Annotated in this window: 120 protein-coding genes, 1 tRNA gene, 5 pseudogenes, 1 riboswitch and 1 other annotated feature (2 of these 128 only partly in view); of the genes and pseudogenes, 114 read left to right on the top strand and 12 right to left on the bottom strand. The window is 54.5% G+C overall.

Annotated elements, in window-relative coordinates; translation table 11 throughout:
- The 3 genes from MJA45_RS17140 to lpdA all read left to right on the top strand — a co-directional run.
- Positions 1-854 carry the 3' portion of an alpha-ketoacid dehydrogenase subunit beta gene (locus MJA45_RS17140; RefSeq protein ID WP_315603123.1) on the top strand. The gene continues 127 nt to the left of window position 1, outside the view, so the window shows 854 of its 981 coding nt (coding positions 128-981); the start codon falls outside the window, past its left edge; the stop codon is at positions 852-854.
- 133 nt (positions 855-987) lie between these two features.
- Positions 988-2,352 (top strand): dihydrolipoamide acetyltransferase family protein, encoded by a 1,365-nt coding sequence (locus tag MJA45_RS17135; protein ID WP_315603122.1) that lies wholly within the window; start codon positions 988-990, stop codon positions 2,350-2,352.
- Positions 2,353-2,356: 4 nt separating this feature from the next.
- A complete protein-coding gene (lpdA, locus tag MJA45_RS17130) occupies positions 2,357-3,772 on the top strand; it encodes a dihydrolipoyl dehydrogenase (protein WP_315603121.1) in 1,416 nt (471 codons plus the stop codon).
- A 215-nt stretch (positions 3,773-3,987) separates the two neighbouring features.
- Here lpdA and hisC (MJA45_RS17125) read toward each other — a convergent pair whose 3' ends face one another.
- Complete coding sequence (hisC, locus tag MJA45_RS17125) at positions 3,988-5,109, bottom strand: histidinol-phosphate transaminase (RefSeq protein WP_315603120.1); 1,122 nt, start codon at positions 5,107-5,109, stop codon at positions 3,988-3,990.
- Positions 5,110-5,318: 209 nt separating this feature from the next.
- Between hisC (MJA45_RS17125) and MJA45_RS17120 the strand changes: the two genes are divergently transcribed.
- From MJA45_RS17120 to MJA45_RS16985, 28 genes and pseudogenes are all read left to right on the top strand, one after another.
- Positions 5,319-6,494 carry a D-alanyl-D-alanine carboxypeptidase family protein gene (locus tag MJA45_RS17120; RefSeq protein ID WP_315603119.1) on the top strand — a complete coding sequence of 392 codons (1,176 nt, stop codon included), beginning with the start codon at positions 5,319-5,321 and terminating at the stop codon, positions 6,492-6,494.
- Between the two features lie 206 nt (positions 6,495-6,700).
- Positions 6,701-7,054, top strand: coding sequence for an anti-sigma F factor antagonist (spoIIAA, locus tag MJA45_RS17115; RefSeq protein ID WP_315603118.1), 354 nt, complete (start codon positions 6,701-6,703; stop codon positions 7,052-7,054).
- Positions 7,051-7,497 carry an anti-sigma F factor gene (spoIIAB, locus tag MJA45_RS17110; protein WP_315603117.1) on the top strand — a complete coding sequence of 149 codons (447 nt, stop codon included), beginning with the start codon at positions 7,051-7,053 and terminating at the stop codon, positions 7,495-7,497. The genes spoIIAA and spoIIAB overlap by 4 nt, the downstream gene beginning before the upstream one ends.
- An 11-nt stretch (positions 7,498-7,508) precedes the next feature.
- Positions 7,509-8,264, top strand: a complete 756-nt coding sequence (gene sigF, locus MJA45_RS17105; RefSeq protein ID WP_315603116.1) for an RNA polymerase sporulation sigma factor SigF — start codon at positions 7,509-7,511, stop codon at positions 8,262-8,264.
- Positions 8,265-8,395: 131 nt separating this feature from the next.
- Positions 8,396-8,830 carry a YhjD family protein gene (locus MJA45_RS17100; RefSeq protein ID WP_315603115.1) on the top strand — a complete coding sequence of 145 codons (435 nt, stop codon included), beginning with the start codon at positions 8,396-8,398 and terminating at the stop codon, positions 8,828-8,830.
- Between the two features lie 150 nt (positions 8,831-8,980).
- Positions 8,981-9,634: a stage V sporulation protein AA gene (locus tag MJA45_RS17095; RefSeq protein WP_315603114.1), complete on the top strand. Its 654-nt coding sequence runs from the start codon at positions 8,981-8,983 to the stop codon at positions 9,632-9,634.
- Positions 9,615-10,034: a stage V sporulation protein AB gene (locus MJA45_RS17090; protein WP_315603113.1), complete on the top strand. Its 420-nt coding sequence runs from the start codon at positions 9,615-9,617 to the stop codon at positions 10,032-10,034. The genes MJA45_RS17095 and MJA45_RS17090 overlap by 20 nt, the downstream gene beginning before the upstream one ends.
- A 99-nt stretch (positions 10,035-10,133) precedes the next feature.
- Entirely contained in the window at positions 10,134-11,471 is a 1,338-nt protein-coding gene (gene lysA / locus MJA45_RS17085) for a diaminopimelate decarboxylase (RefSeq protein ID WP_315603112.1), read from the top strand.
- Positions 11,472-11,497: 26 nt separating this feature from the next.
- Positions 11,498-11,929, top strand: coding sequence for a peptidylprolyl isomerase (locus MJA45_RS17080; protein ID WP_315603111.1), 432 nt, complete (start codon positions 11,498-11,500; stop codon positions 11,927-11,929).
- A gap of 35 nt (positions 11,930-11,964) precedes the next feature.
- Positions 11,965-12,145, top strand: a riboswitch (FMN riboswitch).
- 330 nt (positions 12,146-12,475) lie between these two features.
- Complete coding sequence (ribD, locus tag MJA45_RS17075) at positions 12,476-13,585, top strand: bifunctional diaminohydroxyphosphoribosylaminopyrimidine deaminase/5-amino-6-(5-phosphoribosylamino)uracil reductase RibD (RefSeq protein ID WP_315603110.1); 1,110 nt, start codon at positions 12,476-12,478, stop codon at positions 13,583-13,585.
- Positions 13,585-14,247: a riboflavin synthase gene (gene ribE, locus MJA45_RS17070; RefSeq protein WP_315603109.1), complete on the top strand. Its 663-nt coding sequence runs from the start codon at positions 13,585-13,587 to the stop codon at positions 14,245-14,247. The genes ribD and ribE overlap by 1 nt, the downstream gene beginning before the upstream one ends.
- A gap of 20 nt (positions 14,248-14,267) precedes the next feature.
- A complete protein-coding gene (locus MJA45_RS17065) occupies positions 14,268-15,503 on the top strand; it encodes a bifunctional 3,4-dihydroxy-2-butanone-4-phosphate synthase/GTP cyclohydrolase II (protein WP_315603108.1) in 1,236 nt (411 codons plus the stop codon).
- 110 nt (positions 15,504-15,613) lie between these two features.
- Entirely contained in the window at positions 15,614-16,084 is a 471-nt protein-coding gene (gene ribH / locus MJA45_RS17060) for a 6,7-dimethyl-8-ribityllumazine synthase (RefSeq protein ID WP_315603107.1), read from the top strand.
- A complete protein-coding gene (locus MJA45_RS17055) occupies positions 16,084-16,731 on the top strand; it encodes a zinc metalloprotease (protein WP_315603106.1) in 648 nt (215 codons plus the stop codon). The genes ribH and MJA45_RS17055 overlap by 1 nt, the downstream gene beginning before the upstream one ends.
- Positions 16,732-16,746: 15 nt before the next feature.
- Complete coding sequence (locus MJA45_RS17050; protein WP_315603105.1) at positions 16,747-17,529, top strand: segregation and condensation protein A; 783 nt, start codon at positions 16,747-16,749, stop codon at positions 17,527-17,529.
- Positions 17,498-18,109, top strand: coding sequence for an SMC-Scp complex subunit ScpB (gene scpB / locus MJA45_RS17045; RefSeq protein WP_315603104.1), 612 nt, complete (start codon positions 17,498-17,500; stop codon positions 18,107-18,109). The genes MJA45_RS17050 and scpB overlap by 32 nt, the downstream gene beginning before the upstream one ends.
- 123 nt (positions 18,110-18,232) lie before the next feature.
- Positions 18,233-18,934 (top strand): DUF2953 domain-containing protein, encoded by a 702-nt coding sequence (locus MJA45_RS17040; RefSeq protein WP_315603103.1) that lies wholly within the window; start codon positions 18,233-18,235, stop codon positions 18,932-18,934.
- 171 nt (positions 18,935-19,105) lie between these two features.
- Positions 19,106-20,263: a YsnF/AvaK domain-containing protein gene (locus MJA45_RS17035; RefSeq protein WP_315603102.1), complete on the top strand. Its 1,158-nt coding sequence runs from the start codon at positions 19,106-19,108 to the stop codon at positions 20,261-20,263.
- Positions 20,264-20,582: 319 nt separating this feature from the next.
- Positions 20,583-21,011 (top strand): annotated as a pseudogene (gene ytfJ, locus MJA45_RS17030) (GerW family sporulation protein); the annotation flags it as partial.
- Positions 21,012-21,542: 531 nt separating this feature from the next.
- A complete protein-coding gene (locus MJA45_RS17025; RefSeq protein ID WP_315603101.1) occupies positions 21,543-22,691 on the top strand; it encodes a D-alanyl-D-alanine carboxypeptidase family protein in 1,149 nt (382 codons plus the stop codon).
- 77 nt (positions 22,692-22,768) lie between these two features.
- On the top strand, positions 22,769-23,368 hold the full coding sequence (locus MJA45_RS17020) for a nucleoside recognition domain-containing protein (RefSeq protein WP_315603100.1): 600 nt from the start codon (positions 22,769-22,771) through the stop codon (positions 23,366-23,368).
- An 8-nt stretch (positions 23,369-23,376) separates the two neighbouring features.
- A complete protein-coding gene (locus MJA45_RS17015) occupies positions 23,377-23,910 on the top strand; it encodes a spore maturation protein (RefSeq protein ID WP_315608045.1) in 534 nt (177 codons plus the stop codon).
- Positions 23,911-23,999: 89 nt separating this feature from the next.
- A complete protein-coding gene (locus MJA45_RS17010) occupies positions 24,000-24,749 on the top strand; it encodes a pseudouridine synthase (protein ID WP_315603099.1) in 750 nt (249 codons plus the stop codon).
- A 129-nt stretch (positions 24,750-24,878) separates the two neighbouring features.
- A complete protein-coding gene (locus tag MJA45_RS17005) occupies positions 24,879-25,412 on the top strand; it encodes a redoxin domain-containing protein (protein WP_315603098.1) in 534 nt (177 codons plus the stop codon).
- Positions 25,413-25,448: 36 nt separating this feature from the next.
- Positions 25,449-27,137, top strand: coding sequence for a cytochrome c biogenesis protein ResB (resB, locus tag MJA45_RS17000; RefSeq protein ID WP_315603097.1), 1,689 nt, complete (start codon positions 25,449-25,451; stop codon positions 27,135-27,137).
- Positions 27,134-28,408, top strand: a complete 1,275-nt coding sequence (ccsA, locus tag MJA45_RS16995) for a cytochrome c biogenesis protein CcsA (protein WP_315603096.1) — start codon at positions 27,134-27,136, stop codon at positions 28,406-28,408. Before resB ends, ccsA begins: the two co-directional genes overlap by 4 nt.
- A 33-nt stretch (positions 28,409-28,441) precedes the next feature.
- Positions 28,442-29,158 carry a response regulator transcription factor gene (locus MJA45_RS16990; RefSeq protein WP_315603095.1) on the top strand — a complete coding sequence of 239 codons (717 nt, stop codon included), beginning with the start codon at positions 28,442-28,444 and terminating at the stop codon, positions 29,156-29,158.
- Positions 29,158-31,002 carry an ATP-binding protein gene (locus MJA45_RS16985; RefSeq protein ID WP_315603094.1) on the top strand — a complete coding sequence of 615 codons (1,845 nt, stop codon included), beginning with the start codon at positions 29,158-29,160 and terminating at the stop codon, positions 31,000-31,002. The genes MJA45_RS16990 and MJA45_RS16985 overlap by 1 nt, the downstream gene beginning before the upstream one ends.
- A 210-nt stretch (positions 31,003-31,212) precedes the next feature.
- On the opposite strand, the gene serA is transcribed toward MJA45_RS16985, so the two are convergent.
- The gene (gene serA / locus MJA45_RS16980; protein WP_315603093.1) at positions 31,213-32,799 is read right to left on the bottom strand and encodes a phosphoglycerate dehydrogenase; all 1,587 of its coding nucleotides are present in this window, start codon (positions 32,797-32,799) and stop codon (positions 31,213-31,215) included.
- Positions 32,800-32,871: 72 nt separating this feature from the next.
- Positions 32,872-33,107, bottom strand: a binding site (T-box leader).
- Positions 33,108-33,315: 208 nt separating this feature from the next.
- On the opposite strand from serA, the gene MJA45_RS16975 reads away from it, so the two are divergent.
- A complete protein-coding gene (locus MJA45_RS16975; RefSeq protein WP_315603092.1) occupies positions 33,316-33,636 on the top strand; it encodes a rhodanese-like domain-containing protein in 321 nt (106 codons plus the stop codon).
- Positions 33,637-33,686: 50 nt separating this feature from the next.
- Here the strand turns inward: MJA45_RS16975 and MJA45_RS16970 are convergent, their stop codons facing one another.
- On the bottom strand, positions 33,687-34,613 hold the full coding sequence (locus tag MJA45_RS16970) for a hypothetical protein (RefSeq protein ID WP_315603091.1): 927 nt from the start codon (positions 34,611-34,613) through the stop codon (positions 33,687-33,689).
- An 84-nt stretch (positions 34,614-34,697) separates the two neighbouring features.
- On the opposite strand from MJA45_RS16970, the gene MJA45_RS16965 reads away from it, so the two are divergent.
- Together MJA45_RS16965 and MJA45_RS16960 are read left to right on the top strand one after the other, a co-directional pair.
- Positions 34,698-35,291: a CPBP family intramembrane glutamic endopeptidase gene (locus tag MJA45_RS16965; protein ID WP_315603090.1), complete on the top strand. Its 594-nt coding sequence runs from the start codon at positions 34,698-34,700 to the stop codon at positions 35,289-35,291.
- Between the two features lie 21 nt (positions 35,292-35,312).
- Positions 35,313-36,176 (top strand): AraC family transcriptional regulator, encoded by an 864-nt coding sequence (locus MJA45_RS16960; RefSeq protein WP_315603089.1) that lies wholly within the window; start codon positions 35,313-35,315, stop codon positions 36,174-36,176.
- A 20-nt stretch (positions 36,177-36,196) separates the two neighbouring features.
- Here the strand turns inward: MJA45_RS16960 and MJA45_RS16955 are convergent, their stop codons facing one another.
- Positions 36,197-37,429, bottom strand: coding sequence for a DegT/DnrJ/EryC1/StrS family aminotransferase (locus MJA45_RS16955; protein WP_315603088.1), 1,233 nt, complete (start codon positions 37,427-37,429; stop codon positions 36,197-36,199).
- A gap of 188 nt (positions 37,430-37,617) precedes the next feature.
- Positions 37,618-38,481: a polysaccharide deacetylase family protein gene (locus MJA45_RS16950; RefSeq protein ID WP_315603087.1), complete on the bottom strand. Its 864-nt coding sequence runs from the start codon at positions 38,479-38,481 to the stop codon at positions 37,618-37,620.
- Positions 38,482-38,658: 177 nt separating this feature from the next.
- On the opposite strand from MJA45_RS16950, the gene MJA45_RS16945 reads away from it, so the two are divergent.
- The 57 genes and pseudogenes from MJA45_RS16945 to MJA45_RS16665 all read left to right on the top strand — a co-directional run bounded on the left by MJA45_RS16945 (position 38,659) and on the right by MJA45_RS16665 (position 84,814).
- Entirely contained in the window at positions 38,659-38,994 is a 336-nt protein-coding gene (locus MJA45_RS16945; protein WP_315603086.1) for a hypothetical protein, read from the top strand.
- A 286-nt stretch (positions 38,995-39,280) separates the two neighbouring features.
- Positions 39,281-39,886: a genetic competence negative regulator gene (locus MJA45_RS16940; protein WP_315603085.1), complete on the top strand. Its 606-nt coding sequence runs from the start codon at positions 39,281-39,283 to the stop codon at positions 39,884-39,886.
- A 110-nt stretch (positions 39,887-39,996) separates the two neighbouring features.
- A complete protein-coding gene (locus MJA45_RS16935) occupies positions 39,997-41,496 on the top strand; it encodes a DnaB-like helicase C-terminal domain-containing protein (RefSeq protein ID WP_315603084.1) in 1,500 nt (499 codons plus the stop codon).
- Positions 41,497-41,620: 124 nt separating this feature from the next.
- Entirely contained in the window at positions 41,621-42,316 is a 696-nt protein-coding gene (gene prsW, locus MJA45_RS16930) for a glutamic-type intramembrane protease PrsW (protein ID WP_315603083.1), read from the top strand.
- 42 nt (positions 42,317-42,358) lie between these two features.
- Positions 42,359-42,514, top strand: coding sequence for a hypothetical protein (locus MJA45_RS16925; protein WP_315603082.1), 156 nt, complete (start codon positions 42,359-42,361; stop codon positions 42,512-42,514).
- A 209-nt stretch (positions 42,515-42,723) separates the two neighbouring features.
- On the top strand, positions 42,724-44,079 hold the full coding sequence (gene ypeB / locus MJA45_RS16920; protein WP_315603081.1) for a germination protein YpeB: 1,356 nt from the start codon (positions 42,724-42,726) through the stop codon (positions 44,077-44,079).
- A 102-nt stretch (positions 44,080-44,181) separates the two neighbouring features.
- Positions 44,182-44,841 carry a flagellar brake protein gene (locus tag MJA45_RS16915; RefSeq protein ID WP_315608044.1) on the top strand — a complete coding sequence of 220 codons (660 nt, stop codon included), beginning with the start codon at positions 44,182-44,184 and terminating at the stop codon, positions 44,839-44,841.
- Positions 44,842-44,958: 117 nt separating this feature from the next.
- Positions 44,959-45,633, top strand: a complete 675-nt coding sequence (cmk, locus tag MJA45_RS16910) for a (d)CMP kinase (RefSeq protein WP_315603080.1) — start codon at positions 44,959-44,961, stop codon at positions 45,631-45,633.
- Position 45,634: 1 nt separating this feature from the next.
- Positions 45,635-46,225 (top strand): lysophospholipid acyltransferase family protein, encoded by a 591-nt coding sequence (locus MJA45_RS16905; protein ID WP_315603079.1) that lies wholly within the window; start codon positions 45,635-45,637, stop codon positions 46,223-46,225.
- 104 nt (positions 46,226-46,329) lie between these two features.
- On the top strand, positions 46,330-47,685 hold the full coding sequence (gene rpsA, locus MJA45_RS16900; RefSeq protein WP_315603078.1) for a 30S ribosomal protein S1: 1,356 nt from the start codon (positions 46,330-46,332) through the stop codon (positions 47,683-47,685).
- A 131-nt stretch (positions 47,686-47,816) separates the two neighbouring features.
- The gene (locus MJA45_RS16895; protein ID WP_315603077.1) at positions 47,817-48,431 is read left to right on the top strand and encodes a hypothetical protein; all 615 of its coding nucleotides are present in this window, start codon (positions 47,817-47,819) and stop codon (positions 48,429-48,431) included.
- Position 48,432: 1 nt separating this feature from the next.
- A complete protein-coding gene (locus MJA45_RS16890) occupies positions 48,433-49,332 on the top strand; it encodes a YIEGIA family protein (protein WP_407083053.1) in 900 nt (299 codons plus the stop codon).
- A 3-nt stretch (positions 49,333-49,335) separates the two neighbouring features.
- On the top strand, positions 49,336-49,515 hold the full coding sequence (locus MJA45_RS16885) for a capping complex subunit for YIEGIA (protein WP_315603076.1): 180 nt from the start codon (positions 49,336-49,338) through the stop codon (positions 49,513-49,515).
- A 79-nt stretch (positions 49,516-49,594) separates the two neighbouring features.
- On the top strand, positions 49,595-50,917 hold the full coding sequence (gene der / locus MJA45_RS16880; protein ID WP_315603075.1) for a ribosome biogenesis GTPase Der: 1,323 nt from the start codon (positions 49,595-49,597) through the stop codon (positions 50,915-50,917).
- 12 nt (positions 50,918-50,929) lie between these two features.
- Positions 50,930-51,529, top strand: a complete 600-nt coding sequence (gene plsY / locus MJA45_RS16875) for a glycerol-3-phosphate 1-O-acyltransferase PlsY (RefSeq protein WP_315603074.1) — start codon at positions 50,930-50,932, stop codon at positions 51,527-51,529.
- 24 nt (positions 51,530-51,553) lie between these two features.
- Complete coding sequence (locus tag MJA45_RS16870; protein ID WP_315603073.1) at positions 51,554-52,600, top strand: NAD(P)H-dependent glycerol-3-phosphate dehydrogenase; 1,047 nt, start codon at positions 51,554-51,556, stop codon at positions 52,598-52,600.
- Between the two features lie 63 nt (positions 52,601-52,663).
- A complete protein-coding gene (locus MJA45_RS16865; protein ID WP_315603072.1) occupies positions 52,664-52,954 on the top strand; it encodes a stage VI sporulation protein F in 291 nt (96 codons plus the stop codon).
- 116 nt (positions 52,955-53,070) lie between these two features.
- Entirely contained in the window at positions 53,071-53,250 is a 180-nt protein-coding gene (locus MJA45_RS16860; RefSeq protein WP_315603071.1) for a DUF2768 family protein, read from the top strand.
- A gap of 19 nt (positions 53,251-53,269) precedes the next feature.
- Positions 53,270-53,563, top strand: coding sequence for a 2Fe-2S iron-sulfur cluster-binding protein (locus MJA45_RS16855; protein WP_315603070.1), 294 nt, complete (start codon positions 53,270-53,272; stop codon positions 53,561-53,563).
- A gap of 20 nt (positions 53,564-53,583) precedes the next feature.
- A complete protein-coding gene (locus MJA45_RS16850) occupies positions 53,584-54,231 on the top strand; it encodes a nucleotidyltransferase family protein (RefSeq protein WP_315603069.1) in 648 nt (215 codons plus the stop codon).
- On the top strand, positions 54,200-54,541 hold the full coding sequence (locus MJA45_RS16845; protein WP_315603068.1) for a 2Fe-2S iron-sulfur cluster-binding protein: 342 nt from the start codon (positions 54,200-54,202) through the stop codon (positions 54,539-54,541). Before MJA45_RS16850 ends, MJA45_RS16845 begins: the two co-directional genes overlap by 32 nt.
- Positions 54,535-55,260 (top strand): hypothetical protein, encoded by a 726-nt coding sequence (locus MJA45_RS16840; protein ID WP_315603067.1) that lies wholly within the window; start codon positions 54,535-54,537, stop codon positions 55,258-55,260. The genes MJA45_RS16845 and MJA45_RS16840 overlap by 7 nt, the downstream gene beginning before the upstream one ends.
- A gap of 385 nt (positions 55,261-55,645) precedes the next feature.
- Positions 55,646-57,124: a stage IV sporulation protein A gene (gene spoIVA / locus MJA45_RS16835; RefSeq protein ID WP_315603066.1), complete on the top strand. Its 1,479-nt coding sequence runs from the start codon at positions 55,646-55,648 to the stop codon at positions 57,122-57,124.
- Between the two features lie 230 nt (positions 57,125-57,354).
- A complete protein-coding gene (locus tag MJA45_RS16830; protein WP_315603065.1) occupies positions 57,355-57,627 on the top strand; it encodes an HU family DNA-binding protein in 273 nt (90 codons plus the stop codon).
- Positions 57,628-57,767: 140 nt separating this feature from the next.
- Positions 57,768-57,844: transfer RNA gene (locus MJA45_RS16825), tRNA-Pro, on the top strand.
- Positions 57,845-57,986: 142 nt separating this feature from the next.
- On the top strand, positions 57,987-58,208 hold the full coding sequence (gene mtrB / locus MJA45_RS16820) for a trp RNA-binding attenuation protein MtrB (RefSeq protein ID WP_315603064.1): 222 nt from the start codon (positions 57,987-57,989) through the stop codon (positions 58,206-58,208).
- A gap of 75 nt (positions 58,209-58,283) precedes the next feature.
- A complete protein-coding gene (locus MJA45_RS16815; protein ID WP_315603063.1) occupies positions 58,284-58,820 on the top strand; it encodes a hypothetical protein in 537 nt (178 codons plus the stop codon).
- 85 nt (positions 58,821-58,905) lie between these two features.
- Complete coding sequence (locus MJA45_RS16810) at positions 58,906-59,769, top strand: heptaprenyl diphosphate synthase component 1 (RefSeq protein ID WP_315603062.1); 864 nt, start codon at positions 58,906-58,908, stop codon at positions 59,767-59,769.
- Between the two features lie 15 nt (positions 59,770-59,784).
- A complete protein-coding gene (locus tag MJA45_RS16805; RefSeq protein ID WP_315603061.1) occupies positions 59,785-60,522 on the top strand; it encodes a demethylmenaquinone methyltransferase in 738 nt (245 codons plus the stop codon).
- Positions 60,515-61,384: a UbiA-like polyprenyltransferase gene (locus tag MJA45_RS16800; protein WP_315603060.1), complete on the top strand. Its 870-nt coding sequence runs from the start codon at positions 60,515-60,517 to the stop codon at positions 61,382-61,384. The genes MJA45_RS16805 and MJA45_RS16800 overlap by 8 nt, the downstream gene beginning before the upstream one ends.
- Complete coding sequence (locus MJA45_RS16795) at positions 61,381-62,007, top strand: UbiX family flavin prenyltransferase (RefSeq protein WP_315603059.1); 627 nt, start codon at positions 61,381-61,383, stop codon at positions 62,005-62,007. The genes MJA45_RS16800 and MJA45_RS16795 overlap by 4 nt, the downstream gene beginning before the upstream one ends.
- Complete coding sequence (locus MJA45_RS16790; protein WP_315603058.1) at positions 61,973-62,830, top strand: menaquinone biosynthetic enzyme MqnA/MqnD family protein; 858 nt, start codon at positions 61,973-61,975, stop codon at positions 62,828-62,830. Before MJA45_RS16795 ends, MJA45_RS16790 begins: the two co-directional genes overlap by 35 nt.
- Positions 62,827-63,801, top strand: coding sequence for a heptaprenyl diphosphate synthase component II (gene hepT / locus MJA45_RS16785; protein ID WP_315603057.1), 975 nt, complete (start codon positions 62,827-62,829; stop codon positions 63,799-63,801). The genes MJA45_RS16790 and hepT overlap by 4 nt, the downstream gene beginning before the upstream one ends.
- Before the next feature lie 34 nt (positions 63,802-63,835).
- Positions 63,836-64,279: a nucleoside-diphosphate kinase gene (ndk, locus tag MJA45_RS16780; protein ID WP_315603056.1), complete on the top strand. Its 444-nt coding sequence runs from the start codon at positions 63,836-63,838 to the stop codon at positions 64,277-64,279.
- A 70-nt stretch (positions 64,280-64,349) separates the two neighbouring features.
- Positions 64,350-65,135 (top strand): CheR family methyltransferase, encoded by a 786-nt coding sequence (locus MJA45_RS16775; RefSeq protein WP_315603055.1) that lies wholly within the window; start codon positions 64,350-64,352, stop codon positions 65,133-65,135.
- Between the two features lie 123 nt (positions 65,136-65,258).
- A complete protein-coding gene (locus tag MJA45_RS16770) occupies positions 65,259-65,423 on the top strand; it encodes a hypothetical protein (RefSeq protein ID WP_315603054.1) in 165 nt (54 codons plus the stop codon).
- 198 nt (positions 65,424-65,621) lie between these two features.
- Positions 65,622-66,785 (top strand): chorismate synthase, encoded by a 1,164-nt coding sequence (aroC, locus tag MJA45_RS16765; RefSeq protein ID WP_315603053.1) that lies wholly within the window; start codon positions 65,622-65,624, stop codon positions 66,783-66,785.
- Between the two features lies 1 nt (position 66,786).
- Positions 66,787-67,881: a 3-dehydroquinate synthase gene (aroB, locus tag MJA45_RS16760; RefSeq protein ID WP_315603052.1), complete on the top strand. Its 1,095-nt coding sequence runs from the start codon at positions 66,787-66,789 to the stop codon at positions 67,879-67,881.
- A gap of 3 nt (positions 67,882-67,884) precedes the next feature.
- Positions 67,885-68,259 carry a chorismate mutase gene (aroH, locus tag MJA45_RS16755; RefSeq protein WP_315608042.1) on the top strand — a complete coding sequence of 125 codons (375 nt, stop codon included), beginning with the start codon at positions 67,885-67,887 and terminating at the stop codon, positions 68,257-68,259.
- Positions 68,260-68,506: 247 nt separating this feature from the next.
- Positions 68,507-70,054, top strand: coding sequence for an anthranilate synthase component I (gene trpE, locus MJA45_RS16750; RefSeq protein WP_315603051.1), 1,548 nt, complete (start codon positions 68,507-68,509; stop codon positions 70,052-70,054).
- A 16-nt stretch (positions 70,055-70,070) separates the two neighbouring features.
- The gene (trpD, locus tag MJA45_RS16745; protein WP_315603050.1) at positions 70,071-71,111 is read left to right on the top strand and encodes an anthranilate phosphoribosyltransferase; all 1,041 of its coding nucleotides are present in this window, start codon (positions 70,071-70,073) and stop codon (positions 71,109-71,111) included.
- Positions 71,101-71,901, top strand: coding sequence for an indole-3-glycerol phosphate synthase TrpC (trpC, locus tag MJA45_RS16740; protein ID WP_315603049.1), 801 nt, complete (start codon positions 71,101-71,103; stop codon positions 71,899-71,901). Before trpD ends, trpC begins: the two co-directional genes overlap by 11 nt.
- A gap of 2 nt (positions 71,902-71,903) precedes the next feature.
- Positions 71,904-72,575: a phosphoribosylanthranilate isomerase gene (locus MJA45_RS16735; RefSeq protein ID WP_315603048.1), complete on the top strand. Its 672-nt coding sequence runs from the start codon at positions 71,904-71,906 to the stop codon at positions 72,573-72,575.
- The gene (gene trpB / locus MJA45_RS16730; protein WP_315603047.1) at positions 72,572-73,768 is read left to right on the top strand and encodes a tryptophan synthase subunit beta; all 1,197 of its coding nucleotides are present in this window, start codon (positions 72,572-72,574) and stop codon (positions 73,766-73,768) included. The genes MJA45_RS16735 and trpB overlap by 4 nt, the downstream gene beginning before the upstream one ends.
- Positions 73,765-74,571, top strand: coding sequence for a tryptophan synthase subunit alpha (gene trpA, locus MJA45_RS16725; RefSeq protein WP_315603046.1), 807 nt, complete (start codon positions 73,765-73,767; stop codon positions 74,569-74,571). Before trpB ends, trpA begins: the two co-directional genes overlap by 4 nt.
- Before the next feature lie 43 nt (positions 74,572-74,614).
- The gene (gene hisC, locus MJA45_RS16720) at positions 74,615-75,715 is read left to right on the top strand and encodes a histidinol-phosphate transaminase (protein ID WP_315603045.1); all 1,101 of its coding nucleotides are present in this window, start codon (positions 74,615-74,617) and stop codon (positions 75,713-75,715) included.
- Positions 75,716-75,732: 17 nt separating this feature from the next.
- A complete protein-coding gene (locus MJA45_RS16715; RefSeq protein WP_315603044.1) occupies positions 75,733-76,821 on the top strand; it encodes a prephenate dehydrogenase in 1,089 nt (362 codons plus the stop codon).
- Positions 76,822-77,355: 534 nt separating this feature from the next.
- Positions 77,356-77,943, top strand: coding sequence for an RNA polymerase sigma factor (locus MJA45_RS16710; RefSeq protein ID WP_315603043.1), 588 nt, complete (start codon positions 77,356-77,358; stop codon positions 77,941-77,943).
- Between the two features lies 1 nt (position 77,944).
- The gene (locus tag MJA45_RS16705; protein WP_315603042.1) at positions 77,945-78,568 is read left to right on the top strand and encodes an anti-sigma factor family protein; all 624 of its coding nucleotides are present in this window, start codon (positions 77,945-77,947) and stop codon (positions 78,566-78,568) included.
- A gap of 164 nt (positions 78,569-78,732) precedes the next feature.
- A complete protein-coding gene (locus tag MJA45_RS16700) occupies positions 78,733-79,851 on the top strand; it encodes a hypothetical protein (RefSeq protein ID WP_315603041.1) in 1,119 nt (372 codons plus the stop codon).
- A gap of 57 nt (positions 79,852-79,908) precedes the next feature.
- A pseudogene (locus MJA45_RS16695) lies at positions 79,909-80,406 on the top strand (gamma carbonic anhydrase family protein); the annotation flags it as partial.
- Positions 80,381-80,848: a DUF2487 family protein gene (locus MJA45_RS16690; protein ID WP_315603040.1), complete on the top strand. Its 468-nt coding sequence runs from the start codon at positions 80,381-80,383 to the stop codon at positions 80,846-80,848. The pseudogene MJA45_RS16695 and the gene MJA45_RS16690, both read left to right, overlap by 26 nt.
- 170 nt (positions 80,849-81,018) lie before the next feature.
- A complete protein-coding gene (locus tag MJA45_RS16685; RefSeq protein WP_315603039.1) occupies positions 81,019-81,552 on the top strand; it encodes a Rieske (2Fe-2S) protein in 534 nt (177 codons plus the stop codon).
- 17 nt (positions 81,553-81,569) lie between these two features.
- Positions 81,570-82,241 carry a menaquinol-cytochrome c reductase cytochrome b subunit gene (gene qcrB / locus MJA45_RS16680; protein WP_315603038.1) on the top strand — a complete coding sequence of 224 codons (672 nt, stop codon included), beginning with the start codon at positions 81,570-81,572 and terminating at the stop codon, positions 82,239-82,241.
- Positions 82,242-82,260: 19 nt separating this feature from the next.
- A complete protein-coding gene (locus MJA45_RS16675) occupies positions 82,261-83,151 on the top strand; it encodes a c-type cytochrome (RefSeq protein ID WP_315603037.1) in 891 nt (296 codons plus the stop codon).
- Between the two features lie 58 nt (positions 83,152-83,209).
- On the top strand, positions 83,210-83,881 hold the full coding sequence (locus MJA45_RS16670) for a DUF1405 domain-containing protein (RefSeq protein WP_315603036.1): 672 nt from the start codon (positions 83,210-83,212) through the stop codon (positions 83,879-83,881).
- A 66-nt stretch (positions 83,882-83,947) separates the two neighbouring features.
- Positions 83,948-84,814, top strand: coding sequence for a sporulation protein YpjB (locus MJA45_RS16665; protein WP_315603035.1), 867 nt, complete (start codon positions 83,948-83,950; stop codon positions 84,812-84,814).
- Positions 84,815-84,824: 10 nt separating this feature from the next.
- Here MJA45_RS16665 and MJA45_RS16660 read toward each other — a convergent pair whose 3' ends face one another.
- Positions 84,825-85,694, bottom strand: a complete 870-nt coding sequence (locus MJA45_RS16660; RefSeq protein ID WP_315603034.1) for a YitT family protein — start codon at positions 85,692-85,694, stop codon at positions 84,825-84,827.
- A 219-nt stretch (positions 85,695-85,913) separates the two neighbouring features.
- Between MJA45_RS16660 and MJA45_RS16655 the strand changes: the two genes are divergently transcribed.
- From MJA45_RS16655 to MJA45_RS16585, 15 genes and pseudogenes are all read left to right on the top strand, one after another.
- A complete protein-coding gene (locus MJA45_RS16655; RefSeq protein WP_315603033.1) occupies positions 85,914-86,252 on the top strand; it encodes a nucleotide pyrophosphohydrolase in 339 nt (112 codons plus the stop codon).
- A 49-nt stretch (positions 86,253-86,301) separates the two neighbouring features.
- Positions 86,302-86,802, top strand: a complete 501-nt coding sequence (locus MJA45_RS16650) for a tetratricopeptide repeat protein (protein WP_315603032.1) — start codon at positions 86,302-86,304, stop codon at positions 86,800-86,802.
- 20 nt (positions 86,803-86,822) lie between these two features.
- Positions 86,823-87,626 (top strand): 4-hydroxy-tetrahydrodipicolinate reductase, encoded by an 804-nt coding sequence (dapB, locus tag MJA45_RS16645; RefSeq protein ID WP_315603031.1) that lies wholly within the window; start codon positions 86,823-86,825, stop codon positions 87,624-87,626.
- Positions 87,627-87,668: 42 nt separating this feature from the next.
- Positions 87,669-88,093: pseudogene (locus MJA45_RS16640) on the top strand (methylglyoxal synthase).
- Complete coding sequence (bshB1, locus tag MJA45_RS16635; protein ID WP_315603030.1) at positions 88,086-88,784, top strand: bacillithiol biosynthesis deacetylase BshB1; 699 nt, start codon at positions 88,086-88,088, stop codon at positions 88,782-88,784. The pseudogene MJA45_RS16640 and the gene bshB1 overlap by 8 nt, the downstream one beginning before the upstream one ends.
- A 45-nt stretch (positions 88,785-88,829) precedes the next feature.
- A complete protein-coding gene (gene bshA / locus MJA45_RS16630) occupies positions 88,830-90,002 on the top strand; it encodes an N-acetyl-alpha-D-glucosaminyl L-malate synthase BshA (protein WP_315603029.1) in 1,173 nt (390 codons plus the stop codon).
- A gap of 4 nt (positions 90,003-90,006) precedes the next feature.
- On the top strand, positions 90,007-91,308 hold the full coding sequence (locus tag MJA45_RS16625) for a CCA tRNA nucleotidyltransferase (protein ID WP_315603028.1): 1,302 nt from the start codon (positions 90,007-90,009) through the stop codon (positions 91,306-91,308).
- Complete coding sequence (locus MJA45_RS16620; RefSeq protein ID WP_315603027.1) at positions 91,298-91,762, top strand: biotin operon repressor; 465 nt, start codon at positions 91,298-91,300, stop codon at positions 91,760-91,762. Before MJA45_RS16625 ends, MJA45_RS16620 begins: the two co-directional genes overlap by 11 nt.
- Positions 91,699-92,268, top strand: coding sequence for a biotin--[acetyl-CoA-carboxylase] ligase (locus MJA45_RS16615; RefSeq protein ID WP_315603026.1), 570 nt, complete (start codon positions 91,699-91,701; stop codon positions 92,266-92,268). Before MJA45_RS16620 ends, MJA45_RS16615 begins: the two co-directional genes overlap by 64 nt.
- A 281-nt stretch (positions 92,269-92,549) precedes the next feature.
- Positions 92,550-93,407 carry a 3-methyl-2-oxobutanoate hydroxymethyltransferase gene (gene panB / locus MJA45_RS16610; protein WP_315603025.1) on the top strand — a complete coding sequence of 286 codons (858 nt, stop codon included), beginning with the start codon at positions 92,550-92,552 and terminating at the stop codon, positions 93,405-93,407.
- Between the two features lie 26 nt (positions 93,408-93,433).
- Positions 93,434-94,324 (top strand): pantoate--beta-alanine ligase, encoded by an 891-nt coding sequence (gene panC, locus MJA45_RS16605; protein ID WP_315603024.1) that lies wholly within the window; start codon positions 93,434-93,436, stop codon positions 94,322-94,324.
- Between the two features lie 30 nt (positions 94,325-94,354).
- Entirely contained in the window at positions 94,355-94,738 is a 384-nt protein-coding gene (panD, locus tag MJA45_RS16600; protein ID WP_315603023.1) for an aspartate 1-decarboxylase, read from the top strand.
- A gap of 142 nt (positions 94,739-94,880) precedes the next feature.
- Positions 94,881-95,477, top strand: coding sequence for a hypothetical protein (locus MJA45_RS16595; protein WP_315603022.1), 597 nt, complete (start codon positions 94,881-94,883; stop codon positions 95,475-95,477).
- A 72-nt stretch (positions 95,478-95,549) separates the two neighbouring features.
- Positions 95,550-98,414, top strand: a complete 2,865-nt coding sequence (dinG, locus tag MJA45_RS16590; RefSeq protein ID WP_315608041.1) for an ATP-dependent DNA helicase DinG — start codon at positions 95,550-95,552, stop codon at positions 98,412-98,414.
- Positions 98,411-99,031 (top strand): redox-sensing transcriptional repressor Rex, encoded by a 621-nt coding sequence (locus MJA45_RS16585; RefSeq protein ID WP_315603021.1) that lies wholly within the window; start codon positions 98,411-98,413, stop codon positions 99,029-99,031. Before dinG ends, MJA45_RS16585 begins: the two co-directional genes overlap by 4 nt.
- 76 nt (positions 99,032-99,107) lie before the next feature.
- On the opposite strand, the gene MJA45_RS16580 is transcribed toward MJA45_RS16585, so the two are convergent.
- Positions 99,108-99,728, bottom strand: coding sequence for a DUF47 domain-containing protein (locus MJA45_RS16580; protein WP_315603020.1), 621 nt, complete (start codon positions 99,726-99,728; stop codon positions 99,108-99,110).
- 174 nt (positions 99,729-99,902) lie between these two features.
- Between MJA45_RS16580 and MJA45_RS16575 the strand changes: the two genes are divergently transcribed.
- From MJA45_RS16575 to MJA45_RS28660, 8 genes and pseudogenes are all read left to right on the top strand, one after another.
- Positions 99,903-101,207: an amidohydrolase gene (locus MJA45_RS16575; protein ID WP_407083052.1), complete on the top strand. Its 1,305-nt coding sequence runs from the start codon at positions 99,903-99,905 to the stop codon at positions 101,205-101,207.
- Positions 101,208-101,246: 39 nt separating this feature from the next.
- Positions 101,247-101,738, top strand: a complete 492-nt coding sequence (locus tag MJA45_RS16570; protein WP_315603018.1) for a cell wall elongation regulator TseB-like domain-containing protein — start codon at positions 101,247-101,249, stop codon at positions 101,736-101,738.
- A gap of 156 nt (positions 101,739-101,894) precedes the next feature.
- A complete protein-coding gene (locus MJA45_RS16565; protein WP_315603017.1) occupies positions 101,895-102,395 on the top strand; it encodes a hypothetical protein in 501 nt (166 codons plus the stop codon).
- The gene (locus tag MJA45_RS16560; RefSeq protein ID WP_315603016.1) at positions 102,388-103,887 is read left to right on the top strand and encodes an AAA family ATPase; all 1,500 of its coding nucleotides are present in this window, start codon (positions 102,388-102,390) and stop codon (positions 103,885-103,887) included. The genes MJA45_RS16565 and MJA45_RS16560 overlap by 8 nt, the downstream gene beginning before the upstream one ends.
- A 218-nt stretch (positions 103,888-104,105) precedes the next feature.
- A complete protein-coding gene (locus MJA45_RS16555; protein WP_315603015.1) occupies positions 104,106-104,981 on the top strand; it encodes a 3-hydroxyacyl-CoA dehydrogenase family protein in 876 nt (291 codons plus the stop codon).
- Positions 104,978-106,194: pseudogene (locus MJA45_RS16550) on the top strand (acetate/propionate family kinase). Before MJA45_RS16555 ends, MJA45_RS16550 begins: the two are co-directional and overlap by 4 nt.
- Before the next feature lie 137 nt (positions 106,195-106,331).
- Entirely contained in the window at positions 106,332-107,624 is a 1,293-nt protein-coding gene (gene asnS, locus MJA45_RS16545) for an asparagine--tRNA ligase (protein ID WP_315603014.1), read from the top strand.
- Between the two features lie 57 nt (positions 107,625-107,681).
- Positions 107,682-108,331, top strand: a pseudogene (locus MJA45_RS28660) (DnaD domain-containing protein).
- Positions 108,332-108,391: 60 nt separating this feature from the next.
- Here MJA45_RS28660 and mtnB read toward each other — a convergent pair.
- The 5 genes in view from mtnB to MJA45_RS16510 are tightly spaced (at most 31 nt apart) and all read right to left on the bottom strand, a layout consistent with a single transcriptional unit that may run on beyond the window.
- A complete protein-coding gene (gene mtnB / locus MJA45_RS16530) occupies positions 108,392-109,030 on the bottom strand; it encodes a methylthioribulose 1-phosphate dehydratase (protein WP_315603011.1) in 639 nt (212 codons plus the stop codon).
- Complete coding sequence (locus tag MJA45_RS16525; protein WP_315603010.1) at positions 109,027-109,707, bottom strand: 2-hydroxy-3-keto-5-methylthiopentenyl-1-phosphate phosphatase; 681 nt, start codon at positions 109,705-109,707, stop codon at positions 109,027-109,029. Before MJA45_RS16525 ends, mtnB begins: the two co-directional genes overlap by 4 nt.
- On the bottom strand, positions 109,704-110,969 hold the full coding sequence (locus MJA45_RS16520) for a 2,3-diketo-5-methylthiopentyl-1-phosphate enolase (RefSeq protein ID WP_315603009.1): 1,266 nt from the start codon (positions 110,967-110,969) through the stop codon (positions 109,704-109,706). The genes MJA45_RS16525 and MJA45_RS16520 overlap by 4 nt, the downstream gene beginning before the upstream one ends.
- 31 nt (positions 110,970-111,000) lie before the next feature.
- Positions 111,001-111,864 (bottom strand): pyrroline-5-carboxylate reductase, encoded by an 864-nt coding sequence (gene proC, locus MJA45_RS16515; RefSeq protein WP_315603008.1) that lies wholly within the window; start codon positions 111,862-111,864, stop codon positions 111,001-111,003.
- Positions 111,865-111,883: 19 nt separating this feature from the next.
- A protein-coding gene (locus tag MJA45_RS16510) for a glutamate-5-semialdehyde dehydrogenase (protein ID WP_315603007.1) crosses the window boundary here: on the bottom strand, positions 111,884-112,874 show its 3' portion. Its footprint extends 257 nt past the window's final position; only the last 991 of its 1,248 coding nucleotides appear in the window; its start codon lies off the right edge, out of view; its stop codon occupies positions 111,884-111,886.

Below are 112,874 nucleotides of genomic sequence, written 5' to 3'. Positions count from 1 at the left end.
GCCTGCAGAACGAATTCAGCGAGGACCGCGTGTTCGATACGCCGCTGGCGGAATCGGCTATCGGCGGCTTGGCCGTTGGCTTGGCGGTTCAAGGCTTCCGCCCGATCGCGGAAATTCAATTCGTCGGTTTTATCTACGAGGCTTTGGACCAGATGGCCGTTCAGGCCGCCCGTCTGCGCTACCGCTCCGGCGGACGCTACAATGCCCCGATTACGTTCCGTACGCCTTTCGGCGGCGGGGTTAAAGCGGCTGAGCTGCACACGGATGCGCTCGAAGGGCTCCTGGTTCAAACGCCCGGCATCAAGGTAGTCGTTCCGTCGAATCCTTATGACGCCAAAGGTTTGATGATCTCGGCCATCCGCGATAACGACCCGGTCTTCTTCATGGAGCACCTGAACCTGTACCATGCTTTCCGTTCCGAAGTGCCGGAAGGCGAATATACGGTGCCGATCGGCAAAGCGAACGTGGTGAAGGAAGGCAGCGACGTCACGATCATTACTTACGGGATGATGGTTCATACTTCCCTCAAGGCAGCCGAGGAGATCGAGAAAACGAAGGGCGTTAAGGTAGAGGTGATCGACCTGCGTACCCTGATGCCGCTTGACATCGACACCATCGTGGAATCCATCAAGAAAACCAACCGGGCTATCGTGGTTCAAGAAGCCCAGAAGACCTCCGGTGTTGCAGCCGAAGTGATCGCCCAGATCAACGAGAAAGCCATTCTTCACCTGGAAGCTCCGGTTCTGCGGGTAGCTCCTCCGGACACGGTTTATCCTTTTGCCCAGATCGAGGATGCTTGGCTTCCTAATCCGGCCCGCATTATCGACGGCCTGAACAAAGTTCTGGACTTTTAAGTAACTTAAATTGCGGCTTTCCTGCCGCAGGGCAGGGAAGAAGGGAAAGATTGAGAGACATTAATTGAACGGAGCGGCCGGTGCTCGTAAGGGCGGCGAAGATCGCTCTGTTACCGTTGAGGAGGTTATACTCTTGGCCAAGTTTGAATACCGCTTTCCGGAGCTGGGCGAAGGTCTCCATGAAGGGGAAATCGTCAAGCTTCATATCAATGTCGGAGATACGGTGACCGACGAGGATTTGATTATGGACGTCCAGAACGACAAGGCCGTCGTGGAGGTGCCCTGCCCGGTTAACGGCAAGGTTCTCGAGATTAAAGTTAAGGAAGGCCAGGTTTGCCATGTCGGCGATGTGGTAGCCGTCATTGACGCCGAAGGGGATCTCCCGGAGCAGCAGGATCACGGAAGCACGGAGGCTCCTTCCTCGGAAGAGAACGTGAAAGAGAATGTCGGGCAGGCCGCCGTGGAGAACGTTAACGAATCCAGCGTGTCCACCCCGCTTAAATCGGAAGGCCAAGGGGCGCCGAAGGCGGAAGGGGCGGCTCCTGCCGGCAGCGCCGGTAAGGAAGTGCTCGCTACGCCAAGCGTGCGCAAATTTGCCCGTGAGAAGGGCGTGGCCATCGCAGACGTTCCGGCTACCGGCAAGAACGGCCGCGTAACCCGCGAGGACGTTCAGGCCTTTGCCGAAGGCGGTGCGAAGGCTCCGGAAGCGGCTGCTCCAGCTGCTCAGGAAGCTGCTAAGGCCGGGGAAGCTCCGGCTGCAGCCGCTAAAGCCGCGGCAGGCCAGCCGGCCGGCAACCGCGAGGAAGAGCGCGTGCCGTTCAAGGGCATCCGCAAAGCCATCGCTAACGCGATGGTGAAATCCGTCTACACGGCTCCGCATGTAACGCTTATGGACGAAGTGGACGTAACGAAGCTCGTCGAATTCCGGTCCCGTGCCAAGGTGCTGGCTGAGAAGAAAGGCGTTAAGCTTACGTACCTGCCGTTCATTGTCAAGGCTCTTGTGGCGGCCGCCCGTGAATTCCCGGTGCTGAATGCCATGATCGACGAGGAAGCGAACGAAATCGTGTACAAGAAGTACTACAACATCGGCATCGCCACGGATACGGACAACGGTCTGCTTGTACCGGTCATCCATGATGCCGACCGCAAGAACCTGTACATGATCGCCGACAGCATCAAGGACCTGGCCGCCCGCGGCCGCGAAGGCAAGCTGTCCCCTAACGAAATGAAGGGCAGCACCATTACGATTACGAACATTGGATCCGCCGGAGGCATGTTCTTCACGCCGGTTATCAACTTCCCGGAAGTGGCGATTCTCGGAACGGGACGTATTGCCGAGAAGCCGGTTGTCCGCAACGGCGAAATCGTGGCGGCGCCGGTCATGGCCCTCTCCTTAAGCTTCGATCACCGCATTATCGACGGGGCAACGGCACAGAACTTCTTGAATTACATCAAACAGCTGCTAGCTGATCCTGAACTGTTCGTTATGGAGGTGTAAGGAAATGGTAGTAGGAGACGCTTCTTTGGATATTGACGTGTTGGTGATCGGTGCGGGGCCCGGCGGTTATGTGGCCGCCATCCGCGCCGCCCAGCTCGGTAAAAGTGTAATCATCGTAGACAAGGCGGAAGTAGGCGGTGTCTGCTTGAACCGCGGCTGTATTCCTTCCAAGGCGCTCATCTCGGCCGCTCATCAGTATGAGCAGATGTCGCATGGCTCCGGCATCGGCATTTCCGCCGAAGGCGTGAAGGTCGATTTCGGCAAGGTTCAAGAGTGGAAGCAGTCCGTCGTCAAGAAGCTGACGGGCGGGGTCGGTTCTCTTCTGAAAGGGAACAAGGTTCAAATTTTTAACGGCGAGGCCATGTTTATCAACGAGAATGAGGCCCGTCTGTTCAACGAGAGCGAATCACCGCGCTACCGCTTCAAGAACTGCATCATTGCGACGGGCTCCCGTCCGATTGAGCTGAAGCCGTTCCCGTTCGGCAAGCGGATCCTGTCCTCTACGGAAGCTCTTGAGCTCCCGGAAATTCCGAAGAGCATGGTCGTCATCGGCGGCGGGTATATCGGAATTGAGCTTGGCCAGACGTTCGCGAAGTTCGGAACGAAGGTAACCGTCCTCGAAGGCTCCAAAACGATTCTGCCGGGCTTCGAGAAAGAGCTCTCCAACCTGGTGGAACGCAACCTGAAGAAGTCCAACGTGGAGATCTTTACGGAAGCGATGGCCCAAGGGTCGGAGCAGACCGATAAGGACGTTACCGTAACCTTTACGGTTAAAGGGGAAGAGAAGAAGCTGACCGCCGACTACGTGCTCGTTACAGTCGGCCGTCGTCCGAATACGGACGGGGAGCTGGGCCTCGACCTCATCAACATGAAGCTGTCCGACCGCGGGCTTATCGAAGTCGACAAGCAGGGCCGCACGAGCATTCCGCATATCTTCGCCATCGGCGACATCGTTGCGGGTCCGGCCCTCGCCCACAAAGCCTCCTATGAAGGCAAAGTGGCGGCGGAAGCCATTGCCGGGCAGCCGAGTGAAGTGGACTACAAGGCTATGCCGCTCGTTGTCTTCTCCGAGCCGGAGATTGCAAGCGTGGGATTGAGCGAAACCGAAGCCAAGGACAAAGGAATCGCCGTCAGCATCGGCAAGTTCCCGTTCGGGGTTAACGGCCGCGCCCTTTCCCTGAACGCCACGGACGGCTTCGTGAAGGTAGTGGCGAACAAGGAAACCGGCATCGTGCTGGGGGCTCAGATCGTGGGAGCGGAAGCCTCCAACCTGATCGCCGAGCTGGGGCTCGCCATCGAGATGGGCGCTACGCTTGAGGATATCACCCTCACCATCCATGCTCACCCGACCCTGGGAGAGATTGTGATGGAAGCGGCCGAAGGCGCGCTCGGTCATCCGATTCATATGATGGGCAAGTAACATTACGCTCCCGGCCAACCTTAAAAGGCATTTCCCGATTTGTCGGGAAATGCCTTTTTACTTTGCTCAGCGGGCAAGCCCTTCGCCGTTCCAATGTCCGTTCGTGAGCGGGACTGCAGCTGTTTCACTATCGGCTTCATTGGCGCCTTCCTTAGCACAAGCGACCAAGGGACGGCCGGGGCCATCCGCCCTACCTCCTGAAGCTAATCCGATAGTTATACCGCGAGCCGGCTCTCGCCCGCTATTTCCTCGAGCGCCCGGACGAAAGCCTCGTTCTCCTCCTCCGACCCGACGGAGATTCTTAAGTGATCCGGCAGCCCCCACGTGTCCCCTTTGCGCACGATAATCCCCCGACGCAGGAGGGCTTCATAGATGTCGGGGGCACGGTCACCGACCCGGATCAACACAAAATTCCCCATGCTGGGCGTGAACCTTATCCCCAGGCGGTCAAACGCGCCGTACAGGGAGATTCGTCCATTCTCCACCGTCCGCCGCGAGGCGCGAACGTGCTCCTCGTCGTACAGGGCGGCCGCCGCGGCATGCTGGGCCAGCAGGTTGACGTTAAACGGCTCCTTGCACCGGTGAATATCCCGGATGATCCGAGGGTCCGAAAGGGCGAAGCCCACCCGGATTCCGGCCAGCCCGTATATTTTGGAGAAGGTGTTCAAGACAAGGATCGGACAGCCTGCTCTTACATACTCCAGTCCATCCGTGTAGTCCACTTCAGTGGCGTAGTGCGAATAGGCCGCATCGACAACCACAAGGATAGAGGATGGAAGTTTCTTAAGCAGATCATTCAGCTGGCAGCGGGGAAGGTAAGTTCCCGTAGGGTTGTTCGGAGAGCACAGATACAGAATCTTGGTCCGCGGCGTGACCGCCTCCAGAATACCCCGGATGTCGTACTGGTAATCCTCCGTGAGTGGAACAGGAACGACGGTCGCGCCCATGAGCTGCGCCCCGAATTCGTACTCCGTGAAGGAGGGAGTTGGGACGATGACTTCATGATCTTCCGTAAGGAAGGTTTCGGAAATTAACGTAATGAGCTCATCGGCTCCGTTGCCGGTCAGTATATGGTCGGGGGTGACCCCATAGACCGCGGCGATCGCTTCCTTGAGCTTCTGGCTGCGGGCATCCGGATAGCGGTGGATGTCGGTCAAATGACGGAGAATGGCTTCCTGGGCAAGGGGAGAAGCCCCTAACGGATTTTCGTTGGAAGCGAGCTTGATCACGTGGTCGAGCGCCAGCTCCTCCTTGACTTCCCAGATGGGCTTGCCGGGCGAGTAGGCATTCATCTGCCGGACGGCAGGTCTTGGCTGCGGACGATTGAAGCTGTTCATCGAGTGTACCCCCTTGGGTTCCTTTGTTCTATGATACACCAACACGTTACTGTGGTAAAGCATTTTCTTTTGGAATGACGAATGCTGAAGCGAAGGGAATATTTCCCTAGAAATTGGGCAAGACTGGTTGACAGCAATGACTCCTTCGTCTGACCTTCTGCGGGAGAGGCGGGGAGCTGCGATGTGATAACCAGGAGGGAGAACCGACCATGCTTAGAAAAGGATTGCTTACCTTGTTGTGTCTTCAGCTGACGCTGCTGTTCGTGCTCACATCCGCCGGAGCGGAGGAGAAGAAGAACGCGTCCGTTGACCTTGCCCCGAACGCCCGCTCTTCCGTCTTGATCGATGCGGATACGGGAACGGTGATATCCGAGAAGAACAAAGACGAGAAGCTTCCTCCCGCGAGCATCACCAAAGTCATGACGATGCTGCTTATTATGGAAGCCCTGGATTCCGGCAAGCTTAAGATGGACGAGAAAGTCCGCACGAGCGAATACGCCGCTTCCATGGGAGGGTCCCAAATTTTCTTAGAGCCCGGTGAAGAGATGACCGTGGAAGACATGCTGAAAGGCATCGCCATGGCTTCGGGCAACGATGCTTCGGTTGCGATGGCCGAGAAGCTCGCCGGCTCTGAAGAAGCCTTTGTCGCGATGATGAACGACAAAGCGAAGGAACTGGGGCTTAAGAACACCCATTTTGTCAATACGAATGGACTGCCGGTGGCCAATCATTACACATCGGCTTACGATATCGCCGTCATGTCCCGCGAGCTGCTGAAGCATGAGGAGATTACCCGCTTTACGAGCGCCTACCAGGATTACCTGCGCAAGGACAGCGAGAAGCCCTTCTGGCTGGTGAACACGAACAAGCTGGTGCGCTTCTACTCCGGAGCGGACGGCTTGAAGACGGGCTACACCGTGGAAGCCAAATACTGCTTGACCGCAACGGCCAAACGGGACAACCTGAGGGTGATTGCCGTCGTGCTGGGAGAACCCGATACCAAAACGCGCAACGCCGAAGTGACGAAGCTCTTCGACTTCGCCTTCAGCCAATATACGAACCATCCGATCTTCAAGACCGGGGACACAATCGGAAGCTTCCAGGTGAAGAAGGGCGCGGTGGAAAGCGTTCCGCTGACGGCCAAGCATCCTTACGGCATTCTCATGAAGAAAGGCGAGGATCCCGCGGGCGTCCGCCACGAGATCGTCCTGGACTCCAACCTGAAGGCGCCCATTCAAGCGGGACAGCCGATCGGCAAGCTGGTGGTTTACAAAGATAACAGCGCCGTGATGGAATTTCCACTTGAGTCTCCTGTCGAGGTCAAGAAGGCTACGCTCTGGATTATGGTGAAGCGTACCGCCTCGCACCTCTTTTTCTTGAAATAAGTTTCGCGGATTTAGTCGATTGCAGACTTCTTCTGGCTGATTTCTTCTAGTTTTGTCGTCGGTGCAGGAAACCTCCTTCCCCTGTAGAACTCTTTGTTCTAAAGATCATCAAGGAATCCCATTCCCGGATCTTTCTTCGGTAACCCCGTCCAGCCCAAGTGCCGGAGGGTGCGGTTATCCGTGAAGCAGCGGAAGGAGTGTATCGATTGAGCTTACAAATGGAACTCGAGCAGAAGCGCAAAACGTTGATCGTCCGCCTGAAAGGGGAATTGGACCATCATACCGCCGAAACGGTCAAGATGGGAATGGAGGAGGCCATCGAGAAGGGTGCCGTCTCCCACGTCATCCTAAGCCTTAAGGACCTGTCCTTCATGGACAGCTCGGGTCTCGGGGTCATTCTCGGGCGTTACAAGCTGATCACCGGCCGCGGCGGCAAAATGGTCGTCTGCGACGTGAATCCGTCGGTTTACCGGCTGTTCGAAATGTCGGGCCTGTTCAAAATCGTATCGATCCAGGAAAACGAGCGTCAAGCGATTTCCAGTCTGGAGGTCGTATCATGAGCGGAGCCAATTTTATGAAGCTGCAGTTTGCGAGCCGTTCTGAGAATGAGGCGTTTGCCCGGGTGGCCGTGGCCTCGTTCATTTCCCAGCTGGACCCGACGATGAATGAGCTGACCGACATCAAGACGGTCGTATCCGAAGCGGTCACCAACGCCATTATTCATGGATACGACAATGATCCCGACCAAACCGTCACCATCACGTCCGAAATCGACGGCGATACGGTACGGATCACCGTGGAGGACGAAGGGGCGGGCATTCCCGACCTTGAGCAGGCGATGCAGCCGCTGTATACGTCCAAACCCGAGCTGGAGCGTTCCGGAATGGGCTTTACGATTATGGAAAACTTTATGGACCATGTGGAAATTGAGACCGGAGTGGGGCGGGGAACCGTCGTTCGGATGATCAAGCGAATCGAATCCAAAAAAGCGCTTTTTAATTAGGGGTCTGGTCTATGAATTCAGATTTGAAGCATGCCTCTCACAGCTATCTGGACGACAGTGAAGTCAAACGGCTGATTGCCTTGAGCCAGTCCGGCGATCCGATTGCCCGGGATACTCTCGTCAACTGCAACATCCGTCTCGTCTGGTCGGTGGTTCAGCGTTTCCTTAACCGGGGCTACGAAGCGGACGATCTGTTCCAGATCGGCTGCATCGGCCTGCTGAAGTCCGTAGACAAGTTCGATCTGTCCTACGATGTCAAATTTTCGACGTACGCCGTGCCCATGATCATTGGGGAGATTCAGCGTTTTCTGCGGGACGACGGTACGCTGAAGGTGAGCCGCTCCCTTAAGGAGCTGGCGAACAAGGTGCGCAAGACGAAGGATGAGCTGTCCAAAACGCTGGGCCGCCTTCCTACGATCAGCGAGGTGGCCGAGGCGCTCGGCATCTCCCCCGAGGATGTCGTCTTTGCGCAGGAGGCGAACAAGCCGCCGTCCTCCATCCACGAGACGGTGTTCGAAAATGACGGAGATCCCATTACGCTGATGGATCAAATATCGGACGAATCCCAGGAGAAGTGGTTCGAGAAGCTGGCGCTGAACGAAGCGATCGGCACGCTGAATGAACGGGAGCGGCTCATCGTCTATTTGCGGTACTTCCGGGATCAGACCCAATCCGAAGTAGCAAGCCGGCTCGGCATCTCGCAGGTGCAGGTGTCCCGGCTCGAAAAGAAAATTTTGCAGTCGATCAAAGACCAAATCGCCCAATGACGATTTGGTCTTTTTTCTGTGGAGAAAGGGAAAGCGGGGAAGAAATAGGGCTCGGGCCCTAAAGAGAATTGCATAAGATAGTCAAGGGCGCATATAATAAGAACAAACGTTCCGATTGGGAGGACAGTCTTATGGAGCAGGAACCGACATCCGAACCTTCCGCCCGGCTTGCCGGGGCGGCGGCCGGGGAGTCCGCTTTTCGCGTCCCCGGAACCTTGGGACTTCAGGATCAGGCGCTGATCAAGGAGTTCATCCTTCTGCCGATTCTGCTGACCGTGCTGGAGCGCAACCGCATAAAAATCGAGAGCAGCACGATGAAGCTGAAAGCGGCCTATCTCGAAATGCTCGATAAGGTCATGAAGACCGTACATACCGATTTAACTGCTGTCCGTAGGCAGCTGCGCCGCCGGGGTGTCCAGGTTTATCTGGAAACGAAGGATGAGGAGGGAATCCGCCATCTCTACGTCTACCAAGGCTACAGCGACCGCGTCTTTCTCCGCTGGGTCTTTGTGGAGGCGGAGCTGCGCATCCGGTTTGCCGCCTACTTTGGCTACGAGATCCATTAGCGGCCGGACCCTGCCTCTTCCAGTACGCAGGGAATCCCGCCCGACGGGACATAATTGTCTTCCCTTTTTGGCATACTTTGTTAAAGAGTGCGGCTTCCTCCCTGATGAATGGACGAGGGGGGGAGACGCCAGCCAAAGAGGTGATGGAGAGTGGACCAACCCGACAATTCCGTGCTCTATATCCGCTTCCGTAAGAGGACAGCCCTGAATCCGGACGAGCCCATCCGCCTTAGCCAGATTGCCCAGCTGCTGACCGGGCCGGAATGGGACCATAAGCTGAAGAGCTTGATCATCCGGCAGCCCGGTCCTCTGGACGGCAATATGCTTCTGATCGATATTCTGGAAGTCATCCGTGCCATAAAAGCCGTCGCCCCGCATCTGGTCATCGAGCACTACGGAGAGCCTCATGCCCTGGTGGAGATCGCCGCCAAACCCAAGCCTCCCCGCCTGGTCCTTGTCGTGCTGGTCTGGCTTGTGCTTTTTATCGGATCAGGTCTCGCGATTATGAACTTTCATGCCGACGTGAGCATGCTCAAGGTTCACCAGCGCATCTACGAGCTGTTGACCGGCCGTCAGTCCGAGCATCCGTATTTTCTGCAGATTCCCTATTCGCTCGGCATCGGAATCGGGATGGTTCTCTTCTTCAATCATTTGTTCAAGAAGAAGTTCAACGAAGAGCCAAGTCCTCTGGAGGTGGAGATGTTTCTTTACCAGGAGAACATGAATCACTATATCATCACCGAAGAGTATATGAAGCTGCAGGGGAAGAAGGATGCCGAAGCCCATGTGGACAACCGTTCTTGATCTGCTGGAGATTCTGATCGGGCTCGCGGGCGGAATTGCCGTCGGAAGCGGGATGGTGGCGTTTCTCGTCGTGCTGGACATTATTCCGAGGCTCACCCAGGTGACCCGGTCTCACCGTTATATTCATTGGTACGAAGGCTCGGTCATAGCCGGTTCGCTGTATTGGACCTTTGCCGACTTCTTCAACTGGGCGGGCCGGCTAACGCTGTTCTCGACGGTCGTGACCGGCCTGCTCGCCGGAGGCTTCGTGGGCCTTCTGGCGGCGGCCCTAACCGAGGTGATCAATGTTCTCCCCATCCTGGCTAAACGGATCGGCATGAAGAAGTATATGATGCATATGCTGTTCGCGATGATTCTCGGGAAGGTGCTCGGGTCTTTGTTCGAATGGCTTGTCTATTGAAAGGCCGGAAAAACACGGTACCTGTCAGGATTGTCAGATCCGTATCCGTATGTTACTTTAATAAGTAAAACGATTTTACGGATGAAAGAGGAACCAGTCATGTACCTACACGGAACGAGTCAAATCAACGGACAGGGCCACCTTCAGATCGGCGGCTGCGATACGATGGAGCTTGCCGCGCAGTTCGGCACTCCGTTATATGTCATGGACGAGGCGCTCATCCGCCAAAGATGCCGGGAATTCGTCCAAGCTTTCCGGGCCTCCGGGCTTTCCTTCCAGGTGGCCTATGCGAGCAAAGCCTTTTGTGTCATGGCCATGTGCCGGCTGGTGGAGGAGGAAGGCCTTTCGCTCGACGTCGTATCCGACGGGGAGCTTCATACCGCCCTGCAGGCCGGGTTCCCGCCGGAGCGGATTCATTTCCACGGGAACAACAAGACGCCCTACGAAATCGAGATGGCCTTGGATGCCGGGATCGGATGCTTCGTCGTCGATAACTTTACCGAGCTTCACCTTCTGAACGCCATCGCCGCCGACCATAAGAAGTGCGCCCGCATTCTGCTGCGCCTCACGCCGGGCGTGGAGGCCCATACGCATGAATATATCACGACGGGCCAGGAGGATTCGAAGTTCGGCTTCAACATGAACAACGGCTCCGCCTTCCGGGCGGTGGAAGAGGCTTCCAAGCTTCCCCATATCGACCTGCTTGGCATTCACTCTCATATCGGCTCCCAGATCTTCGAGGTAGAGGGCTTCAAGCTGGCCGGAGAGAAGATGATCGGCTTTGCGACCCGCGTTCGTTCCGAGCTCGGGGTGACCTTCAAGGTCGTGAACCTGGGCGGCGGCTTCGGCATTCGTTATGTAGAGGGAGACACGCCTCTTCCGGTCGGCGATTATGTCAAAGCCATTACGGAAAATATCCTCTCCCATTTCACAAGCCACGACTATCCGGTGCCGGAAATCTGGATTGAACCGGGCCGCAGCATCGTGGGCGATTCGGGAACCACTCTATACACGGTGGGGAGCACGAAGGACATTCCCGGCGTCCGCAAATACGTGGCCGTCGACGGCGGAATGACGGACAATCCGCGCCCGGCGCTCTACCAGTCCCAATACGAGGCGATGCTGGCCAACCGGGCGCGGGATAAGGACGAAGAGACGGTCTCCATCGCCGGCAAATGCTGCGAGAGCGGAGATATGCTGATCTGGGATGTGAGCCTGCCCAAGGTCAACCCGGGCGATCTGCTTGCGGTGGCGAGCACGGGAGCCTATAATTATGCTATGGCAAGCAACTACAACCGGATCCGCCGCCCGGCCGTCGTCTTCGTCAAGGACGGCCAAGCCGACGTCATCGTCAAGCGGGAGTCTTACGAGGACATCACCGGCAACGACGTCATTCCGGCCCGGTTGTGCAAGGAAGCCGTTAACACTACCCCATAAATCGCAGCACAGGAGGAAATCCAATCATGACCAAACAAGCCCAGATCAAAATGGCAAACGGCGACGAAGTCGTCATCGAGCTGTTCGAGAAAGATGCTCCTAACACGGTAGCCAACTTTGAGAAGCTGGCCAATTCCGGCTTCTACAACGGCCTTGTCTTCCACCGTGTTATCCCCGGCTTCGTAGCCCAGGGCGGCTGCCCTAACGGAACGGGCACCGGTGGCCCCGGCTACCAGATCAACTGCGAGATCAACCCGAACAAGCACGAGCGCGGGACCCTCGCGATGGCACATGCCGGCCGCAACACGGGCGGAAGCCAATTCTACATCTGCTATGCGCCGCAGCCGCATCTGGACGGGCAGCATACCGTCTTCGGCAAAGTCATCAAAGGCATGGAGCACGTAGACAAGTTCCAGGGCCGCGACAAGATGGAAACGGTCCAAGTGGTAGAGGTTTAAGGTACCTACCGGGCAAGTCAACGAATAACATAGATACAATCCTTCGGGGCAGGGTGAAATTCCCTACCGGCGGTGATCCGGGAACGGTTGACGTTCCCGGTCAGTCCGTGACCCGTGCTGACGGCGAGCATTCGTATGCAGCCTTATGACCCGTCAGCCGGTGGACCTGGTGTGAATCCGGGACCGACAGTATAGTCTGGATGGGAGAAGGAGAAAGCAGCAAGGAAACGCGCAGGTTTTGTTCTTTTTTTCACATGCAAAGGCCAGGTTGAGGAGAACCCGAACAACGGTCTTCTTCGGTTGGCTTGCCAGTGAGCAAAGCCGGGCTTCCCTACAAGGGGAGGCTTCTATGCGTTTGGAAAGCTTCGTTCGGAGCTTTCTTCTTTCCTTGCCGCTTCCTTTTACCATTCAAGCCCCTGTCACGAAAACAGGGGCTTTTTGGTTTGGCCTGGTGCCTTATCCGGTAACTTTGTTGGCAAGATGCGCACGAAAAGTAAGGCATTAGGGGATGGGGAATCCATTAAACGGGCAAGGCGGGTGGGAAGCATGGACTTGTTGAATCATGACTATTACATGGATCTGGCCTTGAACCTGGCACGGGGCGCAAGAGGCCAGACCGGGATCAATCCTGTTGTGGGCTGCGTGATCGTCAAGGACGGCCGCATTGTCGGCATGGGGGCCCATCTGGAGCGGGGAGCCGCTCATGCCGAGGTCCATGCCTTGCAGATGGCCGGGAAGAACGCTGAAGGCAGCACGGCTTATGTCACGCTCGAACCGTGCTCCCACTTCGGCCGGACCCCGCCGTGCAGCGACCGGCTGATCGCGGAGAAGGTAGCCCGCGTCGTGGTGGCCTGCCAGGACCCCAATCCGAAGGTGGCGGGAACCGGCATCGCCCGCTTGCGGGCAAACGGCGTCGAGGTGACGGTCGGGGTCCGCGAGGAAGAGGCCCGGAGGCTGAACGAGATGTACAACAAGTACATCGTGACCGGCCGGCCGTTCGTTACGCTGAAGACGGCCAGCACGCTCGACGGCCGCATTGCGAGCCGGACGGGGGACAGCAAGTGGATCACGAATGAGCACTCGCGTGAATTCGTTCACACGCTGCGTCACCGGCACCAGGCCATCATGGCCGGAGTGGAGACGGTGATTGCCGACGACCCGTCCCTCACGACCCGCCTCAGCGTCCCGGCTCTCCATCCGGTCAAGGTGATCGTGGATTCGACCCTCCGTACGAATCCGGAATCGAGGCTCTTTAACCAGCAGGGGAAGGTCATCCTGCTCACGACGGAACAGGCGCCGAAGGACCGCCGCCTTCTGCTTGAAGCGGCCGGGGCCGAGCTGGTCACGGCCGGAGAAGGGCCGAAGGTCGATCTGCCGCTTGCCCTGGAGCTTCTGGGGAAGCTCGAGATCGCCTCCGTTCTGCTCGAGGGCGGAGGCAAGCTTAACGGAGCCATGCTGGAAGCGGGCTTGATCGACAAGTGCATCCTCTTCTACGCTCCCAAAATCATTGGAGGTGCCGACGCACCGGGCAATTTCCAATTCGGCGGATTCGAGCGGATGGATGACGCCATCCGGCTCGAACGGACCGAGGTGGAGATGTATGGAGAAGACATTTGCCTTACCGGCTATCCCGTGTATGGAAAGGAGAAGCCTTGATGTTTACAGGAATTATTGAAGAAATTGGCACGATGTCCCGGATTGCCCGTCAAGGGCAGGCGATGATCCTGACCATAGCCGCTTCCAAGATACTGGAGGACGTTCATCTCGGGGACAGCATTTCCGTCAATGGAGTCTGCCTGACGGTGGTCGCGTTCGACCGCTCGTCCGTCACCATGGATGTCATGCCGGAAACGTACCGCCATACGAATCTGAAGGGGCTTAAGCCGGGCGACCGGGTCAACCTGGAGAGGGCGATGGCTGCCAACGGCCGGTATGGAGGCCATATGGTGCAGGGCCACGTGGATTCCCCCGGGACGATAACCGGCCGGCAGCCGGAAGAGAACGCCGTCGTGTTCACCGTTGAGCCTGACGATGCGGGGGCCCTCAAGTATATCGTTCCCCGCGGTTCCATCACCCTGGACGGCATAAGCTTGACGGTCATCCGGGTTACGGATGCGACGTTCAGCGTCTCCATCATCCCGCACACGCTGGCTCAAACGATACTGGCGGATAAGCAGCCGGGAGATATGGTGAACGTGGAATGCGACATGATGGGCAAGTACCTCGAACGCCTGTTGACCTTCCGCGAGGCGGGGGAGCCGGTCAGGAAGACGGGACGCCTAACGGAAAGCTTCCTCGCCGAGCACGGCTTCAGGTAAAGAGCAAAGGAGTGGTAACCATGTCAGAAGAGATAAAATTTGATTTGATCGAAGAAGCCATTTATGATTTGATGATGGGGAAAGTCATTATCGTCGTGGACGATGAGGACCGGGAGAACGAAGGAGATTTTATCGCCTTGGCCGACAAGGCTACCCCGGAAGTCATCAACTTTATGATCAAGGAAGGCCGCGGCCTGGTCTGCGTTCCAATCACCGAGGAGCGGGCGAAGGAGCTGGATCTTCCTCCGATGGTGGCCCGCAACACCGATTACCACGGAACGGCGTTCACGGTTTCCGTCGATCATGCGGATACGTCTACCGGCATTTCCGCGCATGAACGGTCGAGGACCGTACAGGCGCTGATCGACCCGGCCACGAAGGCTCATGAATTCCGCCGGCCGGGGCATATTTTCCCGCTCGTGGCGAAGAATGGCGGAGTGCTCCGCCGTGCGGGTCATACGGAAGCCGCGGTGGATCTCGCCCGGATGTGCGGATCATACCCGGCCGCGGTCATCTGCGAAGTGATCAAGGAAGACGGAACGATGGCGCGCGTCCCCGATCTCATGAAGTTTGCCCGGGAGCACGGCCTGAAGCTCATTACGATCCGCGATCTGATCCGCTACCGCAATGAGAAGGAGAAGCTGGTGACCCGTGAGGTCGAAGTCCGCATGCCGACCGATGCCGGAACGTTCCGGGCCATCGCCTATACGAATGAGGTCGACGGCAAGGAGCATGTGGCGCTGGTCAAAGGTACGATTGACGGCTCCGTCCCCGTGCTTGTCCGCGTCCACTCCGAATGCCTGACGGGCGATGTCTTCCACTCCCACCGCTGCGACTGCGGACCCCAGCTGGAAGCCGCTCTGCAGCGCATTGAGGAAGAGGGCACCGGCGTCCTTCTCTATATGCGCCAGGAGGGAAGAGGAATCGGCCTTATTAACAAGCTGAAAGCTTACCGTCTCCAGGAAGAAGGATTGGACACGGTCGACGCGAATATTAAACTAGGCTTTGCTCCCGACCTGCGGGATTATGGAATCGGGGCCCAGATTTTGAAGGATATCGGAGTGCGCCAGATCCGGCTCTTAACGAACAATCCGCGCAAAATCAAAGGCCTGGAAGGCTACGGCATGGAAGTGGTGGAACGGGTGCCGCTGCAGATGAAGGAGAACGAAGACAACACGAACTACCTTCATACGAAGCAGGAGAAGCTTGGCCATATGCTGACCTTTGTGGAACAGAACGAAACCTCCGCCAAGTAAGCGCCAATGCCTTATCCGCAAATGAAGTTCAGCTTCTCGCCAATAAAGTTACCGGATAAAGCACCAGAACCATACACCGTTATTTAACCGTTGAGAGGATGAAGAGAACCATGGGTAGAATTTATGAAGGACATTTGGTTTCGGAGAATGCGAAATATGGGATAGTAGCCGGCCGCTTTAACGAGTTTATCACCGGAAAGCTTCTCTCCGGCGCGCTGGACGCCTTCAAGCGTCACGGAGCCGGGGAAGCCGACGTGGATGTGGCCTGGGTACCGGGAGCGTTCGAAATCCCGCTTGTTGCCCAGAAATTGGCCGAAAGCGGACGGTATGATGCCGTCATTACAATCGGCGCGGTGATCCGCGGATCGACGCCTCACTTCGATTATGTGTGCAGCGAGGTCTCCAAAGGGGTGGCGGCGATCAATCTCAAAACCGGCGTGCCGACGATTTTCGGCGTCCTGACGACGGATTCCATTGAGCAGGCTATCGAGCGCGCCGGTACGAAGGCCGGCAACAAAGGCTGGGAAGCGGCAGCGGCTGCCATTGAGATGGCAAATCTGGTCAAGCAACTGAAAGCCTGATGGAGGTTGCTTCTCCTTTTCTCGATTTTGAAACGCTCCTCTACCGGGTCGCGGCCTTTGTTCTGGTCGTGACCCTGCATGATTTCATGCAGGGGGCTCTGGCTCTGGCCTTTGGCGACAGGACGGCCAAGGAGCAGGGGAGGGTCACGCTCAATCCGGCCGCGCATTTGGACTTCCTGGGCCTTGCCATGATTCTGTTCGGTCCATACGGCTGGGGACGGCCGGTTCCCGTGACCCCGGCGAACTTCCGCAAGAGCCCGCGCCTCAGCACATGGCTCGTCTATGGGATGGGCCCGATTCTTTACTTTCTGCTTGGGCTTCTGTTCTGGTGGCTGTATTTTGCCGTACCCTTTGAGGAAAGCGGGCCGGCGACCTGGGCCGTGCTTTTGCTGAAAGAGACCCTCCACTACTGCTTTATCGTCAGCATCCTTCTCTGCATTCTTAACCTGCTTCCCTTGTACCCGATGGATGCGGCCAAAGCCATTCTGGTTACGGCGGGGAAGCCGGCGGAGGAAAGAAAAGGGGCCTTTGCCTGGGGAAGCTTTTTTCTGCTAACGGTCATGTTGGTTACTCCGCTTGGGCAGCATTACCTGGAGGCTATCTTCCGGCTTTTCAGCCAATGGATTATGCACAGCTATGCTATTTGACAGGGGGGCTATGGAGTGAAGGTAACGTTTAAACTGGAAACATTTGAAGGCCCCCTTGATCTTCTTCTTCATTTGATTGACAAATCGGAAGTGGACATTTACGACATTCCCATCAAAATGATCACCGACCAGTATATGGAATACCTGGGCATGATGCAGGAACTCGAGCTGGAAATTACCAGTGAATTTCTGGTGATGGCCGCCACGCTTCTCTCTATCAAAAGCAAGCTTCTTCTGCCGAAGCCGCCCGTTCTGGAGATGGAATGGAACGATTACGAGGACGAAGGCTACGACCCGAGGGATGAGCTGGTTCAGAAGCTGGTGGAATACCGCAAGTTCAAGGAAATTGCCGATCATTTGCGGGACAAGGAGCTGGAGAGAAGCCTGATCTTCACCCGGGAGCCGGCGGATTTGACCCCTTTTCTGCCCATAGACCAGGAAAATCCGGTGGAGGGCCTTCAAGTGGCCGATCTCGTCTGGGCGTTCCGCAAGGCTCTGCGCAAATTGGCGGGACGAGGCAAGGTCGCTAAGATCCGCCGGGACGAAATCTCGGTGAAGGACCGGATGAAGGAAGTGGTCGGACAGCTGAAGCAAAGCGGCGGGAAGATTCTCTTCTCCAAGCTGTTTGACGCGGAAATCACCCGGGAGGAGATCGTGGTTACGTTCCTGGCCCTGCTGGAGCTGATGAAAATGAAAAGGATCTTGTGCTACCAGCACAAGCTTTTTGAAGATATTGTTATACAGGCCAGAGAGGAAGGAAGCATCGATGGACTTGCAGCGGATGAAATCCGTTATTGAAGGGCTTTTGTTTGCCGCGGGCGATGAAGGGCTGGATTTGAAGCAGCTCGCCGATGTTATCGAGATGGATGACTGGGAAGCGGAAGCGCTGGTCAAGGAGCTGCAGAAGGAGCTCAAGGAAGCGGGCCGCGGGGTGCAGATCGTCGAGCTGGCCGGGGCTTACCAGATGACGACGCTCGTCGAGCATGCCCCTTATTTCGAGCGTCTGGCCCATTCCCCCTCGCGGTCCTCGCTTTCCCAAGCGGCCTTGGAGACCCTGTCGATCGTCGCTTACCGCCAGCCGATTACCCGGGTGGAAATTGAAGAGATCCGGGGCGTTAAATGCGACCGGGCTTTACATACACTGGTGACCAAGGAATTGATTGAGGAAACCGGCCGTGCGGAAGCGGTGGGCCGGCCGATTCTTTATGGCACGACCAAGCAGTTTCTCGATTATTTCGGACTCCGTTCCATTGAAGAGCTTCCGGAATCGTCGGCGTTCGAAACGGAGACGGATCTCGAGGAAGAAGCGAGGCTGTTGTTCGAGAAGCTGGATGGGGGACAGCTGACGATGGATGATCTGGGCGAAGAGGAATCGTAATTTTTTGCATTTTTTCCAACCTTTTGCGAATACTAACTCCGAGAACCACAGCCGGTACGCCCGGCAGGGAACGGGGTTTTTTGTTTTTTTGTCTAGTTTAACCTGAGAAGGCGGGGATGCGTTATGTTCTGGATAGGGTTACTTCTCTTTATCGTTCTGGCCGTGGCCGTCATTCTATGGAGCGATATTCATATTCTGGCCCGTTTCTCCCGGGTAAAGGATAATGACAAGTTGACATTGGAGATTCGGATGCTTTTTGGGTGGATTCGCTATAAGGTGAAGATTCCGACTATGAATTTTGAAGGATTCCGGAAAGGCTTGAACCTGAAAGTAAAAGGAAAGAGCCCGAATGTCCAAGCGGGACAGTTTGAAGATACCCAGCAGATTACCAAGGAAAGCCTGGAGCAATGGTACCGGACGGCAAGAAGGGTCCTGAATGAGATCTTCAGCTTCTCCGACTGGTTCCGGGATACACTGGCCAAGGTAAGGTGTACGGACCTTCGCTGGATCACCAGAATCGGAGTAGGGGATGCGCCGGAAACGGCTATCCTGACCGGAATCGGTTGGGGGATCAAGTCTTCCCTCCTGGGGTATGTCTTCAAGTTTATCCGGCTGGACACCAAACCGAAGATTCATATTCAGCCGCATTACAACGAAGTTATGTTTTCGACGGAGGCGGAAGGAAGAGCTCAGATTCGGGTGTTTTATGCCATGCTTGCCGGAATTTACCTTGTCATCCGCGTGGTAAAAGTCAACGGGGGACGCAAAACGTGGCGCCTGATCCGGACGAGAAAGTTTTTTGACCCGGGGGTTCAGCAGCCTTAAAAAGAAGCACGAAAGGAACCTTCGGGTTCCTTTTTTTGGTTTCAAAAAGGGGGAAAACAGGAAAACGGAAGAAAAGGCCTGTTTAGGCAGGGGACTAAGGGGTTAAATACATATCGTGTCATGCTGGTGATAGTCCAAAAGTTCCATAAAAATTTTTGGGAGGGAATCCAAATGAACGAAAATAATTTGAACGAAAACAAGAAAATTGTCGGTGTGTTTAATACGGAGCAGGAAGCCGTGAAGGCTATCGAGGATTTGAAAAGCCAAGGCTATGCGTCAGAGGATATATCGGTTATTGCCAAGGACAAGGACGATATGAGAAGCCTTACGGACGAGACCGATACCAAAGCCCCAGAGGGCTTGGCAACGGGAGCGGCAACCGGAGGAGTGCTCGGAGGGGTTACCGGTCTTCTAGCCGGCCTGGGCGCATTGGCTATACCGGGAGTAGGGCCGCTGATTGCCGCCGGACCGATCGCCGCCACTCTTACGGGAGCGGCTGTAGGTGCCGGAGCCGGAGGCCTGGTAGGCGGATTGATCGGAATGGGCATGTCGGAGACGGAAGCGAAGCAGTATGATTCCTATGTGAACGAAGGGAAAATTCTTGTCTTCGTTGATTACGATGCCACCCGGGACCACAAAGCCTACGATACGTTCCGTACCCATCATTCCTTGAACGCGGACAGCTACAAGACCTACGATTACGATCCTTCCAATAGAGATACAAGCGATACCGCCACATGGGGATCGACAGCGCGGAATGGGGCCCATACGGCAACGGCTCGGGCCGAGCATCTGGATGACTCGGATGAGCAGAGAAGCCTTAGGCTGCGGGAAGAGAAGCTGGACGTCTCCAAAGAGAGAGTACAGACCGGTGAAGTCCAGCTTCATAAAGAAGTGGTAGAGGAAAACAAGACCATCGACGTTCCCGTAAGCCGGGAAGAAGTCGTCATCGAACGCCATTCCGTTCGGGACGGCCGAACGGATCACACACCGATTGGGGAGGATGAGACCATCCGCATCCCGGTAAGTGAAGAAAAGGTCGAGGTTCGCAAAACGCCTGTCGTTACCGGTGAAGTGTCCATCGATAAGCGAAAAGTGCAGGAAACAAAGGAAGTCCACGATACGGTTAAGCGCGAGGAGGCCCACATTGACCGTTCCGGCAACCCGTCCGTAAGAGGCGAGGGACTTTCCGATTCCCGTGAATTCGGATCGAGCGAGTACAAGTCGGATGAGTGGAATTCCCGTTCCCGCGATCTGGATTCGCGGCTGTCGGATGACCGTCCCCGAAATTCGAACCTGGATTCCGATAAAGGCTACAATAACCGCTAAAAGGAAATAAGCTGCCGGCGACGGCAGCTTTTTTTCTGTACCTGCCAGCCGGACGAGTCCGGCTGGTTTTTTTGGTTATACGAATAATTTAAGGGAAGACAGCAAAGGATTTATATACACCTTAACCGGGACGAGGCCTGCCGTTTCGATCCCTTTACCGTTGGTGTCTAAATAAACCGGCCTTCACCCTACATAAACCTCGTGAGGCCGGGCATGCTAACAAATGCTGAACATTATAAATGCAGACGCCATCTCGCTTTTTGAAAGATGCGACGGGCTGCAGCCTAGGCATTTTAGTTCAACTAAAGGAGGAAAAGCAATGACGGACCATCCTATTCAAGGATTAATGAAAACCGCGATGGAAAACATTAAGGAAATGGTCGACGTTAACACAATCGTTGGCGATCCGGTGGAAACGCCGGATGGAAGTGTCATTATGCCGATTTCCAAAGTGGGCTTCGGGTTCGCGGCGGGAGGAAGCGAATTTGTTTCCGAGAACGAGCACGAGGGTGTAGGCATGGAAGCCAGACACGCTCACGTGGCTCTTCCTTTCGGCGGCGGGAGCGGCGGCGGGGTATCCATTACGCCGATCGCGTTTCTGGTGGTAGGAAAGCAGGGCGTCAAAATCGTTCCGCTTGACAACCAAACTCACCTGTACGAGCGCCTGATCGACTCCGCCCCTCAGGTGGTGGACAAGATCCAAAGCATGATGAAAAAACCGATGGCGGGAGGGGCTTCGATGGGAACCGCCGGCCAGATGCCGCAAAGCACTCCAACGGCCCAGACCTCCGGTACCCAAACGGGATACAGCAGCCAGATGAATGCCACGACGAGCACGACTCCAACCATGAGTGCGACCGGTAACTTCGGGTATGCCACTTCCGGCCTTACCAACCCGCTTACCTCCAGTGTAAGCAACCCGCTGGCTTCCGGCATCACCCTGGGGTCCGCACTTGGCTCTACCCTGCCGGCCACCGGCATGACCATTTCGTCGACGACAACTTCTACTCCGTCTGCTTCTGCTTCGACGGCCGGAACGGCAACCAACTCCACGGCAGGAAGCGCCAGCGCCAAAACGAACAAGAACAACTACTCGAACACGAGCGACGACTACGATTTCTAAGCTATAGCGGGCCAGAGACAGCCCTGTCCGTGGACATCACGGCAGGGCTGTTTTACGCTTTCGCTTCTTTACCGATAACTTGTCCGGCCCAAGGGACATGTTCCTCGGGCCGTAAGCATATGTTATACAAGACTATGTCTTCCGGGAGTGGAAAAGATGAAACGGATGCTGATCACGGCATGCGCAATAGTGCTCGGCTTAACCGCCTGGAGCACCGGTTCATCCCGCGTGCTTGCTGTGGAACCCATTACGACCCATGCCCAAGGGGCCGCTCTGATCGACGTGACCTCCGGAAGGATTCTGTACAGCCAACAGGGAGACCGTCCTATGCGGATTGCCAGTCTGACCAAAATCATGACGGCGATCGTCGCGATAGAAAAGGGCGACATTTCCGATATGGTAACCGTCGGCCCCAATGCCTACCGCAAGGAAGGGTCCTCCATTTACTTGAACCTTGGGGAGAAGATCAGTCTCGAGCATTTGCTCTACGGCCTCATGCTGCGTTCGGGGAATGACGCGGCCACGGCCATTGCCGAACACGTAGGCGGCTCGGTGGAGGGGTTTGCCACCCTGATGAACGCCAAGGCCGAGGAAATCGGAATGGACCATTCCCATTTCATGAACCCAAGCGGGCTTGACCACAACGAGCATTACGCCAGCGCCAACGATATGGCCAAGCTCACCGCTTACGCCCTCAAAAATCCCAAGTTTCGCGAAATCGTCAAAACGCCGACCAAAAAGGTGCCGAGGGAAAACCAGCCCTGGGATAGCGTCTGGAACAACAAGAACAAAATGCTGAAAATATACGACGGAGCCGATGGGGTCAAAACGGGGTATACCAAACTGGCTCTCCGCTGCCTCGTTTCCTCGGCCACCCGGGGCACCCAGCAGCTTGCCGTCGTCACCCTTAACGACTCGGATGACTGGGCGGATCACAGCCGCCTGCTGGACTACGGATTTCATAATTATCCGCTTCAGACGCTCGTCGTTAAGGGGGCGGAGGTCGATGGAAAGGGAAGAACAGCCTATTCGTTCGAATACCCGCTTGCCGAAGAAGAAAAAGCGTCCGTGCGTAAAGTGACCGTTTGGGAGCCGGCCCGTTCCCTTAACGCCAAGCTGGGATCGCCGGGACAGGTTCAGGTTTATTTGGGCGAACGGAAGATAGGGGCCGTACCGCTGTCCGCAAGCCAGCCGGCCGCGGGAGGAGTTCTCCAACAAGCGGGAGTAGAAGGAGATCCGGCTTCGCCGGATCCTGGCTTCGGCCAGGTGCTCCGCAGGGTTTGGAAGACCTTGTTCGAGCTGTAAGGAGTGCCCGCAGCAAGTCTGGCACGTGTACCAATTAAGCCGGTTACCCGCCGGCTGACCTCGTGGGGAGGAGAACCATGGTTAATCTTATTTGGCTGTTTATGATCGTGGCCGGGTTCGTGGTGGCCGCGGTACAGGGGAGAATCGAGCTCGTGACACAAGCCGTGTTTGACGGGGCCAAAACAGGGGTGACCGTCTGCTTCGGGCTGATCAGCATCCTGGTTTTCTGGCTCGGCATGATGCGGATTGCCGAGGATGCCGGTTTACTTGAACGGCTGTCGCGGATGCTCTATCCCATCGTCCGTTTTCTGTTTCCGAGCGTTCCGGCTAATCATCCGGCGGTCGGGTATATCATGTCGAACATGAGCGCCAATATCCTGGGACTCGGAAATGCCGCAACCCCGATGGGAATCAAGGCGATGCAGGAGCTTCAGAAGCTTAATCCTTACAAGGATGCCGCCAGTCCGGCCATGTGCACCTTACTCGCTCTAAATACGTCTTCCATTACTCTGATTCCGACCACCCTGATCGCCATCCGGATGAATGCGGCCTCGCTCAATCCCGCAGAAATCGTGGGGACGACGCTGTTTGCAACCGCTGTCTCGACGGCCGCCGCCATTCTCGTGGACCGCTGGTACCGGCGCAAAGCCGCTCCCCTGCCTCCACTGAAGGGGTGACGGTGTCCATGTATTCGATCATTACCGCCATTTCGGCCTGGGCCATTCCCATCATCATTGTCTTTATTCCGCTCTATGCTTCTTACCGGAAGGTGCCGGCTTACGAATCCTTCGTGGAAGGAGCCAAGGACGGGTTCCAGACGGCTGTCTCGATCATTCCCCATTTGGTGGGGATGATGGTAGCCATAACCGTGTTCCGGGCTTCCGGAGCGTTGGACCTGGTGATGGATGTCATCAAGCCGCTGCTCGCCCGGATAGGAATTCCGGGCGAGGTGTTCCCGCTAGCCATTCTCCGTCCTATCACCGGTGCGGGATCGCTTGCGTTTACCACGGATCTGATTCATCAGTTCGGGCCCGACTCCATGATCGGGAGAATCGCTTCCACGATTCAAGGAAGCACGGATACTACGTTGTATGTCATTACCGTCTATTTCGGGGCGGTGGGCATCCGCAAGGCGGGATATGCCCTTAAAGTCGGCCTTATCTCCGATGCGGTGGGGTTCGTCTCCGCCATTCTGATCTGCTATCTCGTCTTCCGCTGACTCCCTCGGGAGTTTTTTGCGTTTCCATGGCGGGCAACTTGTGATTTTACCCCAGGATGGGTATTATTAGCTTGAGGTGAACCGACAAAATGGAACGTTTGCAAAAGGTTTTGGCCCAGGCCGGCTTGGCTTCGCGCCGAAAATGCGAGGAATACATAACCCAGGGCCGGGTGGAAGTAAACGGTGAGCAGATCCGGACGCTTGGAGCGAAAGTGGATCCCGTAAGCGATGTTATCAAGGTGGATGGACGGCTGATCAACAGGCAAAACAAAATCTACCTTGTTCTGAATAAACCGAAGGGTGTCATCACAAGCGCCAAAGATCCGGAAGGCCGAAAGGTGGTCACGGATTTCCTTCCGGGTGTTAAGGAAAGAGTTTACCCAATTGGCCGGCTGGATTACGACACGGAAGGCCTGCTTCTGCTTACCAATGATGGGGATTTCGCCAATCTGCTGACGCATCCGAAGCACCATGTGCCCCGTACCTATCGGGCTACGGTGAAAGGAACGCCGCATGGCACCCTGCTGGAGAGGCTTCAGAAGGGCATTATGCTGGAGGACGGAATGACGGCGCCGGCGGAAGTGGATTACCACGATGTGAACCCGGAGAAGAACGAGTCGGTCATCACGATCACGATTTACGAAGGCCGTAACCGGCAGGTGCGCCGGATGTTCGAGGCGATTCATTTTCCGGTCATCAAACTGAAACGAATTAAGTTCGGCCCCCTGCTCCTAAGCGGGCTTCCGAGAGGCAAGTTTCGTCCTTTGACGACGGAAGAAATCGAAGAGTTGAAGAAGGCGGCGCTTGAGGCGGGACCATCCTCTGAGGAAAACGGCTGACGGTGCCGTTTTTCCTTTATATGTGACCGACTTCACATAATGTTCAAAAGGCAAAAGAGGAGATTTCGCCAAAATTCGCTATAATGGAGTTTGAACGAGTATAGAAACTATAGAATGATAAGTTTGAAGGTGATCCGTTTGGGAAAACGTAACAAATGGGTGCAGATTTCCATTCTGGTGGTGGTTCTCGTCATCGGAGGTCTCACCATGGCCGGCAGCGTCTTCAAGGACGACAAGCTGCCTCGGGTCGGCGACAAAGCCCCCGATTTCAAGCTGGCCGGGCTGGACGGTCAAGTGCACCGCCTGTCCGACTACAAGGGGAAAGCGGTGATCGTTAACTTCTGGGGCACCTTCTGCGAGCCCTGCCGCAAGGAGATGCCAGATATCCAGCAGCAGTCCAAGGAATGGGCGGATTCCGCCGTCGTGCTGGGGGTTAATGTGATGGGGGAGAGCAAGGTAACGGTCAAAAGCTTCATTGATCAGGTTAAGGTGGACTTCCCGATCCTTCTCGATCCCGATGACGCGACACGCAGAAAGTACGGCGTGGCCGATTTTCCCACCACCTTCTTTATTAACCCGGAAGGCAAAATCGTGCAAATCGTTACCGGACCGCTGAAGGAACAAGCCATCCGGCAGACGTTATCCGCTATTCTGAAGAAGTAAGCGGTTGGGTTAGGCAGGCTTTAGGAGGTATCGCGATTGTTTGAGAATACGAAATGCGAATGCGGACACCAGAATCCGCTGGGCACGCTGCTCTGTGAATCCTGCGGGAAACCGCTGGAGGACAAAGACGGAACGGCGCCGCTCGAAATGAGATACGACGGGATGGCAAGACGGTCCCAGAAGGAAAACCCCGCTCTGATCGACCGGGTATGGAATTTCTTCTCCTCCGTCAAGATCGCCGTCTACCTTATTATTATCACTCTTCTGGCCTCGGCACTGGGAACGGTGTTTCCCCAGGAGAATACGTTTATTAGCATGGATCCCTCGGTCTACTACAAGGAAACCTATGGAACATTAGGCGACCTTTACTATCGTCTGGGGCTCTCGCATACCTTTGACTCCTGGTGGTTCATCGGACTGCTCTTTATGATTGGAACTTCGCTCGTGGTATGCAGCCTGGACCGGGTGCTTCCGCTGTACCGGGCCCTGAACAAACAGCAAATCCGCAAGCACCTGAGCTTCATCCTCCGGCAGAAGGTGTCCTATGAAGGAGAATTACCCGCCGTGCCCGTTCAGACGGAGGGGGAGACTTCCGGGCCATGGATGAAAGAAGCGTCCCAAGCCCTGCGCAAGAAGCACTACCGCGTTCACCTGGATTCCGACGGACAAGCCCTTCTCGCGGAAAAATACCGGTTCAGCCGCTGGGGGCCCTATATTAACCATATCGGCCTTATTATTTTTCTGCTTGCCGTTCTGGCGAGGAGCATCCCCGGCTGGCATATGGACCAATACATGGGCTTTCTGGAGGGACGGGCCGTCAAAGTGCCGGAAACGCCCTATTACTTGAAGAATGAGAAATTCACGGTGGATTATTATTCCGAAGAAGAAATGTCGGAGGGCTTCAAAGAACGTCAGCGGGATGTCCCTAAAACCTATATGACGAAGGCGGTCCTCTATGAGTGCACGGAGAATTGCGACGATCCGTCCAAGGAACCTGTTCTGAAGGAGGTCCACCAGCAGAACATTGAGGTGAACAAGCCTCTCCAGTATAAGGGCTTCATGGCGTACCAGTTCGATTACAAAGAAACCCCAATGCTGCTTTCCGTTAATCCTACGCTTAAGAATCCTCAGACGGGTGAAGCTTACGGCAAAATTCACGTGCCGATGTTCAATCCGCCCTCTGGGTTTGATGCGGGGCCCTACCACTTGGAAATCAAAAATTACTTCCCGGATTTCGGTCTAGACGACAAAGGGCAGCCGATGACCAAATCCCGGGATCCGAAGGCGCCGGCTTTTATTTTTACCATCACCGGGCCCGGACTTGATTCGCAAGGGGACGTGTACTTGTACTTTCCCCGCCAGGTGGACAGACAGATTTACCGGCAGGACGAGCTGAACGGCAAGCTGGCGCAGAAGCTAGACCTTTCGGCATCCTCCATGGACGATGTGGAAATCGCCGCCTACACCAGCTACCTGAATATCCGCAAGGACACGGCGATGCCTTATATCTGGGTGGGGGCGGCCATTTCCATGATCGGTTTGATCATGGGCTTCTATTGGCAGCATCGCCGGATCTGGCTCCGGATTGATGGGAACCGGCTCGCTCTCGGTGCGCATACGAACAAGAACTGGTTCGGGATCCGCAAGGAAGTGGCCGATGTTCTGCATAAAACCGGAATAGTCGTAGATTCTAAATCGCTGGAAGCGGGAGGACCTTCATCGTGACTTCGTTAACCGATTCAATCAGCTCTTGGAGCTCCAATTTCTTTATTATCGCCTTCGCTCTTTACTGCGTGGCCTTTCTCCTGTTTGTGGTTTCCTTAACAGGGAAAAAGTGGAACCACGGGGATCCGGAAGCCCACACCCGCAAATGGGGCGGGACGGCTTTCACGGTAACGCTGATCGCCTTTCTCTGCCATCTGATCTTCTTCTTTACCCGATGGTATGCGGGCGGTCATATTCCGACCAGCAACATGTATGAATTCATGACTTTCCTCGGCATGATGATCGTTCTGGCTTTTATCATTGTTTTCCTGCTGTACCGCAAGCATGTGCTCGGCGCGTTCGCACTTCCCGTTGCGATCATCATCCTGGCTTACGCGGCGGTCTTTCCTCAGGAAATTCAGCCGCTCATTCCGGCGCTGCAAAGCTATTGGCTCAAAATCCACGTCACCACCGCCGCAACAGGGGAGGCCTTCTTCGCCGTCGGCTTCGCGGGCGGAATCATGTATCTACTTCGCAGCATCGATTTCACGGACCGGTCCCCGTCCGCGCGCAAGGAACAGAAGTGGCTGGAGTTTACCCTGTTGGTCATGGTCATGATCATCGGCTTCGTCGGGTCCATCTTCTCCTTTAACGCGGCGGGTTACAAAGCGAAGTTCACGGAAACCGTGACCTATACGGACAAAGCGGGCGTGGAGCAGACCATGGAACAGGAGACGCTGTATGTTCTTCCTCCGCTTGTGATGCCCCACAACGGGCAAACGATAGAAATGACTCCGTTTCTCGGAATGAACGAGCCTCTTTTCCGGGCGCCCTCCTGGATGAAAGGAGCGTCGGCGGGACGGAAGCTGAACACGGTGATCTGGTCCGTCCTGTCCGGCCTGATCCTATACGGCGTATGCCGGCTGATTGCCCGCAAGCCGCTCGGGGCCGCGATCGCGCCTCTCATGAACGGTCTGGATAAGGAGGATCTCGATGAGATCAGCTACCGTTCCATTGCCATAGGCTATCCTATCTTTACCCTGGGAGCCCTGATCTTCGCCATGATCTGGGCGCATGAGGCCTGGGGACGCTTCTGGGGATGGGATCCGAAGGAAGTGTGGGCTCTCATTACCTGGTTGTTCTACGCGGCCTACCTGCACCTGCGCCTGTCGCGGGGATGGACGGGGAAACGTTCCTCCTGGTTGTCCGTAATAGGTTTTATCGTCGTTATGTTTACCTTGATAGGCGTTAACCTGGTCATTGCCGGCCTGCACTCTTACGCAGGGGTTTAACGGCGGACCAATAGTCTAAAGGAGGTTGTCTCCATGTCGGAAATCAAAGCCAGTATTCTTGTTGTTGACGATGAGGAAAGAATCCGCCGCCTGCTTCGTATGTATTTGGAGAAGGAAGGCTATGTCATTGAGGAGGCCGAGGACGGGGAAACGGCCCTTCAGAAAGCGTTGGATCAGGATTATGACCTGATTCTTCTTGATTTGATGCTGCCCGGGATCGACGGGATTGAAGTCTGTCTCCGCCTGAGGCAGTATAAGGCCACACCCGTCATTATGCTGACGGCCAAGGGGGAGGAATCGAACCGGGTTCAAGGCTTCGAGGTAGGAACCGACGATTACGTCGTGAAGCCGTTCTCTCCGAGAGAAGTGATTTACCGGGTAAAAGCGATTCTGCGCCGCTCCTCGGCGACGGCTTACCTGTCGAAGGAAGCCAACACGAGCAACAACATTGTATTCCCGAACCTGGTCATCGAGCATGATGCCCACCGGGTAACGGCAGGGGGGCAGGAGGTCTCGCTGACTCCGAAGGAGTACGAGCTTCTTCATTACCTGGCCGTGTCGCCCGACAAGGTGTTCTCCCGCGAGGAGCTTCTCAAGGACGTATGGAATTATGAATTTTTCGGCGATCTCCGGACCGTCGATACTCACGTGAAGCGCCTGCGCGAGAAGCTGAACAAGGTTTCCCCGGATGCGGCAGCCATGATTACAACCGTCTGGGGAGTCGGCTACAAGCTTGAGGTGCCCAAATAGTGTTCATTCTCAAAAGTGTCGTGGGCAAGCTCTGGATGACGATTATTGCACTGGTGGCTGTCGTGCTTATCATCCTGGGCTTGTTTCTTTTTAGGTACATCGACACAAGCTTTCCGAAATCGAACGACCAGATCGCGACGCTCAAAAGCCTGGCCGGCAAAATAGCGGGAGACGCCGGGATCCACCGCAACGACACCAATTACGTTCAAGCGATGAAGGATCTGCTGCATGCCCAGGACGCCGGCATTCTGCTTATCGAACGGAAGCCGGAGAACCTTCACGCCGAGCTGGAGCTGCCGGGGGGGCAGAAGGAGAAGCTGTCGGACATCCTTCCGCCGGCGGAGCTTAACACCGTTATGTCCGGCAAAACGTTAGCTCCCGTCCCGTTCTCCAGCTATACGGGAGACAACACCCGCGAGGACTTCCTGATTACCGCCGTCCCCGTAACCGGGAACGAACAAGGTGCCTCCACGCATAGCCTGCTCTTGTTCCAATCGAAGAAGTCCGTGGAGAACACCCAGACGTATGTGAAGAAGCTGTTTGCCCTTGTCTCGTTCATTGGCTTTCTGTTAACCACGTTCTTCGCGTTCTTCCTGATTACCCGGATTACCCGCCCTCTTGTCGAGCTGAAGAAAGCCGCGGACTTTATTACCCGGGGGGAATACGGGACACGCGTTCCGGTTCTGTCTGATGATGAAATCGGCGATCTTACCAATACCTTTAACCTGATGGGGGATCAGCTGGAAGAAACGATCAAGGATCTTAACCATGAGAAGGACAACCTCTCGAGCGTTCTGCGGAGCATGGCGGACGCCGTCATCTCCTTCGATGTGGAAGGCAAGGTGATCTTCACGAATCCCGAAGGAGAGAAGCTCCTGGAAGATTGGGCGGCCATCGCCTGGGAAGATCCCGAAGAAGGAGAAGAGAGAGCCAGACGGGCGCCGCTCATTCCCATGCCGCTGCAGCAGCTGTTCGAGCAGGTGGTAAGCGATACCCGGGAGATCACGTCCAAAATTCATGTGCAGAGCAGCGTATGGTCCATTATTATCGCTCCCTTGTACTCGAAGGACGTCATAAGGGGAGCAGTAGCCGTGCTGCGCGATGTAACGGAAGAGAACCGGCTGGAGAAGCTGCGCAAGGACTTTGTGGCGAACGTCTCCCACGAGCTGAGGACGCCGCTGTCCATGCTGCAGGGCTACAGCGAGGCGCTGATCGACGATATCGCGGCTTCCCCGGAGGAGAGGAAGGAGCTGGCCCAGGTCATTCATGACGAATCCCTTCGCATGGGCCGTCTGGTCAAAGACCTTCTGGATCTGGCCCGTATGGAGGCCGGCCATATGGAGCTTAACTTCCGTGAGGTCGATCTGGATCCTCTGCTGAAGCGCGTTCACCGGAAATTTTATGCCTACGGCAAGGAACGGGGAATCCGTTTTGAGCTGGACATGCGGACTCCTGGACTTCACCTTCACCGAGCGGATGAAGACCGGCTGGAGCAGGTGATGACGAACCTGTTGGACAATGCGGTTAGACATTCTCCTCCCGATACGGCCATCATCATCCGGGCCGAGGAAACGGAATGGAAAGGGCGTCCCGCCGTTTCGCTGGAAATCGAAGACCAGGGGCAGGGGATTCCGGCAGGAGACCTCCCCTACATCTTCGAACGCTTCTATAAGGCCGATAAGGCTCGAACTAGGGGATCCTCAGGGGGAACCGGACTCGGGCTCGCCATCGTCAAGAACATTGTGGACGCCCACCAGGGTACCATTCAGGCGCGCAGCACGGTTGGTCAGGGAACCACCTTCTCCATTCTGCTTCCCGTGGAGGGGACGCCTGGCTCCGCCTAAGGAACCGTCGCTCCGCTTAACCATTAAAAAAGGCCCTTTCCGTCTTAGCGGCGGAAAGGGCCTTTGCCTTGATCAGCCGCCGGCGTGACAGCCGGCAGCTTCTTTCTTATGCTCGCAAGGCGTCGCAATAAGGAAGGATTTGTTGAAACCTATACATTAATCTTGTTGTTCGTGGAACATCCCTTCCCACCAGGTCATAAGAGCGGGTGATTACAGGGTGAGCTCCCGGACGTTCTGGATCTCGGGAAGCTTTGCGAGCTGATCCAGTACATCCTTGGACGCTTCCTTGTCGATCGTCAGGATCATGATGGCCGAACCGCCGATATCCTTACGGCCTACCTGCATGGAAGCGATGTTCACATCGTTGCTTCCGAGAAGCGTTCCCACCCGGCCGATGATCCCCGGCTTGTCGTTATGGGAGATGAGGAGCAGGGTTCCTTCCGGTGAAATGTCCACCGGATATTGACCGACCCGCACGATCCGCTCCCCGTAACCGGCAAGCAGAGTTCCGGCCAATGTTCTTTCTTCACTCTTCGATTTAAGCGTAACGGTCACGAGGTTCGTAAAGCTCCCCGTCGCCGACGATTTCTGTACGGTCACGTTCAGATCGCGCTGCTTGGCCTGGTGCATGGCATTCACGAGGTTCACCTCGTGTCCCAGATGGTTCGTAAGCACCCCTTTGACCACGTATCGGGTCAGCGGGTTCGTATCCACATCCATCAGCTCGCCGGCATAATTGATGCTGATCTCCGAGACGGGACCGTCGGCCATTTGGCCGACAAAACGGCCGAGCTTCTCTCCAAGGTTGAAATAAGGCTGCAGCTTGTTAAGCACAACGGGCGGAACCGGAGGCATGTTGACCGCATTCTTGAACGGTTCGTTGCGCAGAATATGCAGAACCTCTTCCGATACGTCAATGGCCACGTTCTCTTGAGCTTCCACCGTCGAAGCGCCCAGGTGGGGCGTTACGATGATTTTAGGGTTGTTCAGGAACGGATGGTCGGCAGCCGGCGGCTCCTCGACGAAGACGTCGAAGGCAGCTCCTGCCACAATGCCTTTGTCGATGGCTTCCACGAGAGCCTGCTCGTTAATGATTCCGCCGCGGGCACAATTGATGATCCGCACGCCTTTCTTCATCAGCTCGAATTGAGGGCGGTCCAGGATGTTGCGGGTCTCGTTCGTAAGCGGGGTATGCACAGTAATAAAATCCGCCGCGGCCGCGATTTCATTCACGGTGCCAAGCTTGACGCCAAGCTTCTCGGCCCGCTCTTCCGTCAGGAAGGGATCGTAGCCGAACACTTCCATGCCGAATACCTTGGCACGCTTCGCCACTTCACTGCCGATGCGGCCCATTCCGATAACGCCGAGCACTTTGTTGCGGAGCTCTACGCCGACGAAAGATTTGCGGTCCCATTCGGCGCTAACCGTCTTCTTGTAGGCTTGAGGAATTTGACGGGCCACGGCCATCATCATGGCAAAGGTAAGCTCGCAGGTGGCGATGGTGTTTCCGTCCGGAGCGTTGATGACGACAATTCCGCGATGGGTAGCGGCTTCGAGGTTAATGTTGTCCACCCCGACCCCGGCGCGGCCGATTACTTTAAGCTTGGTGCCGGCCTGCATGATGCGCTCGGTTACCTTCGTCTGGCTGCGCACGAGAAGAGCGTCATAATCTCCGATAATGGCAACCAATTCGTCTTCGCTGAGTCCGGTATTCTTGTCCACCTGAATATCTGCCGCGTCGTGAAGCTGCTGAATCCCCAAATCGCTGATGGGATCCGAAACCAATACTTTGAACATGTAAAGAAGCCTCCTTAGGTTGATAAACCAATATAAAATAAAAAAACTCCCGATCCTCATACGTATACCGTATAAAGGGACGAGAGTTTGGTTTCGCGGTGCCACCCTATTTCGCCGTCTATTCACATAGAACGGCCTCATTGGTCGATTCTGACCTGGAAGGGTAACGGCTTTCCTGCCGACTGCATTTACTCGAAAGGTTCCATGCAATAACTCGGGAGTGCTCCGCATAACCCGCTTCACCGGTTTGCACCAACCACCGGTTCTCTGAGCAAGCTTGTTATGCTTGTTTCCGTCATCGTTTCGTATCCGATTTATTTTTTCATACTGTATCATGCCCTTGGGAAGGGTGTCAATACGGCAGAAGCCGCCAAATGACGAAGTTCACGCCTTTGTCACAAATGTCTTTTAATCGGTATAACGTAATTTTTGTGCATTCGTTACCGCTGCGGAGTTGAACAATGGCGGCAAGTTGGGTATTCTTCGGTTAGAAGATCCAGTGGAGGGATGGAAGACATGGAGTATGAACTATCACCGGTTGAGTTCAACCGGATGCTGACCGAAGACAAGGGCGAGAAGCTTTATGTGCTGGATGTAAGAGAGATCCACGAGTGGAATTATTATCATCTGGAGGGGTCGCACCATATGCCGATGAACACGATTCCTTCCCGGCTAGGAGAACTGCCCGAGAACGAAACCCTTTATGTGATATGCGCTCACGGGGTCCGGAGTGCGGTGGTTTGCGAGTACCTTCTCGGCCATGGCTTCTCCGATGTCAAAAGCGTGGCAGGCGGAATGGCGGCCGTCTCGGGGATGAGAGGATTTGCCTACGACTGATCCCTGGGGAAAGCAAAACCCCCTCCAGGGAGAGAGGGGGGGCAGGCTGGTCAATTGGATGCCGTAAAGAAGGGAAGCTGAGGGAGAGGCTCCTTCATGTACCATTTGGGCTTGTTCTTGAGAAAATCTCCGGCTCTGACCGCGTTCGTAGCGGTTAGGGCCTCGATAAGGCGGGGAATGTCGGCGGCGTTCATTTTCTTGGCTTGTCCGGTTTTGATCATCTCGTCAACCCGGGAAGCAAGATCCTGCGGCATGTAATCCTCGAACAGCCGGCCGGCGGCCATTCGGGAGGCCATGTAATCGTTCTTCAGGTTGAGGTTCATTCGGTCCCAATCGGCGATGCTGATGGCTTCCTGTTTCAGAAGCTCCATGCCGGCAGGAGGGCCGCTGTCCTTCTCGTTCCATTTGACGATGGCATCGAAGTAGTCTTTCTGGGCTTGAAGCGCCAGCTTCTGAGCTTCGGCAATCGTACGGTCGGCTTGAATCTGGCTCAACAGGGCAGAGCCCCGGGCGGATCCGGATTTGGAACGGAGGCTGTCGGCGCCGTCATGAAAGAGTGTCAAGCTCTGCTTGTATTTCTGATGGGCGGACTGCAGGAGGGGGGATGTCTCGGGAGCGGATCCCGCTTCGAGAGACTTCTCCTTCTCTTCGGCCAGCTTGGCGAGCTCCTTTAGGAGGGAAGAGGGATCGACCGAAGAGCCGCCGCTCTCGATAGAGGCCAAATCCTGAAACCACTTATTTTGAAAATCCTTATAAGGCAAATAGATGGTATGATAGAAAGAAACCAGATAACTCTGATGATAGGCGGTCAAGCCTTTGGAGGCCGTTTCCTCCGCCTTTCTCTGCTGTTCGTAACGCGCTTCGGTCCTATCCGCTCCCAGCTTCAACCCATAGAAGAATGCTCCGAGCGTACAGAACAGCATGAAGATAAAAAGAAGGGCAAATAGATAGTCGGATCTGGTTAGCCTTTTGTTCAAAATAAACCCCCACTGTTTTTCCTTTCAGTATAGGGGAAAAATCTAGAAAAGGGAATACATGGATAGGAGCCCGTCTTCGAGAATATGAAAAAATGGAAGCTTAGAAAACTAGAGTGGAAAACGGTTGACGCGGCCTCCCTGGATGACCGGACCCTTCTGCTCAATCTGTACCTGACGCAAGGCTTGACGTTCCTTCTGGGAGCCGTGATTACCCTCTTCCAGAGGAATCCTTTCTGGAAGCAGTTTCCGGCAGACTCTTATTCCTCGGTTCTATTATGGGGTGCCGGATTGGCCGCCGCCGTGCTGAGCGTCGATCTACTTATCTCCCGCTGGGTGCCGGAAGAAATAACGGACGACGGCGGAATCAACGAGAGGCTGTTCGGAAACCGTTCTCTATGGCACTTGGTCCTGATCTGCCTGATCGTCGCCCTGTGTGAGGAAATTCTGTTCCGGGGAGCGGTGCAGCATGCTCTCGGAGCGTACTGGACGAGTATCCTTTTTGCGGCGATCCATGTCCGGTATTTGCGGCACTGGCTGATGACCGGCATGGTGTTCTCCATCAGCTATGGTCTTGGCTGGATCTACATCCATACCGGCTCCTTGCTGGCGCCGGTGGCCGCCCATTTTCTCATCGACCTGGTGATGGGCCTTATCATCCGGTATCGGAAGAAGGAATGAATAAGGGAGCAGGGGATTTCCATGGACAAATATCCCGTTTACGAGAACATAGCGGAGGAACGGCAGATTCGCCGGGGGCAGCTGCCGTTTGATGTCCGGCTTCACTCGATAGGCCGCGTTCCTCTTCACTATCATGATTTTGCCGAGGTTTCTTTTGTGGTGGAAGGGGAAGGGACCGAGTGGTGTGACGGGCATTCCCGGGCAGTAGGCGAGGGGGCCCTGTCGCTCTTCTTGCCCCGACAGATGCACAAGGTCGAGTCCGTGTCCTCCGAACGTCCTCTGCGGGTATTCTGCTGCATGTTCGATTTAAGTATGCTTGTGGGAGCGGCGGATTCGGAGCTATACAAGTGGATGCTGCAGGAGGACGGGCAGGGGGAACGATTCCTGCTCCTTCCCGAGAACGAAAGAGGGAGGTTTCTCGGCATCATGACGGACATGCTGGACGAGTACCGGCATTTGAGGTTCGGCAGGATGTCTCTGCTGCGGACGAGGCTGGTCGAGATTCTCGTTCTCCTGGCACGGGGAATGAAGGGGACGGCTCCCGCCGTTATGCCCGTAACGGGCCGGGAGAGCCGTTTGCTGGAGGATATGGTCCATTATGTCCATCTGCACTTCAATGAGCCGCTCACCTTGCAGACGATGGCCGACCGGTTCGGGCACAGCCCCTCCTACATCAGCCGATACTTCAGCCGGGCGGCGGGCCATGCTTTCCTTGATTACGTGCACCATCTGCGAACCCGGCATGCGGCTCATTTGCTGGCCACGACCGAAATGAGCGCCTTGGACATAGCGGCCGAGGTCGGATTTGATTCCTACCGGACGTTCTCCCGGGTGTTTAAGCGCCATGCCGGCGCTACCCCTTCGCAGTACCGGGAACGGCGTTAGAACCGGCATGGACCTGCCGTCTATTGGTAAGACTGCAGTACCTTCTCGATCCCGCGGGAGATGTCCTGGATCGCTTCCTCATCCGAGAGGAGAACCGTATGGGGAAGCCAGACGACCTCTTGCTCGCACAGCCGTTCGCTTACGGGACACGAATAGGTCCGGGCTTCTCCTGCCCTTTCCCGGGTTTCGGCCAGAATGGCTTCGTTACGGTTGAGGGACGAGTACCCGGCGGACACGGGAATTCCTTCGGCTTCCACCTTGCGGATAAAATCCTCCTTGCCCATCGTTCCCGCGGCTCCCCGCGCCAGTTTGAACATATAGAGGTGATGGGCATGCCGGGTGATGGACGGGCTTCGTTTGATCAATTGAATGCCCTTTACTTGGCTCAGCATTTGATCCAGGAGAGCCGCATTCTTCTCCCGCCGAAGCATCTGCTCTTCAAGTCTTGTCAGCTGGGCCAGCAAGAGCGCGGCCTGCAGCTCGGTCATCCGGAAGTTCTGCCCGAGCCTGTCATGCTGGTACCATCCCCCTCCCGGCACCCTCCCCACATTGCAGATCGACCAGGCTCGTTCCCACAGCTCTTCGCTGTTCGTGACGATGACGCCGCCTTCTCCGCAGTTCAAGTTTTTGCTCGATTGAAAACTGAAGGTTCCGAGGTCCCCTAGTGCTCCCACCCCTTTGCCGTTCCACTGGGCGCCGATAGCCTGGGCCGAATCTTCGATAACCCGAAGCCCGTGGCGGCGGGCCACTTCCAGAATGCGGTCCATGTCGGCCGGAGCTCCGGCGATATGAACGGGCATGATCGCTTTCGTCCTGGGGGTAATGGCCTGCTCCGCCTTCACCGGATCGAGAAGCAGGGTCTCTTCTTCGATGTCCGCAAACACGGGGATAATGCCCGTGTATAGAGGAGCGGAAGCGGTAGCGATGAAGGTGTAAGGAGGGACAATGACTTCATCCCCCGGCTTTAGTCCCGCCGCATGCAGGGCTACGCTTAAAGCAACCGTTCCGTTGACGACACTTACCCCGTACCGGGCATCCTGAAGACGTGCCACCGCCGTCTCCATCTCCGGCAGCTTTTCCTGGAAGCCGTCGGAGAGCACCGTTCCGGTTCCCCCCCATTTGCCGGAGCGTATGGCCTCGATCACCATCCTTTCCTCCCGTTCGTCCCATACCGGCCAAGGGGCAAAAGGCTTGCTCCTGACCGGCGTTCCCCCGTCAATGGCCAGCTTTCCGGCTGGATTGGTACCGTTCATCGTCCGTTTCCTCCTGTCTGTCTCTGCATGAGGCCGGATGAAAGGCATCCGGCTTACAAGTCTCATCTTAATAGGAAACAGACGGGTACCATGGCCAGAACTTGCCGGGTTCCGGACATTATATGACGGGGCAAGCCCAGCAGAAAAAAGGCTGCCGGAGAACCGGCAGCCGGACGGGATCACCAGGCTTACTGAGGAATCTGCTGCGTATCGATGGAACGTGGATCCACAAAGGAATACCCTTTTGCTTCCAGCTGGGTTAGAAGATTATCAAGCGTTTCGACGGTCCAGGCCAGCTCGTGCATAAGAATATTGGAGCCCGGGTGCAGCTGCTTCATGACATTGTCGATCACCGCCTGAGGCTTGTCGGTGCTGTTCTTCGGCAAATCCCAATCCAGGGAACCGTTCGACCAGGTCATGTAGAGGAGGTTTTCCTTCTTGGCCTTCTCCCTTACATAGTCGCTTCCTTCTCCAAAGGGAGGACGGAAGAAAACGGGGGTGGTCCCTGTAACTTCTTTGACCTGCTTTTGCACTTCGCCAATCTGATAATCCACCTTGTCGTTCGTTTCTTTGCGCAGGCTGATATGATCATAGGAATGATTGCCGATGACTTGGCCGCGGTCATGAATGAGCTTCAGAAGCTCGGGATGCTCTTTGATGCGGTAGCCGTTAACGAAGAAGATGGCTTTGGCTTTATGCTTGTCCAGAGTGTTGATAAGCCCGTCGATCATGCCTTTTTCCTTCGGACCGTCATCAAAGGTTAGGAGGACGACCTTTTTGTTGCCGGCCGGGTCGATCGGGATCATGTCGTAATTTTTGTTCATCTTGTAAGCCTTTGGCGCCTCCGTCGGAACTGGAGAAGGAGACGGAGAAGGAGAAGGGCTCGGCGACAAGGAAGGGGAAGGAGACGGACTGGGTGACGTTGACACCGTAGGTGCAGGGGCTCCGCTGGCCGAAGGGGAAGGGCTTTCCCCGTTGACGGATGGGCTTTCGCTTCCGCAAGCTGCCAGAAGGAGAGACATAAGGGTGATGGCGGCGAAGGTTCTTTTCATGGGTAGGGTAATCTCCTTATCTCCATATAGTTCGGATCTGCGTCTGGCAGGATTCGGGATTTATTGTACCATATCCCTCCCCGGGTTTCCTTCCTCTGTTTCCTGATTTTCTCGGGAATAGGTTCTTTGCGTTAGCTAATGATACTTATGTATCCCTTACAGGAAGGAGGAAACTTTATGCGTTTAAGCTTCTGGCTCGGGGGAATCGCCGGCGCTGCGGCGGCCATCTATCTGACCAAGGGCAACAGACGTCCCATGGTTATGTCCACCATGACGAGTGCCGGCCAATCGCTTGGCAAAATGTTCAACAACGCGAAGTCGGCCGTGGCCGATCGTATGGAATCCAAAAACCAGAGCGCGTCTCATTCCGCGATGAACTACCCGTACGGCCAATCCGGCCTGAACGAGGTTAGCCAATTCGCGAACCAGGATGCGGGAGTCAAAGCCGAGGTTAATGCCATCCTGGCGGATAATCATCAGAAGTCTGCCTATTCCCCGTCTCAGGTCCGGTAAAGTTATCCGTCAAATAACACAATTCCCAACAGGAGTTGTGTTATTTTTCATTTTTTTGTGTAAATAACCATAAGGGGAGAAAAGGGCCAACATCATTTTTCAAAAAGGTCCCCTCGTGGTATACTAAAAGGAAGAACCGGCAAGGAATTAGAGGGATGGTCTCACCATTCCCCGCCGCATTCATAATCTGTAGTAAACGCAGCAGCCTTTCATTTTAACGAGTTTCTCGGGTTCCGTGACCTTTCTCTTCGGGCCGTCCCCAGAGAAGCTTTAAGGAGGATCCTGTATGAAAATTGAGCGTTTAAGCACGGACAAAATAAGGATTTTCCTAACGTTTGACGACTTGACGGAAAGAGGCATCCAGAAGGAAGACATGTGGCGCGAAATTCCTAAAGTCCATGAGCTATTCAGTGAAATGATGGAACAGGCATACTCGGAGTTAGGATTCGATGCTACCGGTCCTCTCGCCGTCGAAGTATTCGCCCTGCCGGCCCAGGGGATGGTTGTGATCGTGACCCGCGGCAAAATGAACAGCAGGCAGGACGAAGCTATAGATGAAGATGAAGATGTGTATGAAATGGAAGTTACGCTCGAACAGACGGATGTCATCTCTTACGCCTTCCGCGATTTCGAGGATTTGCTCCGGATGGCCAAGGTGATTCAGCCGCTCCTCACCGACGGGGGAGTCTTATACTCCTATAAGGACCGTTGGATCCTGGTTCTCGATCCCGGGGATTTGGAGGAAAGCGACAGCCGCTACCAGGCTCAAATCGCCGTCCTGTCCGAGTTCGGGGAAGCTACGTCCGTTACTCCGGCAGTTCTGGAAGAATACGGAAAAGTTGTCATTGCCGAGAACGCTGTGCCTGTCCTATGCACTCATTTTCAATCCTGAATATCGGCCGCTGCCGGCCGCCCTTAAAGCATCTTTCCAAAACGAAACGTTTTTGGAGGATGCTTTTTGTTTAAATATAAATTAAGAATCTGTTAAACGGAGGGAGAAGTATGCCAAACATGGAACGAATCCACGAGATGGCGGAGGATAACAAATATGATCTGGAAGAACTGGTCACCTACTACCACAAGAATTTGAACCGGGAAGCCTTCTACTATCTGGAGAACAAGGGAATCCGTCAGGAAACGATCGATAAGTTCCGGTTGGGCTTCGAATCGGGTAAAATCGGCTTCTACATAAGGGAAAACAGCCTGGCGGAGTATTTCGAGGACCGGATCATCGTTCCGATAACCGATGCCAAGGGGACCGTCGTCGACCTCGTCGGGCGTTCCTTTGACCAGAGAGAACCCCTCTACAAATCGCTTTACGGGGTGGACGAATTTCTTTATAACGAGCAGGTGCTGAAGGATTCCGAGGAAGTCATTCTCTGCTCTGACATTCTGGATGTGCTTACGTTAACCCAGGTGGACCTGCCGGCCGTATGCATGCCGAATACGCTCTTGTTTAAGGAGTCCTTCAGCGAGAAGTTTGCGGGCAAACGCGTGTTCATCTGCCTGGCCAACGACGAAACGGGCCGCAGGGAGAGCGTGCGTATTGAAAGCATCCTTAAGGAGCAAGCGAAGGAACTGTTCACCGTCCATCTTCCGGAGAAGATCCGTACCATCAACGATCTTTTTGTCAAAAGGGAGCGGCCGCTCGAGCTCTTCCGGGAAATTCTAAAGAAAACGATCGAGGATACCATCAAGGCCCCCATCTCCTCCGACCTTAAATATTTGACCGTGTTTAACGAGGAGTATATCAAGCGGCATCAGGAGCCGGAAGCGAAGGCCCCGTCGGGCATCTCCCTCCTAGACGATCTGCTTAACGGCGGGTTCGTCAACGGCTTGTATATGCTCGCCGGACAGCCCAACATCGGCAAGAGTACCCTTATGAAGCAGATGGCGGATCACATCTCCATGGGAGGGCAGCCAGTCGTTTATGTGACCTGGGATTTGACTCCCTTCGAGTTATGGGCAAGAAGCGTCGCCCGGTTCCTAGGCAAAGCCCCTCAGGAGGTCATGGACGGATCGCTCGATCCGGAAGAAATCGAAGCGGCCAACCGGAGCTTTACGGAGATGAGCCGGATGCAGTGGACATTCGAATGCAGCATGCAAACAACCCCTGATGAAATCTGTGCCTTTATCGAGAAAATCGCCGTTCAGGCCGGTAAGCCGCCCGTCCTGTTTCTCGATCACTTCCACCGCCTGGTATTCGCGGCGCGGGATGGCGAGGAAGAAAATGCCGAGGAATATATCATCTACCGTCTGAAGCAGTGGGCGCGGGAATGGAACACGCCGATCATTACAGCGGTTTCGGTTGATCATTCCGATCTTCATCTCATGGGCAGCATTCAGGCGACGGCGGACGGGATTCTGCTCATGGAATCCGATCCGGCGGTCAACTCGGGGAACCCGGGCTCCTTCCTCCGGCTGAAGCTCACCAAGAACCGGCATGGAGGCCTGGGGGAAGTCACGGTAACCTTCCAGGAGGACAAGGCCGTATTTGCCTGACATCGTTAAGCAATAGAAGAGCAGCGCTTCCTTTTGCGGATAAGGCCCTGCAGGAAGTATGGCCAGCCGGCTGCAAAAAGGGTATACTGGAAGTATCATTAGCCGCAAAGGGTTGGATAGCCTTATGATCATTTCCGTTTTGGCGGCTGCGGTTGCCCCCGGGGCGGCGCTGCTCGCTTATTTTTATTTGAAGGACCGGTATGCCCCCGAGCCGATCTCCATGGTCATCCGGATGTTCCTGGCCGGGGCTTTGGTCGTCTTTCCGGTCATGGTTCTGCAAAGGGCGGTCGTCCTGGCATTCGGGGAAAATCCCTTTTTGTTCTCGTTTGTGTATTCAGCGGGAGTGGAAGAGTTCTTCAAGTGGTTCCTTTTGTACTTTCTGATCTACAAGCATGTGGAATTCGACGAGCCTTATGACGGGATCGTTTATGCCGTGGCGGTTTCTCTAGGTTTTGCCACGGTGGAGAATGTTATCTATTCGCTGCTCGATTACAAGTCCTTCTCCCAGCTGCTCTTCCGGGCCTTTCTTCCGGTTTCGGGTCACGCCCTCTTCGGTGTGGTGATGGGCTTCTATATGGGCAAAGCCAAGTTTCACACGGGCCGGCCGCTGGGCCTGCTTGCCGTATCCCTGGCCTTTCCCGTTTTCTACCACGGGCTTTACGACTATATTCTGATCGAGCTTAAGCGGTATTGGATATGGCTTATCGTTCCGCTTATGGTCTTCCTCTGGGCACGCTCTCTGTGGAAAGTGAACCACGCGAATTCCCGCTCGCCTCTTAGGGCTGTTTATAGCGAAGACGAGGTTAAACTCCCCACCTGATGGGTATACTGGTAACAGGATCAGGCGGACGGAGGTTATAAAATGTCATCCCCCAGAGTTAAGGTAAGGATTTACTGCAAGCAATGCGGAGAGCGGTTCGTTCTCCGGGGCAGCTACGGCAAAGGCAAGCTCGATACGGGCTTCAAGCGGTGCCTGTGCGACAACGAGCACGACCTGGACATCGATGTCCTGGAATAAGATTCAAGGGAAAGAGGCTTGGTGACAAGCCTCTTTTTTGCTGTGTCCGGACGGATGGCCCTCCCGGCGGGGGAAGGACGGCAGTCCTCCCATTTTGGGGGCTGCCTGCATAATCCTTCTGCGCATAAAGAACAATAAAGGCATGCTGCTTAAGACTGCACGACCACAGGACGGTTCCCGGCCTGTCATGCCAGAAAGGAGAAGGAATCATGTACAAAAGACTAAGCGCCATCTTGTTTCCCATTACGGCCTTGTTCCTGATCGGGTCCGTGGTGTGGGGCTACCAGGAAAACAAGGAGAAGAACACGGTACTGATCAAAGCTGAGAATCAGTACCAGCGGGCTTTCCATGATCTTTCGTTTCACATGGATAAGCTCCACAGCGAACTAGGAAATACCGTTGCCGTGAATGCCTCCTCCCAGAATTTTTACCGCAAGGAACTGGTAAATATGTGGAGAATGACGAGCGAAGCCCAGAACGACATTGGACAGCTTCCGCTGGCCCTCGTTCCTTTCAGCAAAACGCAAGCTTTTCTCGACCAAATTGCCAAGTTCACGTATCACACCTCGGTAAGGGATCTCTCGACAAGCCCCATGTCCGAAACGGAAAAGGCCAATTTGAATACCTTGTACGAGCGGTCCAAGGAAATCAATGCCGAGCTTAAGAAAATGCAGACCCACATTCTGGCCAAAAACCTCCGGTGGATGGATGTGGAAACGGCTCTTGCCTCCCAGAAGGAAAACACGGACAATGCCATTATCGACGGCATCAAGACGATAGACAAGAAAGTGGAAGGCTATACCGCGATGAACTGGGGTCCGTCGGTTACCGATACGGCCCGGAACCGGAACCTGAACCGGCTGCCAGGGGCGGAGATTACGATGGATCAGGCCAAGCAGAAAGCCGCCCAATTTTTCGGACTGCCCGATATTTCCGTCATCCACGCAACCGAAAACGGCAAAGGAACGGATTACAATACCTACACGCTGTCTACCGTTAAGCCCGGCACGCAGGATGAGATGTCGATGGACGTAGCGAAGAAGGGCGGAGAAGTGCTGTTCTACACGCATTCCCGTCCGGTCGCATCTAAGACGCTTGATGTGCGCGGAGCCCGCGACGCCGCTCAGGAATTTCTCGACCACCACAAGCTGCCGAACTTCACTCCCGTGGCCTACGACGAAGCCAACAACGTGGCCTCGCTAACGTTTGCCCGCGTTCAGGACGACGTCATCGTCTACCCGGAGAAGCTTACGGTAAACGTAGCCCTCGATAACGGAGAAGTGATCGACATGCAGGCAACTGACTACGTCCTGGAACACAAGGACCGGAAGCTCGGCAAGATGGCTGTGTCGATGGAGAAGGCGAAGAAGGAACTTAACCCTAAGTTCGAGGTGCTCGCTCACGATCAAGCCTTGATCAAGAACGAGCTGAATGAGGAAGTGCTCTGCCACCAGTTCCTTGGGCGGATCAACGGCACCTCCTACAAGATTTATATCAACGGAGAGAGCGGCGGCGAGGAGAAGATCGAGACGCTGCGGGCGAGCGATGTCCACGCCGCAAGCTGACTAAGCGAGAGGAGGGGAAACCCTTCTCTTTTTTTATTCAACGGGAAGGTGAGGCATGGTATAATCAGGATAGCTTCATACTATCCGTTGACCGTAAAAGGGGTGCCTTTCTTGCTTCCTTCGATAAACCAGCTGCTCTACCTCCAAATCAACTCCATCGACGATGAAGAGGCCAAGCAGGAATACAAATCCCGCATCGCGGACATCGAAACCAATTATCTTTCTGTGGAAATCCCTATTCATGAAGCGACAGGCCGTCTGAAGCGGCTGTACGTCGGGGACGAGCTGTCGGCCTACTTCATCACGGAAGGGGGAGTGAAGCACTATTTCACCACCTCCGTTCTGGGCTTCAAAGAGGAAGGGATTCGCCAGGTCATTATCAAGAAACCGGCAGAAGACGATATTTCCAAAATCCAGAGGAGAAACTTTCTCCGGGTGCCGGCCGAGCTGGAAATGGCGGTCCAGTTCGGGGAGCGGGGAAGGACCGTGGCCGTAACGGAGGACGTCGGAGGCGGAGGCATTTCCTTTCATTGCGACAAGCATTCCCCTCTTTCCGTGGGGATGCAGATTGCCTGCTGGCTGCTGGTCCCTTACAAAAACGGTAAAATCGACCACATTGCCTTCAAGGGAGATGTAGTGCGCGTGAAGCCGCTCGACAACCGGCAGCTCGGTATGCTTCGTTTTTCGGAAATAGCCGACCGCGACCGGCAAAAGATCATTCGCTATTGCTTCGAGCGCCAGCTCGATTTTCGGAAAAATTAGCTCCCCGGCTTTTGCAATCGGGAAGCGATTTTGTTATAATTTTTTCGTTCGCAGGCACGCGCCTGCTTTTTTCTCTTAAAGCGAGTGCGGACTAATCATTACTGGGAGGCTCTTTTTTTGGACAGATTCAATATTGCGCTCGATGGTCCCGCAGGAGCAGGCAAAAGCTCGGCAGCGCGTTTGGTTGCCGGACGACTGGGATTCGTGTATGTGGATACCGGTGCCATGTACCGGGCGGTGACCTGGAAAATATTGCAGCTGGGCTTGAAGCCTGAGCAAACGGAAGAGGTTGTGAAAGCAGCCCGGCGCATGAACATCAAGCTTACCCCGGGGCCGGAAGGCCAGCAGGTCTATGTGGACGGAATGGATGTCACGGACTTGATCCGATCGGGGGACATCAACCGCAATGTGTCGCAGGTTGCCCAAATCGCCGAAATTCGAGAGCTACTGGTGGACAAGCAGAAGGAGCTTGCCGCGAACAAAGGGATTGTCATGGATGGCCGGGACATCGGAACGAAGGTGCTTCCTGATGCCGAGGTCAAGGTTTATCTTACCGCGAGCACCCGGGAAAGGGCCGAAAGAAGATACAGCGAGCTCGTCAATCCCACTCTCACCTTAGACGAGCTGGAGAAAGAAATCGCCGCACGGGACCGGATGGACAGCGAAAGATGCATTTCTCCGCTGGCCCAAGCGGAAGATGCCGTGCTTCTGGATACGACCGGAATGTCTCTTCATGAGGTGGTCGAGGCCGTACTGGAGCTTTGCCGCAGCAAAGTGGGCGGAGGGAGATAGCATGCTGTATCGGATATTCCGTTTTCTTTTCAAGCTGTTGTTCGTTGGGATTTACCGGCTTGAGGTGATTGGGAGAGAGAATGTGCCGGCCCATGGACCGGTCGTTCTGTGTGCCAATCACACAAGCAATCTCGATCCGCCTTTAGTGGGGGTACCGCTCAAGCGGAAGGTTCATTATATGGCTAAGGAAGAGCTCTTCCGTGTTCCGGTCCTGGGCTGGCTGATCAGCCGCTTCGGAGCCTTCCCTGTCAAAAGAGGCGGCGTAAGCAAAGAATCCATCCGGCTGGCTATCCAGCTGCTGAAAGAAAACCGGATGATGGGGATCTTCCCCGAAGGAAGCCGCAGCAATGCGGGCGGGATGGGCAAGAAAGGGGCGGCCATGCTAGCGCTCCGGTCCAATGCCACCGTTATTCCGGTTGCCATCGTTGGCGAATACATACCTTTTCGCAAAATGACGATTATTTATGGCAAACCGGTGGATTTGAGCGAATTTGCCGGCGGCGGGTCCGAGTCTCTCGAAGCGGCTACCGACAAAATCATGAATACCATTCGCCAAATGGTTACAACCCATAAAATAATGGGTAAAAATTGATTGAAGTGAATGAAAATGGTATCTTGGATTTATACTACCCATTAAATTTGTTATTTTACCCATTCTCTTTCTTGCATGGGTTGTCTAATTGAGGAGGTTATCGTATGAGCGACGAGACGAATGTTCAAGGAAATTCCACGCCGGAAAACGGCGTGAACCCGGAAACAACGGAGGCAGCTAACGGCAACGAAACCGTGGCCGAAGTGGGAGGGGACGCCGTAGAGCAAGCCAATGCGACAGCAGAGGAAACCCCTGCAGCCGGCCAGGATGAATATACGGATGTGGCCGAACTGAAGAAGGGCTCCACGGTAAAAGGCAAGATTGTTAAAGTGGACGCCGACCAAGCTTTCGTAGACATCGGCTACAAGTACGACGGCATCATCCCTATCCGTGAGTTGTCCTCCGTACAAGTCGGCACTGCCGCCGATGTAGTCGAAGTGGGGCAAGAAGTGGAATTGAAAGTCGTATCCCTGAATGACGAGAAGGAGAAGCTGGTTCTTTCCAAGCGTGCTGTGGACAGCGAGAATGCGTGGGATGAGCTTCAGCAGAAGCTCGACAGCAAGGAGACTTTCGAAGCCAAGGTTACTGACGTCGTCAAAGGCGGTCTGGTTGTGGACCTGGGCGTTCGCGGATTTATCCCTGCTTCGATGGTGGAGCGTCATTTCGTGGAAGATTTCAGCGATTACAAGGGCCGCACCTTGAAGCTTCGCGTAAAAGAGATCGACCGCGAGAAGAACAAGGTCATCCTATCCCAGAAAGACGTTCTGGACGAAGAATTCGAAGCCAACAAGCAGCAAGTGCTTAGCGGCATTGAAGCCGGCCAGGTTATCGAGGGAACGGTTCAACGCCTGACTCCTTTCGGTGCTTTCGTGGATATCGGCGGCATCGACGGCTTGGTCCACATTTCCGAAATGGCTTGGAACCATGTCGAGCATCCGTCCGAAGTCGTGAAGGAAGGCGACAAAGTGAAGGTGAAGGTGCTGAAAGTGGTACCGGAAAGCGAGCGCATCAGCCTGAGCATCAAGGCCGCTCAACCGGGACCATGGGAGCGCGTAAACGAAGAGCTGGAGATCGGTTCGATCATAACGGGAACCGTTAAGCGTCTTGCCTCCTTCGGAGCTTTTGTGGAAGTGGCGCCTGGCATCGAAGGCCTGGTCCACATCTCCCAGATTGCTCATCGCCATATCGGCACTCCGCATGAAGTGCTGGAAGAAGGCCAGCAGGTGAACGTGAAGATTCTCGACATCAATCCGCAAGAGAAGCGCGTAAGCCTGAGCATCAAGGAGACCGAAGAAGCTCCTGCCCAGGAAGCCGGTTCCGAGCGTCAGCCAAGACAGTCGAGACAGCCTAGACAGCAGCGCGACGCGGCTGCCGACGAGTACATGGCCAACAACAAGAACGAGAAGCTGAGCCTGACCCTTGGAGAAAGATTCGGGGACAAACTCAGCAAGTTTAAATAAGTCGCCTTAGGTTCTAAGAATCGAAGCGAGCCGGAAGCCTCCACGGAATGTGGAGGCTTTTTTGCATGTTAGGGATGGCATTGAACATACTAGGCAGGAGGGGACTAGCTTCGGGCGCTACGGAGGTTCACATGAACGAAGGATACCTGGCAAGTTTGCTGATGGTACTTACCATGATTTTGCTGACTACCGGATGGAAGGAGGTCTTTCTCCGACAGGTCTCCCCGCGGGTGATCGGGTTGTTTATGGTAGGGTGGATCGCTTTGTCGCCGTTCTCTTTCCCCTTTGCGGGATCTAGGATTTCCCTGGTGGTTCCCCTGCTTATAGCAGGAGCGGCTGGTGCGCTGTTTCGGATGGAAGGGCTTCTGGACCGGCTTCAGGTGATCTTGTCCGGGACGCTTTGCGCCATTCTCGTTTATTTGTACACGGAAATGACACGAATGGCTCCGGCGGCAGTGCTCCTGTCACCCGAGCTGGACAAGGGGCTGCTGCTTTCTTTGACGATGCCGCTGCTTCAGAGAGAAGCCTTGAGGCAGCTGACGGCTTTGACGATTGGGCTGCTTTTCGCCCACTGGTTGCTGTCCCTTCCTCTTCTGGGGACGGCTAAGGTGCTCGGAGGCGCGGGATTTCAGGACAGGTGGTGGCTCGTGGTCTGCTTGACGCGGCTCATCTCGGAAGCTGCCTGGGGCTTAGCCGTCGCGGGCAAACGGTTGGCGTCCCTGGTTTGGAAAGAGAGGCGGGAATGACTTGGCTTGGTATGAAGGCAGATTTACGCTAGGCATCGCCATAGGGATTGTGTTCGGGATGATTGCGAGGTTTCAGATGCTCCGGACGGATTACCGGCAGTATCCGACTTATCCCCACGGGAAGATTATTCATATCGCATTGGGCTTTATAGCAGCCGGTCTTGGCGCTGTGGCGGTTCCCGCTCTCTTGAACAAAGAATATACGGCCGTCACTTTTCTGACTCTGGCCGCCCAGCAGTTTCGGGACGTGAGAAAAATGGAACGGGAAACATTGATGAAAATTGATGAGACGGAGCTGGTTCCCCGAGGGAGCGCCTATATTGAAGGAATCGCCATGGTCTTCGAGGGGAGAAACTACCTGGTTATTCTGACGGCGCTCGTCACGACTTTGTGTACCGTTCTTTTTGCCTGGTATTGGGGAGTGACGGCGGGTGTCCTCGCTCTGCTTCTGAACGCCATGCTGAAATCGGGGAAGAATTTAAAAAGCATTGTGGACGTTCAACCGGCCGAAATCCGAATCGACGGACCCGGTCTTTATGTGGACAATATTTATATAATGAATATAGGACTTGAGGACACCCGGGACAAAATGCGGAAGCATGGCATGGGCTTTATTCTGACTCCGTCTAACAAAGACGGGCGCATCTCCATAGCGAATCTGGGACAGCGGCAGGCCATCCTGCACAACCTCTCGGCGATTCTCGGGATCTACCGGGATTCCGGAGAACCTTCTCTGCTGCCGATGGCCAAACTTGATCTGGAGGACGGGAGGCTGGCCGTTTTCTTCCTGGCCCCTCAAGTTCACCTGGAGCAGGCCCTTCAAATATTGCAGCATGTGCCCCTGCTCGAGTATGCCGTCCGGCTGCCTCGCAAGGCGGAGCGCAAGGGAAGGAGCGGATAGGCCATGGCTAAGATAGTAGCCGTCGTATCCACCCAGAGAGACAAAATTGCAGGAGGAGCCCCGATCTTTCTTGCCTCCGATTCGGCCGAGCGGCAGAAGCTGGCCTTTGAGCTGGAAAAGATACTGGATGCTATGGCTCATGAACTGGATGAGGAAACCATGATCCTGGTTAATCATCATTGATCGGGGATTAGCCTTTTGGCCGGTTATTTGATATGATGAAGGTTGTGTGACAACTATATGGAACTTGGGAGTGGAGCGAATGGCAAAGCCCGTTATAGCCATTGTAGGCCGGCCGAACGTAGGCAAATCAACAATATTCAACCGGCTGATCGGGGATCGCTTGGCCATCGTGGAGGACAAACCGGGCATTACCCGTGACCGCCTTTACGGTACGGGCGAATGGCTGAATCAAAGCTTTAATGTCATTGATACCGGTGGCATCGAGATAGACGGCGAGGACGAGATCCTGAAATCGGTCCGGGTACAGGCCGAGCTTGCGATTGAAGAAGCAGACGTCATCGTGTTCATGGTAGACGGCAAGGTGGGAATAACACCGGCTGACGAAGAGATCGGCCAGCTGTTGTTCCGGTCGCATAAGCCCGTGGTGCTGGCCGTCAACAAAATCGACAATATCAAAATGCAGGAAAACATCTATGAATTCTACAGCCTGGGATTTGGAGATCCCATTGCGGTTTCCGGGGCTCATGGAATCGGAATTGGGGATTTGCTCGACGCGGCAGCCCAGCATTTTCCGGAAGACCAGGAGGATCCGTACGGCGAAGACGTCATTAAGGTCGCTCTCATCGGCCGTCCGAATGTCGGCAAGTCCTCGCTCGTGAACGCCATCCTTGGCGAGGACCGGGTAATCGTCAGTCCGGTGGCGGGAACAACCCGGGATGCCATCGATACTCCGTTTGAACGGGACGGCCAGCAGTATGTGCTGATCGATACCGCCGGAATGAGGAAGCGGGGCAAGGTATACGAAACGACGGAGAAATACAGCGTCATGCGCGCCTTGAAAGCGATTGAAAGAGCGGATGTGGTGCTGGTGGTCATTAACGGCGAGGAAGGCATTATCGATCAGGATAAGCATATTGCCGGATACGCTCACGAAGCCGGAAAGGCCGCCCTGTTCGTGGTAAACAAGTGGGATGTCGTGGAGAAGGACGACAAAACGATGAACCAGTTTACTCAGAACATCCGGGATCACTTTCTCTTCATGTCGTATGCCCCCGTCACCTTCGTATCGGCCAAAACTAAGCAGAGGCTGCATAAGCTGCTGCCGGTTGTAACAGAGGTGGCCGAGCACCATTCGATGCGGGTGCCGACTCACGTCCTGAATGACGTGGTCTCCGATGCGGTAGCGGTAACGCCGCCTCCTACGGATAAGGGACGCCGGCTGCGCGTAAATTATGCCACTCAAGTAGCAGTGAAGCCTCCGACCATCGTCTTCTTCGTTAATGATCCGGAGCTGATGCACTTTTCTTATCTGCGATACCTCGAGAACAAAATCCGGGCGTCCTTTAACTTCGAAGGAACCCCGCTTCGCTTGTTTACTCGCAGGAAATCGTCGGACGAATAGGGGGAGCGTCAAGTGCAGCTACTTGCGGTGATTATCAGTTACTTGCTCGGGTCCGTCAGCTTCAGCTTTCTGGCGGGCAAGCTGTTGAAAGGAATCGACATCCGCCAGCACGGGAGCGGCAATGCCGGAGCGACGAATACGCTCCGCATTCTGGGGAAAGGACCGGCGATCGCCGTCCTGGTACTGGATGTGGCCAAGGGCGTTGCCGCCGTCATCCTCGGCAGGTGGCTGGGAGACGGGAATCTGTGGATTCCCATTCTATGCGGACTTGCCGTGATTATCGGGCACAATTGGCCCGTTTTCTTTGGGTTCCGGGGAGGCAAGGGCATCGCCACCGCCATCGGCGTACTGGCGACCCTGAGCTTCCTGCCGGCTCTTTTTGCGGGACTTATTGCCATTCTACTAATTGTGATTACTAGATACGTCTCCCTCGGCTCACTTGTTTTTACGGCGCTGACTCCTGTCTTTCTGGCCATTATGGGCCGGGAGAGGGAGCTCTTGTGGGCCAGTCTTATCATTGCGGTTTTCGCTTACGTCCGCCATCGCTCCAATATCAAGAAGCTGATCGCGAGACAGGAGAACAAGCTGGGGGCCTCGCGCAAGCAAGGATAACTTCTACGGAACGGAGGGGAAGCCATGGCTAACAAAAAAGCGGCGGTTCTGGTAGCCGGAAGCTGGGGTACGGCTCTGGCAACCGTCCTTGCCGATAACGGGATGGAGGTCTGCCTCTGGTCCCGAAGGGAAGAGCAGGTGACGGAGATCAACCGCCGGCATACGAACAGCAGGTTTCTGAAAGACACGGTGCTGTCCGAGGCCATCTACGCGACCACGAGCCTGGAAGAGGCCGTCCGGGATGCGGAAGCTGTCATCCTGGCGGCGACCTCCGCGAGCATGCGGGAGATTGCGGGGAAGCTGCAGCCTTACCTGCCGCCGGAGGCGCTCCTCATCCATGCTACCAAAGGCTTTGAAGTGGAGACGATGAAACGGATGACCTCGGTGATCGCCGAGGAGCTTCCATCCTATGACAGCCGGCGGATCGTGGTGCTCTCGGGACCGAGTCATGCGGAGGAAGTCGTGCTCCGCTGCCCTACGACCATCGTAGTGGCCGCAGAGGAGATGGAAGCCGCCGAAGCCGCACAGGATCTGTTCATTAACAGCCATTTCCGGGTCTATACGAATCCGGACGTTACCGGAGTCGAGATCGGCGGGGCTCTCAAAAATATTATAGCGCTTGGAGCCGGATTAACCGACGGGCTCGGCTTTGGCGATAACGCCAAGGCGGCGCTGATGACCCGGGGCTTGGCGGAGATCGCCCGGCTCGGCACGGCGATGGGAGCCAATCCTCTGACTTTCGCGGGACTCGCGGGTGTCGGGGATCTTATCGCGACCTGTACGAGCAAGCACAGCCGCAACTGGAGAGCCGGCTATATGATCGGTCAGGGAGCCGCACTCGAAGAGGTGCTGGAGAAGATGGGCATGGTGGTCGAGGGGGTCAAAACGACCCAGGCCGCTCATATTCTAGCCCAAAGGTATGAGGTGGCGATGCCGATTACCGATGCTTTGTTCCGGGTTCTGTTCGAAGGCAAAACGCCTGAGGAAGCCGTAGAGGATCTCATGGGAAGGGTAAGGACGCACGAGATTGAGGACATCGCCCAGGAAGCCTCGGCCAAATGGGTACCTTAGCCCACACCTTGCCGGAGCTCGCTTCATAAACTACCTTAGTCCGCATTAGGGAACTGGGAGGTTATGAAGGTGAGCGACAAAAATGTGCAGAAGGACGTTCTGAACGCGATTAATAGCAAGACCGGCAAAAAGGTGACGGAGAAGGACATCAGCAAGCTGGCTAGCGGAGTAAAACCGTCGACGCTTCAAAGCGAGGAACAGCTCCGGCAGCTGATTAAGCAAGTATCCGGCATGGTTAACATCCCGGTTTCGGAATCTACCGTAAACGACATTATCCAAGCCGTTAAGGGCAGCAATCTGAATACGGGAAGCCTCGAACAGCTGATGAAAATGATGGCAAGCAAGAAGAAATAAGGATCCGGCCGGCCGGTTGGATGTGAGCCATGGGAATGCTTTAGGCATCCCGTGGTTTTTTTATGCCGTGAATGCTATAATCTAGGGTAGACTTTGCAGCTGGGATCGGTGATCGTATGAGCAGTATGGACAAAATGTGGGCTTCGTTCTATGCAATCGGGCTGATGCTGCTGGCAAGCGTAATCATTACCTTCGCCAGGCACAAGACGAAAGGGATTGTCCGCTTCGTCTTGTCTTTCATTGCCTTCGTCTTGTTTATTCCGATTTTTTTGCTGATGCTGGCTTCTATGTTTTAAAGAGAGAAGGAGAAACGGTATGATTGAATTAAAAGGGCGGAACGTAACCAAATCGCTGGAAAACGGCCAAGGCAAGACGATTCTGGATCTGGCCTTGAAGCACGAGGTGGATTGGGGCTTCTCCTGCACCCGGGGAACATGTGCTAGATGCCGCTGTTTGATAACGGAAGGGTTGGACCAGTTGGCCAAGCCTACCGATGAGGAACTGGACCGGCTGGAGCCGGAGGAGCTGGAGCAGGGCTTCCGGCTGGGCTGCCAGGCGATTGTCAAAGGGACAGGCCCGGTCACGGCGGTATGGAAGCCATATTTCTAAGAGAAATCAGGTAATGATGAATGACTAATCATGAAGCATGCCGGAAGCTTCCGGCTTCTATGGCCGAGGCGCTCCGCCTGCTGGCTGACCGGCTCGCTCCCTATCAGGGGGCATGGATGGTCGGAGGCAGCTGCGGGCTGCTTTTGCATGGGCTCCGCCTACCGAACGAGCCGCGCGACCTCGATCTGTACGCGGACCGGAATCACGTCGGGGACATGCATCGTTTACTGGCGGATAGGGCGGAGGATGAGCAGCAGCACAGCCGGACCGACCGGTATGACTCCGTTCTCAGCCACTACAGGGTGAGCGGGGTTAACGTGGAGCTCGTGGGCGGTTTCGAAATCCGCGCCACCGGTTCCCTCTACCGGGTGGAAACGGATGTGCTGAAGCCTTATGCGGCTATCCCTTCCATCGACAAGCGGATACGGGTCATGCCGCTTGCCCATGAGCTGGTCTTTAACCTGCTCCGCGAGCGGGAAGACCGGTACGAGCCGGTGGCGGCGGCGATGAAAGCCAACCCGGCCGCTCATATGCCTGCCCTCGGTGCGATTGTACAGGGCAACCGGCTATCCCTAGAGCTGCTGAGGAAATTGGAGAGCCTCACCGAATACCCGCTTACGAAGGAGGGCGATAGCCATGCACCCGGAGATTCATTTCCTGCCGGATGACCGCAAGGTGACCGTCCGGCCGGGAACCACTCTGCTCGATGCCGGACGCCGGGCTCGGGTCCAGATCCGGACGCGCTGCGGAGGCAAGGCTGCCTGCCTCATGTGCAAGGTTCGGGTACCGGATCAGACCGGACTGGCCCCAATGAACAAAAACGAAGAGCTGAAGCTCGGAAGCCAGAGCACGGAAGGGTACCGTTTGGCCTGCCAGGCCAGGGTAACCGGTCCGGTGTCGGTCCATGTGCCGGAAGACCCGCTGAAGGCGGCTGTCCGGGCCCAGCTTCAGAAACAAAAGGAGGACCAGGAATGGTAAAGGCCAGAATGTTGCTTTTTCCGTGCCTTCTCTTTCTTCTGCTGGTAACGTCCGGATGCATGTATTCGGAGGAGAAGATCAAGCAGAATCAGCTGGCTACCGGGGAATTTATCACGGTCGTCCAGAACGCCGTGGATGAATTTCATAAGCGCCGGGGGGTTCTGCCCATCAAGACCAAAGAGGAGGACACCCCCCTCTATGAGAAGTATTTGATAGACTTCAAGAAGCTGAAGGACTACAACGTTCTGAGCACCATCCCCGGAAACGCGTTTGAGAACGGAGGGACGGCTCTCTACGTCCTGGTGGATGTCGAAACCTCCCCCAAGGTCAAGATGATGGACCTGCCGTCCTACCAGCGCATGGTGGACCTGCAGAAGGAGATTGATGCTTACAAGGCCAAGAACCAAGGGGCGCTCCCCAAAGGGCAACCCCTTGCCGAAGGCTTCTCCTATATCGACTATACCAAGCTGAAGAAAAAGGAACTCTCCCTCCAGAGTCCTTATTCGCGTACCTCCCTATCCGCCATCATGGATGATACGGGAAAAGTAGGCATCGATTACGGCCCTGAGATCGCCAAAGCCATGAGCCGCAAGGGACTTACCTCGGCAGATCCCGGTAAGGACCTCCGGTCTCTTCTGGTCGAGGAGGGGTATTTCGTGCCGGCCCGATCCTTTCCCTACACGTGGAAGAACGGCGAACCGACCGTAACCAGGGAATAAAAAGGAAGAACCCGCATTGTCCGGACGACAAAGCGGGTTCTTCCTTTTTATAGAAGCTTCCCATGACTAGGAATAATCAGAAGGGAAGGGACATAACGATTACCGTATGCTGTTTTGGCCGCCCTTTTTCACGGACCTGTTGTCCCCACAGAAAAAAGCTAGTAAAAAACAGGCATACTCTATGAACGGCTACATATAGTTATACTAGTCCAAGTAATGCACGAGTGTGGCCGCATCACGAGCCCGAACATCCGGGAATGGCTTCCAGGCTCCCTGATGCCTGATCCGATAACGGGAGCTTCCTCTTATTAGGGATCGGGCGCCAAGTCCAAGGTTCGAACGCTGCCGCTATTATCGTCATTCCAACTTGTAGGAGGAGATCTCATTGGAGAAAATCGACATCTTTAAGGACATTGCCGAACGTACCGGCGGGGATATCTACCTGGGGGTCGTCGGTGCCGTCCGCACAGGCAAGTCCACGTTTATCAAGCGTTTCATGGAAGCCGGCGTTCTGCCCAATATCCGCAATGAGTCGGATCGGGCACGCGCCACCGATGAGCTCCCGCAAAGTGCGGCAGGGCGGACGATCATGACGACCGAACCGAAGTTCGTGCCGAATACCGCCGTCCAGATTGCCGTCTCGGAAGGCTTAAACGTCAATGTCCGCCTCGTGGACTGCGTAGGCTACGCGGTGGAGGGAGCCAAAGGCTACGAGGATGAGAACGGTCCCCGGATGATCTCAACGCCATGGTTCGATGAGCCGATTCCCTTCGAGGAAGCGGCCGAGATCGGAACGCGCAAGGTCATTCAGGAGCATTCCACCCTTGGCGTCGTGGTCACGACAGACGGCAGTATCTCCGAAATCCCCCGTTCCTCCTACGTACAGGCGGAAGAAAGGGTGATTGCGGAGCTGAAGGAAGTCGGAAAGCCCTTTGTTCTCATTATTAACTCCACGAGACCGAACAGCGAATCGGCACTCGAGCTTCGTACCGAGCTTGCCGCCAAATATGATATCCCGGTGATGACCTTGAGCGTAGCCCAAATGGGAGAAGACGAATGCCTGTCCGTTCTGAGAGAAGTCCTATACGAATTCCCGGTCCATGAAGTAAACGTCAATCTTCCGAGCTGGGTCATGGTGCTGCAGGAAAATCACTGGCTGCGGAGCCACTTCGAGAATTCCGTAAGGGATACGGTTCAAGACATCCGCCGGCTGCGGGACGTGGACCGGGTGGTCGGGCAATTCTCCGAGTATGACTTCATTTCAAGAGCCGCTCTTGCGGACATGAACATGGGTCAGGGCGTCGCGGAAATCGATCTGTATGCGCCCGACGAGCTCTACGACAAAATCCTGATGGAGGTCGTGGGGGTTGAGATCCGGGGCAAAGATCATCTTCTTCAGCTCATGCAGGAGTTTACCCACGCCAAAAGGGAATACGATCAATTTGCCGAAGCTCTTGAAATGGTCAAAACGACAGGCTACGGCATCGCCCCGCCGACCTTGGCCGAAATGGCTTTGGACGAACCCGAGCTTATCCGGCAGGGAGCCCGCTTCGGGGTTCGGCTGAAAGCAACCGCGCCATCCATTCATATGATCCGCGTGGATGTCGAATCGGAGTTCTCCCCAATCATCGGGACAGAGAAGCAAAGCGAAGAGCTGGTTCGTTACCTGATGCAGGATTTCGAGGACAACCCGCTCAAAATCTGGGAATCCGATATTTTCGGCCGGTCGCTCCATTCCATTGTACGGGAAGGGATCCAGGGCAAGCTTGCCATGATGCCGGACAATGCCCGCTACAAGCTTCAAGAGACGCTGGGCCGGATCATCAACGAAGGCTCCGGCGGACTGATCGCTATCATCCTTTAAAGCTTGGTTTACTGGCAGATAACCCCGGGTATAGGAAGCCGCTTCCAGTCTACGGACCGGAAGGCTCCTTCCCGGGCTTTTCGCATGTCGAAATAACGGTGCAGGACTTGCAAATACCCCTTAGGTATATTACTATAGTTTTGACCGTTGAGGCTCACCGCATGTATATTTTGCGGGAAAACCGTTAAAACAAGAGATAACAGAACGACCAGCAGAAGGAGGTGAATGACATGAATAAATCCGAATTGATTACCAAGGTAGCTGAATCCTCCGAGCTTTCCAAGAAGGACGCCACCAAAGCGGTAGAAGCCGTGTTCGATGCCATTTCCGAAGCCCTGCAAAGCGGAGATAAGGTTCAACTTGTTGGATTTGGAAATTTCGAGGTTCGTGAACGTTCCGCCCGTAAAGGACGCAATCCTCAGACGGGAGAAGAAATCGAAATCGCCGCCAGCAAAGTGCCTTCTTTCAAGCCAGGTAAAGCTCTGAGAGACGGAATCCAATAGTCGGCTTATCGTACATACGAGTACCCAGCGACTTATTGATATGAAGCCGTATCTGCCTCTTATGTGGATGCGGCTTTTCTGCGTAAACTAGCATTGACAACTCCCACCGAACTGGTTTATTATATTTTTGCGCAGTACGTCGGGGTATGGCGCAGCCTGGTAGCGCGCACCCTTGGGGTGGGTGAGGTCGCACGTTCGAATCGTGTTACTCCGACCATGAAAGAGACACCGTCAAGGCCGGTGTCTCTTTCTTTTTGCCTGCCTAATGCTAATCGGGATAAGAGAGAGCCTCCGGTTGACTTCCGGACGGATTTACAGCATCATAGAGGGAAGGATCGAAGAACGGAGGATTAGAGTTGATGGAGCAGAACCAAGCCGAATATTTCGTGATCAAAGCCAAAGAGAACGGGGTCCAGGTCATCGGACTTACCCGGGGCCAGCATACTAAGTTTCATCATACGGAGAAGCTGGACAAGGGAGAGGTCATGATTGCTCAGTTCACCGATTTTACCTCGGCGGTCAAGATCCGGGGGAAAGCTGTCGTCATGACGAAATTCGGAGAAATCCACACGGAAGAATAAGAGCTCCCAAGCAGGCATAGCCTGCTTTTTTCTATTGTAGAATGAGGTATAAGGCTTGGATAAGGAGGAATCGCGATGCGCAGCTCCATCCGCATTATACTGACATTCGCGCTTACCGGGTCGGTAGCGGCGGCCATGGCCTGGCTGCCCCAGCTTGACAAAGGGCGCACCCGAGGTGAACTGGCCGTCTTCCGTACGAACCAGCTGCCTGCCTTGAACGAGCAGAATTTGGTCGATCAACTGGGCGGTCTTCCGTTTCGGCTCGACATTGGGCATGTACAGTGGAGTCATTCCGTGCTCCAGGTGGATCTGCTGTCTTACGGAACTCCTAGGGAGAGCGACATTTACCGTGATCTGTATGAGCTGACCCGCTTCGGGTTGCTGCGGACCTCCAATGTCTCCCAGGTGACGGTCCGGGTATTGGACCAGACGGGAGGTGGCTCGCGCAACGGTCCGCTTCTGATGGCCATGGATGCAAGAAGAGAGGATACGGGGGATGGGCGGGCGGCCGAATTGAAGCCGGACCGGCCGGATTTGGCGGAGCAGCTTAGAAAGCTGTACCGGATTTCTTATACCTCCAGATGGAACGACAAAACGGGAGAGCCCCGGTAACGTTGATTGTACGGCTGGATTAAATAATGCTATAATTATAAGCTGTAGCTTTGGAACGTATTGTTAATGATGGCGGAGGCGCAAGATGAATAAATTATCCATCCAGAATTTGGCCAGGTGGTATACCGATTACGATATGATCCGCACCTATACGGACCTTCCTTCTTACCCGGAGGTCCGGACAAGGCTTCTTTTGGCTGCCCTTGAGGAAGAGGGAGTCGGGGAGGAGCGGAGAACCCTATACGCCCTGGTTGTCTCCCTGGTCCAAATGGGATTGGATACCCACCAGACGGTGCCTGTGCGCAGTGAACGGAAAGACAAGCCCGCTGCCCGGTCCCTTCAGTTGAAGGTGCTGGCCGGTGACTACTTCAGCGCCCGTTATTATGATCTGCTGGCGCGGGCGGGTGAGATCGAGATGATTGATCGGATCGCTTCCGCCATCTGTGAAGTCAACCGCAAGAAAATGAATTTCTATCTTCAAACCAGACAAGCCGTCATCGGCCCGGAAGAGTGGCTGGATCAGAAGGTTTCCATTCAGATGGAAATGTTTCTTCTTTTCCACTATTTGATGACCGGGAAGAGAACGGCGGAATGGCCCGACCTTCTGAGGAGTGCGACCTGCCTAGAGATATTGGCGGCGGAGTACATGGCGGAAGGCCAAGCGGAAGAAGAGCAGGATTCCTGGATTTATTGGTATCTTATCCATAGCGCTGCAGCGGACGACAGGAAACAGATTCAATCGGACCGCTGCACGCCCAAAACGAAAGAGGCTCTCTTCGTCAAATACCGGGTACGGGAAAGGCTTGCTTCTTTGCTGGAAAGGGAGCTGCTCCGGTTCGAGAAGATAGGAAACGGGATGTCGAACGGGAAGCTGGCGGCAGAGGTGGAATCCGCCTCTGCCGCTTGGAAGGACTGTCTTAAAGGAAACAAAGTGCTGGAAGAGCGATAAGGGAGTCGTCAGGATATGAAGAACAAAGAACAGTTCGTCCATTCCGTATTCGAGAGCATCGCTCCCAAATACGACTTGATGAACGACATATTGAGCTTTCGCCGGCATAAAGCCTGGAGAAGCTTTACGATGAAGAAGATGAAGGTGCCTGCGGGAGCGACAGCCATCGATCTGTGCTGCGGAACGTGCGATTGGACGCTTTCTCTTGCCAAAGCGAGCGGCACAGGGCCCATTGTAGGGCTGGACTTCAGCCAGCATATGCTGGATTACGGGGCGGAGAAGGTCAAGGCTGCCGGCCGGAACGAGCAAATTACGCTCGTACAAGGTAATGCCATGAGTCTTCCTTATGATGACCATTCCTTTGACTATGCCACCATCGGCTTCGGGCTTCGGAACGTACCGGACCTGGAGCAGGTGCTTAGGGAAATGCAGAGGGTCGTGAAGCCCGGCGGACAAGTGGTCTGCCTGGAGCTTTCCAAGCCTACCTGGCAGCCGTTCAAATCCATTTATTACTTTTACTTTCAGCGGCTTCTTCCGCTCATGGGCAAGCTGATTGCCAAGCGCTACGAACAGTACAAATGGCTTCCCGAATCCTTAGTCAGCTTTCCCGATCACCAGCAGCTAGCCGGCATTTTCCGGCAGATCGGACTGACGAATGTCCAAGCCTATCCGCTGACGGGAGGAATCGCCGCCCTTCATATCGGATTCAAGGAGAACATCAAGCAGGGACCGGAGGCAAGCCAACATGCGTAAAGTTAAAATTTTTCTTGAAATGATCAAATTCGAGCATACGTTATTCGCCCTTCCCTTTGCCTTCATGGGAGCCCTGCTTGGTGCGGTTGTCATGTTCGGGCATCTTCCAAGCTGGGGCCAGATCGGCTGGATAACCCTTGCCATGTTCGGGGCACGGAGCGCCGCGATGGGACTTAACCGGGTCATCGATAAGGTTTTCGACAAGAAGAATCCCCGCACAGCGGGGAGGGCCATCCCGGCGGGTCTGTTGTCTTCGAAGGAAGTTCTATTGTTTATTGCGGTTTCCTTTGTCCTCTTGTTTGTAGCGGCCTCTCAGCTCAGCACCCTGGCGATGAGCCTGCTACCGGTTGCTGTTTTTTTTCTGGTCTTTTACTCTTATACGAAGCGGTTTACCTGGCTGTGCCATGTCATTCTGGGTCTAACCATTGCCCTGGCTCCGCTCGGGGGCTGGGTCGCCGTAACCGGAAGCGTCAATGCTGCCGCCATGGTATTCTATTTCTCCATTGCCTTCTGGACGGCGGGCTTCGACGTCATCTATGCCTGCGGGGACATCGAGTTTGACCGCAAAGAAGGACTTTATTCCATTCCAAGCCGGTTCGGGCTTGAGAAGGCGCTGCTACTGGCCAAAGTATTCCACCTCATTACGGCGGTTGGCCTGATTATCTTGTTCTTTATGACGGACTTGAGCTGGTGGTACTTCGCCGGGCTTATGATCGCTTATTTGATTCTTATCTATGAGCACCGGCTTGTTTCTCCGACGAATCTGTCCAAGCTGAACACGGCCTTCTTTACCTTGAATGGGGTGCTCAGCATTGTGATGTTCGTCTTTACCCTCGTCGATCTGTCGGTGCGTTATTTATGAACAGGCCGTGGATTGTCGGAATAACGGGGGCGAGCGGTGCCGTTTACGGAGTTACGCTGTGCCGGTACCTGCTCGAGTTTGGCTGCCGGGTTCATCTCGTCATTACGGATGCCGGCTGGCGGGTGCTGCATGACGAACTGGACTGGAACGCCTCCAAACGGAAGGAGATGCTGGAGAAGCATTTTCCGGATGCGGGAGACCGGCTGACCTACCATCCGATCCAGGATATTGGGGCGAGTATCGCGAGCGGTTCGTTCCGGACCGCCGGTATGGTCATTGTCCCCTGCTCCATGGGAACCTTGGCGGGGGTGGCACGAGGCGCGTCGGACAATTTGCTGGAGCGTGCGGCTGACGTTATGCTGAAGGAAGGACGTCCCCTGCTCCTGGTTCCGAGGGAAAGTCCGCTTCATTCCATTCATCTAGAGAACATGCTGACCTTATCCCGGATGGGGGCGCGTATCATCCCGGCTATGCCTGCTTTTTATCATAAGCCTGCATCCATACAGGAGATGGTGGATTTTCTGGTAGGCAAGGTTATGGATTCGATGGGAATCGAGCATGATGTATACAGAAGATGGGGAGAAAATCATGAACAACAGGAGATTTCGCTTAGGAAGAATTAATTTCACGAATGTTTGGCCGATTTATTATCATTTTCCGGAGGCAAGGTTCCGGGATCGGATCGAGCTGGTTTCCCAGGTGCCGACCATGCTTAATCAGGCGCTGGCCGAAGGCGAAATCGACGCCAGTCCGGTATCCTCCTTTGCTTACGGCGCCAACTTCAAAGATTACGTTCTTCTGCCGGATTTATCGGTTAGTGCGGGGAATCGGGTCAAATCCATTCTGCTTTTTCACGAGAAGCCCATTGAGGAAATTGCGAACGGAAGGGTCATGCTGCCGACCACTTCGGCGACCTCGGTTAATCTTCTCAAAATTCTATTGGAGAAATTCCATCAGGGCCGCCCGGATTACCGGTATGCCGCTCCATCCCTTGAGGAAATGATGCAGGAGGCGGACGCTGCCCTGCTTATCGGCGATGACGCTATCCGGGCCGGATGGGCCAATACGAAGTACAAGGTCACCGATCTTGGGGAAGAGTGGCACCGGTTGACCGGTCTTGGCATGACCTTCGCCGTTTGGGTGGTCCGTAAGCAGGCGGCTGAAGCCGCACCGGAGTTGATTAACGAATTGTATGAAGCCTTTCTGGGGAGCAAAGAACAGGGCCTGCGGGATCCCGGTGAGATGATTGCCGAGGCGGCGGATCGGATCGGAGGCACCGAGGAGTATTGGAAGCAGTATTTTGCCAATCTCTGTTATGATTTCGGTCCTGACCAATGGAAGGGACTGGAGCTGTACTACCGGTATGCTTACGAATTGGGACTGGTTCATGAGCCGGTGGATCTGCAAATCTGGGGGTATAAATCCGCTAAACGGGTGAAACAATGAAGATTATAGATATTTATTCCAGGTATAAAAAAGATTTGGCCAATATCGAGAAAGAGCTGGAGAGCAGCGTTCAGTCCGATCATGCTCTTCTGAACGAGACCTCGGTTCATCTTCTGAAGGCAGGCGGAAAGCGGATCCGGCCTGTCTTTGTCCTGCTCGCCGGCCGGTTTGGGAATTATGACCTGGAAACGCTCAAAAATGTCGCTGTGTCCATGGAACTCATCCATATGGCTTCTCTGGTTCATGACGACGTCATTGACGATGCGGCTACCCGACGGGGGCAGCCTACCGTCAAGTCCAAATGGGACAACCGGATTGCGATGTACACGGGAGACTATATCTTTGCGAGAGCCCTTGGCGTCGTAACCCGGCTGCCCCAGCCCGAGATTCACCAAATCATGTCGCATGCCATCGTGGAAATGAGCGTCGGGGAGATGGAGCAGATCCGGTTCTTCTTTCATACCGGCCAGACCGTGAGGGATTACCTTCTCCGGATCAAGCGCAAAACGGCTTATTTAATCGCGATTAGCTGCCAGCTGGGTGCGGTGGCGGCAGGAGCCTCTGCAAGCGTTTGCGACAAACTGTACCGTTTCGGTTATAATGTAGGAATGGCGTTCCAAATCCGCGATGACGTGCTTGATCTTAACGGGACGGAGCAGCAGATTGGCAAACCGCCAGGGAGCGATATCAAGCAGGGCAACATTACCCTGCCGGTGCTGTTTGCCCTTCAGGATCCGCAGCGGAAGGTTCTTCTTCTTGAGCAGATTGAGAGCATCCGGGAAGCGGAGGGGCAAGGGGATGTCACCCCTTTTCTGGAAGCCATCCGGCGTTCCGGAGGAGTGAAGAGGGCGGAGGACTTGGCGTCCCGCTACATTGACAGAGCCATCGAAGCATTGGACGGGCTCCCCGCCCGGCAAGCGAAGAAGGACCTCATCCGCATCGCGCATTTCGTGGGGAATCGTTCCTATTAAGTCGACATTATTAGAATTCAGGAGGAGTTAAGGCATGGAAAGAAGCTTTATTATGGTTAAGCCGGACGGAGTCCAGCGCGGATTAATTGGTGAAGTCGTTAAGCGTCTGGAGCAGAAAGGCTTCCAGCTGGCGGCTGCCAAGCTGATGGTGATCTCGCGCGAGCAAGCGGAGAAGCATTATGCTGAGCATCAAGGAAAATCCTTCTATGAAGAACTGATTTCCTTCATCACATCCGGACCGGTTTTCGGAATGGTTTGGCAGGGGGATCAGGTTATTACGATTTCCCGCATGCTGATGGGCAAAACCAACACGCTGGACGCTCAGCCCGGAACCATCCGCGGAGATTTCGCCGTACATACCGGCAATAACATCATTCACGGCTCTGACTCTCCGGAGAGCGCGGAACGTGAAATCGCGAACTTCTTCCGGGAGGAAGAAATCGTGAATTACGAAAGAACCATCCAAAAGTGGATCTAACCCGGCAGGAATCCGCCGATCCGTATGGAATTGTTGAAGAGACATAACGGATTGGTGGAGAGTGATGGGTATGGAAATAACGGAAGACCGGGATTTTGCTCAATTTGTTAAGAAGATCAAAGAGCTGACATCCATCGATTTGAATCAATACAAGGAAGCCCAGATGAAACGAAGGCTTACTACGCTTCGGATGAAGAAGGGCTTTTCTTCGTTCGGCGCGTTCTATGACGCGATAGCGGGAGACAAGAGGCTGCTTTATGAGTTTCTGGACCGCATGACGATCAACGTTTCGGAATTCTGGCGCAACCCCAACCGTTGGGAAGTGCTTCAGACGAAATTTCTGCCGGAGATGCGCCGTAGGCACACACGAGTGAAGTGCTGGAGTGCCGCCTGCTCGACAGGGGAAGAGCCTTATACACTATCGATGATTCTCGCTGATCTCGGTGCCCAGGGAGAAGTTCAGATTACCGCAACGGATATAGATGAGGGTGCATTGGAAAAGGCCCGTCAAGGGACTTATCCGGACCGGTCCGTAAGGGATGTTCCGGCCGCTATGCTGGCGCGCTATTTCCGAAAGGAAGGCAGCGAGTACCGCGTGACGGAAGAACTGAAGAAGCCGATCCGGTTTCAGAAGCAGAATCTGCTGACCGACCGGTTCGAGCCGGGACAGGACTTGATCATATGCCGCAACGTCATGATTTATTTTACCGAAGAGGCGAAGCAGCTTCTCTATCACAAATTTTCGGATGCTCTTAAGCCGGGCGGCATTCTTTTTGTGGGGAGCACGGAGCAGATTTTTACTCCGGGGCAATACGGACTGGAGCCGGCGGATACTTTTTTCTACCGTAAACTGTAGCAGGAGGGCCTTATCTTGGAGTGTTACCGGATAAGCACTAGAGTGCGGCCCAGGACCTGGGGTATACCCGGCCAAACGGTTGCCCATACTAGTCGTAGAAAGGTATTTTCAGGAGGTCCGTCTATGGACAAAAGAAAGGTCATTACCGCCTACCGCCGGGGAATGATCAGCAGAGAAGAGTGCGCTCAAATTCTCGGGATTGATTCCATGCTGCTTTTTCGTGCCGTCAGCGACAACCGGTTTGATCCGCCGGTGACGAACCGGGCGAAGGAGTCTCTCAAAGGTTGATTCTCTTTTTGGAAGCTGGGCCGCGATGTCCATCATGGTTTGCGTAAGGCAGACCGGGGGGCTTGCGGCCTTTTTGGCGTGCGGTTACCAAGCTAGCGTTTCTTGTCAAACCGTGACACCTATACTATAATTAGCACATAAAAGCGCTAAAGCGTGTTTGGCGCAAGAGGTTTTGGGATAACGAGGGGAGCTTACGACGTGAGATACTTAACGGCAGGAGAAACACACGGCCCGCAGCTGACGGCCATTATTGAAGGAATGCCCAGCAACCTGAAGGTTGCTCTGGACAATATCAATTTCCAGCTGGCCCGCAGGCAGAAGGGATACGGCCGGGGACTGCGGATGCAGATCGAGAAGGATACGGCTCAGCTGAAAGGCGGAGTCCGGCACGGCCAAACGACCGGAGCGCCCATCGCGTTGGTGGTGGAGAACAACGACTGGAAGCACTGGACCAAAATCATGGGCTCCGAGCCGGTCGATGAAGACAACGAAGGAAGAAGAAGGGTGCACCGCCCCCGTCCGGGACATGCGGATCTGAACGGCGGCTTGAAATATAACCAGAAGGACCTGCGGAACATTCTGGAGAGATCCAGTGCCCGTGAAACGACGGCCCGCGTAGCGGTCGGAGCTTTGGCTCGGGAGCTGTTGGCCGAATTCGGGATTAAGGTGGCCGGACAGGTTCTGCGCATCGGCGATGTGGAAGCGAAGCGGTCCGACCTCTCCTTGGATGAACTGATCCGAATGACGGAAGAGTCTCCGGTACGGGTAGCGGACAAAGAAGCGGAAGCGAAGATGATTGCGGCTATCGATGCGGCCAAGGAAGACGGGGATACGTTAGGCGGCATTGTGGAAGTCATTGTGGAAGGAGTGCCGGTCGGACTCGGCAGCCACGTCCAATGGGATCGGAAGCTCGATGGGCGGATTGCCCAGGCGGTGCTCTCCATACAAGCATTCAAAGGCGTGGAATTCGGCATCGGCTTCGAGGCGGCGTCGCTCCGGGGCTCTAAGGTCCATGACGAAATCCGCTATAATGAAGAGAAGGGCTTCCACCGGGCTTCCAACCGCGCCGGCGGTTTGGAAGGCGGAATGACCACGGGAGAGCCGGTTGTCGTACGCGGCGTCATGAAGCCGATCTCGACCCTCTATAAGGCCCTTCAAAGCGTTGACATTGATACGAAGGAAACGTTCACCGCTCAAGTAGAACGCTCCGATACATGTGCCGTTCCGGCAGCGGGCGTCATCATGGAGAATGTGGTGGCTTGGGAGATCGCGCAAGCTTTCATGGAAAAATTCGGCGGGGACTCCATCGAAGAAATTCGGGCGAACCTGGCGAATTACCAAGCCCAAGTGGAGAGCTACTAGGATGAGAGAGCTGCAGGTTAACTTAAGGGACCGTTCCTATCCCATCTACATTGGAGAGGGAATCCTCGACGAGATCGCTTCCTTGTTCGAGAAGCATGACATTCGCAAAGCTTCTCCTTTAATGATCGTTACCGACGAGCATGTGGCTCCCGTGTATCTGGATCGGATAACGCAAAGTCTAATGGCGGGCGGCTATCAAGTCGCCTCTTACGTGGTAGCCGCAGGAGAAAGGTCCAAAGCCCTCAGCGTACTCGAGGACATTATCGGTGCTGCCTTGGATGCGGGCCTCGACCGAAGCTCCGCCATCGTGGCTCTTGGCGGCGGTGTTGTGGGGGACCTCGCCGGCTTCGTGGCCGCAAGCTACATGAGAGGAATCCGTTTCGTTCAGATTCCTACAACCATTCTTGCTCATGACAGCAGCGTCGGCGGCAAGGTTGCCGTCAATCATCCGAAGGCGAAGAACATTATCGGTGCATTTCATCAGCCCGAGCTCGTTCTCTACGATACGGCCACGCTTCGGACGCTTCCCGAGCGCGAGATTCGCGCCGGGTTATCCGAAATGATCAAGCACGGCTTGATCTGGGATGCGGAATTTACGGCTTGGCTGGATCAGCATGCGGAGGAGATTCTGGCCCTTGAGCATGATAAGCTGGAATACGGCCTATACATGGGCTGCCAGGTCAAAGCGTATGTCGTTTCCCAAGATGAGAAGGAAAACGACCTGAGGGCTATTCTTAACCTCGGCCACACGATAGGTCATGCACTGGAAGCGGTCGCCGGCTACAACGAGCTTCTTCACGGGGAAGCCATTTCCATCGGAATGGTCGGCTCTGCTAAGCTGGCTGTGAGAATGGGCCGTTCGGTACGGATCTACACCGAGACGAAGCGCATTCTGGCCAAATTCGGACTGCCGGTCCGGCTGCCGGAGCACCTCGATACCGACCGGATTATGAAAGCGATGATGCACGACAAGAAATTTAAGGAAGGCCGCACGGTCTTTGTCCTGCCTACGGAAATCGGCCGGGTTGAAATCAACAAGCAGGTTCCGGTCGAGTGGGTCAGAGAAGTAGTGGAAGAACTGAAGCGGGAGGCCTAGATGATGTGGGTACGTGGAATTCGCGGTGCGACTACCGTGGAGAACAATGAAGAGCAAGAAATCTTGCAGGCGACCATCGAGATGCTGAATCAGATTGTAGTGGAGAACGACGTGGTTCCGGAAGACATCGCGAGTGTCTTCATCACGACAACGGAAGATTTGACCGCCACGTTCCCGGCGAGAGCCATTCGCCAGATGGGCGGCTGGGAGCTGGTCCCCTTGATGTGCTCCATCGAGATCCCGGTGAAGCCGAGCCTGCCGAAATGCATTCGACTGATGGTTCATATTAACACCACCAAGAAACAGAACGAAATCCGCCATGTTTATTTAAATGAAGCCAAAAGCCTACGTCCCGATATTGTACAGGCGAAAGGGTAAAGGCTGCTTTCCAGGCATTGACGGATCGTCGTCAGGTAAGGTAATATGAAGGAAGAAGAGTTGAGATGAGTTGAGATATGTTGAGCGGAGTCGAGGGAGACAGGATGAGAAGCACGGGCTTCTTGGGCCATGTCCGATTTATTTGACTATTCCGAACTCCTTACATATTACAACGTTTGCCTCTGCCTTCCGGCAGAGGTTTTTTTGTTTAAATCATCAACTCCCCCATACCAAAGGAGAGGTGCCCATGTATACCCCTGAGCTGCAGGAGATTATCCGCTACGCCAAAACCTTCAACCTGATTCCCGTTGTCCGGCATTTGCTGGCGGACACCGAAACCCCGATTCGCGTGTTTCAGCAATTTCACGAGGAGCCCCGGGCGTTTCTGCTGGAAAGTGTGGAAGGCGGGGTTAAATGGGCGCGTTATTCCTTTATCGGGACCGATCCCTTCCTGATGATCCGCGGAAAGAACGGAGCGATCGAAGTCACGAAGGGCTCGGAGACGAAGGTCCATCACGAGAAGCCGCTGGAGGTGCTGAAAGCCTACCTGAGGGCTTACCGCAGTCCTTCCCTGCCGGATATGCCCCGATTGACCGGAGGGGCGGTCGGCTTTTTCGGATACGATCTCCTTCAGTATTATGAGAACCTTCCGAAGCACCGGACGGACGATCTGCAAATGAACGACATTCAGTTCATGTTCTGCGACCAGCTGGTCGTCTTCGACCACTTCAAGCAGCAGCTGAAGGTTATCGCGAATGTGCATGTCCCTCCGTTTGCCTCCGATGCGGAAATTGCCGAGGAATACAACCGGACCTGTGCCCGAATCGACGCCACGATCGAGAAGCTGAGAAGACCGCTGGCCCCTTCGCACCTGACCCAGCACACCATTCCGGAAGAAGTGGAGCTGGGGGAAATCCAATCGAACGTCACCAAAGAGAAATTCATCTCCAATGTCGAGCAGGCGAAGGAATACATCCGGGCCGGGGATATTTTTCAGGTGGTGCTATCCCAGCGCTTTGAGATTGAGACCGCCGTTTCGCCCCTGCAGGTGTACCGGGTGCTGAGAACGATGAATCCCTCCCCCTATATGTATTATCTGAAAATGGACGACGAGGTCATCGTGGGCACTTCTCCCGAGCTGCTTGTCCGGGTGGAGGATCACAAGGTAGAAACCCGGCCGATTGCCGGGACCCGGCCGCGCGGCCGCACCACGGAAGAGGATTTGGCGCTCGAGAAGGAATTGCTGGCGGACGAGAAGGAACGGGCGGAGCATCTGATGCTCGTAGATCTCGGAAGGAACGACATCGGGCGGGTAGCGAAATTCGGAACGGTGAAGTGCGATACGTTCATGGAAGTCGAGCGTTACTCGCATGTGATGCACATCGTCTCGAACGTGGTCGGAACCATCCGCGAGGACAAGGATTTCTTCGATGCCTTTATTTCCTGCCTGCCGGCGGGAACGGTATCGGGGGCTCCCAAGCTGAGAGCGATGGAGATCATCGCCGAGCTCGAGAACGAGTCGCGGGGTGCTTATGCGGGGGCCATCGGATACTTGGGCTTCTCCGGAAACCTCGATACGTGCATCACGATCCGGACGATCATCTTCAAGAACGGCAAAGCCTATGTACAGGCGGGAGCGGGGATTGTATGGGATTCCGTCCCGGAGAAGGAATTTGAAGAGACGGAGAACAAAGCCAAAGCTCTGCTGAAATCGATCCGCATGGCGGAAGCCATTTTTACCGGTAAGAAGGAACAGCCTGCAGAGATCAACAGCGATTATTTTGTTCAACTTTAATCGGGAGGAATTCACTATGGAGACCAAATTGAAGATCCAGCAGGCGATCGCCACGATTACCGGAGGCGGAAGCCTGGGCAGGGAAGAAGCGAGAATGGTCATGGATGAGATCATGGAAGGGGAAGCGACTCACGCCCAAATCGGCAGCCTGGTGACCGCCCTGAGAATGAAAGGGGAAACGTCCGAGGAAATTACCGGCTTTGCGGAGTCGATGAGAAGCCGGGCCAACCGAGTGGAGACGGAGCAGTTTGATCTTCTGGACACGTGCGGAACCGGGGGGGACGGCGCGAACACGTTTAACATTTCCACCGCCTCCGCACTCGTAGCCGCGGCCGGCGGAATCCGGGTAGCGAAGCACGGGAACCGGGCCATGTCGAGCAAGAGCGGAAGCGCCGATGTGCTGGAGGCTCTCGGGGTTAACATTCACTTGGACGGCGCACAGGCGTCCCGCTGCCTGGATCAGATCGGCATTTGCTTCCTGTTTGCCATGTCGTACCACCAGTCTATGAAGCACGCCGCGGCTCCTCGCCGCGAGCTCGGCATTCGCACCGTTTTCAACCTTCTGGGGCCGCTTACCAATCCGGCCGGAGCCGATCGTCAGCTTCTCGGCGTCTTCGACCGCAGCAAAACGGAGCTAATCGCCGAAGTGCTGCACGCCTTGAAGCTCCGCCGCGGCATGGTTGTGGCGAGCTACGACGGGTTGGATGAAATCAGCATTTCAGCCCCAACCCAGGTAACCGAGCTGAAAAATTCGGCGATCCGCACTTATGAGATCAGCCCGGATGAATTGGGGCTCGGAACCTATACGATGAACGATGTGGCGGGCGGCGACGCCCAGACCAATGCAGAAATCATCGAAGCCATTCTACATGGCAGCCGGGGAGCTCATCGGGATATCGTGCTCGCCAATGCCGGAGCCTGCTTCTATGTGTCGGAGCGTTGCTCGACCCTGCAGGAAGGTGTAAAATTAGCGGCAGCGGTTATCGATTCCAAACGTGCCGCCGATAAGCTGCGGGAGCTAGTCCAATGTACGGGAGCGTTCAGCCATGTTTCTTGATCGAATTGTTGATACCAAACGCAGAGAAGTCGAAGGGTTGAAGAATGGATTCTCCCTTGCCGAAATGGAGAAAAAAATCGCGGAGCTTCCTCCTACGAGAGGGTTTGCCCGGGCGTTGACGGAAGGACGTCAGCGCCGGATGGGGCTTATTGCGGAGGTTAAGAAGGCTTCCCCTTCGAAAGGGCTGATCCGGGAGGATTTTGAGCCTGCTGCCATTGCCAAGGCGTATGAAGAAGCCGGAACGGACTGCATCTCCGTCTTGACCGATACCGATTACTTTCAAGGCAGCAATGCCTATTTGAGCGCGGTGCGCCAAGTGGTTAAGGTGCCGCTGCTTCGCAAGGACTTTACGATTGATTACCGGCAAATCTATGAAGCCCGCGTCATCGGAGCGGACGCCGTGCTCCTTATTGCGGCTATCCTGACCACGGGTCAAATGAAAGAGTTCTTGCAGCTGAGCCTGGACCTTGGTCTGGATGCGCTGGTGGAGGTTCACGATCAGGAGGAGCTGGATCGTGTGCTCTCCCTCGATGCCGAGCTGATCGGGATCAACAACCGCAACCTGAAGACGTTCGTGACCGACCTCAAGACAACGGAGGAGCTGGCGAAGACCATCCCCGCCGGAAAAACCATTGTGAGCGAAAGCGGCATTTCCAAGCCGGAAGAAATCGACTACCTATACTCGACGGGGGCCCGGGCTCTGCTGATCGGCGAGCACTTTATGCGCCAGCCTTCCGTTGGTCGTGCCATTGAGGATCTTCTCGGTGTGCCCGGAGCGGGAGTGAACTAGCTATGACGGCAGCCGAGGTCAAAATATGCGGGATTACCGATGAAGCTACTCTCGAGCGCATTCTTTCTTATCCTATCGATTACATCGGTTTTATGTTTGCACCTAGCAAACGCCGGATCACGGCCGCTCAAGCCGGAAGGTTCCTGGAGTTGATGCGGGCTACTGGCCTCGCTTCCCTGCCCCGGACGGTAGGCGTGTTTGTGAACCCGACGGAAGAATACATGAGTGAGGTAATGGAACAGGCAAGGCTGGATGTCATTCAGCTGCACGGGCAAGAATCTCCGTTCCTTTGCCGTTATGCGAGGGACAAGTTCGGCGTGAAGGTTTTCAAGGTGATCTCGATCCGTCCGGATTCCGGCTCTAAGGAGGCGGAGGAACAGCTGTCTCCTTACCGGGGTGCCGCCGATGCGATTTTGTTGGATACGTTTGAGCCTGTCCATGGAGGGGGCGGCGGGAAGACGTTCGCCTGGGACCTCATTCTGGGATATCGGGAAGCGGCGCATAAGCTGGGGATGAAGCTTCTGGTCGCCGGAGGGCTGACATCGGACAATGTAGCCGGTTTGATCGAGCGGTACCGGCCGGACGGAGTCGACGTATCGAGCGGTGTGGAGACTGAGGGAGTCAAGGATTCGACCAAAATACAAGCATTCGTGGAAAGGGTGAAAGGGCTGTGAATACGTTACCGGACCAGTACGGCCGATTCGGCAAATTCGGAGGCAAATACGTACCGGAAACTTTAATGAACGCTCTCATCGAGCTGGAAGAGGCTTACCATAAATATTCCCAGGATCCCGAATTTACAAGCGAGGTTCATGATCTGCTGGTGAAATATTCGGGCAGGCCGACCAATCTATACTATGCGGAACGGCTCACGCAGGCTTTGGGCGGAGCGAAGATCTACTTGAAGCGCGAGGATCTCAACCATACGGGCGCTCACAAAATCAACAATGCGATCGGCCAGGCCGTGCTGGCGAAGCGGATGGGCAAGAAGAAAATTATTGCCGAAACGGGAGCGGGCCAGCACGGTGTTGCGACGGCTACCGTAGCCGCCCTGATGGGCTTTGAATGCAAAGTGTTCATGGGCGAAGAGGACATCCGCCGCCAGCAGCTGAACGTGTTCCGTATGAATCTGCTGGGTACGGAAGTCGTTCCGGTGACGTCGGGCTCGCGGACCCTTAAGGACGCCTGCAACGAAACGCTCCGCTACTGGGTGAGCCATGTTGAAGATACTTTCTATATCCTGGGCTCGGTAACCGGTCCCCATCCCTATCCGATGATCGTAAGGGATTTTCAGCGAATCATTGGAGATGAAGCGCGTAAGCAGATTCTCGAGCAGGAAGGCCGTCTTCCGGATCTGGTGATCGCTTGCGTCGGCGGCGGCAGCAATGCCATGGGGATTTTCTATCCGTTCGTTCAGGACAAGGACGTTCGTCTGATGGGAGTGGAAGCAGCCGGACACGGGCTTCACACCGATAAGCATGCGGCGACGATGACGCGAGGGAAGCATGGGGTGTTCCAAGGGTCGTTCAGCTACCTGCTTCAGGATGAGCATGGACAGGTTCAAGAAGCGCATTCCATTTCCGCGGGTCTGGACTATCCGGGGATCGGTCCGGAGCATGCTTTCTTGAAAGATACCGAACGGGCGGAATATGTTCCGATCACTGACCAGGAAGCACTGGACGCGCTGCAGTTTCTGAGCCGCACGGAAGGAGTCATTCCCGCACTGGAAAGTGCCCATGCGATCGCCCAGACCATGAAGGTGGCTCCTACCCTGCCGAAGGACCAAATCATCGTGGTCTCCCTCTCCGGAAGAGGGGATAAGGACGTGGAGTCCATCATGAGCTACCTGGGGGGCCAAAATCAATGAACCGTATCGACGCAGCGTTTCAATCGTTAAAAGAACAGAACCGCACCGCCCTAATCCCTTTTATCACGGTTGGAGACCCGGATGTGGAGACAACCGTTGCTATCGTTCACGAATTGGAGGCGGCCGGAGCCGATATCGTGGAGCTTGGGGTCCCCTACTCCGATCCTTTGGCCGATGGCCCCGTTATTCAAAGCTCTTCGCAGAGAGCTCTTCAGAACCGGATCACGATTGTGGATTGTATGCGTGTGGCCAAAACATGCCGGGAGCAGGGGAGCAAGCTTCCCTTTATCCTGTTCACTTATTACAACCCGGTTCTTCAGCTTGGACTGGAACACTTCTTCGATCTGGTTCTGGAAAATGAGATCAGCGGCTTAATCATTCCGGATCTTCCCATTGAAGAGCATGGACCGCTTAAAGAGCTGTCCGTTAAACATAGTATCCATTTGATTCCGCTCGTGGCTCCCACGTCGAACGAGAGGATTGCGCGAATTGTTTCCGAGGCGGCGGGCTTTATCTATTGCGTGTCTTCCCTTGGGGTAACGGGAACACGTTCGCAATTTTTTGAGGGGATTAACGATTTCCTCCAGACGGTTAAAAATTCCACGACGCTTCCCATTGCCATCGGGTTCGGGATTTCAAGCCGGGAGCAGGTGGACCGGTTCTCCGAGATTTGCGATGGGGTGGTGGTAGGAAGCGCCATCGTGAAGCAGATCGAAAAGGTGCTTCCCGAGCTGAAATCCGAATCCACGCGTGAACAAGGACTCTTGCAAATTCGCGAATTTGTGTCACAATTAAGGAATTAACGATAGGTAAATGATCTTAAACAGCGAATAAGAGGTGTTCATTGTGCAGCCCAAAAAAAATATCGTTCATCTTCCGGTGTACCAGCCGGGCAAGCCCATTGAAGAAGTAAAACGCGAATTCGGCCTAACCGAGGTAACCAAGCTTGCCTCGAATGAGAATCCGTACGGATGCTCACCGAAAGCGAAGGAAGCCATCCAGGCCGAAATGGAAAACCTGAGCCTGTACCCGGACGGCGGGGCGGTGGTGCTGACGAATGCGGTAGCCGCCAAATTCGGAGTGGCCCCCGATCAAGTTATTTTCGGAGCCGGCTCCGATGAGATTATTCTCATGCTGGCCCGCGCCTTCCTGTCTTCCGGCGACGAGAACATCATGGCCACCCATACCTTCCCTCAGTATAAGCATAATGCCGAGATTGAAGGGGCGGTAACGATTGAGGTTCCGCTGGTAAACGGCAAACATGATCTGCCATCCATGCTGGAGAAAGTCACCGAGCGGACGAAAATCGTATGGATTTGCAACCCGAACAATCCGACGGGAACGATTGTGACCCATGCGGAAGTGAAGGACTTTATGAAGAAGGTTGCACCTCATGTCCTGGTCGTACTCGACGAAGCCTATGTGGAATACAGCACGGATCCGGAATTCCCGGACGGCTTGCAGCTGCTGAAGGAATACCCGAATGTTATTCTGCTTCGCACGTTCTCCAAAATTTATGGGCTCGCTTCTCTTCGGATTGGTTACGGAATCGGACGTTCGGAAGTCATCCGTTCCATCAACCAGGTCCGCGAGCCTTTCAATACGACCCGTTTTGCCCAAGCGGCCGCACTGGCTTCCCTCGAAGATGATGAGTTCGTGGCCAGCTGCCGGGAAGCGAACCGTGTTGGTCTCAACTATTTGACCTCCCAATTCGATCGGATAGGACTAAGCTATTTTCCGGCCAACGGAAACTTCATTATGGTCGATGTCGGCAAGCCTGCGGCCGATATCTTTAACGCGCTGCTGCGTAAAGGCATGATCGTTCGCGGAGGGCACGCCCTGGATTTCCCAACGTCGCTGCGGGTGACGGTGGGCAGCCAGGAGCAGAACGAGAAGTTTATCCGCGATCTCGAAGAGGTTCTGTCCGGCGCCGCCGTGCAAGCCTAATAGAGAAGGTTGATGGAATGACGACAATTACAATTTACGGGGTAGGGCTAATGGGAGGATCATTAGCCCTCTGTTTTAGAGGCAAGCCGGATCTCAGGGTCGTGGGACACTCCCACTCGGAGGCTTCGGTTAAGAAATACAAGGAGCGGGGCGTAGTTGACTACGCTACCACTTCCTTTGAGGAAGCGGCGGCGGAAGCCGATTTTATATTTGTCTGCGTTCCGGTAGGGATGGTCGAGGATTACCTTAACAGGCTTTCCAAGCTCCCGCTTAAACCGGGCTGCGTCATTACCGATGTGGGAAGCACCAAGGCTTCGATCTGCCGGGCTGCGGATGCCATGGATTGGGGATCGTCCTATTTTATTGGCGGGCATCCCATGGCAGGATCCGAACGCTCCGGCGTCGAGGCGGCCACTCCGCTTCTATACGAGAATGCCTTTTACGTGCTGACACCGGGAAAGCATGTTCCGGAATCCGTTTATGAGAGTCTTGTAGACCTTCTGCGTTATACGCGGGCTCAAATTGTCCGGGTGGAGGCTTCCCAGCACGATGATATCGTAGGAGCCATCAGTCACCTTCCCCATATTATTGCCGTTGCCCTGGTTAACCAGGTAGCGAAGTATAACGAAAGCGATCCTCTATACCAGAATCTCGCGGCCGGCGGCTTTCGGGACATTACCCGGATTGCAGCCAGCGAACCGGTGATTTGGCGCGATATCCTGCTCAACAACAGGGAAGTCGTCCTTAGGCTGCTTAGCGAATGGAAAGGGCAGATGGAGAGCTTTACGGCGCTTGTGGAATCCGGATCCGGAGAAGGGATCGAAGAGCAGTTCCGCCAGTCACGGGAATTCCGCAATCAAATCCCCGAACGAAGAAAAGGGGTTCTCACTTCTTTGTTTGATCTGTATGTCGACGTGCCGGACCATCCGGGGATCATCGGAGAAATCACGACATCGCTCGGTAACGAACGCATCAACTTAAGCAATATTCAAATCATTGAGAATCGGGCCGATGTTCCGGGCATTCTTCGGCTTTCTTTCCGCAACGAGGAGGATATGGACCGGGCGGCCAAGCTGTTAAAACCTGAATATCACGTCCATGCCTAAATAGAAGTTAAGCAGAGTCACACGTCTTGCCGCCCATACCGTATCATCAAAGGCAAGGCGCTGCTTATTCAATAAAAAGAAATCGCTTGCAAAAAACCGTTGACAAAATGTAAACGGATACATATAATAAAAGTACAGTATGGTTTCTCTCCACTCCTATCCGAATTTGCACGCTGTGCGGCCACCGGTCTTCCGGTGGTTTTTTTTTGTTTTCTCGGGTGGTTTTGTCGAAATTTGCTCCCCTCCCATATCGTGTAAGAAGCTCTTTACATAAATAACTAAAGAAAAGCGGTCATTCTGACGAAAAAAGAAGGAGATTGTGTGAAATATCTCGAAAAAGACTGTTAGCGGGTTTCAAAATTGTGGTATAGGTTTATAGGGGGATTTCCCAATTTCGGATACATTGGCATGTTTTCCTTATTTCCACGTAGGATTCGTAAAAGAACGAGCGCAACTTTTTTCTTCCGGTCAAGTACAATTCTGTAGAGGAACCGGCCGGGAGAACTACGGAATCTCAAGGAGGATCGCCTGGTAATGACGGATTCCCAGCTAATAAGAGAAATCAAGGATGGAAACGTGGAGATGTACGCGGAGCTTATGCGCCGGTACGAACGCAAAATCTACGCTTTCATTTTTCATATGCTGAAAAGTGCCCGGATGGAAGCCGCTGTGGACGACCTGTGCCAGGAGACCTTCTACAAAGCGTACCGCAGCTTGCAAACGTTCCGGGAAGTGGAAGCGTCTTTCTCCACATGGTTGTATACGATTGCCCGCAACACGGTACTTAGCGAGCTGCGTAAACATAAGCACATCAAAGTCTCCCTTGAGCAGACCGGTCAGACCCCTCAAGTGTCGCTCGAGGCGCTGCCGGAGCAGTCCGCTCTGCGCAACGAGAAGGTTTATCTGGTTCGTGAGGCGATTAACAAGCTGCCCGAAAAGCAGCGGTCCGCCCTGATATTACGAGAGTATGACCAGCTCGATTACCAGGAAATCGCCAACATTCTGGGGCAGACGGTGAGCGCCGTGAAATCGTTGCTGTTCCGGGCAAGGGCAAGCGTGAAGCTTCAGCTGGAGCCCTATTTTATGGAGCCGATTTTTGATGAATACGAAGGGATGAACTAACATGAAGTGTGCGGACATCCAGGAATGGTTGGGCAGTTATTTTGATTTGCCGCCTGACGACTCCCGAAGGGAAGAGGTGGACCGGCATATTCAGACGTGCGAAGCCTGTGCGGAAGAATACGCCCTGTGGGCCGAGAGCACGGAGCTGATCCGTTCGGTTTCCGCGGAAGAGGTGGTTCCAATGGAAGAGCCGGTTCCCGTTTCCAGCCGGGTCATGAGCCGGATCTATGAATCCGAATCGTGGCGGATGCCGGTCAGCAGCAAGATTTATTCCATTCCTTACAAGACCAGAAGGAATTTGTTTATGGTGATCAGCTTATGCCTCGCTCTCTTTCTGGGGAGCTTCGTGTATTCTTTGACCGGATCGCCGTCCGAGGTGGGAGATGCCAGCGACAGTCCATTCGGGCTTAAGCATCCCGCCAGCGCCTCCAGCTTCTCTAAAGACGATTCTCTGAACGTTCATTACATGAGCAAAAGTGCGGTAGCAAGCGTAAGCTCTCATATCATGGGACCGGTTAAGCTTGGCCCTATTCACACTTATCCGGACTATTTGCTCGCTCTTTCTTTTCTTGGTCTGATCAGTGCCTTGCTGATCCTGAATTGGCTGTCCCGAACGCACAAATAAGCCATTCCGACAACACCCGCTTAGGCGGGTGTTTTTTGATGCTTATTGGACGAAAACAGTCCGTCCGAAGGAGGATAGGTCTTTCCGGTTGGCAGGAATGGAATATCTTTCATGGTCTGGGTCCATACTAATACCGGACTCTATTGTTTTCGGGGGGGGATAGCATGAATCTGGCCGATATGCTCAGCTACGCCGACATCAAGGAATTAAGCCGAATTGCCCGAAATTACGACTGTGCCTGTAACTTGAACTCCAAGCACGAGCTGATCCAGTCGATCCTGATTCAGGTCAACCGGAGCGACCGTTTTCAGCAAGAAGTGGGAAGCCTGGAAGTGGAAGAAATCCGATTTCTCAACTCTCTACTTTTCGATGCCCGCGATACGTTCAGTTTGGAAGAGCTGACCGCCAGGGTACGGCTGACGAAGTTCGTAAAGGAAGAGAAGGATACGATTAACCCCAGGGAAATTATTGCGCGGTTCAAGCAGAGGGGGTGGTTGTTTAACGGCCACTCCCAGCAGACCCGTTATTTGTTCCAATTTCCGGCCGATCTGAAGCGGCGCTTCTGTGAAACACTCTCCAAGCAGTTTCAACATCAGCTGGTCGGCTTCAAGGAAACCCCTTCCGTCTATCGGGAGGAGCAGAGGATGCTCGAGGAGGACTTGTACCGTTTCCTCGAATTTGTGGCTCCTCAACCGGTAGCGTTGAACGCGGAAGGATATCTTTACAAGCGGACGCTCCAGCAGATCCTGGAGGGCTTTTCCGTTCAGGAAGAACCGGTGCCAAAAGCCGCCTGGCGGTTTGGTTATGGAAGACGATTCAAGGAGTACCCGAGCCGGTTTTCGTTTCTCTATGATTATTGTTATTACAACGAACTGGTGGTGGAGGAAGGAACACTTCTCTCCTTAACGGACAAAGGAAGGAAACGGCTCGAGGAGGGAACGCTGGAGGATCCCCGTCAGGTTTACCGCTTCTGGCTCCGGCTGTACAAGGGCCCGGTTCCGAACCTTCAATCGCTGGCGCAGTGGATGGACCTGCTGGCCCGGCAGTGGGTGACGACGGAAACCTTATCCCGAGCCCTGACTCCCCTCATCAAACCTTTTTATTACGACTCTCCCGAATCCATTATGGAGCAGCGGGTCATTCGGATGATGATGCATCTCGGCCTGCTAAAGCTGGGTGAGCATGACCGATGGGGAACGGCCGTCCAGATCACCTCCTCCGGCTCCAAAATCATTCAAGGAACCTACGTTCCGGAGGACGACGGGATAGTGATCAGCGTTTGACAAGCCTAGCTTCGAACGGTATAATCACTCCACTTATGGAGAAACGGAGTGGTTCTCATGCGGCATCCTTATCAGGGCAAGTGGCCGAACCTCGGATCCGGGGTATTCACGGCGGAGGGCGTGCAACTTATCGGTGAAGTCAGCTTGGGAGAGGAGGCCAGTGTCTGGTTCAACGCCGTCCTTCGCGGCGACCTGGCCCCCATTACGATTGGTGCAAGAACGAATATCCAGGACGGGTGCGTCGGACATGTCAATACCGGACAGCCCCTTATTGTCGAAGAGGAGGTTTCGGTAGGGCACGGAGCGATCATCCACGGCTGCTCGATCGGTCGGGGCAGCTTGATCGGGATGGGAGCCATTGTGCTGAACGGAGCCGAAGTGGGAGAGTACTCCTTGATTGGGGCAGGCTCACTCGTCACCGAGAATACCAAAATTCCTCCTTATACCCTCTCCGTCGGAACTCCCGCTAGAGTCGTCCGGGCTTTAACCGACAAAGACCTGGAACGCATGAAGCGAACCATGGAAAGCTATGTGGTCAAGGGCAGGGAGTATAGGCAAGGGGGGAGGGCAAGTGAAGTTCAGCGAGATACGCGAAGAGCAGTGGAAAGATCTTCAGCCCTACCTGGACACGTGCCTGCTGCCGATTACCGGTCTGACCGGAACGGAGCCTCCATGGATGACAACGGAAGCGTTGGAGATGCTAAGGGATATTATGGACCTGGTGGAGAATCCTTATAAAGGAAGGCTCGTCACCTATCCGGCCATGCATTACTTCAGCCCCCCCGGGGAATTTGCTTCCTCGGTCAACCATCTGTGTCGAAAATTGAAGGATTCCGGCTTCCGTTACGTTTTTCTGATCACGGCGGATTCGGCTGTAGGGATTATGCAGTTTGCGGATGCGGATCTGTTCCTTACCCCGGATTACCTCGACAAGAGCAAGACCGAGCTGGATCAAGCCATCCGAAACGCCTGGAACAAGGGCGAAGACCAGATGTGACAATTGTGTTAACGTTTGCCCAAAGGCGGTTTGAAGGGCCCGAAATCCAAGCTTTAACATTCTTGACGCGTTATAGGCGGAGGAGTATTATAGTTATGTCCTAGTATAATGTGTTAAGTTATGTCGATTGCGACGTGAGATATGCGTAGTTAAAGGGGGTAGACAAGTACATGAGTGAGAACAGCAAGGACTCCAAGTCCCATTCCAAGCAGCCGGTTGTAAAACGTGAAATGTCCCGCCGCCAATTCCTGTCCTACACATTAGGGGGAACAGGCGGATTTTTGGCTGCCGGTCTGATGGTGCCGATGGTGCGCTTCGCCGTCGATCCCGTTCTTCAGCCTAAGAAGAATGCAGACTGGGTTAAAGTAGTGGAAGAGAGCAAAGTAACCGATGTTCCTCAATCGTTTAAGTTCAGCGTTCACCAGGTGGATGGCTGGTACGAGAGCGATCCGGAACTCGAGGCCTGGATCTCGAAGGACAAGGCAGGAAATATTTTCGCTCTTAACCCGACCTGTAAGCATTTGGGCTGTACGGTTAACTGGGAGAAGACCGAATATCACTGTCCGTGCCACGGCGCGCGCTACACCAAGGAAGGCAAGAACCTGGTCGTTGCACCTCTTCCGTTGGACGAGTATAGCGTGAAGATTGATAAAGGGTTCGTGTATGTAGGGCAGCTCCATGCGAACGAGACGTCAAAAAAATAAGGAGGCGTAACTAGTAAATGCTCAAAAGTGTTTATAGCTGGATCGACGAGCGGCTTGACATTACGCCAATGTGGAGAGACATCGCCGACCATGAAGTGCCTGAGCACGTAAACCCTGCGCATCACTTTTCCGCTTTCGTTTACTGCTTCGGAGGATTAACCTTCTTCATTACTATGATTCAGGTTTTGTCGGGAATGTTCCTCACTATGTACTACGCTCCCGATATCGTTAACGCTTACCGCAGCGTTGATTTCCTTCAGCACAAAGTCGCCTTCGGCGTCATCGTGCGCGGGATGCACCACTGGGGAGCGAGCTTGGTTATTGTCATGATGTTCTTACATACCCTTCGGGTATTCTTTACCGGTTCCTACAAAGCCCCTCGTGAAATGAACTGGGTGGTAGGAATGCTGATTTTCTTCGTTATGCTGGGCCTCGGCTTTACCGGGTACCTGCTTCCTTGGGACAATAAAGCATACTTTGCTACCCAAGTCGGAATTAAGATTGCCGCCTCGGTTCCTTTCATCGGGGAGTATATTAAAGTGTTCCTGCAAGGGGGAGACATTGTCGGTGCCCAGACGTTAACGCGTTTCTTCGCACTACATGTATTCTTCTTCCCAGCGATTCTGCTGGCTCTGCTCGGCGGTCACTTCTTCATGATCCGCAAACAGGGTATTTCCGGACCACTATAAGAAGAAAGGAGGACGAAGCGTGGCACACGGACCCAAAAATGGTGAAAAGATCGTTTACGTCGGGGATTCCCGCGTAGTCAAGAAAACGAACAAAATGCTTCCGCGCGATTACTCGGCGTACCCGGGAAGGTCGGAGGCTTTTATCCCTAACTTCCTGCTGAAGGAATGGATGGTAGCGGCCGTTGTTCTGGTCGGGGTTCTCGTCCTGGTTATGTCCGAGCCGGCTCCATTGGGCCTTCCGGCTGACCCGACGAACACCGCTTTCATTCCGATGCCGGACTGGTACTTCCTGTTCATGTACCAGTTGCTGAAATACCCTTATACGTCTGACCAATATGTAGTCATCGGGACACTCGTGCTTCCCGGGCTGCTGTTCGGAGGCCTTCTGTTGGCACCGTTCCTGGATACGGGAAAAGAAAGACGGTTTTACCGCCGTCCGGTTGCTTCCGCTCTGATGTTCTTCTCCTTGATTGCGGTTACTTACCTGACTGTTTTCTCTTGGCACCACTACACACTGGAGCTGAAGGAGAAAGGGATCGTTCCTGAGCACATCAAGCTGGAGGAAGAACGTCAAGCGGCCAAAGCGGCCGGCAAAGAGATGCCGACACCGGGAGGCAACAAGACGGCCGCCGTGGCCATCGTTAATCCTGACGATGAAGGTGCTAAGGCATACGCCAAAGCCACCTGCGTAGCCTGTCACGGAGCCGACCTGAAAGGGAACCCCTCGAGCGGGATTCCGGCTCTCCGCGGAGTGGGCGACAAGCACAGCAAGGATGAAATTATTGGGATTATCAAGAAGGGTCAAGGAGCTATGACCCCTCAATATGATGCCAACATCAGCAAAGGTCTGACGGATGCCGATATCAACAAGATGGCCGAATGGCTGGCCAGTCAGAAAAAAGGATCCTAATACCCGCTCATAAAGCCTGGCCGTTCATTGACGGTCAGGTTTTTGAATGTAAAGGGGAGTGTTGCGCTTGAAGCTTTCGTATTATTGGAGCCGGGAATTCCTTACCGCTCCCCGGTTCCTATGGCTGCTGTTCACGGTCAATCTGCTGGGAACGATATATGGTTACGAATGGTACGGCTCCCAAATGGCCGTGACGATAGAGGAGAAGCCGTTGTGGATGGTATTCCTCGTTCCGGACAGCCCGACGGCAAGCTTGTTCTTCACGCTTTCTCTGCTTTATTTGCTCGGGGACCGGAGAAGAGGCAGTGTTCGGACGGGTCCCCTTCGGCGGGTGGTGGAGGCGGTCGGACTTGTGGCTTCCTTTAAATATGGAATATGGGCCGTTGTGATGATCGTAGCCGGAGCCCGGCTCGGCGATCCCGTAGGATGGCAGGACTGGATGCTATCGTTATCTCACCTCGGGATGGCGGCGGAAGCTCTACTCTATTTCCGTTTCATGACGATATCTCCGGCGGCGATCGGATGGGCGGGGGTGTGGGTCATGCTGAATGATTATGTGGACTACACCTTCGACATATATCCTTGGCTTCCCGATTCCCTTGATCCCTACGTTCTGATCGTACGGGGATTTACGGTGGTGCTAAGTCTATTCAGCGTTATTTTGTTCTTTCTATTATGGTGGGCGGTATGCCGCAAACCTTCTTACCTTTCTCCCAAAGATTTGCCCTGACTTGCAGGACAACCCTTGGTCTAAAATAGGACATCCCTCCATAAGCATCTAAGGGAGGGGTGTCCTATGAATCGATACGGATTGAAATTCATCCTGCTGCTTATCCTTCTGCTGCCGCTGGCCATAGGGATGACTGGCTGCAGCAGGGAAAGAAACGGCGAACCGAAAGACGCCGTTTCGGTAGCGGCCGAGGATTACAAAAAGGTAGAGTTGCTTAATGAAACCGCCGGAGAGCTGTACCGGCAGACGTCGGAGAGAAACTATCCCGCTGCCAGGCAAAGCTTGGCCTCGCTTGCGGATCAGATGACCGGGATCGAGTTTGTCGGAATCACCAAAGTGGAAGGAATCCGGGCCCTTTCGGAGTCCATCGTCAGCACCAAGCGAATTTTTAATTCGGTCAACTTCCCCCAAGAGGAAGCCCTGGCAGCCGCGGGGCGTATCCGGCTGATCACCGATGCCCTTGTGCATGAGAAGGACCCCATGTGGCATCAATACTACCGGCTCTTCAAGAATGATCTGGACCGGATGGAAGCGATGACGGAACAAAAGAAAGCGGCCGAAACCGCGGCGGCCTTGACCCAGCTCGAGCAAAGATACTTGCTCATCCGGCCGGCTCTTTTTATTCGTCACGATCCTTCCGAAATCGAACGGCTCGATTCCTTGTTCGTTTTCTTAAAGAAACAGGCCAACCCCAAGCAAATGGCATTCCCCGCGCTCCAGAGCGGAATAAAGCAGTTGGATGAGCTGATCGACATTCTGTTTGGCAAAAAAGAGGACCGCTCCGCCTACCTGCCTTTGGCCGATGACGGGCAGCCGCTTATCTGGAGTTTCTTCTTAGGTGCGCTCATTACCAGCGTTTTGAGCTATGTAGCCTGGCGGATGTTTCACTCGGATAAGAGCTTGGCCAGGGTTCGGAAGCCTCGTAACGATTAGGGCGAAGGCCTTAATCCGTCCTAAACCCTTCACCAAGAACGTCGTGAACATCCGTTATAATCATAAAAGCCCGGGGGTCGACCGATTGGACGACCCCTTTTAGCCGTCTCACTTCGTCCCGGTAGACTACGCAGTACACCACATCCTTAGGGGCCTTGGAATAGGCTCCCTTGGCGGGAAACATCGTGATTCCCCGGTCGAGCTCCACCGAAATGCGGTCGGCGATCTCCTGGCCATGATCCGAGATGATCGTGAACGCTTTGGCGGCATAGGAGCCTTCGGTAATAAAGTCGATCACTTTGGAAGCGATGAAGACGGCGACGAGAGTATAGAGAACCTTTTCCTTGGGAATGTAAATCAGGGACGTTCCGATGACGATAACATCCAGGGCAAGAATGACCTGCCCCATGCTCCACCCGAACCATTTGCTTCCGAGTCGGGCTACAATATCTGCACCGCCGGTCGTGCCACCAAAGCGAAAGACCAGACCGAGTCCGGCCCCCAGCGTAACTCCGGCATACAAGGTAGCCAGAAAGTAATCATGCGGCGCCCGGAAGGGAACCACCCACTCCTTTCGGATGAGGACTTCCATGACCCACAGAAAAAAGGATAGGGAAAGAATCCCCAGCAGCGTGTAAAACATCGGCCGTTTGCCGAATATTTTTAAGCCTATCAGAAACAAAGGAACGTTCAGAATCAGGTTGGTTAGGGAGGGTGGCATTCCAAAAGCATAATTAAGCAGGAGGGCGACTCCCGTAACTCCTCCTTCCATAAGCTCATTGGAAATAACAAAATAATGAAGGCCAAACGCATAAATGGCGGTGCCCAGCATAATCGGTAAGATCTGCCGGAAGAGGACGGCCTGTTTCCATAGCGGCATGGCGATTACCTCCTGGTGGAATGTGGATGGGAACGGGCTTGGGGCACATCCTAATGATTAAAGGCATGGTAAGAATAACCTTTGTACTATATAATATCCTACGCAGAGTAAGCGTAAACAGAGGATTCTTTCCTGATTGGGGATGCCAAAAAAGATTTGTCTTCCCCCAGGCTTTGCGTTAACATGGAGAATAAGTACATAGAACAGAAGGGGAACGCTATGGCCGACAAGACTTTAAAGGAACTGCAAGAGGTAGTGGACCGCTACATTTCTCAGTTCAAGGAAGGGTATTTCAGCCCTCTTGCCCTGCTGGCGCGTATGTCGGAGGAGGTAGGAGAGCTCGCCCGCGAAGTGAATCATCAGTTTGGGGAGAAGCCCAAGAAGGCGACGGAGGAGGACAATTCCATCGAACTGGAACTCGGCGACATTCTGTTTATTACCATATGTTTCGCCAATTCCCTCGGAATCGATCTGACCGAAGCCCACGATAAAATTATGCACAAGTTCAATACGCGGGATGCCAACCGCTGGACACGCCTTAACACCGAAAGCCCCTGACCGTCATAGGATATACCATCACCTTGAAGCACTAAGGGGGGATGGACAGATGAGCGGGGAGACGTTTATCAAGAAGGCGTATGACGCCATATTGGCCCATGATTTCGAGCGGGCGATCGCTTTCTTTGAAAAGGCGATAGAGGCCAACCCTCTCCAGGCGGACTATCATTATAAGTTATCCGTAACCTGCGTCAGAAGCGGACATTTAATTAGAGCTCTGCGAGCAGCGGAAACGGCGCTGACTCTGGAGCCTGGCAGCGATACCTATAAAGCCCATGTCCGTCATGTTCAGGCCAAGGTACTTTTGTCAGACGCCCAACGCCGAATGGAGAGCAGGGCTTACGGTGAAGCGTTAACTAAACTCAAACAGGCCACAGCGTTGGATCCCTTATTGGGCGAGGCATTTCTTATGATGGGCGTGGCCCACGCTTGCCTTAAGGAGTATGTGGAGGCCATATATGCTTTAAGAGAGCTACTAAAGCTCGATCCTCTGCATACGGAGGGAAACCGGCTGATGGCGGAGTATCAGCGGAAGCTAAGAGAATATTAGAGATAGAGGAGTCGTTAAGGATGAGCAGGACAATCCGAGTAGCCGTAGCAGGTGCTAGCGGACGTATGGGACAAGAGGTTGTAAAAATGGTGCTGTCCGATCCGGAGCTGACCCTTGTCGCGGCTGTGGACCGTTCTTCCCGTAATCTGGATGCGGGCCGCATGGTGGGCAGAGAGGAGTGTGGAATCCTTCTGACCAATGATCTGGAGCTGACCCTGGTGGAAAGCAAACCGGACGTCATGGTGGATTTTACCACTCCTCAATCCGTTGTTTCGAATGCCTTGCTGGCTATTAAGCATAATGTAAGGCCCGTTATCGGGACAACCGGGTTTACTCCGGAAGATATCGAAGAACTGGACAGGCAGTGCCGGGAACAGGGAATTGGAGGAATTATTGCTCCTAACTTCTCCATCGGCGCCATTCTAATGATGAAATTTGCCGCACAGGCAGCTAAATATATGCCTCATGTTGAGATTATCGAATACCATGGCGATCAGAAGCTGGATGCTCCGTCGGGCACATCGATCAAAACCGCGGAGATGATCGCGGCCAACCGCCAGGAGCTGCACCAAGGCAATCCCAAGGAAGAAGAGACGATTGAGGGCGCACGCGGGGGCCTTTACAGCGGGTTTCGGATACATAGTGTCAGACTTCCCGGCGTTTTTGCCCAGCAGGAAGTGATTTTCGGCGGTTATGGCCAAACGTTAAAGATTCGCCATGATTCCTACGAAAGAGCAGGCTATATGCCCGGGGTGGCCATTGCGGTTAAGAAGGCCATGGAACTGACGGGGATCGTGTACGGCTTTGAGAATTTTATCGACTGAACCTAAGGGATACTCATTGTAGAAGGGATGACCAGCATGGCCATGAATATTGCATTTATTGCACACGACCGGATGAAGGACGAGATGGTCAATTTTGTAATCGCCTATGAGAAGGTGTTTACCCAAGGGCATCATCTGTACGCGACCGGAACGACGGGGAAACGGATTGCCGAACAGACGGGACTGGACATTCACCGGTTCATGTCGGGACCCCTGGGGGAGACCAGCAGATCGGAGCGATGGTCGCCCAAAACAAGATGGATCTCATCATCTTCCTGCGCGATCCGCTCATGGCTCAGCCGCACGAGCCCGACATCATCGCCCTGCTAAGACTGTGCGACGTCCAAGGTATCCCGGTGGCCACCAATGTGGCGACGGCCGAAATTCTCGTCAAGGCGCTCGAGCGCGGAGATTTTGCGTGGAGGGAACTGGTGGACAAGTATAAGCCGGGTGCCCAGAATGAGTAGACCTCTCGACATTCTAGTCTTTGGTGCCCATGCGGATGACGCCGAGATCGGAATGGGGGGCACCATTCTGAAACATACCCGCCGGGGCGATTCCGTCGGAATCTGCGATCTGACGTACGCGGAGATGTCCTCGAATGGAACCGTGGAAAGCCGAAGGGAAGAGGCGGAAGCGGCCGCTAAGGTTCTTGGACTTGCCTTTCGATCCAACCTCGGCCTGCCCGACCGCGGGCTTTTCCTTAATCGGGAGACGGTAGAAGCCGTCGCGTTGGAGATCCGTAGACGCCGGCCAAGAATCGTGTTTGCTCCCTACTGGAAGGACAGGCATCCCGATCATGTGATGGCGAGTCAGCTCATTCAGGAGGCGGTGTTTACCGCCAAGCTGCGCCGCTATCTTCCCGATACGGAAGCTTGGGGGACCGAGGCGGTTTATTTCTATTTCATTAATGACGCGGAAGAAGCGGATCTCATGGTAGACGTGACGGACGTCTACGAAGGCAAGCGTGACGCGCTTAGGGCCTACCGGACCCAATTTGAGGCCGGACAAGCCGGGGAAGACCGGGTGCTTACCCCGCTCAATCAGGGATATCTGGAGAGAGTGGAAGCGAGAGACCGGGTACTCGGGATGAAGAGACAGGTGGAGTATGCGGAAGGTTTCGTAACCAGACTTCCCTATCTTGTCGACCGGTTTTAACCTTTCCCTACCAATAAACTTGCTTTTACATAAGGAGGCCATCCAGTGAAAGACCGCTTAAAAATCGGAATCACCTGTTACCCTACGTTGGGCGGGTCCGGGGTCGTAGCCACCGAGCTGGGGAAGCTGTTGGCCGAAAAAGGACACGAGGTTCATTTTATTACCCACAGCATGCCTTTCCGGCTGGGGCGATTTGATAAGAACATATTCTATCACGAAGTGGAAGTCAGCGACTATTACGTATTCCGCTATCCTCCTTACGATCTGTCGCTCGCAAGCAAGCTGGCTCAGGTAGTCAAAATGCAGGGGCTGGACCTGCTTCACGTGCATTACGCCATTCCCCATGCGGTTTGTGCTCTATTGGCTAAACAGATGGTGGGAGAGCATTTGAAAGTCGTGACTACGCTTCACGGAACGGATATTACGGTGCTTGCCCAGGATCATTCCATAAGCGATCTCATCAGGTTCGCCATCAATCAAAGCGATTCGGTTACCGCGGTTTCGGAGGATCTGATCCAGGAAACGAGAAAGACTCTGGACATCACACGGCCCATTGAACTGACCTACAATTTTGTTGATAAGCGGGTCTATTACCCAAGGGATGTCAAGTCGCTCAAGAAGGAATTTGCCGATCCCGAGGACAAGATCCTCATTCATATTTCGAATTTCCGTCCGGTCAAACGCGTCATGGACGTGATCGATATTTTTGCACGGGTGCATGAACAGGTTCCTTCCCGTTTGCTTTTTGTCGGGGAAGGCCCCGACCTGTCCAAAGTCATGAGCCGGGTCAAAGAGCTGGGCTTGACCCAACGGGTCATTTTCTGCGGCAAGCAGGATGATGTCGCCCAAATCATTTCGCTCGCCGACGTGATGCTGCTTCCTTCGGAGAAAGAAAGCTTCGGTCTCGTGGCTTTGGAAGCGATGGCCTGCGGCGTGCCGACAATCGGTTCGAATGCGGGAGGCATTCCGGAGCTCGTCACCCACGGGGAAACGGGCTTTCTGTCGGGAATAGGGCAAACGGAGGAGATGGCGAACAACGTCCTGCTTTTGCTACAGGACGAGGAACTCTATCGTCAATTCTCCCAGGCTTGTCTCGAAAGGGCCAGAACAACCTTCTGCAACGATCGGATTATGCGGCAGTATGAAGAAATTTACTACCGGGTACTGGGTCGGGAATTGCCTTCGGACGGGTACAGCCCGGTCAGCTGCACGAGGTAAGGTCATGAGCCAAGGGATGATCCGGGACGGGAAGGCTCTGCTCAAAAAGCTGGAAGATGCCGGCCATGAAGCCTATTTTGTCGGCGGATATGTCCGGGACTCCTATTTGAAGCGGGGGATCAAGGACATTGATATCGCGACCTCCGCTCTTCCGGAACAAGTGATGGAGCTGTTCGATTCCTGCATCCCGACGGGCCTGCATCATGGGACTGTTACCGTTATGATCGGCAGCGTCGGCTTCGAGGTGACCACCTTCCGAAAAGAGTCGGAATACGAAGCTCACCGGAGACCCTCGGGTGTGGAATTCATCCGAAGTCTGGAAGAAGACCTGAGGCGCAGAGACTTTACGATGAACGCCATGGCTATGGACCGCAAGGGACGGATCCGGGATCCGTTCGGAGGAAGGAAGGACTTGGAGCAAGGAATCCTTCGCTGCGTGGGAGATCCCGAACTTCGCTTCCGTGAGGATGCTTTACGCATGCTGCGCTGTATCCGCTTTGCCTCGCACTATGACCTGGAGGTGGAGGAGGCGACGTGGAGCGGCTTGCAGGGAAACATCCGTCTTCTGCAGCATGTCGCCATGGAGCGGGTAAGAGCGGAGCTCGAACGGCTCGTTGCCGGCGATCATCCCTATAGAGGCCTGCGGCTGATAGCGGACAGCCGGCTCTTGAGGCATACCAAGGTCAAGCTGCAGCTGCCTTGGGTGCACTGGACCGTGCAGGAGCTTCCCGACGCGCTTGCCTCTATAGGCGGTCTCCCGAATCCGGCTCATCGCTGGATGCTGCTCGCCCATTTGATGTCTTTGTCTCCCCAGTCTGCTGTAGAGGAGGGGGGCAAGCTAACCTTCTCCGGTAAACAAATAGCCAGAATGTCCCGATTTCTCTCATTCAGCCAGCGGCTGAGGGAACAACTGGACGCCATGAGGGAGCTTGACCCGCTGAGCTGTGCTTTGATCTGGAAAGAAAACGTCGTGACGATCGGTTCGGAATGCGCGCAGGATTGGCTGGACGTTTTCGGTGTCGTCCCGGCCGCTTTGCCTTCGACTGATAATGGAGGCGGCCGGTGGACAATCTTTCTGGAGCGAGGGAGGATGTGGCTTCAGGAGATGCCGGTTCGGAAAGCGGCCGACCTCGCTCTTAACGGGCAGCAGCTCGCCGCTCATCTTAAGCGGGAGCCCGGTCCCTGGCTCGGGCGCGCCTTGATGAAGCTGACGCTTGAGGCTGCTGCTGGGCATGTTCCCAACAACCGGAAAGACCTGCTGGTTTTTGCGGAATCCTTAACCAGAGAGTGGAAGAATGATGCATGATAACCTATTGGATGTGTTTATCCGGAATCCCGACACTTTTCTTTCGGGCGAGAAGCTGAGCGAGGAGCTGGGCTGTACCCGCACGGCGGTATGGAAGCGGATTAAAGCCTTGAAGGAAGAAGGGTACGTCTTCGAATCGGCGCCGCGCAAAGGGTACAAGCTGGTGGAGGCTCCCGCCCGGATCAACCCGGGATTGCTTCTGAGCCGGCTTCGCACGAAGACGCTGGGCCAGTCGCTTAAGCTGTATGAGACCGTCTCTTCCACGCAGGACATTGCCCTTGAACTGGTGCGCTCGGGAGCGCCGGAGGGCACGCTTGTTGTGGCCGAGAGGCAGTTAGCCGGCCGGGGACGAATGGGGAGGCGTTGGCATTCGCCGAAGGGGAGAGGAATTTGGATGAGCCTCATCTTGAAGCCCGACATTCCGCTTCCCTTACCCCGCAGCTTACTCTCCTGACGGCTGTGGCTCTGTGCCGGGCCATGAGAACGGTGGCCAAAGTACCGGCCGGCATCAAATGGCCAAACGACATCCTGATTAACGGCCGGAAGGTAAGCGGCATTCTGCTGGAATCGAGTGCGGAGGACGAGAGGCTGCAGCACGTGATCGCGGGGGTGGGCATCAGCGCCAATCTCCGGGAAGAGGATTATCCGTCTGAGCTGAAGCCGGTCGCCACCTCGCTGCTCCTGGAATCCGGAAGCCCGGTGGAACGCGAAGAGCTGATCGCCGCTTTCCTGAACGAATGGGAAGAGCTTTACGGACTTTACCGCCGTGAAGGCTTTTCGCCTATTCGCACCCTGTGGGAGGCCCTAAGCATAAGCATAGGCCGCACCTTCCAGGTCCGGACTCCGCAGGGGGAGCAAGAGGGTACGGTCAGCGGGCTGGACCCAAGCGGGGCTTTGCTGTTGATCTCCACGCAAACCGGCAAGGAAATCAAAATATACTCCGGCGAAATTGGCGGATAGTGTCTGTTTCCCACAAAAAAAGATATTTATTTCCGCATGACTTTGGTATACTATACTTACGAGGCGGTATCGCAAGAACTGCACTCGTACGCAAGTTCTGAACCGAAAGTGAACTGAATACCAGCCATGTATTTTGACAGATTCTGCTCTGAGCCGTACGGACCGAGACAGAAGGATCATAAAATACAGTTTTCTTTGTATTGATGACCTTTTAGTTTTCGGCTAAAAGGTTTTTTTGATTTTAGGTCCGCGGGCTCAAGCAAGATGGAGGAGATCGGATGATGGAAAAGCGCAAACCGATGAACATCTTGAGGATGAAGAAAATGAAGCAGGAAGGCATTCCGCTGACGGTCATCACGGCTTATGATTATCCATCGGCCAAGCTGGCGGAGGAAGCCGGGGTGGATGCCATCTTGGTGGGGGATTCGCTCGGGAACGTCGTTCTGGGCTATGACTCCACCCTGCCTGTCACGCTCGAAGACATGATTTATCACTCCCGTGCCGTCGCGCGGGCCGTGACCACGACCTTCGTCGTTGCCGACATGCCCTTCATGACGTACCATGGCAGCGTCGATACCGCCCTTTCGAACATCGGAAGGCTCATGCGGGAAGGAGGCTGCAAGGCCGTCAAGATGGAGGGAGGAGCGGAAATCGCTCCTGTGGTGGAGGCATGCGTAAAGGCGGGAGTTCCGGTTATGGGACACCTCGGCTTGACGCCGCAATCCGTTAACCAGATCGGGGGCTACCTCGTTCAGGGCAAAACGCCCGAGCAGGCCGAGAAGCTGCTTGCCGACGCGAAAGCATTGGAGAAAGCGGGAGCTTTCGCTGTGGTTCTGGAGCTTGTAACGGACGAAACTGCCGCTAAGATCACGGAGGAATTGTCCATTCCAACCATTGGAATAGGGGCCGGAAACCGCTGCGACGGGCAGGTGCTGGTTTTCCATGACGCCCTTCAGTATTCGTCCGGAGAACGTCCCAAGAAATTCGTTAAAACCTACGCCAATGTCGGCGACCAGATCCGCAGCGGCTTGAGCCAATATGTAGAAGAAGTAAAGGCCCGCCAATTCCCAGCGGAAGAGAACACTTTTCACGGGGAAAGGGAAACGGTCGGCAGCCTGTACGGATCTTCCAAAGAATAAATCGCTGAACCGGGAGTGCACTCACGATGAAAGTCATTCGAACCATTGCCGAATTAAAACAGGCTCTCCGAACGAAACGCCGGGAGGCGTGGTCCCTTGGAACCGAAGGCTCCGTCGGATTCGTTCCGACCATGGGGTTCCTGCATGAGGGCCATGCCAGCCTGCTGAAACGGGCACGGGAGGAGAACGAAATCGCCGTTCTGAGCATTTTCGTCAATCCGACTCAATTCGGCCCTAATGAAGATTTTGAACGTTACCCACGTAACGAAGAAAAGGATTTGTCGGTCGCTGCGGATGCGGGAGTAGACTTCGTGTTCATGCCGCCGGTTCAAGAAATGTATCCGGGCAAAAGCAGCACCACCGTATCGGTTGCCGGGGTAACGGACCGGCTTTGCGGGGCGTCCCGCCCCGGTCATTTTGACGGTGTGGCTACGGTGGTCAGCAAGCTCTTCCATATCGTAGAGCCCGATAGGGCCTATTTCGGAATGAAGGATGCTCAGCAGGTCGCCGTCATCGAAACGATGGTTCGTGATCTTAACCTGAACGTTGAAATCGTTCCTTGTCCGACGGTAAGGGAACCGGACGGTCTGGCGCTAAGCTCGAGAAACGTTTACTTAAGCGAAGAGCACCGCAAGGAAGCCCTCGTTCTTTCCCAGGCGCTCGCCCTGTCGGATCGTTGGCTGGCAGCGGAAGGGGGCCGGGTTGAGGCGCTTACTCGACGGATAACGGATTATATTCAAAGCTCACCGTCTGCGGATATTGATTATGTGGAAGTGCTGAGCTACCCCTCGCTTACCGAGCCGAAAGAGGGAGAGCATAACGAATTGGATAAAGGACTGCTGATCGCCCTGGCGGTCCGTTTCGGGCAAACCCGGCTTATTGACAACCGGTTGATCCCCTACGGGGAGATTCAATAAGGAGAGCCGGCAGCAGAAAGGGGAATGAACATGTTTAGAACCATGATGAAAGGGAAGCTCCACCGGGCCACCGTGACGGAAGCCAACCTGAACTATGTGGGCAGCATTACGATAGATGAAGATTTGATCGATCTCGTGGATATGTATCCGAATGAGAAGGTTCAAATCGTCAACAACAACAACGGCGCCCGCCTCGAAACGTACATTATTCCAGGTCCCCGCGGATCCGGCGTGGTATGCTTGAACGGCGCCGCCGCGCGGCTGGTTCAGCCGGGTGACCAGGTCATCATCATCTCTTATGCGATGATGACCGATGAAGAAGCCCGTCACCATCAACCCAAGGTCGCCATTCTGGACGGCCAGAACAAGGTTGTTCAAACCCGCTACAAAGAACTTCATTCCACCGTCATTTGACCGGAGCCTTTCCAGCTCCATACTGGTCGAGGGTTCATTTACACTGTATTAAACCTCCCTGCCTAACAAAGAATGAAGGTACATCGGGACCAACATTAGCGCAAGGTGGGTGGGAGCCGTGTTTAAGGAAATATTTGCGACAATGAATGAGGTTCTGGACGAAATTATTCATGATTATCATACTCCGGGAGGCGACAGGGAGGAAAGGGAGGAGCAGCTTGCGGCTTTGCGTCATATGAGCGATGTCTGCATGGAGGAGTGGCTGCGCTTTGAGGAGCGGATGGCCGAAGCCATGGCACGCTTTGCCGAGAACGCCTCCGTCCCCCTTCCCAAGCCTCCGTCCTTTGCCGGCGGTTTATCTGAGAAATTCGTCAAGGCCCAAGGGTATTATAAGCTGTACATGTTTGACCAGGCGGTGGAAGCCTTTCGGGAAGTGGTGCGGGAACAGCCGGATTTTCTGCTCGGCCGGATTTATTTGGCCATGGGGCTCCTCCGGACAGGGGAAACGGGGGAAGCGTACCGGCACTTTCAGCTTTTGGTCCCCCTGACCGAGAATGCGACACTTAAAGCTATTTCCTACAATGCCATGGGCTGCATCCAGGTTCAGAACCGGAATATGGAGAAGGCTTACGATTATTTCAAAATGGCTGACCTGACCGACTCTTCCTGCCTGGAGCCGGTTTTGTGGGACAAGAAATTGTGGCCCTACCACAGGGAACAGCCCGATCTTCTCCCTTAAATCGTGGACAGCCGCGCTGCGGTATGCTACCTTAGGGTCAGGAGTTCTAGGAAGGGATTGGTTGGAACCAAAATGAAATTTGCTGTGCTTGATTTTGAAACAACCGGAGGCCAACCTGCAGACGAAATTATCCAGGTTGGCCTCGTTATTATAGAAGACGAACGGATAACGGAAAGGTACAGCTCCTATGTCAAGCCGACCGTTCCCATTCCTCCGTTTATTACCTCATTAACCGGGATCACCGAGGAGCAGGTCCAAGACGCGCCTGGAATCGAAACCGTCATCATGGAAATGCAGCACCTTCTAAAAGGGAGCATTCTGGTCGGACATAACGTTTCCTTCGACCTGGGGTTTCTTCAACGTGCTTTGGAGACCTGCGGGTATTTTCCGTTCAACGGAATGGTGCTGGACACCATCGACCTGCTTCGCATGCTTTTCCCCAATCTTACGAGCCTTCAGCTGTCCAATGCGTGCCAGGCGCTGGGGATCCCGCATGAGCGGCCGCATCAAGCCGATTCCGACGCGGAAGTCACGGCGGAGCTTTGGCTTCGCTGCATCCAGAAGTTTGAGGAGCTTCCGCTACTTACCGTGCAGAGGCTGGCGGCTCTTTTTCAGGACGAGACGACCGATCTGGCCTGGTTTATGACCGAGCAAGGGAAGCGCAAGGAAATGACGGTGACCCTGGACCCGGATCACTATAAATACTTCCGCCAGTTCGCTTTGAATGTCGAAGATTGGGGAGAGGAAGAGCTTGAACGGAGCGAGGAGCAGGTCAAAGAGCATCTGGCCGTTGAGTTTGAACCCTTCTACGAGCGAATCAAGAGCTCCCTCGCGACGAAATTCGAGGTGTTCGAAGAGAGAAAAGCCCAAGACCAGATGATCCAGGAGGTTACCTCTTCCTTCGAAGAAGACCGGCATTTGATGATTGAAGCGGGGACAGGGACCGGGAAATCCCTGGGTTACTTGGTGCCGGCCCTGTATTACGGCATTCAGAACGAGAAGAAGGTTCTCGTCAGTACCCATACCATCAACCTACAGGAGCAGCTGAAGCAGAGGGATCTTCCTCTTCTCCATGAAATTTTTCCGGTTCCGTTCCGGGCCGCCCTGCTTAAAGGAAGGAGCCACTACCTGTGTCTCCGGAAGTTCGAGCAGAAGGTAACCTACGCCGAATATGAGAACCGCCGCGAGGATCTGATCACCGCGGCCCAGATGATTGTCTGGCTGACTGAGACGGGAAGCGGGGACGAGGAGGAATTGCACTTTGGACCGAGGGGCGGCGAATTCTGGCGGACGGTGGCTAGTGACACGGACTCCTGTCTCAACCGGAGCTGCCCATGGTTCAAGAAATGCTACTATCACCGCGCCCGCAATGAAGCCCAGACCGCGGATGTCGTGATCACCAATCACTCCATGCTCTTCACGGATATCAAAGCGGAGAACCGGCTGCTGCCTGCCTATAAGCACCTGGTGATCGACGAGGCCCATCATTTTGAAGAGGTGGCGAGCAAGCATCTGGGGCTGGACGTCCAATACCTATCGATCCTGAACACCATCTCCTGGCTGTTCAAAGACAGCAAGATGGGCCAGCTTCCGATGCTGAGAGCCAAAATCAGCCGTTCGGACGATTTGTTCCAGGAAACGGCGGCCCGCTGGTGCGAAACGATCGATTCCTTCTATCCGAAATTAATGGAGATTAAGGAGCAATGGGAGGAGCTTGCTTCGTTATTCTATGACGTGCTGGCCGCTAATAGTGACGGGCAGGCGGGAGAGGCGGGTCAGCTGGTCTACCGGGTAAAGGACGAGGCTCTTCCTTCCCAGTGGGGCACGCTGGTCGCCATGGAAGAGAGCCTATTTGACTCCCTCAGCTCGGTTCTTCGTCAATTGGACAAGCTTCTGGCCGATGTGAAAGAAGTTCAGGAGGTTGTGGATGCCCAGAGCCTCGTTACAGACCTGGGGGGCACAGTGAAGGAGCTGTACCGCCATCGGGACGCCCTCCGTTTCTTTATGAAACGGTCGGATCCGGACTACGTCTACTGGATGGAAGCCGGCACTTATTACAAGATGAAATCGCTCCAGCTGGTCAGCGTCCCCGTGAGCGTGTCCCGTATGCTGCAGGAGCATTTCTTCGAGGCCAAGGACAGCGTGATAATGACCTCCGCTACCCTGTCGGTGGATAAGAAGTTTGACTATACCGCCGATCAGTTCGGCTTGAATGGGGAAAAAGCCAAGGAAAAGCTCCGTACGGTCTTGCTTCCTTCTCCGTTCAATTACCGCAAGCAGGCTCTGGTCTGCGTTCCCCGGGACTTCCCGGGGGTAAAAGGGCCTGGAGGAGAAGGACTTTTCCTTGAGAAGCTTGTCCAATCGCTAGCCGATGTCGCCCGTACTACCCAAGGCCGCATGCTCGTGCTCTTCACCTCCTACCGGATGCTTAAACAGGTACATGCGGAGCTGAGGGAGCGGCTGCTGCCCGAAGGGATCCAAGTGCTGGGTCAAGGCATTGACAGCGGGAACCGGAGCAAGCTGACCAAGCTCTTTCAAACCGGGGGGCCGAGTGTCCTGCTCGGCACAAGCAGCTTCTGGGAAGGCGTTGATATTCCGGGAGAAGCCCTGACGTGCCTGGCGATCGTTCGTCTGCCGTTTCAGCCTCCTACTCATCCGGTCGTGGAAGCAAAATGCGACCAGATCAAGAAGAACAACCAGAACCCGTTCATGAAGCTGTCGGTTCCTCAAGCCGTCATCCGGTTCAAGCAGGGGTTCGGTCGGTTGGTGCGAACGGCTCAGGATAAAGGAATCGTTATTTTATATGATACCCGGGTGATCGACACCCAGTATGGCAAATACTTTCTTTATTCGCTGCCCGGACCCAAGATTGAGAGCATGACCTCTGCCCAAATGGCGCCGCGGATCAAGGAATGGATGGAGGGGGAGCCGGTATGAAAACCATGAAAATATCCGAGGCCGTCGTCAGGCGGCTTCCCATATATTTGCGTTACTTAAATGAGCTGAGGATGAAGGATGTCCAGACGGTTTCCTCCCAGGATTTGGGGCATAAGCTGGATCTGAATCCGGCCCAAATCCGAAAGGACCTTGCTTATTTCGGAGAGTTCGGGAAGAAGGGCATCGGGTACGACGTCGGATACCTGATTGAGAAGATCCGGCAGATTCTTAAGCTGGATCAGTATATTAACGTTGCCTTGGTCGGAGCCGGTAATCTGGGCCGGGCCTTGAGCAACTATAACGCCTATCTGAAGGACAACATGAAGATCGTCGCCGTGTTCGACTCCATGCCCGACAAAATCGGACAGCAAATCAACAACCTGACGGTAAAACCGATGTCCGAGCTCGTGGAAACGATTCAGGCTAACAAAGTTCGGATAGGCATCATCACCGTGCCGGCGTCGGAAGCCCAGAAGGTGGCGGATGATTTTGTGAAATCCGGAGTGGAGGCTATCCTTAACTTTGCGCCCATCATTATTCGGGTGCCGGCCGAAATCCGGGTGCATTACGCTGATTTTACCACCGAGCTGCAGAGCTTGGCTTACTATTTGGATTAAGCCGGTTTATCGGCCAATAAAATAAACGGAGCACCGGTTACCCGGGCTCCGTTTTCTATAGTAAGGAATTTTAAGTTTATGCGTAGCGGAGAACGATGCTTTCCAGAATATTGGCGACGTCCTCACAGGCGTCGGTTGTGTCTTCCAGACGCTCGTAGGTTTCCTTGATCTTAAAGTCGGTATAGGGATCCTTCTGGGCGGTGAAAATGGCCCGGATGCCTTCGCGCATCAGCTTGTCCGCTTCATTTTCGAGCGAGTTGATCTGGAGGGTATGCTCTGTAATCTGCATGTATTTCTTCTTGGAGAGGAGCTTAAAGGCGTCCAGAATATGCTGACAGGACGAGACGATAATGGCCGAGAATTCCTTCATATAAGAGTCCGACTGCTCGATGTTCAGGTAATCGAACCGGGCGATGGTGGCCTCGATGCCATCCAGCACGTCATCCATGGTCATGGCCAATTCCATAATGTCCTCTCGGTCAATGGGGGTGATGAACACTTTGTTTAAGCCTTTGTAAATCTGGTGGGTGATGGCGTCTCCCTTGTGCTCCAGATCCTTAAGCTTGTCGTAGTACGTTGCGGGCGGCTTGTCGCCATTCATGGCTTGACGGAACAGATGGGCGGCTTCCAATGTATTTTGGGCTGCATCGATCAGCAGCATGAAGAAGTCGGTTTCTCCCTTTTTGCTTGTAAACATTCCAAGTTACCCCCTAATTATGGTCCTGCCGATTAGTTTGTTCATAAATTTTAAAATAGCATACATGTCCTTCCGAATGCAATGTTCGGGTGCCGGAAAGGGGATCTTTTCTTGATTTTGCGAAGGTGAAGAGGTACATTAAAAAAGTGCTGGAATCCAGAACGGAAAGGAAAGGTGCAAGTGAGCAAAACTTTGGTCAAAAACGGCCTGTTCCTGACAGCGGATGAAACTTGTCCGTTAATCGAGGGTTACATGGAAATAGATGGGGACACCATCTCCTACATAGGTAAGGATGCCCCGGCGGAGGGAGCCGATTACGGGGAAATAGTGGACGGACGCAACCGACTCTACATGCCGGGGCTGGTAAATACGCACGGCCATGCGGCGATGTCTTTGTTGAGGGGCGTGGGAGACGATCTTGCGCTGCAAGTTTGGCTGCAGGAAAAAATGTGGCCGAACGAAGCGCGGTTTACCTCCAAGGACGTCAAATGGGGAACCCTTCTATCCCAATTGGAGATGGTAAAGGGCGGTACTACCTCCTTCGTTGATATGTACGACCACATGAACGAAGTGGCCCAGGCGGTGGAGCTTTCCGGAATGAGAGGCGTCCTGACACGGGGAGTGATCGGACTATGCCCTCCTGAGGTTCAGCAGGCCAAGCTCGCCGAAGCGAAGCAGTTCGCACGGGATTGGCATGGCAAGGCGGAGGGACGGATTACCACAATGATGGCCCCCCATGCTCCCTACACCTGTCCGCCTGACTATATAGAGAAGATTGTCGACGCCGCGCACGAGCTGGATCTGCCGCTTCATACCCATATGTCCGAAACGGCGCGGGAAGTGGCAGAGAACGAGAGCGAGTACGGGCTTCGTCCCGTTGCTCATCTGGAGAAGCTTGGAGTGTTCTCGCGTCCCTGTCTGGTGGCCCATGGCGTTCATCTGAACGATGAAGAAATTGGGGTGCTGGCAAAATACGACGTCCGGGTTTCCCACAATCCCGGAAGCAATCTGAAGCTGGCGAGCGGGGTGGCCCGCGTTCCCGATCTGCTGGCCCGCGGGGTTAAAGTCTCCCTCGGCACGGACGGAGCGGCGAGCAACAATAACCTCGATATGTTCGAAGAGATGCGCCTGGCCGCCCTGATCCACAAAGGGGTTTCCGGCGATCCGACAGCGGTACCTGCTGCGATTGCCTTGCAGCTCGGCACCACCATGGGGGCCGAATCGATTTGGCTCCAGAAGGTGGGAAGCTTGGCCGCAGGCATGAAGGCCGATTTTATTGCTCTAGATCTGGATCAGCCGCATTTCCTGCCCGCCTCCAATTATTTGTCCCATGTGATTTACTCGGCTTCCGCCAAGGATGTGACCGACGTATGGGTGGACGGAAAGCAGCTGGTCCGCAAAGGGAAGTGCCTGACGCTGGATGAAGAAAAAATCAAAGCCGAGTTCAAGAGCCGGTACAGCCGGTTAATGGAAGGATAAGAATAGTATAGTGGAATAGCAGCCTGACGGAGGTGAATCGTGCGGAGGAAATGGAGAATAGCGGCTGCCCTGTCCCTGCTAGTCCTGCTGCTGGGGATCGCCGGTTACCGTTTCTACACGATAATCCAATCGGATACGTGGAAGGAAGAGGATACCGCGATCCAGAAGGCGAAGGAGAAGGCGGGCTTGGTTACTACTGATAAGGTAGAGCCTTTTGTGGGGGATCGCCCGTACATGATCGTGAGCGGGGATAACGCGGAAGGAAAGAAGCTCATAGTCTGGGTAAGCGAGACCGAGGTTCACTCGGAGCTGGCGGACAACGGGATGGCACGGGAAGCAGCCAGACAGAAGGTTCTTCAAACCAAGCCGGAGGCCGAAATTATGCGGATCACGCCCGGGAAATTGGAGAACACGTACTGCTGGCAGGTGTTTTATAAGGCTGAGAAAGATGGAAAGAAGCGGCTCTATTACGATTACTACCAGTTTAAGGATGGAAGTTTACTAGACACCTGGACGCTAAGTCTGCAATAAATCAGCCAAAAACCCCGGAATCTTCCGGGGTTTTCCTATAAATTCACAAATCAGTCAAGCAATTTGCTATCATTTGTGCTATACTACTTGTATATCATTTTTTGAATAGAAAGGCGGACGATAATGAAGTTGCGAATATTGCCGATGTTGGTAGCTGTGTTAACTTCCACTGTGATTCTGTTTGGCGGCTGGTTTGTCTACAGAAGTTATGCCATGGAAAACCCGCTTGCCCAGATCGTCAACCGCGCCCAGGGCGTGGAGCAGGTTAAGTCCGATTTTAGCAAAGATTCCGTAACGGTTCACTTGAAATTGTCTCAGGATGCGAGCTTACGGGATATATACCGGCAAATTACCACCGATGGAGCTTCGATTATCGGCTCCCGCAAAGTCAAACTGGAGCTCGAAAGCGACTCCTCCCCGGAGATCGAGAAGTGGTGGTCGAACGCCTTGTTTGATGTAGCGCAGGCGATGGAGACAAAGCATTATGCCGATATTCCCAAAATTCTAGAGTCCAAATCCGCCGATGTGTCCGGCCTGAAAGCCGCCACGGAGATGGATGATAAGAACGTCTACATCCGCTTAAGCGAAGGCGGTAAAAATAAATATATTATCCTGCCAAGAGTACCTGCCTCGATGGGAGTGTGGCCGAATGCCTAAATACTTTAAAGAGATACTGATTGGCGTCGCACCGGTCGTTTTGATCTTTTTGGCTTTTGTCGGCGTGAACGTGGTGCCTGTTCTGATGATTATGGCTATCGTGGCGGCATTCTTTTTCCTTGGCAAGCCGAAGGGCGCCATTACCGCTTCCGTCGAACGCAAGACCAAGACCCGCACCCCTTCCTATCTGACCTTTGAAGATATTGGGGGACAGGACCGCGCCAAGAATGAACTGAAGGAAGCTCTCGATTTTCTGATCAAGCATGAGGAAATCAAGAAGTTCGGCATTCGTCCCCTGAAAGGGATTCTGCTGGAGGGCCCTCCCGGAACCGGGAAGACCTTGATGGCGAAAGCTGCGGCTCATTATACGAATTCCGTATTCGTATCCGCCTCCGGTAGCGAATTTGTGGAGATGTATGTAGGGGTAGGGGCGAGCCGGGTCCGAGACCTGTTCAAGGATGCCCGGACGCGCGCCCAGAAGGAAAACAAAGACAGTGCTATTGTCTTTATTGATGAAATCGATGTGGTGGGCGGCAAAAGGGAAGGCGGGCAGCACCGCGAATACGATCAGACGCTTAACCAGCTGCTGACCGAGATGGACGGCATCCATACCACGGATACGCCTCGTATTCTGATTATGGCCGCGACCAACCGCAAGGAAATGCTTGACAGTGCCCTGCTTCGTCCGGGCCGCTTTGACCGGCATATTTCGGTCGATCTTCCCGACAAGAAGGGCCGCATGCACATTCTTAATATTCATGCGAAGAACAAACCGCTTGCGGTTAACGTGAATTTGGAGAAGGTGGCGGAAGAATCGTTTAATTTCTCCGGCGCCCAGCTGGAAAGCCTGATGAACGAAGCAGCCGTCTATGCCATGCGCGAGAACGTCGATCTTATCGAGCACCGGCATCTCTCTCTAGCGATTGACAAGGTGATTATGGGCGAGAAGTCCGACCGGGAGAGCAACAAGGAAGAAAGAGAACGCGTGGCGCTCCATGAGCTGGGGCATGCGATAATGGCGGAGAGGGTTAAGCCAGGTTCCGTGTCTCAGGTAGCACTTAGTCCCCGTGGACAAGCCCTTGGGTATGTACGTCACAATCCGTCGGCGGACCAGTATCTGTACACAAGGCAGGAACTCGAAGGCCGGATTATGGTGGCCCTCGGCGGATCCGCGGCAGAAGAAATCTTCTATGGCAACCGCAGCACGGGGTCGCGCAACGACTTTGAACAAGCGCTTCATATGGTAAGAACCATGATGGATTCGGGTTTGACTTCCCTCGGGATCATTGACCGGGAGATGGTGACCAAGGAAGAGCTGATGAAAGAGAACAGCAAAATTCTCGATCAATTGTTCGCCCAGACCCGTGAAGTTCTCGAAAGACACCGGGCGGTGTTCCAGCAATCGCTCGCCATCCTCATCAAAGAGGAAGTTCTTTCGGGAGAGCAATTCCGCAACCTGCTTAAAGCCATTACCCAGAAATCGACAGCATGAAACGGTAACGACGGTTCATATTTCCATCCAAGCATCCATAAACTATGGGTGCTTTTTTTATGTCAACTTCTTGGTGAAGGGCCATGGGCGTTCGTCTCGATTCGTTTCACCCGGTTTTGGAGTTTTTGTGTCACAGATGAAAATCCCGGCCAAACGGTGTATGATTTGGTTGGCTGTTCTGGTTAATAGAGTACAGGCTTAAGAAATGGGGGATGGCTGTGAAATACTCCAAAATTGGCGTGGTCGGTGTCGGGAATGTAGGCCAGGGGATCGCCGAGATGCTTTCGGAAAAAGGGCTGGATGTGCTTCTGCTGGATCAGAATCCGGATAGGCTTGAGGCTTCATTGAATGCCATTGAAATTAGCCTCGATAAGCAAATCGAACGGTGGGGCATTACCCAGACGGAGAAGAAACTCATTCTTTCCCGTATTCATAAAACGGTCACGATGGAAGAAATGGCGGATTGCAGTCTGGTGATCGAGTCCATAAGCGAGGAGCTGGAAGCAAAGAAGGACATTTTCCGGCGGTTGGACCGGATTTGCGGACCGGAGGTCATTCTTGCCAGTACCACCTCTACCTTGAGTGTGACGGAGCTGGCGAGCGTATGCGATTCTCCCGAGAGGGTGATCGGGCTTCACTTCCTCGTTCCCGTCTCGAAGAAGATCGACCTGGTGGAAATCATCCGCGGCATCAAAACCTCCGAGGAAACGTTCCAGAACACCAAATATTTTGCAGAGAAGGTCATCGAGCAGAAAGGCATTCAGGTTTACGAGTCTCCGGGACTCGTGACCACCCGGCTGATCTGTACGCTGATTAACGAAGCCGTCACCACGCTAACCGAAGGGGTGGCGACGGCCGAGGATATCGATTCGGCCATGCGGATGGGCTACGATTTCCGCTACGGGCCTCTGGAGATGGCGGACCGCTTCGGAATTGATTCGGTCTATGCCGCCTTGGAGCGCATGTTCCGCGAATACGGCGATCTGAAATACCGGCCCTCTTATCTGCTCAAGAAAATGATCCGGGCGGGCCAGCTTGGGGTAAAATCGGGAGAAGGCTTCTTCCGCTACGACAAGGACGGTGACCGGCTGTGAAGATATTGGTGATCAATGCAGGGAGTTCCTCTCTGAAATATCAGCTTTATGACATGACGGATGAATCCGTACTGGCCAAAGGAAAAGTGGAAAGAATCGGCATGGAAAGCGCCATCGTCAGCCACGAGCCGACCGGCAAGAAGGATGTTCGCTCGGTCAGTGAGATTCTGGATCATACGACGGCGATCCGCAAGGTGCTGGAGATTCTGGTTCATAAGGAATTTGGCGTGCTGGATTCCGTAGAAGAAATCGATGCCGTCGGGCACCGGGTCGTTCATGGGGAGAGAGCTTCTCCCAGTCCGTCATGATTACCGAGGAGGTCAAGCAGGAAATCCGCCGGTTGTTTGATCTGGCTCCCCTGCATAACCCGGCCCATATGATGGGGATTCATGCCGTGGAGGCCAACATGCCGGAAATTCCCCAGACGGTGGTGTTCGATACGGCCTTTCATCAGACCATGCCCCCCTATGCTTACCTCTACCCGATCCCCATGGTGCTGTACCGCAAGCATAAGGTGCGCCGTTACGGTTTCCATGGAACCTCCCACGATTACGTCAGCAGAAGAGCGGCAGCCTTCCTGGGAAGGCCCCTTCGGGAGCTTAAGATCATCAGCTGTCACATCGGGAATGGAGCGAGCTGTACGGCCATTAGGGACGGCCAATCGCTTGATACCAGTATGGGCATGACTCCGCTGGAAGGCTTGATGATGGGAACGCGCAGCGGGGACATCGATCCGGCAATCGTGCCCTATACGATCGGGAAGGAAGACTTGACCCTAGCCGAGGTCAATTCCATGCTTAACAAGCACAGCGGCTTAATCGGGATTTCCGGAATCAGCAGTGACGTCCGGGAAATTGAAGAAGCCCGCGAGGAAGGGGACAAGAATGCTGCGTTGGCCTACGACATGTATGAATACCGGATCCGCAAATACATCGGTTCTTACGCCGCGGCCATGAACGGTCTTGATGTGCTCATATTTACAGCAGGTGTCGGGGAGAATTCGTCCACCTTGCGTAAGAAGATTTGCGAGAACTTGACCTTCTTCGGAATCGAATTGGATGAAGAGCTTAACCAAGGGCGCAGCCGGGAGGACCGCCGTATCTCGGCTCCCTCTTCCCGGGTGGAGGTTTTGGTCATCCCGACCAATGAGGAGCTCATGATCGCCCGGGATACCTTCCATTTGGTGAACCATGCAAATCTTTCCGAAACATAGTACAATAGATAACGAAAGCAGTGCATAGCGTCATCACCTACAAGGGAACCTACATACATCCGTATGGAGGTTTTTCCCTTCCTAAGAAGGCTTCCGCCTTGGGGGAGGAGGACGCTGGCAAGACAGGAGGCCGCCACATGAAGAAAAGCACGATTAGAGAAGTCAGCCGCTACGCCGGGGAGAGCGTCACCATCGGCTGCTGGCTGAACAACAAGCGTTCAAGCGGGAAGATCCAATTTTTGCAGCTGAGGGACGGTACGGGCTACATCCAGGCCGTCGTCGTCAAGAGCGAAGTGAGCGAAGAGGTATGGGAAGCCGCCCGCAGTCTGACGCAGGAAAGCTCTCTATATGTAACCGGGACCATTCGAGAGGAAGCGAGAAGCCAAAGCGGCTATGAAATGACGGTGGAGAAGCTGGAGATTATCCAGCTGACGTCGGATTATCCCATTACCCCTAAGGAACACGGGGTGGATTTCCTTATGGATCACCGGCATTTGTGGATTCGTTCTCCGCGTCAGAGAGCGATCCTGGTTATCCGGGCGGAAATCATTCGCGCCGTTCAACAATATTTTGATGAGAAGGGGTTCCAGCTGGTCGATCCGCCTATCCTGACCCCTTCTTCCTGTGAAGGCACCACCAATCTGTTTCATACGAAATACTTCGATGAGGATGCCTTCCTGACCCAGAGCGGCCAGCTCTATATGGAAGCGGCGGCTATGGCTCTCGGACGGGTGTATTCCTTTGGGCCTACTTTCCGGGCCGAGAAATCCAAGACCCGCCGCCACCTCATCGAATTCTGGATGATTGAGCCGGAGATGGCCTTTACCGATCATGAGGAAAGCCTAACCGTTCAAGAAGAATTTGTTTCCCACATTGTCCAGTCGGTGCTCCGGAACTGCCGTCAAGAGCTGGAGACCCTCGGCCGGGACATCAGCAAGCTGGAACAGATCCAGGCTCCTTTTCCACGTATCACCTATGACGAGGCCATTGACTTTCTGCACGAAAAAGGCTTTGACCTTCCGTGGGGAGAGGATTTTGGGGCTCCCCATGAAACCGCCATCGCCGAAAGCTACAACAAGCCGGTATTCATTACTCACTACCCGACCAGCATAAAAGCCTTCTACATGAAGCCGGATCCTAACCGGCCGGAAGTCGTTCTGTGTGCGGATATGATCGCTCCCGAGGGCTACGGTGAGATTATCGGCGGAAGCCAGCGGATCGACGATCCGGAGCTGATGGAGGAGCGTTTCAAGGAGCATGAGCTTTCCAAGGAAGCTTACCAGTGGTACCTTGATCTTCGCCGGTACGGCAGCGTGCCTCATTCCGGTTTCGGTCTGGGACTGGAACGGACCGTAGCGTGGATTTGCGGACTTGAGCACGTTAGGGAAACCATTCCGTTCCCGCGTTTGCTGTACCGTCTGTATCCATAAGGATCGCTTTACGGCCTAACCGAATAGAGGTGGGGATGTTTTTTGAAAAATAAAGAAATGAAACAGCTGGAAGCCGCCATGCTGGAAGCCCTCCGGACCGGATCCGTTTCGGTTCCTTACCTGCTTCTAAGCAACTATTCCCAGCTTTCCCTATCGGAAACCGAGGTCATGCTGCTCGTTCACTTGATGGCTTTCCTGGAGAAAGAAGGCAAGGAGTTTCCGACCATTGAAGAAATTCAATCCCGCATGTCCGCTGCGCCGGAGGCCGTCATCCAGACGCTTCAGAAGCTGCTAAAAGGCGGGTGGATGAGCATTGATGAGACAACGGATCCGGATTCGGGCATCCGGTACGAGAAATATAACCTGGAGGGAATGCGAGCCAAGCTTGCAGCCCATTGGGCAGCCGGGATGGCCGCTTCGGCGGGGCGGAGAAGCCGGCAGCGGCAGCAGGCAGCAACCTGTTTATGATCTTCGAGAAGGAATTTGCCCGCCCGCTGACTCCGATGGAATTAGAGACGATATCCGGATGGCTCGACCAGGATCATTTCAAGGAGGAATTGATTCTGGCCGCCTTGAAGGAAGCAGTGTTCGCCGGCAAGGTTCACTTCCGCTATATCGACCGGATCTTGCTGGAATGGCAGAGGAACCGGATTCAAACGGTGGACCAGGCCAAAGAGCATGCCCAGAAGTTTCGCAATTCCCGCTGACATAAAGAAAGCGCAGGGCCCTGGATCGGGCGCCTGCGCTTTTTTAACGGTTAGGAAGACTTACTTCTTGAGAAGCTCCATGCGATAAACGTATTCAAAAAGGAATTCGAACGCCTCGAGATGCCGCTTCGCTTCAAAGGAGTTGGCCCCCCAGGCATAGATGCCGTGCTTGCGGAGAACAATGCCGGGAATGCGGGGCACGAGGGCTCCCGCCACCTGTTCGGCGATCCGGGGGATATGGGCGTAGTTGGGGAGGACAGGGATGTGGATAATGGCTTCCTCTTCCCAAATATTGAACGCCTTGATGAGCTCCACCCCTTCCACCGGGATCTGACCCTTGTCACCGAACCACTCGGACACCAGGTTGTTAAAGACGGTATGAACATGAAAGACCGCTCCGCAGCCCGTGGCTTTGTAGATTTCGCAATGAATGAGCGTCTCCGCCGAAGGCTTCAGCTTGGTAGTTTCTACGGATTGTCCGGCTGCGTCCACCACCAGAAAATCCTCCGGCGTCTGCTTGGATTTGTCCTTCCCGCTTGAGGTGATGGCAAACTGAAATTCTTCTCCGCGTATGTCTCCGATACGAACCGAAAGATTCCCGCTTGTCCCAGGGAACCAGCCTTTGGCCGCGAATTCAGCCTTAACCTCTCTCAGCTCCTCGAATGCTGCTTGTCTTTGCTCCAATGAATAAGAAGTCATGCCTTATCACCTACTAAATGTATTTCCTTAAGCTTGCGAATAACGTCGTGGAAGTCATGGTATTCGTAGAAGGGCATTCCCAGCTCCCGGCACTTGTCCACCAGATGGGACCGAGCGAAAACGGTGTCCACCAGCTGAGCCCCGGCAAAATCCGTCACGCTGTCCCCGATGAGAATGCGGTGGTATTGATCGGCAGGGTACCGGCGAATAATGGCCGTTTTGCACATGCCGCACCCTTGTGAAGGGCAATCCGGGTCACAGGCATGCGGCCACAAAATCTCGATTTGGTCCCCGGTAAAGTTGCTTTCGTTGCAGAAGATTTGCTCCGGTGCGATTCCAAAGGGCTGGAGCGTAGGATAAACGAAAAAATCGATCCCGCCGCTGGTGACCAGGAATTCAATATTCTCGGCGCGGCACATATCCAACAGCTGCTGGAAGCCGTCACGGATCTTCATGTTATTCAAAGCAAACTGAACAATCTCGTCCTTAGATGAGGAGGGGAGCAGGCGAAACATTCCGCCGACCCCTTCCTGGATGGTGATGCTTTGGTCAATAACCCCGTTCACCAGCTCTTCCCAGCCCTCCGGCTGAAAATGCTTCATGATGGCGATGATGTTGTCGTTGACGGTGATGGTTCCGTCAAAATCACAGAAGATAACGGGCTTACGGATGGTCATTCTTTGATCCCCCAAGTGTCTATGGCTGTCTGAAGCTCTGGATGAGTCAGGGCGTATTCCCGCAGCGAAACTCCTTCTTGTGTCGCCTTGATCGCCTGGCGGAAAGCCGCTCCGCCCGCCTCTGTACCCATAGGGTGGCCGTGGATCCCGCCTCCGGCATTGACCACGACTTCTGATCCGAAATCCTTAAGGATTAGAGGGACCAGCCCCGGATGGATGCCTGCCGAAGGAACCGGCGCGCTCTGCTTCAACGACCAGGCGGATGTCTTGCTGTTCGTTTCAGAAGAGGAAGTCAGGTAATCCTGCTCGAAAGCCTCGGTTACCAAAGCGTGCTGGATGGCGAGGTTCTCTTCCCGCGGCATGACGACCGACCCGTATGGGGAAGGGAAGAGAACCAGGTCCGCACCCGCCATTCTAAGCAGCTTTCCTAACAGCAGGGGAGCGGAAATGCCGTGATACGGGGATGGGTATAAGGCGCCGGCCAGTGCCGGATGAGCCGCGATGGGAACGCTGATGTCGGGATGACGGCTAAGCTCGGCCAGCACATCCACTCCATAAGCGAGCACATTGAAGAGCAGGGCATTCGCACCGGCTTCAATGGCTTTTCTCGCTTGGTCCAGAAGACCAAAGGTAGGTCCGGTCAGATTCACGGCATAAAGAAGCTTTTGTCCCGTCTTCTCCTGGGCTTGTCTCGCCGCCTCCATGCAGACCCGGACTCTTTTCTCAATGGGGGTAAGAGGATTCTCAAAGAGGATTTCATCGTCCTTGATCAGGTCCACTCCGCCGAGAGCCTGTCGATAGAACTGCTCCCTCAGCCCGTCCAAATCATGGCCGATCACGGATTTAAAAATGCTCATCAGCAAAGGGCGGTCCCAGACGCCGAGCTGTTCCCTTACTCCTTTTAAGCCAAACTTCGGCCCTGGAAATCCGCTGGCGAATTCCTCGGAGAAATGGAGATCCATCAGCTTGATTTTGCCGTCCATGGACAGCTTGCCGAAGGTCGTGACGAGCAGGGCAGGGAGATCCCGGCTGAAATTAACATCCGGGTAAGCGATTTGAATATCGGCATACCGTTCGGTAATCGGACTGCCCGGTTCCGGTTCGTGCACGACCAGGTTGACCACCCGGCCAAGATGCGGTTCCATTGATTTCTTATTGGCTTCGGGTAGCTCGGTCCAGCTGCCTACGGTCAGTCCGACGGCAATCCCTTGCGCTTTTTTGGTGAAATCTGCTTTCTCGTCATATAAGCGATAAGTGGCCATGCAATAGGATGCCAAGTTATCCCACACTCCTTTATTCCCGTTTGGTAGCCTCCAGGCTGATCGCATTCCCGATCTCCGCGGCTCTTTCGGCGGATCGCAGCACCGCTTCTTGAACGGCCTGTGGGAACCGGAACTCGTCCAGCTTTTCAATCGCGGCTTGGGTGGTTCCATTAGGCGAGGTTACTTTCCGACGCAAAACCGCCGGATCCTCCTCGGTCTGCTGTACCATTGAAGCCGCGCCCAGGAAGGTTTGAACCGTGAGTATTCTCGCGTCCTCGGCCGAAAGCCCCCCACGGATGCCGCCCTCAATCATGGCTTCCATCATGTAATATACATAGGCGGGGCCGCTTCCCGACACGCCTGTTAAGATATCCAGTTGCTTTTCTTCAATAACGAGTACTTTCCCCACCGATCGGAACATGTCCAGGACGCTTTCCTTGTGCTCCTTATCGGCGGAAGAGGAGAACGCGATTCCGGTCGCTCCGAGCCCAATGGTGCTCGACGTATTCGGCATGGTCCGGGCAATGGGCATGGAATTGCCGAGCAGCCCGTACATGGTCTCCATGGACAGGCCGGCAACGACCGACACCAGCAGCTTGTCTTCGCGTAATAAGCTTTTATAGTGACGGAGGGCCTCCATCACGTCTTTCGGCTTCATCGCCAAAACCACAATATCCGATAAGGCAAGGTAGTCCCGAATGGCAGAGGGATCGTTGGTGGTTTGGATGGAGTAACGCGCGGACAGCTCATCCAGCCGGGACTGGTTGCTGCGATTGGTCGCGCAGATTTGGTCCGGCGATGTCTTTCCGCTTTCGAGCAGCCCGCGGAAGATCGCTTCCGCCATGGAACCCGCTCCAAGAAAACATATTTTTTTATCCGCCAACCCTTTAGTCATAAAACGTTCCTGCCTCTCTTTACTGTCTGATCTGGCCGTTGCCATAGACACAGTATTTGGTGGAAGTAAGGGCAGGCAGTCCCATCGGGCCACGTGCATGAAGCTTCTGGGTACTGATCCCGATTTCCGCACCGAACCCGAATTCGAATCCATCCGTAAACCGGGTCGAAGCGTTCTGGTAAACGGCTGCGGCATCCACCTCGAGCATAAAGCGGCGGGCCCGGTCGGGGTCTTCCGTTACGATGCATTCCGAATGCTTGGTGCCGTAGCGGTTAATATGATCGATGGCCTCGTCGAGATGGTTCACAATGCGGATATTCAAAATATAATCATTATATTCGGTGCCCCAGTCTTCTTCCTTAGCTTCCTTAATTCCGCTTATAATATCCCGTGTCCGCATATCGCCTCTAATCTCAACGCCGGCCGCAATCAACTTGTCGGCGATTTCCATTAGATAGTGGTGGGCGAATTCCTGGTGAACAAGCAGAGTCTCCATCGAATTGCAGACGGAGGGACGTTGAACCTTCGCGTTTATGGAAATATCGCAGGCCTTCTTGAAATCGGCGCCATCATCGAGATAAGTATGGCATACGCCAGCCCCTGTTTCGATGACGGGTACCGTGGCGTTCTTAACAACACGTTCAATTAAGGAACGGCCGCCGCGTGGGATGACCACATCGACGAGTCCGTTAAGCCGAAGCATTTCGTCAACGGAATTCCGGTCCGGATTGGTGATGAGCTGAAGGGCATCAACCGGTATGTCGGTTTCCGCTAAAGCGTCATGGAGGACCTGGACTATCTTCTGGTTGGAAGAAAGGGCGTCCGAGCCGCCGCGCAGAATAACGGCATTGCCTGATTTCAGACACAGCCCGGCCGCATCCACGGTTACATTAGGACGCGCTTCATAAATAATCCCGATCAAACCTAAGGGGACGCGCACCTTGCGCACCAGCAGGCCGTTCGGCCGTTCGAACTCTTCTAGCAGATCTCCTATAGGATCGGGCAGTTCG

The organism is Paenibacillus aurantius (genome assembly GCF_032268605.1).
Lineage (GTDB): Bacteria > Bacillota > Bacilli > Paenibacillales > NBRC-103111 > Paenibacillus_AO > Paenibacillus_AO aurantius.
Note: the sequence above shows the minus strand (reverse complement) of the source record. Positions and strands in the feature narration are given on the sequence as shown.

What these genes read in the sequence shown, in the direction of transcription:
- lpdA (WP_315603121.1), top strand. Translation starts at nt 2,357, where the DNA reads ATGGTAGTAGGAGACGCTTCTTTGGATATTGACGTGTTGGTGATCGGT.
- hisC (WP_315603120.1), bottom strand. Translation starts at nt 5,109, where the DNA reads ATGAACAGCTTCAATCGTCCGCAGCCAAGACCTGCCGTCCGGCAGATG.
- MJA45_RS17120 (WP_315603119.1), top strand. Translation starts at nt 5,319, where the DNA reads ATGCTTAGAAAAGGATTGCTTACCTTGTTGTGTCTTCAGCTGACGCTG.
- spoIIAB (WP_315603117.1), top strand. Translation starts at nt 7,051, where the DNA reads ATGAGCGGAGCCAATTTTATGAAGCTGCAGTTTGCGAGCCGTTCTGAG.
- sigF (WP_315603116.1), top strand. Translation starts at nt 7,509, where the DNA reads ATGAATTCAGATTTGAAGCATGCCTCTCACAGCTATCTGGACGACAGT.
- MJA45_RS17100 (WP_315603115.1), top strand. Translation starts at nt 8,396, where the DNA reads ATGGAGCAGGAACCGACATCCGAACCTTCCGCCCGGCTTGCCGGGGCG.
- MJA45_RS17090 (WP_315603113.1), top strand. Translation starts at nt 9,615, where the DNA reads ATGTGGACAACCGTTCTTGATCTGCTGGAGATTCTGATCGGGCTCGCG.
- lysA (WP_315603112.1), top strand. Translation starts at nt 10,134, where the DNA reads ATGTACCTACACGGAACGAGTCAAATCAACGGACAGGGCCACCTTCAG.
- MJA45_RS17080 (WP_315603111.1), top strand. Translation starts at nt 11,498, where the DNA reads ATGACCAAACAAGCCCAGATCAAAATGGCAAACGGCGACGAAGTCGTC.
- ribD (WP_315603110.1), top strand. Translation starts at nt 12,476, where the DNA reads ATGGACTTGTTGAATCATGACTATTACATGGATCTGGCCTTGAACCTG.
- ribE (WP_315603109.1), top strand. Translation starts at nt 13,585, where the DNA reads ATGTTTACAGGAATTATTGAAGAAATTGGCACGATGTCCCGGATTGCC.
- MJA45_RS17065 (WP_315603108.1), top strand. Translation starts at nt 14,268, where the DNA reads ATGTCAGAAGAGATAAAATTTGATTTGATCGAAGAAGCCATTTATGAT.
- ribH (WP_315603107.1), top strand. Translation starts at nt 15,614, where the DNA reads ATGGGTAGAATTTATGAAGGACATTTGGTTTCGGAGAATGCGAAATAT.
- MJA45_RS17055 (WP_315603106.1), top strand. Translation starts at nt 16,084, where the DNA reads ATGGAGGTTGCTTCTCCTTTTCTCGATTTTGAAACGCTCCTCTACCGG.
- scpB (WP_315603104.1), top strand. Translation starts at nt 17,498, where the DNA reads ATGGACTTGCAGCGGATGAAATCCGTTATTGAAGGGCTTTTGTTTGCC.
- MJA45_RS17040 (WP_315603103.1), top strand. Translation starts at nt 18,233, where the DNA reads ATGTTCTGGATAGGGTTACTTCTCTTTATCGTTCTGGCCGTGGCCGTC.
- MJA45_RS17035 (WP_315603102.1), top strand. Translation starts at nt 19,106, where the DNA reads ATGAACGAAAATAATTTGAACGAAAACAAGAAAATTGTCGGTGTGTTT.
- MJA45_RS17025 (WP_315603101.1), top strand. Translation starts at nt 21,543, where the DNA reads ATGAAACGGATGCTGATCACGGCATGCGCAATAGTGCTCGGCTTAACC.
- MJA45_RS17020 (WP_315603100.1), top strand. Translation starts at nt 22,769, where the DNA reads ATGGTTAATCTTATTTGGCTGTTTATGATCGTGGCCGGGTTCGTGGTG.
- MJA45_RS17015 (WP_315608045.1), top strand. Translation starts at nt 23,377, where the DNA reads ATGTATTCGATCATTACCGCCATTTCGGCCTGGGCCATTCCCATCATC.
- MJA45_RS17010 (WP_315603099.1), top strand. Translation starts at nt 24,000, where the DNA reads ATGGAACGTTTGCAAAAGGTTTTGGCCCAGGCCGGCTTGGCTTCGCGC.
- MJA45_RS16990 (WP_315603095.1), top strand. Translation starts at nt 28,442, where the DNA reads ATGTCGGAAATCAAAGCCAGTATTCTTGTTGTTGACGATGAGGAAAGA.
- serA (WP_315603093.1), bottom strand. Translation starts at nt 32,799, where the DNA reads ATGTTCAAAGTATTGGTTTCGGATCCCATCAGCGATTTGGGGATTCAG.
- MJA45_RS16975 (WP_315603092.1), top strand. Translation starts at nt 33,316, where the DNA reads ATGGAGTATGAACTATCACCGGTTGAGTTCAACCGGATGCTGACCGAA.
- MJA45_RS16965 (WP_315603090.1), top strand. Translation starts at nt 34,698, where the DNA reads ATGAAAAAATGGAAGCTTAGAAAACTAGAGTGGAAAACGGTTGACGCG.
- MJA45_RS16960 (WP_315603089.1), top strand. Translation starts at nt 35,313, where the DNA reads ATGGACAAATATCCCGTTTACGAGAACATAGCGGAGGAACGGCAGATT.
- MJA45_RS16955 (WP_315603088.1), bottom strand. Translation starts at nt 37,429, where the DNA reads ATGAACGGTACCAATCCAGCCGGAAAGCTGGCCATTGACGGGGGAACG.
- MJA45_RS16950 (WP_315603087.1), bottom strand. Translation starts at nt 38,481, where the DNA reads ATGAAAAGAACCTTCGCCGCCATCACCCTTATGTCTCTCCTTCTGGCA.
- MJA45_RS16945 (WP_315603086.1), top strand. Translation starts at nt 38,659, where the DNA reads ATGCGTTTAAGCTTCTGGCTCGGGGGAATCGCCGGCGCTGCGGCGGCC.
- MJA45_RS16940 (WP_315603085.1), top strand. Translation starts at nt 39,281, where the DNA reads ATGAAAATTGAGCGTTTAAGCACGGACAAAATAAGGATTTTCCTAACG.
- MJA45_RS16935 (WP_315603084.1), top strand. Translation starts at nt 39,997, where the DNA reads ATGCCAAACATGGAACGAATCCACGAGATGGCGGAGGATAACAAATAT.
- prsW (WP_315603083.1), top strand. Translation starts at nt 41,621, where the DNA reads ATGATCATTTCCGTTTTGGCGGCTGCGGTTGCCCCCGGGGCGGCGCTG.
- MJA45_RS16925 (WP_315603082.1), top strand. Translation starts at nt 42,359, where the DNA reads ATGTCATCCCCCAGAGTTAAGGTAAGGATTTACTGCAAGCAATGCGGA.
- ypeB (WP_315603081.1), top strand. Translation starts at nt 42,724, where the DNA reads ATGTACAAAAGACTAAGCGCCATCTTGTTTCCCATTACGGCCTTGTTC.
- MJA45_RS16905 (WP_315603079.1), top strand. Translation starts at nt 45,635, where the DNA reads ATGCTGTATCGGATATTCCGTTTTCTTTTCAAGCTGTTGTTCGTTGGG.
- rpsA (WP_315603078.1), top strand. Translation starts at nt 46,330, where the DNA reads ATGAGCGACGAGACGAATGTTCAAGGAAATTCCACGCCGGAAAACGGC.
- MJA45_RS16895 (WP_315603077.1), top strand. Translation starts at nt 47,817, where the DNA reads ATGAACGAAGGATACCTGGCAAGTTTGCTGATGGTACTTACCATGATT.
- MJA45_RS16885 (WP_315603076.1), top strand. Translation starts at nt 49,336, where the DNA reads ATGGCTAAGATAGTAGCCGTCGTATCCACCCAGAGAGACAAAATTGCA.
- der (WP_315603075.1), top strand. Translation starts at nt 49,595, where the DNA reads ATGGCAAAGCCCGTTATAGCCATTGTAGGCCGGCCGAACGTAGGCAAA.
- MJA45_RS16870 (WP_315603073.1), top strand. Translation starts at nt 51,554, where the DNA reads ATGGCTAACAAAAAAGCGGCGGTTCTGGTAGCCGGAAGCTGGGGTACG.
- MJA45_RS16865 (WP_315603072.1), top strand. Translation starts at nt 52,664, where the DNA reads ATGAAGGTGAGCGACAAAAATGTGCAGAAGGACGTTCTGAACGCGATT.
- MJA45_RS16860 (WP_315603071.1), top strand. Translation starts at nt 53,071, where the DNA reads ATGAGCAGTATGGACAAAATGTGGGCTTCGTTCTATGCAATCGGGCTG.
- MJA45_RS16855 (WP_315603070.1), top strand. Translation starts at nt 53,270, where the DNA reads ATGATTGAATTAAAAGGGCGGAACGTAACCAAATCGCTGGAAAACGGC.
- MJA45_RS16850 (WP_315603069.1), top strand. Translation starts at nt 53,584, where the DNA reads ATGACTAATCATGAAGCATGCCGGAAGCTTCCGGCTTCTATGGCCGAG.
- MJA45_RS16845 (WP_315603068.1), top strand. Translation starts at nt 54,200, where the DNA reads ATGCACCCGGAGATTCATTTCCTGCCGGATGACCGCAAGGTGACCGTC.
- MJA45_RS16840 (WP_315603067.1), top strand. Translation starts at nt 54,535, where the DNA reads ATGGTAAAGGCCAGAATGTTGCTTTTTCCGTGCCTTCTCTTTCTTCTG.
- MJA45_RS16830 (WP_315603065.1), top strand. Translation starts at nt 57,355, where the DNA reads ATGAATAAATCCGAATTGATTACCAAGGTAGCTGAATCCTCCGAGCTT.
- mtrB (WP_315603064.1), top strand. Translation starts at nt 57,987, where the DNA reads ATGGAGCAGAACCAAGCCGAATATTTCGTGATCAAAGCCAAAGAGAAC.
- MJA45_RS16815 (WP_315603063.1), top strand. Translation starts at nt 58,284, where the DNA reads ATGCGCAGCTCCATCCGCATTATACTGACATTCGCGCTTACCGGGTCG.
- MJA45_RS16810 (WP_315603062.1), top strand. Translation starts at nt 58,906, where the DNA reads ATGAATAAATTATCCATCCAGAATTTGGCCAGGTGGTATACCGATTAC.
- MJA45_RS16805 (WP_315603061.1), top strand. Translation starts at nt 59,785, where the DNA reads ATGAAGAACAAAGAACAGTTCGTCCATTCCGTATTCGAGAGCATCGCT.
- MJA45_RS16800 (WP_315603060.1), top strand. Translation starts at nt 60,515, where the DNA reads ATGCGTAAAGTTAAAATTTTTCTTGAAATGATCAAATTCGAGCATACG.
- MJA45_RS16795 (WP_315603059.1), top strand. Translation starts at nt 61,381, where the DNA reads ATGAACAGGCCGTGGATTGTCGGAATAACGGGGGCGAGCGGTGCCGTT.
- MJA45_RS16790 (WP_315603058.1), top strand. Translation starts at nt 61,973, where the DNA reads ATGAACAACAGGAGATTTCGCTTAGGAAGAATTAATTTCACGAATGTT.
- hepT (WP_315603057.1), top strand. Translation starts at nt 62,827, where the DNA reads ATGAAGATTATAGATATTTATTCCAGGTATAAAAAAGATTTGGCCAAT.
- ndk (WP_315603056.1), top strand. Translation starts at nt 63,836, where the DNA reads ATGGAAAGAAGCTTTATTATGGTTAAGCCGGACGGAGTCCAGCGCGGA.
- MJA45_RS16775 (WP_315603055.1), top strand. Translation starts at nt 64,350, where the DNA reads ATGGAAATAACGGAAGACCGGGATTTTGCTCAATTTGTTAAGAAGATC.
- MJA45_RS16770 (WP_315603054.1), top strand. Translation starts at nt 65,259, where the DNA reads ATGGACAAAAGAAAGGTCATTACCGCCTACCGCCGGGGAATGATCAGC.
- aroB (WP_315603052.1), top strand. Translation starts at nt 66,787, where the DNA reads ATGAGAGAGCTGCAGGTTAACTTAAGGGACCGTTCCTATCCCATCTAC.
- aroH (WP_315608042.1), top strand. Translation starts at nt 67,885, where the DNA reads ATGTGGGTACGTGGAATTCGCGGTGCGACTACCGTGGAGAACAATGAA.
- trpE (WP_315603051.1), top strand. Translation starts at nt 68,507, where the DNA reads ATGTATACCCCTGAGCTGCAGGAGATTATCCGCTACGCCAAAACCTTC.
- trpD (WP_315603050.1), top strand. Translation starts at nt 70,071, where the DNA reads ATGGAGACCAAATTGAAGATCCAGCAGGCGATCGCCACGATTACCGGA.
- trpC (WP_315603049.1), top strand. Translation starts at nt 71,101, where the DNA reads ATGTTTCTTGATCGAATTGTTGATACCAAACGCAGAGAAGTCGAAGGG.
- MJA45_RS16735 (WP_315603048.1), top strand. Translation starts at nt 71,904, where the DNA reads ATGACGGCAGCCGAGGTCAAAATATGCGGGATTACCGATGAAGCTACT.
- trpA (WP_315603046.1), top strand. Translation starts at nt 73,765, where the DNA reads ATGAACCGTATCGACGCAGCGTTTCAATCGTTAAAAGAACAGAACCGC.
- MJA45_RS16715 (WP_315603044.1), top strand. Translation starts at nt 75,733, where the DNA reads ATGACGACAATTACAATTTACGGGGTAGGGCTAATGGGAGGATCATTA.
- MJA45_RS16710 (WP_315603043.1), top strand. Translation starts at nt 77,356, where the DNA reads ATGACGGATTCCCAGCTAATAAGAGAAATCAAGGATGGAAACGTGGAG.
- MJA45_RS16705 (WP_315603042.1), top strand. Translation starts at nt 77,945, where the DNA reads ATGAAGTGTGCGGACATCCAGGAATGGTTGGGCAGTTATTTTGATTTG.
- MJA45_RS16700 (WP_315603041.1), top strand. Translation starts at nt 78,733, where the DNA reads ATGAATCTGGCCGATATGCTCAGCTACGCCGACATCAAGGAATTAAGC.
- MJA45_RS16690 (WP_315603040.1), top strand. Translation starts at nt 80,381, where the DNA reads ATGTGGTCAAGGGCAGGGAGTATAGGCAAGGGGGGAGGGCAAGTGAAG.
- MJA45_RS16685 (WP_315603039.1), top strand. Translation starts at nt 81,019, where the DNA reads ATGAGTGAGAACAGCAAGGACTCCAAGTCCCATTCCAAGCAGCCGGTT.
- qcrB (WP_315603038.1), top strand. Translation starts at nt 81,570, where the DNA reads ATGCTCAAAAGTGTTTATAGCTGGATCGACGAGCGGCTTGACATTACG.
- MJA45_RS16665 (WP_315603035.1), top strand. Translation starts at nt 83,948, where the DNA reads ATGAATCGATACGGATTGAAATTCATCCTGCTGCTTATCCTTCTGCTG.
- MJA45_RS16660 (WP_315603034.1), bottom strand. Translation starts at nt 85,694, where the DNA reads ATGCCGCTATGGAAACAGGCCGTCCTCTTCCGGCAGATCTTACCGATT.
- MJA45_RS16655 (WP_315603033.1), top strand. Translation starts at nt 85,914, where the DNA reads ATGGCCGACAAGACTTTAAAGGAACTGCAAGAGGTAGTGGACCGCTAC.
- MJA45_RS16650 (WP_315603032.1), top strand. Translation starts at nt 86,302, where the DNA reads ATGAGCGGGGAGACGTTTATCAAGAAGGCGTATGACGCCATATTGGCC.
- dapB (WP_315603031.1), top strand. Translation starts at nt 86,823, where the DNA reads ATGAGCAGGACAATCCGAGTAGCCGTAGCAGGTGCTAGCGGACGTATG.
- bshB1 (WP_315603030.1), top strand. Translation starts at nt 88,086, where the DNA reads ATGAGTAGACCTCTCGACATTCTAGTCTTTGGTGCCCATGCGGATGAC.
- MJA45_RS16625 (WP_315603028.1), top strand. Translation starts at nt 90,007, where the DNA reads ATGAGCCAAGGGATGATCCGGGACGGGAAGGCTCTGCTCAAAAAGCTG.
- MJA45_RS16620 (WP_315603027.1), top strand. Translation starts at nt 91,298, where the DNA reads ATGATGCATGATAACCTATTGGATGTGTTTATCCGGAATCCCGACACT.
- panB (WP_315603025.1), top strand. Translation starts at nt 92,550, where the DNA reads ATGGAAAAGCGCAAACCGATGAACATCTTGAGGATGAAGAAAATGAAG.
- panC (WP_315603024.1), top strand. Translation starts at nt 93,434, where the DNA reads ATGAAAGTCATTCGAACCATTGCCGAATTAAAACAGGCTCTCCGAACG.
- panD (WP_315603023.1), top strand. Translation starts at nt 94,355, where the DNA reads ATGTTTAGAACCATGATGAAAGGGAAGCTCCACCGGGCCACCGTGACG.
- MJA45_RS16595 (WP_315603022.1), top strand. Translation starts at nt 94,881, where the DNA reads ATGAATGAGGTTCTGGACGAAATTATTCATGATTATCATACTCCGGGA.
- dinG (WP_315608041.1), top strand. Translation starts at nt 95,550, where the DNA reads ATGAAATTTGCTGTGCTTGATTTTGAAACAACCGGAGGCCAACCTGCA.
- MJA45_RS16585 (WP_315603021.1), top strand. Translation starts at nt 98,411, where the DNA reads ATGAAAACCATGAAAATATCCGAGGCCGTCGTCAGGCGGCTTCCCATA.
- MJA45_RS16580 (WP_315603020.1), bottom strand. Translation starts at nt 99,728, where the DNA reads ATGTTTACAAGCAAAAAGGGAGAAACCGACTTCTTCATGCTGCTGATC.
- MJA45_RS16560 (WP_315603016.1), top strand. Translation starts at nt 102,388, where the DNA reads ATGCCTAAATACTTTAAAGAGATACTGATTGGCGTCGCACCGGTCGTT.
- asnS (WP_315603014.1), top strand. Translation starts at nt 106,332, where the DNA reads ATGAAGAAAAGCACGATTAGAGAAGTCAGCCGCTACGCCGGGGAGAGC.
- mtnB (WP_315603011.1), bottom strand. Translation starts at nt 109,030, where the DNA reads ATGACTTCTTATTCATTGGAGCAAAGACAAGCAGCATTCGAGGAGCTG.
- MJA45_RS16525 (WP_315603010.1), bottom strand. Translation starts at nt 109,707, where the DNA reads ATGACCATCCGTAAGCCCGTTATCTTCTGTGATTTTGACGGAACCATC.
- MJA45_RS16520 (WP_315603009.1), bottom strand. Translation starts at nt 110,969, where the DNA reads ATGGCCACTTATCGCTTATATGACGAGAAAGCAGATTTCACCAAAAAA.
- proC (WP_315603008.1), bottom strand. Translation starts at nt 111,864, where the DNA reads ATGACTAAAGGGTTGGCGGATAAAAAAATATGTTTTCTTGGAGCGGGT.